This is a genomic window from Paenibacillus sp. J2TS4 (genome assembly GCF_018403245.1).
In the GTDB taxonomy this organism is placed as follows: Bacteria; Bacillota; Bacilli; order Paenibacillales; family NBRC-103111; genus Paenibacillus_L.
The window spans coordinates 1-115,343 of the sequence record NZ_BOSH01000005.1 but is presented as its reverse complement, the minus strand read 5'-3'; the positions used below and the strand labels follow the sequence as shown (position 1 = coordinate 115,343).

71 protein-coding genes and 2 pseudogenes (1 of these 73 running past the window's edge) are annotated in these 115,343 nt (G+C 48.5%); 57 read left to right on the top strand and 16 right to left on the bottom strand.

The window, feature by feature from the left end; all coding sequences use genetic code 11:
• Positions 1-547 carry the 5' portion of a hypothetical protein gene (locus KJS69_RS12830; RefSeq protein ID WP_213584173.1) on the bottom strand. It extends 1,406 nt beyond the left edge of the window, so only the first 547 of its 1,953 coding nucleotides appear in the window; it begins with the start codon at positions 545-547; the stop codon falls past the left edge of the window.
• Between the two features lie 705 nt (positions 548-1,252).
• On the opposite strand from KJS69_RS12830, the gene KJS69_RS12825 reads away from it, so the two are divergent.
• From KJS69_RS12825 to KJS69_RS12790, 8 genes are all read left to right on the top strand, one after another.
• Positions 1,253-3,403, top strand: a complete 2,151-nt coding sequence (locus KJS69_RS12825; protein WP_213584172.1) for a DUF4855 domain-containing protein — start codon at positions 1,253-1,255, stop codon at positions 3,401-3,403.
• A 604-nt stretch (positions 3,404-4,007) separates the two neighbouring features.
• Complete coding sequence (locus KJS69_RS12820; RefSeq protein WP_213584171.1) at positions 4,008-5,543, top strand: glycoside hydrolase family 3 protein; 1,536 nt, start codon at positions 4,008-4,010, stop codon at positions 5,541-5,543.
• A 101-nt stretch (positions 5,544-5,644) separates the two neighbouring features.
• Positions 5,645-6,553 carry an ABC transporter permease gene (locus tag KJS69_RS12815; RefSeq protein WP_213584170.1) on the top strand — a complete coding sequence of 303 codons (909 nt, stop codon included), beginning with the start codon at positions 5,645-5,647 and terminating at the stop codon, positions 6,551-6,553.
• The gene (locus tag KJS69_RS12810) at positions 6,553-7,425 is read left to right on the top strand and encodes a carbohydrate ABC transporter permease (protein WP_213584169.1); all 873 of its coding nucleotides are present in this window, start codon (positions 6,553-6,555) and stop codon (positions 7,423-7,425) included. Before KJS69_RS12815 ends, KJS69_RS12810 begins: the two co-directional genes overlap by 1 nt.
• Positions 7,426-7,477: 52 nt before the next feature.
• Positions 7,478-9,025, top strand: coding sequence for an extracellular solute-binding protein (locus KJS69_RS12805; RefSeq protein WP_213584168.1), 1,548 nt, complete (start codon positions 7,478-7,480; stop codon positions 9,023-9,025).
• Between the two features lie 32 nt (positions 9,026-9,057).
• Positions 9,058-10,830, top strand: a complete 1,773-nt coding sequence (locus tag KJS69_RS12800; protein ID WP_213584167.1) for a cache domain-containing sensor histidine kinase — start codon at positions 9,058-9,060, stop codon at positions 10,828-10,830.
• Positions 10,831-10,872: 42 nt separating this feature from the next.
• Positions 10,873-12,462 (top strand): response regulator transcription factor, encoded by a 1,590-nt coding sequence (locus KJS69_RS12795; RefSeq protein ID WP_213584166.1) that lies wholly within the window; start codon positions 10,873-10,875, stop codon positions 12,460-12,462.
• Between the two features lie 15 nt (positions 12,463-12,477).
• Entirely contained in the window at positions 12,478-14,034 is a 1,557-nt protein-coding gene (locus KJS69_RS12790) for an FAD-dependent oxidoreductase (RefSeq protein WP_283777459.1), read from the top strand.
• A gap of 461 nt (positions 14,035-14,495) precedes the next feature.
• On the opposite strand, the gene KJS69_RS12785 is transcribed toward KJS69_RS12790, so the two are convergent.
• Positions 14,496-16,739, bottom strand: a complete 2,244-nt coding sequence (locus KJS69_RS12785) for a helix-turn-helix domain-containing protein (RefSeq protein ID WP_213584165.1) — start codon at positions 16,737-16,739, stop codon at positions 14,496-14,498.
• 427 nt (positions 16,740-17,166) lie between these two features.
• Here KJS69_RS12785 and KJS69_RS12780 point away from each other — a divergent pair, with 427 nt between their 5' ends.
• The 6 genes from KJS69_RS12780 (at position 17,167) to KJS69_RS12755 (ending at position 25,999) form a co-directional block, all read left to right on the top strand.
• A complete protein-coding gene (locus KJS69_RS12780; RefSeq protein WP_213584164.1) occupies positions 17,167-18,039 on the top strand; it encodes an ABC transporter permease in 873 nt (290 codons plus the stop codon).
• 15 nt (positions 18,040-18,054) lie between these two features.
• Positions 18,055-18,939: a carbohydrate ABC transporter permease gene (locus tag KJS69_RS12775; protein WP_213584163.1), complete on the top strand. Its 885-nt coding sequence runs from the start codon at positions 18,055-18,057 to the stop codon at positions 18,937-18,939.
• Positions 18,940-18,981: 42 nt separating this feature from the next.
• Positions 18,982-20,634: an extracellular solute-binding protein gene (locus KJS69_RS12770; RefSeq protein WP_213584162.1), complete on the top strand. Its 1,653-nt coding sequence runs from the start codon at positions 18,982-18,984 to the stop codon at positions 20,632-20,634.
• Positions 20,635-20,752: 118 nt separating this feature from the next.
• On the top strand, positions 20,753-22,420 hold the full coding sequence (locus tag KJS69_RS12765; protein WP_213584161.1) for an extracellular solute-binding protein: 1,668 nt from the start codon (positions 20,753-20,755) through the stop codon (positions 22,418-22,420).
• Between the two features lie 330 nt (positions 22,421-22,750).
• Positions 22,751-23,623, top strand: a complete 873-nt coding sequence (locus KJS69_RS12760; protein ID WP_213584160.1) for a metallophosphoesterase family protein — start codon at positions 22,751-22,753, stop codon at positions 23,621-23,623.
• Positions 23,624-23,761: 138 nt separating this feature from the next.
• The gene (locus KJS69_RS12755) at positions 23,762-25,999 is read left to right on the top strand and encodes a right-handed parallel beta-helix repeat-containing protein (protein WP_213584159.1); all 2,238 of its coding nucleotides are present in this window, start codon (positions 23,762-23,764) and stop codon (positions 25,997-25,999) included.
• Positions 26,000-26,438: 439 nt separating this feature from the next.
• Here KJS69_RS12755 and yedF read toward each other — a convergent pair whose 3' ends face one another.
• The gene (gene yedF, locus KJS69_RS12750; protein ID WP_213584158.1) at positions 26,439-26,666 is read right to left on the bottom strand and encodes a sulfurtransferase-like selenium metabolism protein YedF; all 228 of its coding nucleotides are present in this window, start codon (positions 26,664-26,666) and stop codon (positions 26,439-26,441) included.
• A gap of 4 nt (positions 26,667-26,670) precedes the next feature.
• Entirely contained in the window at positions 26,671-27,861 is a 1,191-nt protein-coding gene (yedE, locus tag KJS69_RS12745) for a selenium metabolism membrane protein YedE/FdhT (protein ID WP_213584157.1), read from the bottom strand.
• Between the two features lie 658 nt (positions 27,862-28,519).
• On the opposite strand from yedE, the gene KJS69_RS12740 reads away from it, so the two are divergent.
• The 6 genes from KJS69_RS12740 to KJS69_RS12715 all read left to right on the top strand — a co-directional run bounded on the left by KJS69_RS12740 (position 28,520) and on the right by KJS69_RS12715 (position 39,170).
• A complete protein-coding gene (locus KJS69_RS12740; RefSeq protein WP_213584156.1) occupies positions 28,520-30,049 on the top strand; it encodes a TIGR02677 family protein in 1,530 nt (509 codons plus the stop codon).
• Between the two features lie 6 nt (positions 30,050-30,055).
• Positions 30,056-31,282, top strand: a complete 1,227-nt coding sequence (locus KJS69_RS12735) for a TIGR02678 family protein (RefSeq protein WP_213584155.1) — start codon at positions 30,056-30,058, stop codon at positions 31,280-31,282.
• Between the two features lie 32 nt (positions 31,283-31,314).
• Positions 31,315-35,442: a TIGR02680 family protein gene (locus tag KJS69_RS12730; RefSeq protein ID WP_213584154.1), complete on the top strand. Its 4,128-nt coding sequence runs from the start codon at positions 31,315-31,317 to the stop codon at positions 35,440-35,442.
• Between the two features lie 2 nt (positions 35,443-35,444).
• Positions 35,445-37,010: a TIGR02679 domain-containing protein gene (locus KJS69_RS12725; protein WP_213584153.1), complete on the top strand. Its 1,566-nt coding sequence runs from the start codon at positions 35,445-35,447 to the stop codon at positions 37,008-37,010.
• A 129-nt stretch (positions 37,011-37,139) separates the two neighbouring features.
• Positions 37,140-37,349 carry a hypothetical protein gene (locus KJS69_RS12720; protein WP_213584152.1) on the top strand — a complete coding sequence of 70 codons (210 nt, stop codon included), beginning with the start codon at positions 37,140-37,142 and terminating at the stop codon, positions 37,347-37,349.
• Between the two features lie 714 nt (positions 37,350-38,063).
• The gene (locus tag KJS69_RS12715) at positions 38,064-39,170 is read left to right on the top strand and encodes a DUF4236 domain-containing protein (RefSeq protein ID WP_213584151.1); all 1,107 of its coding nucleotides are present in this window, start codon (positions 38,064-38,066) and stop codon (positions 39,168-39,170) included.
• 101 nt (positions 39,171-39,271) lie between these two features.
• Here the strand turns inward: KJS69_RS12715 and KJS69_RS12710 are convergent, their stop codons facing one another.
• The 4 genes from KJS69_RS12710 to KJS69_RS12695 all read right to left on the bottom strand — a co-directional run bounded on the left by KJS69_RS12710 (position 39,272) and on the right by KJS69_RS12695 (position 46,600).
• Entirely contained in the window at positions 39,272-43,381 is a 4,110-nt protein-coding gene (locus KJS69_RS12710) for an FIMAH domain-containing protein (protein ID WP_213584150.1), read from the bottom strand.
• A 416-nt stretch (positions 43,382-43,797) separates the two neighbouring features.
• On the bottom strand, positions 43,798-44,112 hold the full coding sequence (locus KJS69_RS12705; RefSeq protein WP_213584149.1) for a DUF2628 domain-containing protein: 315 nt from the start codon (positions 44,110-44,112) through the stop codon (positions 43,798-43,800).
• A gap of 362 nt (positions 44,113-44,474) precedes the next feature.
• Positions 44,475-45,473 carry a phosphotransferase gene (locus KJS69_RS12700; protein ID WP_213584148.1) on the bottom strand — a complete coding sequence of 333 codons (999 nt, stop codon included), beginning with the start codon at positions 45,471-45,473 and terminating at the stop codon, positions 44,475-44,477.
• Positions 45,470-46,600: a glycosyltransferase family 4 protein gene (locus KJS69_RS12695; protein WP_213584147.1), complete on the bottom strand. Its 1,131-nt coding sequence runs from the start codon at positions 46,598-46,600 to the stop codon at positions 45,470-45,472. The genes KJS69_RS12700 and KJS69_RS12695 overlap by 4 nt, the downstream gene beginning before the upstream one ends.
• 231 nt (positions 46,601-46,831) lie before the next feature.
• On the opposite strand from KJS69_RS12695, the gene KJS69_RS12690 reads away from it, so the two are divergent.
• The 16 genes from KJS69_RS12690 to KJS69_RS12615 all read left to right on the top strand — a co-directional run bounded on the left by KJS69_RS12690 (position 46,832) and on the right by KJS69_RS12615 (position 76,072).
• Positions 46,832-48,283 (top strand): cache domain-containing protein, encoded by a 1,452-nt coding sequence (locus KJS69_RS12690; RefSeq protein WP_213584146.1) that lies wholly within the window; start codon positions 46,832-46,834, stop codon positions 48,281-48,283.
• Positions 48,232-49,122 carry a helix-turn-helix transcriptional regulator gene (locus KJS69_RS12685; protein WP_213584145.1) on the top strand — a complete coding sequence of 297 codons (891 nt, stop codon included), beginning with the start codon at positions 48,232-48,234 and terminating at the stop codon, positions 49,120-49,122. The genes KJS69_RS12690 and KJS69_RS12685 overlap by 52 nt, the downstream gene beginning before the upstream one ends.
• Before the next feature lie 356 nt (positions 49,123-49,478).
• Positions 49,479-53,843, top strand: a complete 4,365-nt coding sequence (locus KJS69_RS12680; protein WP_213584144.1) for a heparinase II/III domain-containing protein — start codon at positions 49,479-49,481, stop codon at positions 53,841-53,843.
• A gap of 6 nt (positions 53,844-53,849) precedes the next feature.
• Positions 53,850-57,170, top strand: coding sequence for a X2-like carbohydrate binding domain-containing protein (locus tag KJS69_RS12675; RefSeq protein WP_213584143.1), 3,321 nt, complete (start codon positions 53,850-53,852; stop codon positions 57,168-57,170).
• Positions 57,171-57,400: 230 nt separating this feature from the next.
• Positions 57,401-59,011 carry an extracellular solute-binding protein gene (locus KJS69_RS12670; protein ID WP_213584142.1) on the top strand — a complete coding sequence of 537 codons (1,611 nt, stop codon included), beginning with the start codon at positions 57,401-57,403 and terminating at the stop codon, positions 59,009-59,011.
• A gap of 79 nt (positions 59,012-59,090) precedes the next feature.
• The gene (locus KJS69_RS12665; protein ID WP_213584141.1) at positions 59,091-60,059 is read left to right on the top strand and encodes an ABC transporter permease; all 969 of its coding nucleotides are present in this window, start codon (positions 59,091-59,093) and stop codon (positions 60,057-60,059) included.
• A gap of 36 nt (positions 60,060-60,095) precedes the next feature.
• Positions 60,096-60,986: a carbohydrate ABC transporter permease gene (locus tag KJS69_RS12660; RefSeq protein WP_213584140.1), complete on the top strand. Its 891-nt coding sequence runs from the start codon at positions 60,096-60,098 to the stop codon at positions 60,984-60,986.
• A gap of 387 nt (positions 60,987-61,373) precedes the next feature.
• On the top strand, positions 61,374-62,012 hold the full coding sequence (locus KJS69_RS12655) for a phosphatase PAP2 family protein (RefSeq protein ID WP_213584139.1): 639 nt from the start codon (positions 61,374-61,376) through the stop codon (positions 62,010-62,012).
• Positions 62,013-62,189: 177 nt separating this feature from the next.
• Positions 62,190-63,902: a protein kinase domain-containing protein gene (locus KJS69_RS12650; protein ID WP_213584138.1), complete on the top strand. Its 1,713-nt coding sequence runs from the start codon at positions 62,190-62,192 to the stop codon at positions 63,900-63,902.
• A 218-nt stretch (positions 63,903-64,120) separates the two neighbouring features.
• The gene (locus KJS69_RS12645; RefSeq protein ID WP_213584137.1) at positions 64,121-64,486 is read left to right on the top strand and encodes a DUF3307 domain-containing protein; all 366 of its coding nucleotides are present in this window, start codon (positions 64,121-64,123) and stop codon (positions 64,484-64,486) included.
• 123 nt (positions 64,487-64,609) lie between these two features.
• Positions 64,610-65,299 carry a Crp/Fnr family transcriptional regulator gene (locus KJS69_RS12640; protein WP_213584136.1) on the top strand — a complete coding sequence of 230 codons (690 nt, stop codon included), beginning with the start codon at positions 64,610-64,612 and terminating at the stop codon, positions 65,297-65,299.
• Positions 65,300-65,416: 117 nt separating this feature from the next.
• On the top strand, positions 65,417-67,195 hold the full coding sequence (locus tag KJS69_RS12635) for a CHASE2 domain-containing protein (RefSeq protein ID WP_213584135.1): 1,779 nt from the start codon (positions 65,417-65,419) through the stop codon (positions 67,193-67,195).
• Positions 67,196-67,276: 81 nt separating this feature from the next.
• Entirely contained in the window at positions 67,277-70,966 is a 3,690-nt protein-coding gene (locus KJS69_RS12630; RefSeq protein WP_213584134.1) for an Ig-like domain-containing protein, read from the top strand.
• Positions 70,963-72,546 (top strand): stalk domain-containing protein, encoded by a 1,584-nt coding sequence (locus KJS69_RS12625; RefSeq protein WP_213584133.1) that lies wholly within the window; start codon positions 70,963-70,965, stop codon positions 72,544-72,546. The genes KJS69_RS12630 and KJS69_RS12625 overlap by 4 nt, the downstream gene beginning before the upstream one ends.
• 254 nt (positions 72,547-72,800) lie before the next feature.
• Complete coding sequence (locus tag KJS69_RS12620; protein ID WP_213584132.1) at positions 72,801-73,859, top strand: stalk domain-containing protein; 1,059 nt, start codon at positions 72,801-72,803, stop codon at positions 73,857-73,859.
• A gap of 1,424 nt (positions 73,860-75,283) precedes the next feature.
• Positions 75,284-76,072 carry an arylamine N-acetyltransferase family protein gene (locus tag KJS69_RS12615; RefSeq protein ID WP_213584397.1) on the top strand — a complete coding sequence of 263 codons (789 nt, stop codon included), beginning with the start codon at positions 75,284-75,286 and terminating at the stop codon, positions 76,070-76,072.
• 107 nt (positions 76,073-76,179) lie between these two features.
• Here KJS69_RS12615 and KJS69_RS12610 read toward each other — a convergent pair whose 3' ends face one another.
• Complete coding sequence (locus KJS69_RS12610; protein ID WP_213584131.1) at positions 76,180-77,355, bottom strand: ROK family transcriptional regulator; 1,176 nt, start codon at positions 77,353-77,355, stop codon at positions 76,180-76,182.
• Positions 77,356-77,955: 600 nt separating this feature from the next.
• Here KJS69_RS12610 and KJS69_RS12605 point away from each other — a divergent pair.
• The 4 genes from KJS69_RS12605 (at position 77,956) to KJS69_RS12590 (ending at position 82,542) form a co-directional block, all read left to right on the top strand.
• Complete coding sequence (locus KJS69_RS12605) at positions 77,956-79,419, top strand: ABC transporter substrate-binding protein (RefSeq protein ID WP_213584130.1); 1,464 nt, start codon at positions 77,956-77,958, stop codon at positions 79,417-79,419.
• A gap of 66 nt (positions 79,420-79,485) precedes the next feature.
• The gene (locus tag KJS69_RS12600) at positions 79,486-80,433 is read left to right on the top strand and encodes a carbohydrate ABC transporter permease (protein WP_213584129.1); all 948 of its coding nucleotides are present in this window, start codon (positions 79,486-79,488) and stop codon (positions 80,431-80,433) included.
• Positions 80,434-80,466: 33 nt separating this feature from the next.
• Positions 80,467-81,303 carry a carbohydrate ABC transporter permease gene (locus KJS69_RS12595; protein ID WP_213584128.1) on the top strand — a complete coding sequence of 279 codons (837 nt, stop codon included), beginning with the start codon at positions 80,467-80,469 and terminating at the stop codon, positions 81,301-81,303.
• A 105-nt stretch (positions 81,304-81,408) separates the two neighbouring features.
• Entirely contained in the window at positions 81,409-82,542 is a 1,134-nt protein-coding gene (locus KJS69_RS12590; RefSeq protein WP_249730497.1) for an SGNH/GDSL hydrolase family protein, read from the top strand.
• A gap of 675 nt (positions 82,543-83,217) precedes the next feature.
• Here the strand turns inward: KJS69_RS12590 and KJS69_RS12585 are convergent.
• Positions 83,218-84,003: an alpha/beta fold hydrolase gene (locus tag KJS69_RS12585; RefSeq protein ID WP_213584126.1), complete on the bottom strand. Its 786-nt coding sequence runs from the start codon at positions 84,001-84,003 to the stop codon at positions 83,218-83,220.
• Between the two features lie 173 nt (positions 84,004-84,176).
• Between KJS69_RS12585 and KJS69_RS29675 the strand changes: the two genes are divergently transcribed.
• The gene (locus KJS69_RS29675) at positions 84,177-84,374 is read left to right on the top strand and encodes a class I SAM-dependent methyltransferase (RefSeq protein WP_249730496.1); all 198 of its coding nucleotides are present in this window, start codon (positions 84,177-84,179) and stop codon (positions 84,372-84,374) included.
• Positions 84,375-84,770: 396 nt separating this feature from the next.
• Here the strand turns inward: KJS69_RS29675 and KJS69_RS12575 are convergent, their stop codons facing one another.
• Both KJS69_RS12575 and KJS69_RS29670 read right to left on the bottom strand, forming a co-directional pair.
• Positions 84,771-85,586, bottom strand: coding sequence for a hypothetical protein (locus KJS69_RS12575; protein ID WP_249730495.1), 816 nt, complete (start codon positions 85,584-85,586; stop codon positions 84,771-84,773).
• Between the two features lie 168 nt (positions 85,587-85,754).
• Positions 85,755-85,943: pseudogene (locus KJS69_RS29670) on the bottom strand (transposase); the annotation flags it as partial.
• Here KJS69_RS29670 and KJS69_RS12570 point away from each other — a divergent pair.
• Positions 85,935-86,129 (top strand): annotated as a pseudogene (locus KJS69_RS12570) (BlaI/MecI/CopY family transcriptional regulator); the annotation flags it as partial. The pseudogenes KJS69_RS29670 and KJS69_RS12570 overlap by 9 nt on opposite strands.
• 149 nt (positions 86,130-86,278) lie before the next feature.
• Here the strand turns inward: KJS69_RS12570 and KJS69_RS12565 are convergent.
• Entirely contained in the window at positions 86,279-87,247 is a 969-nt protein-coding gene (locus KJS69_RS12565; RefSeq protein ID WP_213584124.1) for a phosphotransferase family protein, read from the bottom strand.
• 367 nt (positions 87,248-87,614) lie between these two features.
• A complete protein-coding gene (locus KJS69_RS12560) occupies positions 87,615-88,322 on the bottom strand; it encodes an oxygen-binding di-iron domain-containing protein (protein WP_213584123.1) in 708 nt (235 codons plus the stop codon).
• A 627-nt stretch (positions 88,323-88,949) separates the two neighbouring features.
• On the opposite strand from KJS69_RS12560, the gene KJS69_RS12555 reads away from it, so the two are divergent.
• The 11 genes from KJS69_RS12555 (at position 88,950) to KJS69_RS12505 (ending at position 107,046) form a co-directional block, all read left to right on the top strand.
• On the top strand, positions 88,950-91,268 hold the full coding sequence (locus tag KJS69_RS12555; protein WP_249730494.1) for a helix-turn-helix domain-containing protein: 2,319 nt from the start codon (positions 88,950-88,952) through the stop codon (positions 91,266-91,268).
• 368 nt (positions 91,269-91,636) lie between these two features.
• Positions 91,637-92,530 carry an ABC transporter permease gene (locus KJS69_RS12550; protein ID WP_374706636.1) on the top strand — a complete coding sequence of 298 codons (894 nt, stop codon included), beginning with the start codon at positions 91,637-91,639 and terminating at the stop codon, positions 92,528-92,530.
• Positions 92,531-92,548: 18 nt separating this feature from the next.
• Complete coding sequence (locus tag KJS69_RS12545; RefSeq protein WP_213584121.1) at positions 92,549-93,409, top strand: carbohydrate ABC transporter permease; 861 nt, start codon at positions 92,549-92,551, stop codon at positions 93,407-93,409.
• Between the two features lie 341 nt (positions 93,410-93,750).
• Entirely contained in the window at positions 93,751-95,295 is a 1,545-nt protein-coding gene (locus KJS69_RS12540) for an extracellular solute-binding protein (protein WP_213584394.1), read from the top strand.
• A gap of 150 nt (positions 95,296-95,445) precedes the next feature.
• A complete protein-coding gene (locus KJS69_RS12535) occupies positions 95,446-96,501 on the top strand; it encodes an amidohydrolase family protein (protein ID WP_213584120.1) in 1,056 nt (351 codons plus the stop codon).
• A gap of 698 nt (positions 96,502-97,199) precedes the next feature.
• A complete protein-coding gene (locus KJS69_RS12530) occupies positions 97,200-97,556 on the top strand; it encodes a Rieske (2Fe-2S) protein (protein ID WP_213584119.1) in 357 nt (118 codons plus the stop codon).
• 520 nt (positions 97,557-98,076) lie between these two features.
• Positions 98,077-99,036 (top strand): ABC transporter permease, encoded by a 960-nt coding sequence (locus KJS69_RS12525; RefSeq protein ID WP_213584118.1) that lies wholly within the window; start codon positions 98,077-98,079, stop codon positions 99,034-99,036.
• A gap of 18 nt (positions 99,037-99,054) precedes the next feature.
• Positions 99,055-99,939 carry a carbohydrate ABC transporter permease gene (locus KJS69_RS12520; protein ID WP_213584117.1) on the top strand — a complete coding sequence of 295 codons (885 nt, stop codon included), beginning with the start codon at positions 99,055-99,057 and terminating at the stop codon, positions 99,937-99,939.
• A gap of 307 nt (positions 99,940-100,246) precedes the next feature.
• Positions 100,247-101,881: an extracellular solute-binding protein gene (locus tag KJS69_RS12515; RefSeq protein WP_213584116.1), complete on the top strand. Its 1,635-nt coding sequence runs from the start codon at positions 100,247-100,249 to the stop codon at positions 101,879-101,881.
• Positions 101,882-102,747: 866 nt separating this feature from the next.
• A complete protein-coding gene (hrpB, locus tag KJS69_RS12510) occupies positions 102,748-105,345 on the top strand; it encodes an ATP-dependent helicase HrpB (RefSeq protein ID WP_213584393.1) in 2,598 nt (865 codons plus the stop codon).
• Between the two features lie 705 nt (positions 105,346-106,050).
• Complete coding sequence (locus KJS69_RS12505; RefSeq protein ID WP_213584115.1) at positions 106,051-107,046, top strand: Gfo/Idh/MocA family protein; 996 nt, start codon at positions 106,051-106,053, stop codon at positions 107,044-107,046.
• 142 nt (positions 107,047-107,188) lie between these two features.
• Here KJS69_RS12505 and KJS69_RS12500 read toward each other — a convergent pair whose 3' ends face one another.
• Entirely contained in the window at positions 107,189-108,175 is a 987-nt protein-coding gene (locus tag KJS69_RS12500) for an AraC family transcriptional regulator (protein WP_213584114.1), read from the bottom strand.
• A 131-nt stretch (positions 108,176-108,306) separates the two neighbouring features.
• Here KJS69_RS12500 and KJS69_RS12495 point away from each other — a divergent pair, with 131 nt between their 5' ends.
• Positions 108,307-111,207 (top strand): family 78 glycoside hydrolase catalytic domain, encoded by a 2,901-nt coding sequence (locus KJS69_RS12495; protein WP_249730491.1) that lies wholly within the window; start codon positions 108,307-108,309, stop codon positions 111,205-111,207.
• Positions 111,208-111,508: 301 nt separating this feature from the next.
• On the opposite strand, the gene KJS69_RS12490 is transcribed toward KJS69_RS12495, so the two are convergent.
• The gene (locus KJS69_RS12490; RefSeq protein ID WP_283777460.1) at positions 111,509-111,721 is read right to left on the bottom strand and encodes an SRPBCC family protein; all 213 of its coding nucleotides are present in this window, start codon (positions 111,719-111,721) and stop codon (positions 111,509-111,511) included.
• A gap of 274 nt (positions 111,722-111,995) precedes the next feature.
• On the opposite strand from KJS69_RS12490, the gene KJS69_RS12485 reads away from it, so the two are divergent.
• The 3 genes from KJS69_RS12485 to KJS69_RS12475 all read left to right on the top strand — a co-directional run bounded on the left by KJS69_RS12485 (position 111,996) and on the right by KJS69_RS12475 (position 115,054).
• Entirely contained in the window at positions 111,996-112,592 is a 597-nt protein-coding gene (locus KJS69_RS12485; RefSeq protein ID WP_213584113.1) for an ECF transporter S component, read from the top strand.
• Positions 112,593-112,827: 235 nt separating this feature from the next.
• Positions 112,828-114,294 carry an ABC transporter ATP-binding protein gene (locus KJS69_RS12480; RefSeq protein ID WP_249730490.1) on the top strand — a complete coding sequence of 489 codons (1,467 nt, stop codon included), beginning with the start codon at positions 112,828-112,830 and terminating at the stop codon, positions 114,292-114,294.
• The gene (locus tag KJS69_RS12475; protein WP_213584111.1) at positions 114,272-115,054 is read left to right on the top strand and encodes an energy-coupling factor transporter transmembrane component T family protein; all 783 of its coding nucleotides are present in this window, start codon (positions 114,272-114,274) and stop codon (positions 115,052-115,054) included. Before KJS69_RS12480 ends, KJS69_RS12475 begins: the two co-directional genes overlap by 23 nt.
• The last annotated feature ends 289 nt before the right edge of the window (positions 115,055-115,343 follow it).

The following is a 115,343-nucleotide window of genomic DNA, read 5'->3' as shown; positions in this document are numbered from 1 at the left end:
CGCAGATGAGCAGCCGGCCCTCGTCCTCAAACCATAGCGCCCTTTCGCGTATAACTTCGGACTCCTTCATCTCTGCTGCCTCCATCTGCCCATGAGCTTGGGCGACAAAGTAAGACAGAAGTGGCCGGGTCTGCGCGCATGTAAACTCGTGCGGACGAAGACGCTCACCGAACTGATCGTCGATCAGCGCTCCTTCGGGCTCATTTTCCAGCCAGCCCGATTTCGTCACAGCCAGCCGCTCGTACCGGGTAGAAGCCGGGGGCTCGAAGTATACATCCCCGATGCTGCCGACGAACTCGGCAAAAACCCGTTTGCCAGCGCGGTATGCCCGCTCAATTAACATTCTGGCGGGAGGAGGAAGCAGCATCGGCTGGGCCGCCGCTCCTCCGAGGAGGGCGATCGAATCGACTGTCGTCCAATCGACCGCCGCAGCATCGTCCGGCTTCACGACCAGCAAATGCGAGTCCAGCCTTTTCATCAGCGACAGCAAATCACTGTCTGTATCGGTAATGACGGCTGCACGCCGTCTTGGTTTTGTCTTGTCCATGTTGGAAATACCCCCTGCACCATAGTTGTCTACTAATAACGTAGCATTCAAACGATAAGGAACCAAGGGGAATATTGTTAGAATTCCAGGATTATTGTGATCGTATTGAAATCGTACCAGAGTTAAACCTTACGAAACGTGGTTCGCTTCTGATCGAATGGGATAGCGGTCAAAAGGTGATAGGGTGCACTTCACCTGATCGAATGGGATAGCAGCCAAAAGGTAAATGGGGGTCGCTCTACCTGATCGAATGGGATAACGGTCAAAAGGTGATAGGGAGTACTCTACCTGGTCGAATGGGATAGCGGTCAAAAGGTGATAGGGAGTACTCTACCTGATCGAATGGGATAGTGGTCAAAAGGTGATAGGGAGCACTTCACCTGATCGAATGGGAATGGTTATACATGGGGTTTGAAAATGACATTAAACAACTTGTCAACGCAGATTGGCAACAATGATTTTGGCGAAAGGTCACAATGATCCGTATTTTTGCACATTCCTCCTCTATTAATAGTTCTGCATTTCTGACTAGAATAAGGGCGATAACGATCCTGCCTTTAGGGGTTAACCCCCCTTGTTTGTAACCGTTTTACCTGGCAGTTCTGAATAAGCGGCTCCGCCTGAGAAGCACGTTGTGAGCTGTCGGTGGCCGGTTTTGGCTACCAGCGGGATCGTTAATAATTACAGATTAAAGGAGAGTTGTTGATGAAGGGCAAGCTTCTTGCAAAGGGAAAGGCGATCTGTCTCATGGTCATGGCACTGCTGGTGCTGAGTACGGGAATTCCTGCGATGTCACCGAAGGCGGAGGCAGCTTATTTTCCGCCGGAAAGCCCGAACGGGGCCTATCTGAAAGATTTGGTACTTATCTACAGTGGATATTATAACCCGGCCAACTATGGAGGAGAGGACATATCCGCATGGCCCCAGGAACAGTTCAGGCCGTATACCGCTTTCGTGGACAAGCAGGGCAACCGGCAAGATACGTTCTTTCAGGAATTTCTGTTCCTGGGTTTGAACAGCCCTTACGGCCACTCCTTTCATCGGGAGACGGATGTGTCCAAGGCTGGTGTCAAGCAGGATTGGGAATGGTTCCTGGACCGGATCTTTACAAGTGAGATGCTGCAGCTGAATGCGTTGAATGAGGAGACGAAGCAGACAGCCCAAGAGCTGAACCTTCCGGATTTGAAAAGTAAAGTGGTCATCATGGTTCCGTTTGCGAACGAGATCGTCACCAACTTCGGAGATGTGGACGGAGATGGCATTAGCGAAAATTTAACGACTCTAGCCGGGAGGGACAAGGTGACCCGGTGGTACATCGATCAAGTCATACAACGGTTCAATCAGAAAAATTACTCCCATCTGGAATTAAGCGGATTTTACTGGCTTAAGGAAGATATGGATACAACCAAGGCCGATGAAGTTCAATTAGTTAAAAATACAGCCGACTATATTCATGGCAAAGGAGAGTATATTTTCTGCTGGATTCCGTGGTCTCGGGCTTATGCAGCCACCCAGTGGGCTTCCTTTAACTTTGATTTTGCCATTCTGCAACCGAACCATTTTATGAACCGGGACAATACCACCACTCCGGAAACCATTAAAAACTCTGCAAATAAGGCCAATCAGGCCAGCATGGGGGTGGAGATCGAATTTGACGGTCAAATTATGAGATCGGATAAATTCCGCGAACGGTTCTATGATTATTTAAACGGCGGAGTGGAATACGGGTACATGAATAACTCCATTCTGGCCTATTATCAGGATGCCAGAGGCCTCTACGAACTGACTCGCCACCCGGCCGTCGGTTATCCGATTTACGAGGACATCTATCGCTTTGTCAAAGGAACCTATCAGGGAGATACCCAAGTGTCCACCACCTTGAACACATTCGACAGCCGCCGGTTCGCCGGCAGTTCAAGCGCCTCGACCTCTAATGCGACGGATACGGCGATGCAGGGCAAAGCTTCCATGAAGGTAGATTTCGGTCATTATGCCAACAGCCTGGTAACCGGTTATTACGGGCAGGATTTTGCCTTGAAGGACTGGAGTCCGTTCGACTCCTTCCGTATAGACGTGTTCAACCCGGCTTCCGAGGCGGGGGCTGTCACGATCATTATCGGAGATGAGAATGGTGACCAGCATTACCGTTATGCTTCCCTGTATAAAAACTCATGGAATACGGTGCGGATTCCTATATCGGACTTAATCAATGGCACGGGCGGAGCTTCCCAGGAACCAGGAACTGTTCCGATTGATGTGAGCCGGATCGCTTATATTAAGCTGGTCCAGCGAAACAATGCCCACTATCACGCTTTGCCGAACACCTATTATTTCGACAGCATGAGGCTGGTGCAGGATGACGGTATTCGTCTCAACGATCTGGAATGGCTCACCTTCGGAGGCAACAATTCCGTAAGCTTGAGCAAAACGAAGGAGACGATGAACGAGCAAAATACGGCCATTCGAATCGATTATGGAGCCTACAACGTCTCTCAGGCCTGGATGGAGGCCCCCACGCATTATAAAATCCAGGATTGGAGCGGTCAGCAGTCGTTCAAAGTCGATATTTACAATCCGAACGGCGCCGTCATGAATTTGGGGCTGAAATTTACGGACAGCTCGAATCAAACCTACTATAAGCGGGTAGGGCTGCAGCCGGGACAATGGAATACGGTTCAAGTGCCGATTTCCGATTTGGCATCCGGGGCTAACGCTACCGCAGATGAAGGGACTTCCACAGCATTGAACGTGCAGTCGATGAAAAGGATAGACTTTTATCAACGGAACAACAGCCATTATCTGGCCATGCCTAATTACTTATATATCGACAATGTGAGGTTGGGAGTTCAGGAGTAGAATCATTATTGAATATGAGAACGGTCCTTTCGCCATGAAGGGCCGTTCTTATATTTCATCGGTAAACGCGCCTGTCCAAAGGACGCCGATAGCCATTTATCCTTGTAAGTCAACTTTCGGGACCTAAATGGATTTCATGCAGCTAGTTTGCTCCGTTTTAGGCCAAAAACGAAATCTAAGTGGAAAACCTCCATCTATTTTGTGCAAAAAGAGGGATATCCGCAAAAAACCTCCATTTTAAATGCGGTATTTCCATCTAGTCTAGTCAAACTGCCCCATTCGCTTCAATTTACCTACACAAAATCCAGTTAGACGCTGATCCCCAAGGGGGCGGACGGAATAAACTTCGAAGGCCATGCATCACTCTGGTGTTCCTTTCCGCACCGCGTGGGACTCCTGGCGCGCGGTGTTTGGCGTCGCATGACGGCGGTCAACCACATGTTTGTCCGCCTGACAGGCGACTGCATCGCCAGAGGGCAAGCTGTGCAGGCTGGCGAACATCCGGTCACAATAGTACCGGAAATCGTACGTTATTCCTCTACGTTTTTATTCAACGGCCTTTTACAATGGAGCCATTGCTGGACTAAGAAACGGAGGAAACCTAATGAGCTTGCAAAAGATGAGTCTTAGAGAGAAGGTTGCACAACTGTTCACTTTCCCTGCTTTCGCTTCTTCTCTTAATGAAGAGACGCGGAAGCTGGTCACTGAGCTGAAGGCGGGGGGCATATTCCTGGGCACTTCCGCTTTAATTAATCCCCGTCAGGTAGAGGAGCTTTGCCGCGATTTACAACGGGCCTCGCTTGAGGAAGGAAGCGGCATGCCGCTGTTCATAGCGGCCGATCTCGTGGCCGGTGCCGGCTGCAAGCTTCGGGAAGGAGCCGTCCATTTCCCGAAGAACCGCGCGATTGGAGCCGGCGGGGACGAAGCGCTTGCCTATGAATCCGGGCGGATCACGGCGGAGGAATCCTTGGCGATGGGGGTTAATTTCAACTACAGCCCGGTCGTCGATATTAACAATAATCCGCTCAACCCGGTCATCGGCACCCATTCGTTTGGAGAGGATGCGGATACGGTATCCAGATTGGGCCGAGCGGTCATTCGGGGATATCAGGAGCATGGGATGATCGCCACGGCTAAGCATTTTCCGGGACATGGCGATACCCACGTCGATTCCCACGAAGCCTTGCCCGTGCTGCCCTTCGACCGGGAGCGGCTCGAACGCTTCGAATTGGCTCCCTTCCGGGAAGCGATCCAGGGCGGGGTGGATGCCGTGATGGTCGGACATATTGCCGTTCCCGCCTGGGACGACTCTTCTCTGCCGGCCTCCCTTTCCTATACTTTGACGACCGGGCTGCTTAGAGTGAGGTTGAATTTTCAGGGATTAATCGTCACGGACGGGCTGTCCATGAGAGGAATTACGAATCAATTTACGCTGGAGGAGGCCTGTGTCCGTGCTGTTCAGGCAGGGGCGGACATATTGCTCGCAACTGTAGACCGTTATGAGCAAGCAGAATCGGTGCTGGAGGCCGTTGTTACCGCGGTGGAGCAAGGGGAAATTACAGAGGCCCGCATTGAGGAATCCGCCCAGCGAATCCTACGGATTAAACAAAAGTACCGGTTAACGGCAGAGCAGTACCGGTTCCCGGATTTATCGATGGACAAGCTGAACTCTCCGGCTTCGCAGCGGATCAGCAGGGCGCTTGCGGACCAAGCGCTGACTCCTCTTCGCGGCTTGCAGCGGGGAGTGCTGGCGGGTGAGCCGCAGGAGCAGCCCTGGATTTTGGTCCGCGACGAGCATACCACCGGGTTTGCAGAGCGGCTCTGCTCAGGCTTGCCGAACCTGCGGGAAGAATCCGTTCCGAGCTACGAAGAAACGCTCGCTCTGTTATCGGAGCTCCCTGCGGATGCCCGGGTTCTGCTGGCCGTTTCCCATAACAAGCCCATGGGAGAGGCCTTCGCGGAAGCGGTCGACCGGCTGCTGGGCAGCGTGCGGAAAGGGCTGTGGATTCACTTCGGCTCCGAATACGATGTGCGGGAACGCTCCGCGCCATGCCTGCTCGCTTATGATCGCGCCCCATCCTTGCAGGCCTCTGCCGCCGCATACCTCCTCGGAGAGGAAATGGTCACAATCGTCCCATAAATTCAACGATTTTCATCTGCCCTCGGAGGCCGATCTTATCTAAAATGATGGCAGGCAAAGGGCGCAATTTCTGCCGCACCGAACAGCAAGGGGGAGTATGAATGCAAAGAAAAGGATGGCTGCGAACCATTCGTGCGGACTGGCTGCTCTATCTGTTTCTTCTACCGGGACTGCTTTATTTTATCGTCTTCAAATATTTGCCGATGTACGGCGTCATTATAGCTTTTCAAGATTACAGCCCTTTCAAAGGAATTTCGGGAAGCAGCTTTGTCGGATTCAAGCATTTTATCCGCTTTTTTGAAGATGCGGAGTTCATCACGGTTTTTCGCAATACTCTCATCATCAGTATGTACAAGCTGTTATTCGGCTTTCCGGTTCCGATTATTTTAGCGCTTATGCTCAATGAAGTGCGCAGGACATGGTTCAAGGCGACGGCGCAGACACTGTTCTACATTCCGCATTTCTTCTCCTGGGTTATTTTCGGAGGGATTGTTATTCAGGTGCTTTCCTCGAAGGGAATGATCAACTCGCTCATCTCCTGGTTCGGAGGCGATCCGGTCCTGTTTATGACACAGAAGCAATATTTCCGGGCCATTCTGGTCATCTCCGACATCGTCAAGGAGTCGGGTTGGTCCTCCATCATCTATTTGGCGGCTATCGCCGGAGTCAACCCTTCCTTATATGAAGCAGCAAGAATGGACGGAGCCCGCAAATGGCATGAGATTTGGCATATCACCTTGCCGAGTATTCGGACGACGATTGTCATTTTGTTTATACTGCAGCTTGGGAATATTCTGGAACTGGGCGTGCAGCAAGTATTCATGCTGTACAATCCGCTCGTTTATGAAGTCGGGGACATCATCGACACCTATGTGTACCGTGTCGGATTGACGGAACAAAAATACAGCTTTGCGACAGCCGTAGGTCTCTTTCAGTCCACGGTCGGGCTTATCTTGATCTACATCGCGAACGGGCTGGCGAAGCGTTTGGGCGGAGGGGGACTGTGGTAATGAGCAAATTTAATCTTTCATCCAAACTGGGAAGCTTGCTCAACTATTTGCTGCTCGCTCTGTTCGGAGCCGTGACCCTCTTTCCCTTTTTGCATGTGCTGGCCCAGTCGCTCAGCAGTCAGACGGCGGTCGTCTCCAACCGGGTGACGATATTTCCGGTCGATTTTCAAATCGAGGCTTACAAGCTGCTGCTGCAGGACGGTGCTTTCTATAAAGCCTTTGGAATATCGATCATCCGCGTAGTGGCCGGAGTGACCATCAATATGGTCGTCACCAGCCTGATGGCTTATCCGCTGTCCCGCAAGGACTTGAAGGGCCGGAGTCTCGTCATGAATCTGGTTATCTTCACCATGCTGTTCAACGGGGGATTGATCCCGTCTTTCCTGCTGCTGAAGGAACTGCACCTGCTGGATACACTGTGGGCGCTGCTGCTGCCATCCACTGTCAGTGCCTTCAATCTGATCTTGTTGAAAAACTTCTTCCAATCCGTTCCGGTCAGCCTGGAAGAATCGGCCAAAATGGACGGGGCGGGGCATGGCACGATTTTGTGGAAAATTTATATCCCGCTGTCGCTGCCGGCGGTGGCGACCCTGACCTTGTTCTATTCGGTCATGCATTGGAACAGCTACTTTGATGCGGTCATGTATATCAGCAACGTTAACCTGAATCCGCTTCAGGTGTATTTGCGAAATATGATCGTGCTTAACGACAGTAACATCGAGATGACCAACAATACGGGATTGTTCCTGGTTTCTCCGGAGACATTGAAGGCAGCGACCATTATCGCCAGCGTCATTCCGATGATCCTGATCTATCCTTTCATTCAAAAATATTTTGCCAAAGGGGTGATGCTCGGTTCGCTTAAGGAATAACGCGCTGTCTGTCCTGATGTTCTATACTTATATTGAGGGAGGGTCTATTTTCATGAAGAAAAAAGTTATGATTCCGTTGGCTGCAGCTTTGTCCCTGTCCATGCTGGCCGCTTGCGGCTCCAACACGCCGAACAACGCCGGCCCCAGCACGGATGACAAGGGGCAGGAGGTTCAGGGAGAAAGCGGGCAGAAGCCCGATGTCATTAAAGTCTTTATGACTGGCGGAGCCAATTTCCCGGCCGGGGAGGATATTAACAACAATCCTTGGACGAAATTGATCGAGCAGGAAAATAACGTCGATTTGCAAATCGAATACGGCCCTTCGGCGGCCGACGAATTTATGAATAAGCTCACGCTGAAATTCGCTTCCAATGACATTCCCGATTTGTTCGTCATTCCGGCCAGCTATCAGAATTGGCTGATGGAAAATGCGGAAATGGGCGCTTTGATGGAATTGGACGGGAAAATGGACTCCTACGGCAACCTAATGAATGCGGTGTATCCAAGCGCATGGGAAGCAGCCAAAAATAACGATAAAATCTACGCCATTCCTGTTCTGAATGATGGTAATAAAGCGACCGACAACGTCTATATCCGCAAAGACTGGCTGGATAAGCTGGGACTGGAAGTGCCAAAAACGCTGGAGGAATTCGAGAATGTCGCGAGAGCCTTCCGTGACCAGGATCCGAACGGAACGAATAAGAACGATACGTATGGGATGATTGCTTACGAGAACATGCTCGGCTGGTCGCACCTGTTTGGCGCGTTCGGGGTTATTCCCGGGTATTGGGTGGAGAAGGACGGGAAGCTGGTCCAGGCCGATATCCAACCGGAAATGAAGGAAGCGCTGGCCTATATCCGCAAGCTGCATGAGGATAAACTGCTGGATAACGAATGGCCGATTACGAAAATTTCCGCCTACAACGAGAAGGTGGCGAACAATCAGGTCGGCTTCTATGAAGGAAGCTGGGCAGCTCCGAGAAGCGAGATTAATACGAGCAAGCAGAACGACCCGGAAGCGGAATGGATTCCCATTGCTCCTCCGATCGGGCCGAATGGCCAGCAGGGCGTAGCGGGAGGCGCCGAATATAAATCGTTTGCCGTGATCAGCAGCAAGGCCCAAAATCTGGATGCCATTCTTCGTATGCTGGATTGGATGGCAGTGCCGGAATCGATCGATAAATTCGTCTTTGGATTTGACGATCTGGGAGAAGGTTTCATGTATACTATGGAGAACGGGAAATACGCTCTGAATTTCGAGAATCATAACAAGTATGGCTATCGTCAACAGCTGATGTTCATGCAGCCCAAAGAGCTGAATGCCAAGAAGATGGAATCCCTTGGAGCCGAATTTAATTTGGTCGGCACGATCGAGCATTCCTCGAAGTATGGTATCCCGAATCAATATTTGGGTGCTCCGACCCCGACCATGGTGGAAAAGCAAAGCAGCCTGAACAAGCTGCGGGAGGAGACCTTTATTAAAATCATTGTCGGCGAGCTGCCGATTGACGCCTTCGATTCCTTCGTAGAGGAATATAAGCAGAAGGGCGGGGACGATATCGCCCGGGAAGTACAGGAATGGCACGAAAGCGCGAAATAATACGAAGACAACCTAAGGTACGGTGAGAGTGCATGAAGAAGATGGAGTATAGACGAAAGAAGCTGGGGATTAAACAAAAATTAATCTTTCTGGTTGTCGGCCATCTTCTTCTTTTTTTCGTTCTCGTGTATGCCTTGTTTTTCTGGTTTCAATCTACTCTCGAGAATAAAGTGAGCGTGCTGGCTCAACAGACGATGGAGACGCTGATGGGAAACATGGAGGTGTACATCGGCAATAATATACGGCTGTCCAATGCGATAGCCAGTGACAGCGGCTTCAACAAGCTGCTCAGGGAGAACCCGGATTTCTCCTCCTCCTCTTCCGTCTGGTCGATGATTCAGCTGCTGGATAAGCTGAAGAACTATTCGGTCTTAAATCCCTATCTCTATTCCGTCGGGATCTATAACCCGCAATCCGGGAAGGTGCTGTCGACCGCTGACGGAATTTACAATACCCCTTCCCGGGAACAGATGGGGTGGATTCAGCAAATGCTTGGACAGAACGAGCCGCTCGCGATTGGCGCCGATCTGCCCGGGGCTTTGCCATCGTACAGACAGGGAGCGCAGTCCATGATCACCGTGGTGCAGAAGCTGCCGGGCCATAATCATGAGAACCTGCTGATGATCAATTTCAACAAGCAGGTGCTGGATCTGTTTGTCGGCAAGATCGAATTATGGAAGGGGACGGCGATTGTCATTAATAGCACCGGAGGAGAGCTTTTTTACACCGCGGGTACTCCTCTCAGTGAAACGGCCAGCGCTCTGGTCGTGAAGGACTCGTTACCGCAGCCTTATGAGACAATCCAGATAGAAGGAGACTCTTATCTGGTAGTACACAAGCGATCGGAGACGACGGACTGGATCATTCACATGATTATTCCTTATGCGGAAATTATGAAGGATGTTCTTACGATGAAGCGGATAGCGGTTGCGATTCTGCTGGTCATTGCCATCTTTATGCTGCTGCTGTTCCATGTGCTTTATCTGCAAATCTTCAACCCGATCAAGCGGCTTATTAAAGGTATGCTTACTATTGAAAAAGGGCTCGCGTTCCGGCCGATAGCCATTAAGCGAATGGATGAATTGGGCTTTTTGCAGCATCGTTTTAACGACATGGTGCAGAATGAACAAAAGATGAGGAGGGAAATTCTAGAGGAGCAGCTTCATAAAAGAGAGATTGAATTGAAATTTTTGCAATCGCAAGTGAACCCTCACTTTTTGTATAACACGCTGGATTCCATCTATTGGGTGGCGGAGGAGAGCGGAGTGGACGAGATAGGCGATGTGGTGCTGGATTTGTCCAAATTCTTTCGCTTAAGTCTGTCACGCGGCAAAGATTTCATTACAGTGGAAGAAACAATAGAGCATCTGAAAGGCTATATACGTATCCAACAGTTCAGGCATACCGACAAATTTGAAGTTCATTGGGACATCGACCCCGCGGTATCGTCATTGCGGATCATGAAGCTGATGCTGCAGCCTATCGTGGAGAATTCCATCGTTCACGGGCTGGAGAAGGCGGCGGATACGTGTCGGCTGACTATTCAAATCAAGCGTGAAGAAGAGTATTTAAAATGCAGAGTGACCGATACGGGAATTGGTATAGACGAAGAGGAATTGTGGAAATTACTGAATGAAATCAAGCGGGAGCACGGTCCTTCCGATGCGACTTACGGGCTGCGAAACCTGTACCAGCGGTTGAAGATCATGTACGGAGCAGACATGGACTTTCAAATGACGAGCAAGCCGCAAGAAGGAACTGGCGTCACCATCCGCATCCGGCTGGATCGTCTAGAAGGTCGGTGAAAAGGAGAACGGAGAGCAGACTTCTAGAAGGAGCAGATGCACATGAACATGAAAGTCATCATCGTTGAGGACGAACCGCGAGTCCGCAAAGGTTTATCCGAGGCGATCGATTGGCCGCTGTTCGGCATGGAACTGGTCGGAACGGCCGCCAACGGACTGGAGGGGCTGGAGCTGTTCCGTCTTCATCAGCCCGGGCTGGTCGTAGCGGATATTCGCATGCCGGTCATGGACGGGCTGGCGATGACCGAAGCGATTCTGGAAATGCAGCCGCATACGAAGGTCATTATTATAAGCGGACATGATGAGTTCATGTATGCGCAGAAATGCATAGCGCTTGGGGTCACTAACTATTTGCTAAAGCCCATCGGTAAGAAGCGGTTTCATACCGAATTGGAAAAAGTCCAGCGAGAGCTGCAATTAGACCTTCAGCAGCAGGCCAAATCATTGGAATTTGAACAAAAGCTGAAGAGTAATCTCCCGATCTTGCGCAACGCATTTCTGGAAGAATGGTTGACGGGGGTCGCGCCTAAAGGGGAGGAAACGTTAAAGGACAGCTTTTCTTTCCTGGATATTCCCTACGAATGGGATATGGAGGCTGCCGTGGCAATATTCGAAATGGACTGGGAGGACGGGATGCCCAACGCCGATGGCAAGCTGCTAGAGTTCGCGATGAACAACATCATTGGGGAATTGATTGGAGACAGCGGAATTGCTTATCAGCGGGGGAACGGGCAGACGGTTGTCATTTATCAGTCGTTCTCCTCCGACTTGGCGGAGGATTTGTCACTGTGGGCGGAGCAGACCCGGGTCAAAATCACCTCTCTTCTGAAAATCAGTCTGACCGCTGCAGTTAGTGCGGAGGCGGTACAAGCGGCGGAGGTCCCCCGTATTTTCAAAGAAACGATTGGTCTTCTCAGGCTGAAGCTATCGCTCGGGACGGATACGATTCTGCATCAAAGTCTCGTTCATCCTGAGCAAAATCCATTCGCCCTTCTCAATCCTTCCGACGAAGTATTGTTGGTGCAGCATGTGGAAATGAACGATGAGGCAGAAATCGCGAGAATGATCGACGCCATGTTCGGGCAATGGAAGGAAAGCGGCGGCCTTGCTTATGCGGACGAATGGTCTTTTCAATTGGCCGGCGTGTTTACCGGGTTGGCCCATCGGCTGGGGAAGAGTGTCCGCTCTTTTATCCATGACGAGCAAATGGAGAAATGGAGGCATCCCGAGCAATTTCGCACCTTGGAGGAGATGAAGAACTGGTGGGGACAGCTTTATATCGAGCTAAGCAAAAGCTACGAAGGATTCCGCACGGACCGCAAGACGAAGATCATTCAGCAGGTGATGGATTATGTGGATGAACATATCTATGAAAATATTACGCGGGAGGATGCCGCCCAGCATGTCTATATCAATTCCTCTTATTTAAGCCGCATGTTCAAAAAAGTGACGGGGGAATCATTCTCCGATTTCGTCATCCGCAAAAAAATGGAGAAAGCGATTCATCTCCTCCAGGTGGAGAGAGTGATGGTCTATGAGGTCGCGGACAGGCTTGGCTACAAAGACCCAAGCTATTTTGCGCGGGTGTTCAAAAAATATACGGGCAAAAGCCCATCCGATTTTCAGGAATAGAAAGGAAGAGAAAGATTGCAGCATATCCATAGCGATATCGTTATTGTGGGCGGAAGCATGGGGGGCTGTGCCGCGGCATTGGCGGCGGCCCGGATGGGCAAGCGCGTCGTTCTGACCGAGGAGGCGGCATGGATCGGGGGCCAGTTGACTTCGCAGGCGGTGCCTCCCGATGAGCATCACTGGATTGAGCATCATGGCTGTACAAGGAGCTACCGGGCTTACCGGGAGCATGTCCGCAGCTACTACAGGCAGTACTTCCCTCTGCGGGAGAGCGAGAAGCTTAAGCCGCTGTTAAATCCCGGCAACGCGATGGTGAGCCGGATCAGCCACGAGCCAAGAGCGGCTCATGCCGTGCTGAAGGCGATGCTTGCCCCTTATGAGCACAGCGGCCGGTTAACCGTCATCACGGGAGTGGTTCCCGTCGCAGCCGAAACGGACGGCGACAACGTCCGAGCCGTCACCGTGCGCCGGATGGCGGATGGGGAGAAACTGGTGCTGACCGCTCCTTATTTTCTCGATGCGACCGATTGCGGCGATTTGCTGCCTTTAACCGGTACGGAGTATACGACCGGAGCGGAATCCGTGCAGGAGACCGGGGAGCCTCATGCCCTGCCGGGGGCGGCCGATCCGATGGATATGCAGGCCATCACGCATTGCTTCGCCGTCGATTATATCGAAGGGGAAGACCATACGATTGCCCGGCCGAAGGATTACGATTTCTGGAGGCAGTACCAGGCGGACTTCTGGCCGGAGAAGCAGCTGAGCTGGTACTCCCCCAAGCCGCGTACGCTGGAGAAGGTGGAATATGCCCTGTTTCCAAGAGATGGCTTGTTCTCCCTCTGGAACTACCGGAGAGTCATAGACAAGAATTTGTTTGAGTCGGGCACCTTCCAGAGCGATATCACGATCGTCAACTGGCCGCAAAACGACTATTGGCTCGGTCCGGTCATCGATGTGAGCCCGGAGGAAAGGCAGAAGCATCTGGAGCAGGCGAAGCAGTTAAGCCTGTCTCTACTGTACTGGATGCAGAACGAGGCGCCGCGCCCGGATGACAAGCAAGGCTATCCCGGTCTGCGGCTGAGGGCCGATATTATGGGGACCGAGGACGGCCTCGCACAGATGGCATACATCCGGGAATCGAGAAGAATCAAGGCGGAATTTACGGTCGTGGAACAGCATCTCAGTCCGGAGATTCGGGGAGATCAAGGCTCGGTGCGGTATGAGGACAGTGTAGGGATCGGATATTATCATATCGACTTGCACCCGAGCACCGGAGGCCGCAACTATATCGATGTGTCCAGCTTGCCGTTCCACATTCCATTGGGCAGCCTTCTGCCCGTCCGGATGAATAACCTGCTTCCGGCTTGCAAGAATATCGGCACGACTCATATTACGAACGGCTGCTACCGGCTTCATCCGGTGGAGTGGAACATTGGCGAAGCCTCGGGGGCTTTGGCCGCTTATTGCCTGGACAAAGGGGTTTCTCCACGCAGCGTGCGGAACGATAAGGCCGAACTGGCCAACTTCCAGAAGCTGCTGACGAAACATGGCGTGGAGCTGGCTTGGCCTTGAGCCGCCATTCATAACAGAAGAGGATTGTCTCTGAAGCGCGTGGGGGTTGACTTCCAAGCTCTCTAATCATGCAAGATGCCCATTTCCCGGTAACGGTTAATGCATTGGATCAAAGACAAGCAATAATGCATGTCTATTGGCGGAAAAACGGTAAACCCGGAGAAAGACGAGCAAAAGTGCAGGAAAATCGCCGCTAATAGCCGAAAATGACGATTATTGGCGAAATTCAACTGCACTTTCGCTTGTCTTTAGCTGATTTTAAACCATTTCTCTCCAGAAACCTGCATATATGCTGGTTCTTGTACTGATTAATCACCGATCAAACCGCTTCACCGGATAGACTCCAATGGCTGTCCCTCTTCCGCACCGCGCGAGACTCACCCTCAGTGCGCGGTGTTCGGCGTCGCATGACGGTGGTCAACCATTGTCAGGATTTCTTGACAGGGGACAGCCTTACGGATTTACCGCAAAGACTCAAGTTTGTTCTGCTTGCGGTAATCGCCCGGCGTCAGGCCGGTTATTTTTTTGAACATGCGGATAAAAGAAGTGACGTTGCGGTAGCCGATTCTTATACCTACTTCTTGTACGCTAAGGCTGGTAGATTCGAGCAATTCCTTCGCTTTGCGGATGCGGATATTGTTTAAGTGCTCGCTGAAATTAATCCCCGTTTTTTCCTTCATTAATATAGATAAATAATTGCTCGAAATATTTAAGCAGTCCGCTACGGAATCCAAAGAAATATCTTCCGCATAGCGCATCTCCAGAATGTCAGACGCGCGGTTGGCCAGATCGTTCTGCTCGTTCTTAACCGAGCGGAATAAGGAAGCAACGCGGGCAGCCTGCGGTTCGAGCAACTGCTTCAATTGTTCCATAGAGAAACACTCCTTTGTTTGTCTCCAAGCCTTCTGAAGCTCGGATAGATCTTGGTCCGAGTTAATCGAGCTAGCCAGATGGATCATTCTTTCCAGCATCGATTTGGCAAACTGCTTGATGCGGGCAGCGCTCTCTCCCTTTTGCTGCAAATAATCCAACATCCGGTTCAGGATTTCTCTGCATTCAAGATCATTTCCTTCGCGAAGGTTAAGCTCGAACTCCTTTTCTCTTTCCAGAATAAAAGGATGATGCTTGTCCAACTGACGGAGCTCAGTAATGATCTGAGTTTCCGCCAGCAGTTCAGCCTGAGCCGCCATCTCCAATACTTCGTCGTAAGCGGAGCTGAACTCCGCGGCCGAAGTGTAGATAGAGCTTATAGCCACAGAGATAAGGTAATATTCGGCATCTCCGTCCCAAACTTTTTTCAATAAGGCCAGAGTCTCCTGTAAATCTTCCCCCGGTTCATCTTCAAAAAGAATCGATAATATTTGATTGCTTTCAATCTGAAAAGTATGTGAGCCCGGAAAGCTTTCCGAAATCGTTAAATTAATGTATTCCCGAAGATAGTAGGAAACTTCATCGGGAGATCTGCTCAGTTGTTGCAAGGAAGTATGGCGATATTGCAAGTGATAAAGAACGATTCGGAATTTCCGATGAGCCCGGATGAATTCCTGCAGATCGCTCAAGTCCGATCGGATCATCTTTAGCTTATTGATATAGCCGTAATTAGTCAGCAGCGACTTTTGGTTGACCAGCTCGGCTTGAATGTCGTCCTTCTCCTTAATCAAAGAATGAATTTTGTCATGAATCAAATTGAACTCGCTAATGGTGCTGCCCAGGCTCCCCTGCTGCGAATGCTGAACAGAGGCAATGATTTGCTTGACTGGGCGATGCAGCCTGCGGCTGAAGAAATGGGAGCAGATGATCCCCACTCCGATAGACAAGCCTAGAGCAAGCAGCAAAGTGAGATTAAATTTCTCCATTTGTGAAGTAACAATGGAGGTAGGGATCATAGTGACATAAGTGAATCCGGTTTCATTTCCCTTCTGCAAAAAATAATAATGCCGTCCCCACTCGATTTCCCCTTCCTTACCTTCTACTCTGCTGAGGGCGGATTCAGGAAAATGTTCGGATGTTTGAAAGATCGTCTGCCGGTCGCTATCCATAATCATAAATTCGGCATCGGGAACGTTGTGAAATGTTTGCAGCATCCGGTCGGCATCCAGCAAAGCAATAATTTGATACTTCGGCGTTTCTTTGATGGAAATGGGCATAAGGCTTTTAGTGAACCCTGGGACGAGGGAAAACTCGCTTTTTGGAAAGGTTCGATAAGTATACCGTTCATTAAATTGCTTCTGCCAAAAGCTGAAAGGATAGCCTAAGCTATTGTAATCGCCGGCAAATGCCGCCTCTGCGTCAGACCTTCCCCCTTTATCCAGAATGAGCGACGATGTATTGAAATAGATAAGAATATTGTCTAAATTCAAGGCACTGTTAGAAACATGGTTTTCAATCTGGTTAACGATTTGCCCCTCTTTCATATAATCGATTCGATCCATTCTTTGCAAGGCCAGCTTGACATTGGCGGCCGTCACTCTAGGGTCGTAGTAGAGACTGTAAAGAATGCTTTTGATCGACTTGAATAAATCCTCATATTCCTCCACGGTGTTCTGCAGCAGCAGACGGTTGTACTTGATCATTTCCCCCTTGGTATCGTTTTTTAGTATGGTGAAAGAAATCCAATGAAGCGAGGACAGCAGGAAAATAACGGCTAGAAAGCCGACAAACATTTGGATGAATAAAGAATTTCTGGTTTTTATGCGAACGGACAATTGGACAACACCCTTAGAAGTTTTTTGTTAATACACTGTACAAGCTTGACCTTATAGACGTTCTTCCCGTGCTCGGAGAATAATCATCGCCGTATAGGGTGACGGAGCCGTTTCCTTTTGATTGTATCATGCAAAATCTTAGGCCACAGCCATCTTTTTATATAAATAGATTGCCTTTTTTCTCTATAGTTTTCACTTTTTTGACTAATTGATAATGTTGTCAACGAATGAGAAAACGGTAAATAGGCTCGAACCGTCTGCCCGATATATAATCGCCGTGAGAAACGCGAAGGGGGTGAAGACAATTAAATTATCGTTACCGGGTGTCAACATCCGAGGGGGAAAAAAGAAAGCAGCCCTCCCGCAAGGGAGAGTGCCCGTAAGCCCAAAATTGCAAAGTCCGCTCCAAAGAAGGCTGCGCCGAAATATGGATCTGTATTTGTTGATTTTTCCTGTGCTCGTTTATTTTGTCCTCTTTGAGTATTATCCGATGTATGGGGTCCAAATAGCCTTTAAGGATTTTATTGCGACTAAAGGGATTTTTGGCAGCCCATGGGTAGGCTGGAAGCACTTTGTGCGTTTTTACGAAAGCTTTTATTTCTGGAGATTGATCAAGAATACGCTCGGGATCGGTTTGTACGAGCTTGTGGTCGGTTTCCCCATTCCCATTATGTTGGCGTTAATGATTAATGAGGTTCGCTCCAGGCTGTTCAAGCGGGTAGTTCAGACCGTCACTTACGCTCCCCACTTTTTGTCCACCGTCGTCATTGTCGGTATGCTGTTCTTGTTCCTGTCTCCGCAAACCGGAGCCTTTAATCAACTGCTGCAATGGCTGGGCTTCGAGCCGGTATCTTTCATGACTTCGCCGGCTTGGTTCAAAAGTGTGTATGTCTTGTCCGGAGTATGGCAGCAAATGGGATGGAGTTCGATCATTTATTTAGCGGCGTTGTCCGGGGTGGATCCTCAGCTTCACGAAGCGGCCAAAGTGGATGGCGCCGGCCGGCTGCGGAGGGTTTGGCATATTAATCTTCCCGCTATTGCACCTACGATAGTGATTCTGCTTATTCTTAACGTCGGAAGGGTGCTCAGCGTTGGCTTCGAGAAAGTATTCCTGATGCAGAACTCACTGAATATGGATGCTTCCGATGTGATTGCGACCCACGTCTACAGAACGGGAATTATTGGGGCTCAATACAGCTACTCTGCGGCGGTAGGGTTGTTCAATGCGGTGGTCAACTTCTTGATGCTTGTGGTGGTCAATTACATCGCGCGCAAGGTTAACGATACCAGTTTGTGGTAAGGGGGCATCATGTGGATGGTATACAAGAGCCGGGGAGAACGTGTCTTTGAAGGAATCATCTATGCAGCCCTGGGATTGGTGCTGCTTATCGTTATCTACCCGTTAATCTATGTTTTAAGCGCTTCACTCAGCGAGCCGGCGGCCATTCTGCGAGGAGAGATCTGGCTGCTTCCCAAAGGCTTTACGTTCGATGCTTATCGAAAAGTATTTGAAAACCGGGACATTATGACGGGGTATCTTAATACGATTCTGTATACGGTTACGGGGACGTCTATTAATCTATTGTTTACGACCATGGCGGCCTATCCTCTTTCCCGCAGAGATTTCTACGGGCGCAACGTCATTACGGCGCTCATTGTTTTTACGATGTTTTTCAGCGGCGGGATGATCCCTCTCTATCTGTTGATCCGGGATCTGCACATGTTGAACACGATCTGGGCGCTGGTCATTCCCGGAGCGGTGTCGGTATGGAATATTATTATTATGCGGACATTCTTTCAGACCAGCATTCCATTCGAAATTCAGGAATCGGCCTTTATTGACGGCTGCTCGAATATTCAAACGCTCCTCCGTATCGTACTGCCCTTGTCCATGCCGATCATTGCGGTCATGACGCTGTTTTATGCGGTAGGGCATTGGAATGCTTTTTTTAACGCACTGATTTATTTGACCGATCGCGACAAATATCCGTTACAGTTGTTCTTGAGGGAAATTTTGATTCAAGAGCAAATGGATGAGATGGCCTCGTCTAACGATGATACTCTAATGAATTACATGCTGCAGATTGAAGCATTGAAATATGCGGTCGTGGTAGTAGCTAACCTGCCCATGCTGATGCTGTATCCCTTCTTGCAAAAATATTTTGTAAAAGGAGTTATGATCGGGGCGCTTAAAGGATGATATTCTAGACAAAAAAACAAGAAGCGGGAGGAATTCTTCTAAATGAAAAGAAATCAATGGGGTTCGCTGCTGCTTGTGGCAGTGGTAACTCTGACCCTCTTATTATCTGCCTGTGGCAAGGAAGGAAGCTCTCCAGGGACGGGGAGCCAGGGAGGAGAAGCACAAGGAGAAGCGAAAGGGGAAGGGCAAGGCGAAGCCGGCAATCTCAATCCAAGCGGATTCCCAATTGTGAAGGAACCTATTTCTCTTACTTTTTTTACCGGTAAGGATGCTACTAACAGCAGTAAATTTGAAGAAACTTTGGTCTGGAAAGAATATGCGAAAAAGACCAACATTCAGGTTAATTTTCAATTGGTCCCTTTTGAGAGCTTGACGGAAAAACGCAATTTGGCACTGGCCAGCGGGGATTACCCGGATGCGTTCTATACGGCCAGGCTCAGTGCCAACGATCTGATGAAATATGGCTCGCAGCAAGGAGTGCTTATTCCATTAAACGATCTTATTGACCAGTATGCCCCCAATTTTAAAAAGCTGCTGGATCAGTACCCGGATTTAAGAAAAGGGTTGACGATGCCAGACGGTAATATCTATTCATTCCCAACTTTTTACTCTCCCGAGTTTTTGCCTGTGTTGATCGGGACGCCGCTATGGATTAATAAGAAGTGGCTGGATCAATTGAATATGCAAGAGCCGCAAACGATCGAGGACTATTACAAATATCTGCAGGCGGTTAAGACGACCGATCTGAACGGGAATGGTCAAGCGGACGAAATTCCGTACAGTGGATCGAGTGTCAATGTAATAAAGTATCAGTTTCAGGGGGCATGGGGCCTAGGGAACCGAGGGCTCGGTCACTTGTATATCGATATGGACCCGGACAAGGATCAACTGCGCTTTTACCGTCTCGATCCGAAATATAAAGAGGTTCTGGAATTTATTCATAAGCTGTATGCCGAAGAACTGATCGATCCGGAAATCTTCACGATTAAGGACGCCGCATTCCGAGCCAAAGGAGCCGAAGGAAACATCGGTTCAGCCATTACGAACAATGCGGGTACCGCCTTTAACTTGGATCATTACGTCGGTTTAGGGGCGCTTAAAGGGCCCTATGGCGATCAATTATACTCCCATGTGGGAGTGCCTTTGGTTCAACCTGGTTCCATGGCCATAACCAATAAGAACAAATATCCGGAAGCGACGGTCAGATGGATGGATTATTTCTACGGCAACGAAGGGGCTCTGTTTTATTTCATGGGCATAGAGGGGGTCACGTATACGAAAAAGCCGGACGGATCCTTGGAGTACGTGGAGGATATTACCAATAATCCGAACGGTCTTACGATGACCCAGGCAAGAACCAAATACTTCACCTGGAACGGGGGGAGCTACCCTGCAATCGTCCAGGAGGAATACTTCCCAATGCAACCTAGTTCTATAGAAGCGGGGAAAAAGGTAGCGGAATATAAGCCTTCAGTTATATGGAATAAGTTTAACTATACGGAGGAGGAGTCCGAATTCATGATGTCGGTCGGCGCGGATATCCAAACTTTTATCCTAGAAACTGAGGCTAAATTAATTGCGGGCGATATGCCTTTTAGTGAGTGGGATAAATATGTCGATACGGTAAAGAAAATGGGGCTTGATAAATATATGGAAATTGAGCAAGCGGCCTACGAACGATATAACAACCAATAAATGGATGAGGTGGCGTTTTGTCAAAGGAGATATGATCGGGGCGCTTAAAGGATGATATTCTGATAGTATGGTTGGCGGAAGGGACAAAGAAAACAAGAAAACGGGAGGAATCCTTCTAATGAAAGTAAATAAATGGGGTTCGCTGCTGCTTGCGGCGGTGATGACTTTGACCCTCTTATTATCTGCCTGTGGTAAGGAAGGAAGCTCTTCAGGGACGGGGAGCCAGGGAGGAGAAGCACAGGGAGAAGTGAAAGGGAAAGGGGAAGGGCAAGGCGAAGCCGGCAATCTCAATCCAAGCGGATTTCCGATTGTGAATGAACCGATTTCCCTTACTTTCTTTACCGGTAAGGATGCATCCAACAGCAGTAAATTCGAAGAAACGTTCGTCTGGAAAGAATATGCGAAAATGTCCAATATCCAGGTGAATTTTCAGCTGGTGCCATTTGAAAGCCTAACAGAAAAACGCAATCTGGCGCTGGCGAGCGGAGATTACCCCGATGTGTTCTATACGGCCAGGCTGAGTGCAACGGATCTGATGAAATATGGCTCGCAGCAGGAAGTGCTGATTCCATTAAATGATCTCATTGATCAGTATGCGCCGAATTTCAAAAAGCTGCTGGATCAGTATCCGGATTTAAGAAAAGGGCTGACGATGCCGGACGGCAATATTTATTCGTTCCCAACCTTTTACTCTCCCGAGTTTCTGCCTATGTTGATCGGGACGCCGCTGTGGATCAATAAGGACTGGTTGGACCAATTGAATATGCAGGAGCCGCAAACGATTGAAGACTATTACAAATTCCTGCAAGCGGTCAAGACGACCGATCTTAACGGGAATGGCCAAGCGGACGAAATTCCATATAGCGGGTCTAATATCAATGTATTGAAGTATTCGCTTCAAGGGTCATGGGGTCTGGGTAATCGGGGGCTTGGCCATCTATTTGTCGATATGGACCCGGACCAGGATCAGCTGCGTTTTTTCCGCCTCGATCCGAAATATAAAGAGGTTCTGGAATTTATTCATAAGCTGTATGTTGAAGGATTGATCGATCCGGAAATCTTCACGATTAAGGATAGCGCATTCCGAGCCAAAGGAGCCGAAGGAAACATCGGATCGGCCATTACGACTAATCCGGTTACCGCCTTTAATTTAGACCATTACATCGGTTTAGGGGCACTGAAAGGGCCTCATGGCGATCAATTATACTCCCATGTGAAATCGTCTTTGGTTCAGCCCGGTTCTATGGCCATAACCAATAAGAACAAATATCCGGAAGCGACGGTCAGATGGATCGATTATTTCTACAGCGACGAGGGGGCCCTGTTCTATTTTATGGGAAAAGAAGGGGTCACTTATACGAAAAAGCCGGACGGATCCTTGGAATACGTAGAGGATATTACCAATAACCCGAACGGTCTTACGATGACCCAGGCAAGAACTAAATATTTCACCTGGAACGGGGGAAGCTATCCCGGCTTCGTCCAGGCGGAATACTTCCAGGGAGCTGAATCGTTGCCGAATGCTATAGAAACAGGGAAGAAGGTAGAGCCGTATGTGCCGCAGGAAATATGGAATGCGTTCAACTATACGGAGGAGGAGGCAGAATTCATGACGTCGGTCGGCTCGGATATCCATACTTTTATTCTAGAAACCGAGGCCAAGTTGATTGCCGGTGACACTCCTTTTAGCGAGTGGGATAAATATGTCGATACGGTGAAGAAGATGGGGCTTGATAAATATATGGAAATTGAGCAAGCGGCTTACGAACGATATAACAATCATTGATGGCAGGGGAGAATTCTCCCCTTCCATTGCGAACTATATACTTGGCACTAAAGAATTCAAAGCTCATGAAGTGGAGAAAGAAAGATGCTTCCAGGGCGAGTTTTGGCTTTGTATTCCTACCACCCGACGGCCCATCCAATAAATAAGGAGCTCGGTTTGGTCGGGGCCCCCGAAAAGTAGCTGGAATTGCTTCGAAGCTCATCTTCACTTTTTGGGGAAGGAGTATGATGTTTGAAGCTTCGGAGGCACTTTCCTTCGGAACGGAATGATTGCTTTCTTTAGTGCCACTTATACAGTTATGGAACTATTTTTGATAAGGATGTGGCTTCTATGACATGTTTTCTTTATTTAACAGACACTCATTTCGGCGCCAATCCGATTGGCTTTCATCAGCAGCCGGCCTATCCGGAACGGCTGGCCGATCTGATGGAAGTTCTCCGCGGAGAAGTCATTCGGCATTCCGCAGATTTCATTATTCACGGCGGCGATCTGGTTGACCGCTGCAGTGTCGAGCGGATTCGTCAGGCCTACGGCCTGCTGAAACTGCCGGTTCCCGTCTACTTATGTCTGGGGAACCACGATTTGGATCGCTCCGACGCATTGGAGTTGTGGCTGTCTCATGCGCCGGATCTGTTTATCGGCGGCTCTCCCCACTATGAGGTAGCGTGCGCAACTTGTGTAGTCCATGTTATGCCTAATCATTGGGAGAGCGGCTATGAGTATTACTGGAAGGGCGCGCAGAAGCCATGCTTCACCGAATCGCAGCTCCATCGGTTGGAACAGGCCATTGAGGCTCACCCTGGGAAGATGCATGTGCTCGTTACCCATAGCCCGGTCTTTGGCATGAGCCGGGAGCAGAGCGGACTGGACCGAGTCATCCATGATGCGCCTGAAACTTTTCGCCAATCCATCGTTAATCTGGTTCGCAAGCACCCGGGCTTGAAGCTAGTCTTATCCGGGCATAACCATCTCAATACGCTTCATTCGACCGAAGAGGCCGTCTTCGCATCGGCCAGCTCTCTGGTCGAGACTCCGTTTGAATATAAATTGGTTGAAGTCTCGGATACACAGATGAGAATGACGACCCATCGACTGGACATGTCGGCTCTGGCCGGGTTTAATCCGGACTATAACAATACTCGTTCCTATGTGCAGGGGAGGAAGCAGGATCGGGGGTTCATCGTGACATATCACTTAGGATGAGTGTTAAATCACTTGTTAAGTCCAATGTATGGCGAATCGTTCCCGTTTGGTTTACAAATACCTTTTGTTATTGCTTGTGAGCCCGGGACGATTAGCATGGTTTAATGACATCTTCATATAAGAATGGAGGAATTAACTATGAAAGAAGGACGACACGATCAGAAGCCGAAGAATGGGGAGGGCGCTTCCTCATCCGGCAGTATTAGTCGGAGACGCTTTGTTACCTCGCTCGGAGTATTGGCGGGTGCCGCTATAACCAGCCAGCTTCCGGCCGGAATACAAGCCTATGCTCAGGAAGAGAGTTTGGAGGCATTGGGAGGAGAGGGGAATAAGAAGGCTAGACCATCCGTTCATATAGACTGGTTTAATGTCAAAGATTACAATGTTCTTGGCAACGGGTCCCGAGATGACATCGCTGCTTTGGAAGCGTTAATTCAATCCACGGCCAACCGGGCAGAAGTGACCTTGTATTTTCCCGCTGGAACCTATCGGATCGGCAGTCATTTGACTTTTCCCCGAAGAGTTCACTTGCGATTCGACTACGGCGCAATGCTGGCTCCGGATGCAGGCGTGATCGTCAAGATTCAGTCTCCGGTAGAAGCCGGACTAGGTCACATTTTCGGTGGGGCGGGGAAGGTAACAGGCGATTTTTATGGACAAGGGGTATATCCGCAATGGTGGGGAGCGAAAGGAGATAAGCAAACGGACGATACAGAGGCATTCCGGAATGTTTTTCGGCTGTCAAAGGACAATCAGATTTCTGTAACCGTTTACGTTCCACGAGGGGATTATGTTTGGTCCCAGCCTGTTGTCGTTTATGGAAACACTTCGGTCATCTGTGAACAAGGAGCGGTGTTCTGGCGGAATCACGGAAATACGATGATGTACAACTATGAGTATAATGGCGAGGCCAATGCCGGCTATAGCGGCAACGGGAATATTCTGTTCGAGAATGCCCGCTTCGAATTTGTCGGGTTAAATCCGTCTGTCTTATGTTATGAGGATGGCAACGTACTCCAATTTGCCCATGCGTCAGATTGGACCTTTCGGCACTGCGAATTTTATGATGTCATTGATGCTCACGCGATTGAAATCAATTCTTCCCAGAACGTTGTCATTGATGGCTGCAAATTTTATGGTTACCGGGAATTGGCGAATGATCGCTGGTATGTGGAAGCGATCCAGATCGATCACGCCTCGACAAGCGGGATTCAGGGGGCCCTGCCGTATGATGACACGCATTGTAAAAACATTACGATCCAAAATTGTTATTTTGGCAAAGGTCATAGTTATACATTCAACAAAGGGGGGATCACTACTACAGTAGAGTTCAAGGCCTGGACAGCAGGGATCGGCGGACACACCCATAAGGAAGGAAAATGGCACCAGAACATTACGATCCGAAACAACACTTTCGAAGGAATGCGCTATTATGCGATACGCCCCTACAAGTGGCTGAACACATTGATTGCAGAGAACCGGTTCTATGAATGCGGAGGCGGTATTTATGCCGTCAGCGGGGCCAATCATGCCGTCTTCGGAGCAGCCGGACCCTTCCGGAGATTGTCGATTGTGAACAATCAGTTTATTAATGGGGCGGCGGTTTATCCCGACTTTTTTGCAGGGAATCGGCGGTTTATGATAGGCATTTTTTCGACGGATGTCGTTTCCGAGGATGTGCAGATTGCCGGAAACACCTTTAGCGTAGCTGAAGACACAGGAATCATCATAAGAAACGTCAAGCGCATATCGGTCAGTAACAATACCATCAATTATATGAAAAAGGACGCTATAGAGATTACCGGCAGCTTGAATGTGACTGTGCAAGGAAATCAAATTTTCAAGCCTTCCGAATACGGGGTGCTGCTGAAAAACTGCAATCATGGCTTGATCCTGGATAATCAGATTACCGAGGCTCAAAAGCAAAGTATTTATATAGAAAATGGGGAAAATGTTCAAATTGGCGGAAGTGTAATAACGAACGGCCTTGAAACCGGGATTGGCTGCGAAAGCTTGCAGGGGCTGATTGCCAAAGATAACCAGGTCAGTGATACACCTAAGGCACTGATGATTAACAATTGCCAGAATGTTAGAGTGATAGGAAATTATGCTGCCCGAATGTCCACGAACGTTGTGGAAATCGCTGCTACTACCGGCTTGCTCGTTTCAGGCAATTTCCTGACCGAAGGAGCCTCCGCCTACGATGCCATTGTTATTAGGGAGGGCACGAATACGGGCATTGTAAGGGACAACATCCTGTCCGGAGCTTTCCGCAGAGGGATCTGGTTTGAAGGGACGACGTCGAATATCAAATACGGATACAACGTGGGTCCGATTCAGAACGAGAGCAGTGAAGTCGAGCCCCTGCAAGATTAATGGACAAGGGGAAGTCATCCAAAGTATCCACTTAGTTGCCATTTTCGCATGAGAGAAATGATCTAACTGTATTTTATGTAGGTAAATTCAAGCGAATTTCACATTTTGACTATACTAACTGGAAAAACTGCAGTTAAAATGGAGGATTTCTGTTGATTTCGCCCATTTTGCACAAACTAGCTGTAGGTTTTCCAGTTATTTTCCATATTTTGCTTGAGAGGACTAAACTAACTGTATAAAATCCATTTAGATGCCCATGCCGCTTGCGCGGCACCATCAGACGATAGAAAATAATGAGATTTTCAAGGTAGCCATGCCACTGACGGGACGCCACTGAATGATAAAAATCATGCTAATTTTCAGAGTAGGCGGTCTTCCGCGGGAAAAGACAGAACGGCTCTTACTAAAAGTCGTAAAAAGATCCACAAGGCTAGTTAACCTAAGCTCTGATGTAAAACAGAAACTCCTGGCCGTTCTTGACCGGCTCCTGTTCGAGAGTGTAGCCGTGCTTGACGACTTCTTCCGGAACGTTGCGGAACGAAGAAGGACAGTCGGTAATGACTTGAAGGAGTTGCCCCTTCTCCAAATCCCGCAATGTCTCCAAGGTGTAGATAACGGGATACGGACAGGATTCTCCTCTAAGATCTAACGTGAAGTCTGCTGTCATGATTTTATGCTCCTTTCTTGAAGCCTGTGCCAAAGCGATAGTTTTTTTGCCAGTACATGGCGACAGCGAAGCTTATTCCCAACAAAAGCAGCGTTACGGTCAGGGCGGCATAGGGCCCCATCTCCGTTATAAGATTAATCTGCGCGCCGCTTTGGACGAGCAGGCTGTACACCCCAAGGTGATCCCAAGCGTAAGCGAGACCGGTAGCGCCTATGATATTGCCGATGAATACCGGCAGGAAGACAACTTGCCCTTCCATCAAACGGTACATCATCCCGGTTTCGCAGCCTCCCGCCATAACGATGCCCAGGCCAAACAGAATTCCTCCGACTAATGTGCTTGGAGCAGCGATTTTCGTTATCGGGTCCAGGCCATAAGCCAGAATGATTGCGAGAGTGGACACGGAGCTGACTGCCATACCGAAGGAGATGGCCTTCGCCATAGTGGCTCTTCCGCTGATCCATAGATCGCGAAACGCCGAGGTGAAGCAAATTTGCCCTCTCTCTATCAGAATTCCGAAGGCGGCTCCGAATATGGCCGCAGCACCCAGCATCGTGCGTCCGGTGAGGAAGAAGTAGAGAATAAGCCCGGCATATACCAGCATAATAAGGGAGCCGAGGTAAGGCTGAATTTTACGGGAGCTGCCGGACTGTGAGGCCATACCCCCTTTAAGCAATACGGGCTTGCCTTTCCACCAGGAGGTATTGACTAATTTGGTGCCGAGATAAGTTCCTGCCGCGGTAGCGACGATAAATATCCAGGAATGCAGGGAAAACTGCGGGACCCCGGTAAAGAAGGCAGCCAAATTACAGCCTAATGCCAGACGGGCGCCTGCGCCGGCAATGATTCCGCCAATCAAACCCTGAACTAGCCGGCGTTTCTGTCTCGGGATGCGTATTTTGAAATTGTTGCTGAGGAGAATCGTGCACAAGGCCCCGATGAACATCCCCCATACAATCCAGCCGTCCGTTCGGCTCCATGTGGTTCCGTCCATATTAATGAGCTTAAAATAAGCCCAATCGGAGATATCGATTCCGAACATCTGTAGCACATGGCCTCCTAGACGGGTGAACTCCCCGGTCACCGCCCATACCGTTCCGGTAATGCCGAAATATACCGCGCTGAGGAGCCCTGCAAGCCCCATCGTAACATAAGGGCTCCAATATTGGCCGAACCATCTTTCCATCACTTTCATCTGTCGATCCCTTCGATTCTATAAAATTCAACTCTAATGATAAAGAGTTTAAGAATACCGTTTTTTATTTTACCACATAAGAATCTTTAAGCTATAGCGTTTAAAATATTGTAAATCAAGATTCTTATTGGCATGAAAAGTTACCTTTAGTACGGGTTATACATCTTCGATATGGCTCCGTTAGAAATAATACTCCTGTATTATTGAGGCTTAGCTTCATTCGATAAGTTATTAGTGTTTGAAGACTTTCCCCGCAGGTTACGAAGCGTTTTTAAATGTAAGATTAGGATTAATATATCTTCTATAGATTTTAATAATGATATAACTTTGAATCGATTTAGCAGATATGAATCGATTTCATTCGGCTAACGAATCGTGGAGATCTTATTTCCGAGAATATGGCTATACGATTGAATGTAACGAATCTAGGTGGCGCTATTGATAAATTATAGGGGAAATTCCGCTTCTTTTCTCCAAATAGAGCCTCTGGAGTTCATTAGAAATTTCCACAGCTACATTTCGATCCAATAAGAGGTTCTGGCTTCGTTAGCCATGACATTTCTATCCATGACAGAGCTGATCAAGCATGCGGTACAACTTGTCAATTCTACCAAAAGTAATTATGCTAGGGAAAAATCTATAAGATAGGTGGACGCAGATGGAAAGTCAACGGATGACCCGATCCCTGCGGAGCGTGCCAGAGCTGAAATATGCGAACGCCGAGAATGTAGTGCGCTATCGGGCGATTATGCGGTATTTTTACCAAGAATATAAAAGGTTGAGGTATTGGCTGAAGCCGGAGGAAATTTTCGAGGCGATTACGGAATGGAGTGTAGTCCCGGAGTACACGTTGGAACAGTGTCTCGCCGATCTGTCTCAGTTGGAGGAGTGGGGGAATCTCGCTTCCCGGCATGATGGGGGACGTGCGACAACGTTGGAGGAATATTTGAAGAAGAAGATGCAATATCTTCTCAGACCGTATTCCATTGAAATCGAGCGATTGCTAGAGACGCTGGAAAAAGTGACCGGCTACGGCGGGTCATTGGAACCGACGCTGTTTGACAAAATCGCCGATAAATTGTTCGATATCCGCCATAATGTGAGTATTTACGAAGAGGATGACGCACTGGAGCTATGGAACGAGTTGTATGAGGTCTTCGTTCGTCTTCACGAGAATGCAGCCGATTATATTGCCAGTCTGCAAACGGCTAAAGCCGAGGAGATGATGGTTACTGAGTCCTTCCTTGTTTTTAAGGAAAAGCTGACGAATTATTTGCAGAATTTCGTACAGGCGCTGCAGAGAAGTGCGTATAAAATCGAGGGCAATCTAGAGCGGATTGGCGACCCTGTACGGGATTTGTTTCTGGAGAAGGTAGCTGACGGAATAACGAACAAACCCAGCCTGGAAGAATTGCCAGACAAAGAAGAAATTGTAGCGGAACTAAAGCAAGGATGGGCTAACTTGCGACGTTGGTTTCTAGGGGAAGGTTCGTCCCCGAGCGAGTTAACCTTGTTGGAGAGAGCGACCAAGGAAGCCATTGCCCGCATTGTACGGAGCGTCATTCGGATACAGGAAAGGAAGCGGTCGGGACTTAGTCGGAGGAAGGAATTGGAGCATTTGGCCCATTGGTTTGCTCAAACCGAATCGTTGGAGGAAAGTCACTGCTTGGCGGCTAGCGTGTTCGGTTTGTTCGTTACTCGCCATTTGCAAGGGGAGGACTTACGCACTTCAGACCGGGCGGATATGTCTATGTGGGAGGAGGTGCCTACGATTCGGGCATTGCGGTCGCGAAGCCGAAAGCGCGGTGAGCGACGGGAAACGGAGCCAGTCCGGGAGAACGAAGAGCGCAAGCAGCGGGAGCGGGAAGCTTATTTGCAACGGCAAGCCGAAGAATGGGAAGCCATCAGGGAAATGGTAGAGCGTGGTAGGCTACGGATTTCGGATTTGAACGTTGTTCCAAGCACTACACGGCTTCGTCTTCTTCAGTGGATCGGGCGCTGCAGCACTTCCCCGAGTCATTCGTTCGTTACTCCGGAAGGAGTCAAGGTGGCGATGACTAACGCCAAGACGGCAGAGCGGGCTGTCCTTGTTTCGGAAGACGGGGAGCTTTACTTGCCGGATTATGAACTGGTTTTTACATTCATTGGATCAGCCCTGGAAGCGGCGGCAACTCGGGAAGGAGACTAGAAACAGATGAGCGATAACAAAGGAACGGTGATTCGCCGGATCGGCCGATCGGGTCGGGGGTCGGATGCGGCACAAGTAGCAGAGCGCAAGAAAGCATGCATTCATGCTTTATTTAATCGGCCGTGGATTTTGAAGGAGGAGGACAAGGAGCTTTATTTTACCGTTAAGGATCATTATGATGAGCTGCGCAATTGGTTCATGGAACAGACAGGCTATCCCTTGATCGTCACCCGCACTCTTGCCAAGCTGGATAAAGTGCCGGTTGTCGCCTACCCATGGATGGGGTTTACGGAATTTCGCGAGCAGCGCGATTATATATTTTTTACATTTGGCTTATGGTATTTGGAAGGGAAGACGGAGTTAGATCAATTCCTGCTATCCGACATTGTGGAGGAAATCCGCGAGCATATGAACGGGCAAGGACTGGAAGCGGACTGGTCCAACTACTATCACCGGTTATCAATGGCGCGAGCCCTGAAAAAGCTGAGGTCGTTAGGGGTGCTTTTTTCTGTCGATGGGGATGAAGGGGAGTGGGCGCAGAATGAGTCGCGGAATGCTTTGTTCGAGTGCTCTCCTAATGTCAGATATATATTGCGGCGTTTTCCTCAAGATTTAACCTTTTATAACGGTATGGAGGAATTGTCGGATCCAGTCATATATGCTGACACGCCGGAAGGACAAGCGCTGCGCAGACGTCATCGTGTGTATAGAAGGTTGCTGTTGGAGCCGGCGGTTCCGGATCGACTATGGAATGAGGAGGACTTGTCCTATGTGCTTACTCAGCGACGCTCCATTATGGATCAATTGGGCAGAATGATGGGCTGGGAAGGAAGGCGATACCGCGAGGGACTGCTATTCTTTCATCCGGAGTTAACGGGTGAAGCGACTTTGTTTCCAACCCTTTCCGGGGGATCGGATCTGGCGCTGCTTGTGGCAGGGGAGTTGCGCAGACAGTTGAATCAGGAAGGTTCCGATCGGTATGTGGAGGATAACGGGTGTATTCGAGTGGAGCGGTCAGAGATGGAGACGTTGCTATTAAGATTGCAGCGTAAGCATAAGGAATACTGGAGCAAGGAATTTCGTGTAGCTTCTTCTCAGGAGCTGGCGGAGCTTTGTTTTACTCATATGGTGGAATGGAATCTCGGAGTATGGGAGGATCATTCGTACTTTCTCATTTCGCCAGTGCTGGGGCGCTGGAATGCGGAATATCTGTTTACGGGTGATTTAGATTGAATTCGGAGTATACAGGGCGAGGAGAGATAAATATGGCGGATGAAAAAAGGGCGGGGTTACCGGCTTCCGAACAGCGCTGGCGGATGAACCGTGTCGGTATATTGAATTTCTGGTATTACGATGAAGAAGAATTTGAAATGGAGGATGGACGTCTCATCTTACGGGGAGCCAACGGTTCCGGCAAATCTGTAACGATGCAAAGCTTCCTCCCTCTGGTACTGGATGGGGATAAAAGGCCTCACCGACTGGATCCGTTCGGCTCGCGCGATCGTCGAATCGAATACTATTTGTTAGGTGAAACGGACAGCGGGAAATCGGATGTTACCGGCTATCTATGGATGGAGTTTATTCATCCGGCTAAAGAAGTTTATAAAACGATAGGAATTGGGCTGCGTGCACGCCGCGGTGCGGCTCAAGTGCAATTCTGGGGGTTCGTATTGGAGGATGGTCGCCGGATTGGGCATAATTTCTGGCTGTATGATCATAATTATTCGATGGAGCACAACGTTCGCGTGCCGCTTGGCCGCCGGGAACTAGAAGAGAAAATTGGTGTGGGGGGACAGGTGGTTCATGACCAGACGTCCTACCGCGATCTAGTGAATAAGCAACTTTTCGGGTTCGCGGAAACGGATGCATATCAGGATTTACTGCAGCTCATGATTCAGTTGCGCAGTCCGAAGTTATCCAAAGACTTCAAACCGTCCGCCATTTACGATATTCTCCATCGCGCGCTCCCTCCTCTACAAGAGGACGAACTGCGGCCATTGTCGGAAGTGTTGGAAGATATGGACCAGATTTCCGACGGTTTGGACGAAGTCCGTCTGCATCGCAAGGAAATAAGCAGGCTTCAGGATATGTATGACCGCTATAACAAACAGATGATCTATGTAAAATCCATCGATTTACTGGATAAGAATGCGAAGTATGATGAGTCCCGTCATTTAACATCGGAGGCCGAGCGGGCATTGCAGGAAGCGGAAGACGAGAAGCAGCAGGCTCAGGATGAGATGAATCAGATAGAAGGCCGGCTTGTGGAACTGGCCGCCGAGATCGAAGTGTTAGAAAATCACGAGGCGATCGGCAAGCAGAGAGAGCTTGAGGCCGCAACCGACGCTCTTAGGGATGCGGAGAAGCATCTGCAGTTGACACGGGAACGAGTAGAGCAGCATCAAGCGCGAATGACAAGGCTCGAGCAAGATGTTAGCGATACGGAGCATAAATATGAGGACATGAATCGTGAGCAAAAGTCAGCGCTCGATGAGCTGGAGACCATGGCGCAGGAAGCAGAATTTGTTGAACATTCCGTATACCACAGGTTCTGGGATCGGGGCATGCCGGTAGATGACGGATGGCGGGAGCCTTGGCGTCGGGATTTGCGGGATCACCGCGAGAGCTTGGAGCAAGCGTTGGATAAAGCGCGGGAGGAACGGGAAGCCGCTGGATTGGTGCGTGAACTAGAGTTGGAGCTGGGTGAGGCTCGTAAGGAACGTGACCATGCGGAACGGGAACGGGGCGTCTGCGAAAAACAACTGGAGCAGAGCAAGGAGGAACTGCGGGAAGAAATTGTTATGTGGCGGAATGGGCTGAGCACTCTTGCCTTTGAAGATGAGCATATCCGTCTTGCGTTTGGTGCTATCAGTGAATATGGTATAGAGCACAGAGCATATGAGCCCGTTCGCGCGCCTGTACTGGAAGTGTTCAACGAACAAAGGGAACAGTTAGCGAATGAACGGTTGGGGATGATTCAGGAAAGACGGGGATTAGAGCAGGAGAAAACACGACTTGAAGATGAAAAGACCGCCTGGGAGCAAAGCCGTGAGCCGGAGCCAGGGCGCAACGAGGCCAGAGCGAAGGCGCGGCTGGAGCGGCAAGTCCGCAGCGGTGCTCCTTTGTTTGCGGTCTGCGACTTTCAATCTCATTTAGACGAAGGGGCAAAGGCGCGGCTAGAGGAGGCGTTAGAACGATCTGGATTGCTAGATGCCTGGATTTCGCCGGACGGGGAGATTGGGACCATAGCGGACGATCATGAAGAATTCTGGATTGTCCCCCAACCTCATGAAATCGGGTATACATTGGCTGACGTGCTCATTCCCTCTCCATCGGAAGAGAGTGGACTACAGGCATCCGTTATCGATACCGTGCTGCGTACCTTTCTGTGGGAGGAGAGCGGTGAAGTCACTGCCTATGATAGTGCAGGGGGAGTCCTATCTGCGAAAGGCGAATTCCGACTTGGACCGATGGTTGGGAGCAGCCGTACCAAAGAGCGGGCCGAATATATCGGCAAGGAGACCAGGAAGCGCACTCGGATGTTAGAAATCGCTCGTTTACAGCGGGAGGTCGATCAGTTGCAGGAGCAGATTGCGGCCCTCGACAAGGCCTTGGAGCTGCTGAAGGAAAGAGAGCAGCTGCTCAGACGCGAGTGTGACCTCTTTCCGGATGGAGCGCGTGTGCATCGAGAATTGCAGAACCTCCTGGAGGCGGCGTTCCGCCTCGAAGCGATCATGAAGCAGGAACAACGCATATTGGAACGCTATAAGCTTAAATCCACGGAATGGCGAGAGTTGCAAAGACAGTTGGTAGAGCTGACGGCCGCCTGGTCCCGATTAAAACGCGAGAATGATCTCCGCGAGGCTGTGGCTGTATGCAGAGAGTACGATAGTGTCATAGGCGAACTTTACTCGGCTTGGAGACGAGGGCGGGAAGCAACGGAAGCGCTCTTCCGCTTTAAGGAGGAACTTGAGTCTGTAACGATAATTTTAGAGGAGGAAGAAGAGCATCAGGAGCAATTGGAGGAACGCCGCAAGGTACTGCGCACTCAGGTAGGCACGCTGAGAAGCGTCATCGAAGAGCTTGGTCTCACGGATGTTACGGAACGCATCGAAATCATTAAAGGGGAGCAACGGAATATTACGCAGCTGCGAAAGCAGGGATATCAGAATCTGGACGATATTAAGGAAAAAACGGCGACATTAAAGGAGAGGCTGCGTAACTATAACGGGCAATTGGCAGAGCTGCAGCAGGGAATGGAACTGTCAGCCGGGCAATGGCATCGAGAAGCCGGAAGGGCTCTTGTGGCAGAATGGCGGGGAACGTATGATCCCGAGATGGACTTGCTACAAGCATTGAAGCTGGCTAAAGAGATGAAGCAGCGTTACGATTCGTTGTTTGCGAATCGGAATGTGGAGACCGTAACAAGTAATTTATTGGAACATTATAATGCTGTTCGCATCATTCTGACAGACTACGTGCTAGAAACAATAGTCGAAGAGGATACGGGACGGATCTTGATTCAATCGATGAGGGATCGCTCTCGCCCCCAACCTCCACAAGTTCTGCTGGAAGAATTGCAGCGCTCAGAAGAAGAGCAGAGCCTGCTGTTGAGTGAGAAGGATCGTGAATTGTATGAAGAAATTATTCTGAGAAGCGTAGGTAAATCGATTCGTCAGCGTATCCATCGGGCGGAGGGTTGGGTTAAACAGATGAATCGCCTAATGGAGGAAAGGAATACGTCAAGCGGTCTTCGCTTGAAGTTGGAGTGGGAACCCAAGCCTGCGAAGAACGAGCAGGAAATGGATACCGCCATGCTGGTGGAACTGTTGAAGCGGGATACACATCGGCTGCGTGAAGACGAGATTGATCTAATGATCAACCACTTTCGTTCCCAAATCAGCTTCGCCAAGCAGAATGCCCAGGAAGAACAGGAATCGCTGCGTAAGCATCTATTTGAGGTGTTGGACTACCGAAACTGGTTCCAATTCGAATTGCGCTATCGCAAAGGAGATCAAGCGGGGTATCGTCCTCTTACCGACTCGAGGTTTAACGTTCTGAGTGGAGGAGAGAAGGCGATGGCGATGTATATCCCACTATTTGCTGCTACGTGGTCCCGTTATTCAGATGCTCGTTCAGACGCCCCCAGACTTATTTCGCTGGATGAAGCATTTGCGGGTGTGGATGAGGAGAACATGCGGGATATGTTCAAGCTGCTGACGGATATGGGATTCGACTACATGATGACATCCCAGGTTCTGTGGGGTTGTTATGACACGGTGCCGAAGCTGGCGATTTACGAAATTTACCGGCCAAAGGATGTGGATTTCGTTACTTTATTCCGCTATCGATGGAATGGAAAGATCAAAGAGTACGTGCAGGATGGAGTATAAGTATGAGGCGAAATTTGCAAGCTTCCGAAAGGGCAAAGGCTTACTTTGGTCGTCCCGGGTTTAGCCGGATGCTATCTTTAATGTGGAAAAAGTACGAGTCATTGGAACGTATTGGCGGAAAAGCCGTTGTTAAATGTGCAACAGAGGAAGAGTGTGAAGCGATCAACCTGTTCTTCGGGTGGAATTACAAAGAAGGCGATACTATTCGGATTGGGCTACAACGATTCGAAGAAGAATTGTCCGACTCTCCCTTCCCGTATCGGCTGACGGAGCTGCACCAGTTGCTGGAAGCAACTCCACTTCTGACAAAGTCGGAGAAGCGAATGATGCGTCAAAGGGAATGGCAGCACTTATTCCTCCATCTTAGAAATGTGCACGGTGATGAGTTGCCTGCATACGTGGATGGTTGGTTGCGGCGGTTGGAAGGAGGAGACGGGCAAGGTTATCGGACGCTTAAAGAGGTATTCTTGGCGGATCCGATGGGAGCAGAGGCAGAATTGGGCCGCGCCGTCCGTGCTCTGATCATTCTCTTCTCGGAGAGACCCTCCCTTGCTGTCGGTCCAATAGCTCTCTCTACGATTCGCTTGCCGGTATTGGCAGCGAAGGCAAGTGGGGATTCACACGCCTTGGATTGGAAGCAGCCTGCAGGCCGGCTTTTGTTCTATGCCCTTCGCGAGCGGTTGTCAGAAGCGGAGTTGGAGGCGGGGCAGCCAGAAGGACGTGAACGTGGGAAGGGTTTCGAAGAGAATGTGTCTTCGTCCGGATCAAGCCGAATTGGGCATTCCAATATGCTCGCGGATCATGAGGAAGAGAGCAAGGCGCTGACTGAAGGGAGTGAGGTGCAAGCCGAAGATAATGAGGATATAGTCGCGGACTCTTTGGCAATTAGAGAAGTGTATCGTTCAGTTGGAATTGCCGATGATGACCTGTCCTCATTGGTATACGTCTATATCCCTCGCCTTGGCCTGTCACCGGAGCCAACAGTATGGACGTTACGCCAGGTAGAGAAGATTAAGGGCACGGACGTTCCTCAATGCAGTGCGTTGTATGTGGTAGAAAACCCGTCTATCTTCTCGACACTATTGGATATAACCGCAGAATGGATGCGATCAGCAGAAGCTGTGCGGTTAGAAGGGAATCGAACATCCATGCTCAATTCGGTGTCCAGCTTACCCGTTCCGGTCCTTATATGCACCAGCGGACCAACAAGCGCGGCGGCCTTGCGGTGGATTCAGTTATGTTTGGACCATTCCGGCAATCGATGCCCTATCTATTATTCCGGTGATTTTGATGTTAAAGGGCTGGTTATGGGAAGCTCTCTCGCTCATCGATTTCCCGAACATTATGTACCCTGGCGGTTCGATCTATCCACCTATCGCGAGATGGCAGAGGGTCATCCCGGTCCGTCTTTCGGACATACTGATCTTTCGAAGTTAGCCAAGCTCATCATTCCATGGGATGAGGAGTTACAGCTTGAAATGTCATCTTATAAAGTTAAGCTGTTCCAGGAAGCGTTTATTTCGTTGTTGGCGGAGGATTGGCTTCAAGCTGTGTCCCGTTCCCAATGACTTCCAAGTTTATCGGATTCTGTACGGAGTTTCCATAGCATCCGACTCCTCTTTTCGCTTTTCTCAACTTGGACCCGCTATGATACAATAATGAGAACTTGAGAAAAGCTTTACAGGGGGTTGATTGTAATGTCTATACCCAAAAAAATGGATCAACAAACTACAAATGAGCTGCGCTCCATTTTATCTAAAATAAATGTCACTCAGAGTAAAATTAAAATTGATTTAGATAAAGGTACCATCGAGGTAGAGGATGATTATTCCATTGACGATATACTTGAATCGGCCGGAATTTTAACACCGGATCAGAGACAAGGATTTGAACTTTGCAGAGCGTGAATACAATGTTCCGTTAATAAAAATAAAAGAAGGTTGAAAGAGCATGGCTCTTTCAACCTTCTTTTTGTGGCCCAACCTGGAAATCAGTAATTTCCAAAAAGCGGTTAAAAGCGGAGTAATAATGTGTTGGCTTCGGTTAGAAAAATCGGCTGAACAGTTTGCCCCTGAGCCAATCCGTGAGCCGGGAACAGATCGCGATCATGCTGCTTCGAGCTATGGAATTAAGACGGGGCTTACGAAACATACAACCGTTATTCGGGCAAAATGAGGCTTTTACATTTTATAACGAAACAAGGAATCGCTATATGCCAGAATAGAAGGTAATGAAGCAGCAGTTCGTCATGATAACAACTTTGAGTTTCGTTAAACTTGAAACGGCGTCGTTTTTGCAGCAATAGCGGTGTTCAGGTTCGTTAGCGACACTTGGAGGCCGGGCTAGTACGCTGAAGCCGAATCGCAGGCGCCGTTTTCTTACTCTACCTAGTCAAGCGCGTCACTTAGAAGCTTTTAATCCGTCCGCGCGGACGGATCCCTCGGGGCTCGCCCCCATAAAAAGCACGATTATCGTGGCATATGTTTTATCAGCGGCAAGTCTCGTAATGCCCCCTCTACATAGAAATAAATGGAGGATTTTATAGGTATTTGAAGAATTGAATATTAAGTCATGCGACTTCTGAACTATACGACCAAAAAAGTAAGTGGGGGGCGAAAGAAATGGGATTCGGATCTCGCAAAAGGTTTAAAATCGCACCTGGAGTCAGGCTAAATATGGGGAAAAAAAGTGTGGGAGTAAGCATTGGCGGCAAAGGGCTCAGGTATAGCATCAACTCCAGGACAGGGGCTCGGGTAACGGCACGCATTCCAGGAACCGGAAAATCGTACAGCAAAAGCATGAATCGCAACCGTGCCAACCGGAACTCCACTTATCAAAGAAACCAGGAATTAAAAAGAATGGAGAAAGAGTTGGCTAAACTGCAGGAATTGGAACGAGCCAAGCTCGAAGTAGAGTTGTTTGAAAATAAGCTGGAGATACTTAGATCAATCCATAAAGAAATCGGTGAGATCCTGGATTGGGCATCTATTAGCCGCACACCTCCTCCGTTTTCGCCTGGGCAGAAGGGACCGCGGGAAATAGCAGCAGAGAAGGCTCTGCAATCGTTCAAGCCAAATATTTTTCAGAAGTGGTTCAAGCAGGATCTAAAAATTGAGAAAACACTGAACGAAGAGTTGCTAAAAGCTCAGAAAGAAGACCAGGAAGATTATAACGAATGGGAGGATTTGATTCGGTTGGCTGCAGGGGTACTGGACGGAAATACGGATGCCTGCCTGCGGGTGATTGAGGAAATGTCGCCGTTCGATAATATAATGGATTTCGCCAGCGGATTCGAAGTGTCGATGGAAGATGCCCAGGTGGTAGAGGTGGAATTCGATGTGCGGCCAAGCGTTATCCCCACTGAAGTGAAGACCTTAACTCAGACGGGGAGACTCTCTACTAGAGCAATGTCCAAAACGCAATATTTTGAGCTTTTTCAAGATTACGTTTGTAGCTGTACTCTGCGTATCGCCAGCGACCTGTTCGCTCTTCTGCCGCTGGAAACGGTTTGTATCCATGCTTACAATGAGCAGCTTAATACGGCCACGGGGTATCAAGAGCGGGTAGTCATCCTATCCGTCAGAATAGACAAGCCCACACTGCAGCAACTGAACTTTGATCTAATAGATTGTTCCGATTCGATGATTAACTTTGATCACCGAATGAGCTTTTTGAAAACAAAGGGATTTAAACCGGTTGAAAAAATAGGTATTAGAAATCAGAAGTGAACGGTTTAGTAGTTATCGGTTACATCACAGCATGTCAAAAAGCCAGGGAAGCCTAAGGCCTCCCTGGCTCTATTTTGTGTTCGCGCCGCGCTGTTACACCATTATTGTTCCCGCCAGTGCTGCAGCAAGGCGCTGACCTGCTGCTCAAGCTGCTCCTTGGCTTCGGCCGAGATGTGGCGCTGCATAGCTTGGTTGTTCAGCTGCTTCAGGAATTTATCCAGATCCCGGGCAGCCTGCTCCAATCGGCCTTTATCATACTGATGCTGGGCCTGGCTGAGAGTATTGCTCAGTTGCTTCGCCAACGGGCCGCGCAAGTCGTCTGAGGCGATGTAGCCGTCCACTAACTGGCGAATGGCATCCAAGTCGGCCGCAGGCTCCGAAGCTGAAGTGGCTGCAATAATCGTTTCGCTCGGCGCAGATTTATATCCGTGGTCATCTGCAGCTACAACGTAGAAGCGATACTCCGTATCCGGAGCCAGTCCGGTGACCGTGTATACAGCTTCGGTGACCGCGGCATGCCGCTGACCATCTTTATAGAGCTCATATTGAATGTTCCGCCCGTTAGGATCGGCCACTGGATTCCATGTCAGGCCGATCGTGGTATCTGTCGTTCCGGTGACCCGCAGGTGGCTTGGGGCAGGAAGCTCAAGGCCGGCCCCGGTAGTAAAGCTCCAGATGTCCGACACTGTTCTGCCTCCGAAGTCGTCAGTGACCCTAGTGTACCATTGATAGGTTTGGCCGGAAGTAAGTCCATTCCATTGGGCCTCTACTGTTTGTCCGCTTGGCACTCCTTGGACGGATCCAATTTCCGTGTTCGTGTACAGGTTGACCTCGAAGTAATCGGTCGCTACCCGCTTGACTTGCGGCTCCAGGCTTAAGGATAAAGTGAACTCGTCCTTGCCTGGAAATTCTGCCGGATCGTAATAATTATACTTTTCCTTGTAAGGGGAGTACGTATTGACATAGATCGTGTCCGTTGCCGTGTCAAAGTGGAACAGTTTCATGAAGCCGTCTCCGCCTTCGCCATGGCCTTGATAATCGGTCAGGATCTGGTATACTTTGCGGTCGGCGATTCCGTCTCCGTTATCATCGATTTCGTCTGTTCTTAACGTGCTGCCGGTCCGATGGCCATTCAACACCAGCACGACGTTCTCATTCGGAACGACCACTCTATCGAACAGAATGTCGCCAATTTCCGCCCGGTTGCCGTTAGCCATCAGGTAATCGTGAAAACAGAGAATGGCTTTGCGATCCGGGTGGTCCGCCAGAACCTGATTCAACCAGGCGATTTCTTCGTCTCCGATTCCCCAGCCCATATAGACAATAATATAATCATTGCCGTGCGAGGAAATCAGATCATAGTGTCCGCGGTTATTTTTGTACGATTCCCCGTAATAAGGCCTGTCCTGAAATCGGTCTGCACCGAAATAACGGTAATAGTTCGTGTAGTCGAATTCGTTATTGCCCAGATCCTTGACATCATGGTTGCCCGCCAGTACGCCATATGGAATATCGGCTTGGTCCAGCACTCCCATGTACCGGTCTGCAAGCAGCCATTGAGCTTCGTAATCGGGCACGTTGACGATATCACCGGTATGGATCACATAATCGATCTTCATTTCCTCTGCCTGCTCCACGATCCAGTTGACCTGGGATTCGTAAATATGCGGGAAGACCTCCGTATAGAACTGAGTATCCGTCATCCATACGAACGTATAATCATACTCGTCCGGTGTCGGAATCTGATCCTGAACGATGACGTTGACCTTCTGTTCCCGCACATAATCCGGAACATCGACGATACCGGTTAGTGTAAAATCCTCCTCGGTCTTGGCCACGAACGAATCGATAGCTTTCCAGCGGTCTTCAGAATAATTCCAGGCATACATTGTCACTTTGCGGTTGGCCAGAGTGTTTCCTTTCCAGACCACCTCTACCGTATCCTGTTGAGTAATATTGCCATCTAACTCGACTTCAAAGCGCAAATAAGGAAATTGGGTTGTCGAATCCAGGGTGACATATTGCTGATCAACAGACGCCAGATTCGCCAACTCCGCTTCCGTCAAGGCTTCTTCGCCGTCCGGAGCGGCTGAGCGGGGAGGCTCCATATCGGTAGCATTTTTATAAACCTGGACCCTATCTGTTTGGCTTGCATTATATTTATAACCTCGATAGAAGGTTACGTCCAGCTCGTCCTCGGTCGGATCGGATACTTTGACGCTCAGGGTTGGATTAAGCTCTACATTCGCAGCTCCGTCTTGCGGACTGACCAGTTCAGGCGGATGCGGGTTTTCTTCCACAGTGGAGAAAAGGACGCTCTTTTCACTTTTCAAGCCTATTTTGTCCAGAGCGGATATTTGCAGAAGATGCTCTCCAGGCTCCAGGCCGGCGGAAGAGGCGGCAAAAGGAACCTCGATCGGTTGGCCGTCGAGCAGAATCTCGACGCTCCCGACTCCTGCGATCTCATCGGTTACAGTAACGTCTATCGTAAAGGGGCCTTTATACAGCTTCCCTTCCTCGACAGTGGTCTGAATGAACGGGGCGGAATTATCGACCTGGATGTGGGCGGCCGCTTCACCTTGTCCCGGAGCCAGCACCCGGATCAGATGATTTCCTTCCGCTGCCGTGGTGGTGTCCCACAGATAAGCCTTGGAGGTCAGCTTGTCCTGTGGAATGGGGAAGGTAAAATCGACCACCGGCAAATATCTTCCGTTGTCTCCCATATCCAGGATTTCTTCGGGATCGCTGTATTGAGGGTCTCTAACAACGGTTCCATCACTGAGAAGCAGGCGGACATTTCGGACATCGAAATCATCGAGATTTTCTTGCGGATTTTCTTCAATAATAGATTTGGTAGAACCAGCACGAAGGGTAACGGTGTTGTTGTTTTGATGCAGCTTGACGGGGTCTACCGGAACGATAACCGTATCAAATCCGGTAATTTTGACATCAATGAGGCGGATGACTTCGTTTCCAAGGCTGACTGAGTTTTTGTAACCTTCATCCATGCCATCTACTTCAAATGCAAAATAAGCATTTCTATCCAGAGCCCGGTAAGTTTCGTTTACTTCTGAACCGTCAACGAACAGCTGCAATTCATCCGGGGCGATTCCATCTGCGGCAGCCAGGATCGTGGAACGGCCAGTCAGAATGTCTCCGTCCTTCCAATTCAGCCTCGGACTGGGCAGATCCTGAACGATATCTATTTTGTACAGCTCGCTGACGGTCTCGTTGGTTCCGTCGAAGGCCGTAAAATAATACTCTACATACTTGCTTCCGAGAAACTCCAGAAAATCAATCGTATGGTGGAACAGGGAGTCCTCCCGGCTGATTTTTAAATTGACGCTGGTGTACTCACTCTGCTCTGCGCTCCTGTAATGCAAAGTGAAGGTGTGGACCATGACGTCATCTTGGGCATTCGCGACGATCTGAAGGTCCTGACCATCTCCGATACCCGTCTGATCGGTTAGATTTTCGATGACAGGGGGGACGGTATCGGGCTTTAATTTGACCGGTTCAGCCGGAATTTGATCGGGGCTGACGGAACCGGGGGTGGCTGGATCGGTCGCACTGCTGATTAGCCGCATAGTGGTGGAGCCGTCTTCCGGATACTTGTAGAAAATTCCTTTATCCGGCGCCGTATCCTTCACACCAACGTTGTAGCTGGCTTCGACAAGCTCATAGCCGGTGTTGGTAGCGATGATCATGGTCCGCTCGCGGCTGTTGTGCATCCCGCCGACGACTTCGGTCCTTACGATGTCTTTATTTTCAACCAGGTTGGTCCCATAATTGGCGTTAAAATCGGCCACAGTCGTCTGCTGATTGGCATTATTCGTGATCCACAGGACCAGAGTGCCTCCCGGTTCGATCATCACTTCCTCGGGGATCGTCGCCCACACCTGATCGAACTCCAGACCGTTCGGATAGCGGTACACCAGCTTATAGTCCTTGTAATTCATAGCTTTGTCTGTGTTATTGTAGATCTCCACGAATTCATAGCCGTCGGCCCCGTTGACATTCGAGGAATCGGGAACGATTTCTGTAATCAGAATGGGCGGCAGTTGATCATAGTCAACCGTTGTCTGAGCCGTCGTCGGTTGAACCGGCTGCGCAGATGCGAAGCCGGCAGGGGCAAAAGAAAACGCGAGGGAAAACACGATGCATAGAACCATTGCGGAAGACAGCCAACGTTTTAATGATGTTCTTATCATTTCCTACCTCCTGAGCATAATGGACTTTCGTTCGAAGAAAATAATCTCTTGGACTACTCATTCCTTCTCGCCACTGCTGAAGGAGAATCACCCCCTTTCATAATTGTGCAAGGAAACGCATACAAAAAAGACCTTGAGATAAAAACAAAAGAAACTAACTCTTCTTGAGAGAAAAACTAGCTTCAAAGGTTTTCTCATGGTCTCCACCTTCGATATATTCAGTTGTCGGGAATTCATTTACTAGGGCTCCATATATTGGGATCCCCTTGCATTAACTATAGTATTTAAAATAGGTCTCCGTCAACCATCCAGAGCCCAAATATATCAATTCTTAACAAAGTAACAAGGGAAGTAATGTAAAAAAAGGGTGACCCTAGGCGGAGCTGCTGTAACTCCCCTGGTCACCCATTTCTGAATTATGCCGTTCTGGCAAGGATCTGATTGTTTTCCAAAACAGATCGCGATACATCGTTAGCTGGACGATAGCCTTTTTCAATTAAACCTTTTATGTAGATTTTGTTGTAAATAAAGGAGAAAACGATACCGCTTACCCAGGCTCCGAAGCCAAGAGTGAATGCCCCAAAAGCAGCGGAAATAATGAACATAATTGCGGCCCATTTCAGATCTCCGCGGAAAAGTGCAGGGAAGAAGCCAAAGAAGAGGGTCGTCCAACTGAATCCCACTTTTACTTCCTTGGTTAAACCGCTTTCAGTACTTAGTAACACCTTCATCTGCTGACACATCCTTCAATATAGTAATGTGAAGAGGAAGAAAGCAATTCTGGCCCTGTTCATAAGACCTATTTCCTAGCTCTATCTTCCTATTCCGATAGTAATAATTTATCATAAAATTTTACAAATACAACTCTTTTTTGACATTTTATTTTCAAATTATGCCACCTTTAGTAGAAAGAATAGTTTTTTATGCCTAGTAGGCAAGGGTAAATTTCCTATTAGAATTAATACTAAGACGACCAATGTTGGGCAAGGGTTCTGAGAACTATCGTTCCTTCTCCTCGCCAGCCGCAGCTAAAGTGTAAGTCGGTTTAGCTTTGAATTACTCCTCCAAGATTGGTCGATAGTATTATTCAAATTTAGGATCCATGCTTCGCGGCATAGTTGTCGAGTTTTTGTAGGAAGGGGCCGATTTTCCTTTCGGATTCTAGCGCCCATTGCAACCAGTTTTTATTTAAAGGAAACCTGTCAAAAGGAGATAGCACCAAAAATGTCGTGAATGGAAACCGCAGCCAAACCCGAATAAGTTCATAATCAGGTTTGCGAAGTTTAGCGACTTGACGGTAACCCGTTAGTATAGCCTTAGCAATCGCGAAATTCCACTGATGATCTTTGCAGGAATTATAGATGACTCGATACAAATCGTAGGCGCGCAAATTGACCTGCAGCGTTTCGAAGTCGATAAGGTAGGTTCCATTGGCATTTAGAATAAAATTGCTGGGACCTCCATCGCCGTGGGTTAGCACTCCGGTTTGTTGCGCACGATGGCAGTAGGAGCGGTATTTGCTATTTCGCAGCATTGCTTTCGCTTCGTTCGAATAATGCAAGATTTCCGAGCCATGCTGTTGCAGTAAACGGTTAATCGCCTGACTGAATCCGTACCGTTTTGCCTGAGCAATCTTTTTTTGCAAATACCGATGCCGGTATTGGAGCGTGGAGTGCCATGTTTTGATACTGCTATAAGCAATCTTCCCCTGAAGAGCGGCACGTCCAGCCGAATGAAAACGGCCCAAAGCAACGCCACAAGCTCGCATATCACTTAACGAACGAGGAGAAGGCATTCTCCCCGAGATCCATGGCGTAAGCACGTAAGGCTCTCCTTTGGGTGATATAACGTAAAGCCTTCGACCCTCCGGCATTTGTGGATTACGCCAGGCAAGGTGCGGACCGCTATTTCTGACACGTCGCAATACTCGGTCGGTCCATCGTAAACGTGCAAGCTGCTTCGGCATTCGTTTCAAGCTGAACGCTCTCCCGCCGGGTGTTATGACCCGATAAATCCCTTTGCGGATTTTCTTTAGTCCGCTGACTTTTATCCCAAACTGTTCTGCGATCCCGACCATTGTTTGTTCACTCAATGTAAATTCTCCTTCCTGAGTTTCAGAAATAGTGATTTATAACGAGGGGCGATAGCGGGCCATCTATAGCGGGCAGCAGTCGAACGTGCGCGGATCAGCCGCTGTCTCGTCTTCTCCGGATTTGTCAACCGCTCAGCGATAGCACGGGCGATTGCAGGGCTATTAACGGATGGTATGACTTGGGCATTCCGACTGTCCACAAATTCCTTTAACCCGCCGGACAGTGTGGACACAAGCGGAACGCCGTTTGCCATCGCTTCTAGTGCGACCAGGCAGAACGATTCTTTTTTGCTCGGCACAATAACGGTGCCATAAGACGGATACATCCGCTGTACCGCATCGTTCGAGCTCTTTTTAACCCAGTGAATGCGCTCGGCAATGCCACATTTCTTAGCGAGGTCTCGTAAATACTTCTGATATTGAATTTTCCCGCTTCCGACGATGGTTAAAGTGACATTTTTGTGATGGCGGGATAACAGAGCAATGGCTTTAATTAATTGTTCAATGCCTTTCGAAGAAATGAGTCTTCCGACATAGAGCAGCTTTGCAGGAGAGCCCTTGGACTGTCTCGACATGGATTTTACGCCATGTGGGATGACGGTTATGCGATTATGGCTGCCTGGAAATAGCTGCTTGATTTCACCTGCCTGCCACCTGCTCGGAACAGTGATCCGACTCGCGGTTCGAATCAGCTTGGCCTGGTTTTTTCCTGGCGGTGATTGGATTCCTTCAGAAGCTATAGAATGACACGTATACACGATTGGGATACGGTACAAGCTTCCGGCCGCCGCTGCAACGGCAGCAAATTCTGTACTGTGAACATGAATAAGGTCTGGTTTGCCGGAGTGGTTGGCGGCTGCAGCCCTTAGAACCGGAGCCGCTTTGAACGACCGGGTGGAACGATTAAAGTAACGTAAATCTTTGGGAAGCCGAACGGTACGCAGACTGCTGCCCGAGTTCGAATACGCGAGTCGTCCGGAGTTACTGGAACATAACACGGTAACTTTCATCCCGGTTTTGCTCAACGACTTAGTCAGATGGGTGGCGACAACTCCGAGTCCACCGATAATATTCGGATGAAATTCATTGGTCATTACCCATATGTTTAGGCTCCTCCTTCGATCCATTAGAGTCCTCTCCTTAAATGATTTCAAATCCATTTTATGAAGCTGTAATAAAAAAGTACGGGATAATTGAAATCAAACGAATAAAATTGGAGTGTGTTTTTGGTTCAGGATACTATGGGTGCCTTAGTAGAAAGAGGAATAGAGTCTCAATCTTTACATCAATAGGGTTGTCCTTTCAGGGAGGCTTCTTTATTATTAATATTACTAAGCGAGCCATTGAGAGGGATAAGAATGAAAATGAAACAATGGATAAGGTTAGGCGGAAACATGCCGTTTAAGAGGAAACTATTTATCTATTCCGTTTTGTTAAGTCTTGTTCCCGTGTTTTTTATGGGAATGGTGGCTTCCTATATAACCTCCTCCAGTATTCTTGAGGAGGTAGAGCAGAATCATCAAATCATACTGAATCAGTTGGAGACCCAGGTCGACTTCTTCATGAAGGGGCTGGATAGCTCGTCCTTGCAGTTAGCGAACGACAAGTTTGTTTTGAATTCGCTGGCCACGGGTGTATCTATGGAGAATTTGCAGTCAACCTTGAACATGATGGATGTTATACATAAGTCGATTAGTAATTCGGAAGTCCATTTTGAAGTCAGCTTATACTACAATCAGTTCGATCAGTTATACTCGTCCCGCGTCGGGACGATTCGAGAGCTGGCTTACCCGTATAATGAAATTGTACAGCTGCTACAGAGCCGGTATAACGGTTCCATCGTCATTCCTCCCAATACCTATGAGAAAGTTCCTGAACTGCTCCTTGTTCGCGCCATTCCACTGAACTCTGCCAATCCGCAAGGCTATTTAATGCTGCATTTGGATATTGCGAAATTAAAGCGCTTTATCGACCAGTTGGATTTAGGAGGCGAGCGCAAAGTATTGATCATCGATGATGAACAACGCATCGTAACGAGCAAGGATTACAAAGATATTGGAACTCAGCTCACGGACACATCCGAGCTCTTTCCTTACTGGGCAGATCCGAAAAAACGCGGATTTATTATGCTGGAGGATGAAAGGTTTAATGTATCCACCTATAAGTCGGCTTTTAACAACTGGACCTATATTGCCTTGACGCCTGCGAAAGAGCTGACCTACAAGTCGGACAAAATTCGATACATTATGTGGTCCATAATGCTGAGTCTATGTCTTCTATGGTTGATGATTGCCATTATCGGCGCCCGCCGGCTCTATATTCCGATTCAGCGCCTGATAGGGAAATTTTCCCCGGAAGCTAGGGAAGACAGGGACGGACTGCAGGCTATAGATAAATTCATAAGCCGAATGCGGGAAACAAACGCAGATTTACAGTACAAAATGCGGGAACAAGAGCCCTATTTTAAGGAAAGCTTGTTGCAGCAGCTTTTGCGAGGGGAAGTTTCTAATAAAGACATTCGTCAATTCAACGAGGATTACGGTATTTTGCTGGATGGAGAGTGGTTTTGTGTATGCATCATTGATATCGACCAGTACTCTGTTTTTCAGCAAAAGTATAAAGAAAAGGATCGCGCTTTAATGATGTATGCCCTGCGCAATATGGTCGAGGAACTGAGCGAGCCTTTGCCTTCCGCTGTAACGGTTATGTCCAAGCCCGGACAGGTTGTGCTGATGATCGGGTTTACGGAAACGACAGAGTGGAAATTTCCGTTATTTCTCAAATCAGTCTTCGCATTCGGGACAATGTGAGGAAGTATTTTGGCTTCACGGTTTCCGTTGTTATTAGCAATGCCCGTCAGGAATATTCGAGTATCCAGGAGTGCTACCAAGAAGCATCGGACTTGTTGGAATATCGCTGGGTGATCGGGCCGAACCAGAACATTATGGCGGGGGATGTCGAGCCGTCCTTGAAGCAGTCCAGCCGGGAGATGGTGAAATGGAAATCGGATGTAGTGGCCAGCATCGTGCAGGGAGATTTTGACCGGGCGGGTGAACAGTTGTCGGAGATGATCGAAGCCGTTCCGCGTTCGTTGCAAAATTCGGAAACGATCCTTGGTTTATTCGCCAACCTCATTGGTGAGATCGACAGCTATTTGAATGAACTCGGTTACGAATTGAACGATATGTTCGAATATGATGTGCTGGCGTATTTATACCAACTTTCCTCCTTGGAGGAAGTGCGGCAATGGATGAGTGATTCCGTCTTCGCCAAAGTTCAGCATCATTTACTTCATCATAATCTATCGAAGCAGAAGAAAATTATCCCTCAAGTTTTGTTATACATTCAGGAGCATTACGAGACCGATCTATCTCTGCAGATGCTTGCCGACCATTTTGACGTTTCACCCAGCATGCTGAGCCGTATGTTTAAGGAGGAGACGAACGGAAACTATATGGATTACATTATTCAGTTCCGGATGGGGAAAGCGAAGGATTGGCTGATCCATACGGATCTTACGATTAAAGAAATCACGGACCGGCTTCGCTATACTTCGGTACAGAACTTCACGCGGATCTTTAAACAAACTACAGGAGTCCCGCCAGGAACCTTTCGTAAAATGCATCGCGGGGAGCTCGGGAACAACTGAAGTGATTCATTCAAGTCTCGCCTATCTTAGTAGAACCATCTCGATGTGCTCAATCCCGGGATGGTTCTTAATTGTTTATGGATTTTTGCAACAGGCTTAATAGCTGGATCGAACCTCCACTATAAATTATGCTGCTAAATTATAGGATGAGAAATAGTTCGATATATTCCGAAAAAACTCCAATTAGGCGAAATATTCATTTTTTGCATCGTTTAATCTTTACTTGAATGGTCGCCTGAAGCTGCAATGACGTAGGGCTCAAAATTAGATAAAAGCTCGGAAGGATCAAATGTGTATATAATAGATTCGCCAATATATTAAGGGCAAAACTTTTATATAAGGGAGGAAAGTGTTGAATGCTTGCATATTCGTTAGGCGTCAGGAAATTTCGCAGATTTAAGAAAAAAGTGGCTCACCTGGCACTCGTCTGTATTCTACTATTGACCGCAGTGCTGCCTGTAGTATCCAATCATGCGGAGGCGGCAGAAGCCGACGCGCAAATAAGGTATTCACAAAAATGGGCGGTTATTCCGGAGATAAGTGAGGAGGTCAGGATGGATGGAAACCTCGATGAATCGATTTGGCAAGAAGCAGCATCGTTAACGGATTTCGTCACGGCTTACCATTATTATCCGGCTCCGGAATACCAGACCTATCACGTAGCTTATGATACGGAGAACCTCTATATTGGCGGTGTTTTTTCGAACGAAGAAATTGAAGCGCTTGCATACGTTGAAGTCATAATCAGCCCGTATACATCTGGCGGCATTCATTATACGGCAAGTATTCCTGTATATCCTCCCAATCGTACGATGTTGACCGAATGGAATGATAACCGTTTAAGAGAAGAATTGTATGTCCCAAGCAAAATCGAATTGACTGATATCACGTATCGTACGTTTGATGATGCTGCAGCGGGCAAGTTTTATGTCGAGATGGCCATCCCACTGTCTTCGATTACTTCGGCTGAAATTTCTCCCGGGGATGAGTGGAGAATGAATGTAGTTCATTTATACAACATAAACACGAAGCCAATGAACTCCTGGCTTCCGATCAAAAATTCATTCTATATGGATAGGGATGGTACTGTCATTAGATATATGTCCAACCTGGTTGATCATAACCGTCTGGGGAGTGTGTTCTTTAAACAAACTCCAAGTGGAGCCCCCCGGATGCTGGACGATGGGAAATTGACTTACATTGATTTTACGACGAAACAGTTTTCCTTCCCACAGATGATTTCTCCGCAAACCGAAATCAAGCTGGAATGGAAGGAGCCTGCAGGCGACTGGGAAGTGCTGTCCGAAGTGGAGAAAACGACGGAAGGATCCTCTACTACTTTGACTTTTCATCATCGGAAGCCGTTGCAAGACGGTTTTTATCAGCTGCGTCTTTCAAGTCCTGGCAGCAATTCTGAGGAAGGCTTGTATGCGATCCTGGGGTTTGATCGGGAGGATCTGATTGAGGCTGGCATTGCGGCTTCAGGATATGTGCCGTCGCCGCCTGTAAATGTTAAGAATGTCATGCTGGAACCTGCATCTCCGCAAGTACAAGCGATTATGGAAATCATTCCGAATCAGAATGGATTCCGGTTCGTTGGGTTGCCGGAAATGCCGGAGTTGGCTCCAGATGGACTATACAAGTTGTCGGACGATGGAAAAAGTCTGATTTCACTTAAGACAGATACGGTATACCCGAATGATGAATACCCCGAAACAAAGAAAGCTACAGTCACCGGTAGAAAAGGGCAAACGATAACTTATCCTTACTACGAGGATGAGGAAGGAAAAAAATATTTTATTTCAGCTCATCTATGGCATTTACAAAAAGCACGAGCGATCACGGAGACAGAAAATATTGCCAAGTCCGATCCGTTGGGTGCAGCAAGATTGCTGTATCGGTTTGTGCAAGCATCGGAGAATTATGTGCCGACAACGGATGACCGGTGGTACAATATCCCGATGAACTATTCTTCCGGTCCGCCATTCAACTATTGGGGCGGGAAATGGGATCGATACTATCTATACGAACTCCACATTATGACCCCTCTGCTGCGTACATATGTTGAGGTGAAGAAGACCAATGCTTTGCAATTGTTGAGTGAGGAAGTAGGCGAAGACATTGACAAAATGATTAAGGAAGAAATGATAGTTCCGGCAATGGACTATATGTTAAGCTTTCCGATCCATTTGATAAACCTGGACTATACTGCCTGGATGGGGCTGACCAATGTAGCCAGAGCACTAGATGATCCGGAGTATATTCATAAGGCAGTGGAGTGGATGGATCAATTTGTTACACGTCGCTTTATGTCGGACGGGTCATGGTACGAAGTGACGACTTCTTATCACAATCTATCAACAAATACGTTAATAGACGCAGCTAATCTGTTAAAAGGTTGGACCGATCCACCGGAATATATCTCGCCCCGCACGGGAAAGCGCTTCGATAACCTGGATTTATACAAAGAATATGCCATTCTGGATAAAGCAAGAAAGATACCAAGATTGCTGGCGTATCCGAACAAACAAACGCTCCCAATACAGGATACATGGCCCTACCAAAAGGTAAGTTCTCCTCTGCCAGGCCCTTTATTATTGCCGGCGGCAGGAATTGGTCGTCTTGCGATTGGCGAGGACACTGACCAGTCTCAGCTTTATCTGCAATTTATACCGAAATATGGGGGGCACGTACATTCTGAATTGCTAAATATAAATCTATTTGCTGAAGGGCAGGAACTGCTTCCCGATCTTGGTTATACTTATTCTTTCCATCGCTACTTCACTACATCCACGATTGGACATAACACGGTCGTGGTAGATAGTAAAGATATGATCATTAACGATGTATCATTACATGGGGGCAATATTGAACAGTTTGCACAGGTCGATGATTTATTTCAAGTGGTGCGGGCGAGTCAGTCCGAAGCCTATGATGTGACGGAGGAATATAGTCGTGAACCATGGTTTATCTCATTTCCCGATGATCCGAATAAGGGATATGTACTTGATTTATTTCGTGTGAGAGGCGGAGAACGCCATGAATATACGTTGCATGGTGATGCTAACCACGACGCGTACTTTCAAACCGATCTTGCGTTAAGCGATTACGGTCCTTATTTATTGCCGCTTGGAACGAAAGTAAAAGAAGCAGAAGGCTTTTCGGACAAAGGAAGTGCGGAAGGCCATTACGAAGGATATATTTACGTAAAAGAAGTCAAAAAAGCCGAGCTGGAAGGAAAAGATCAGTATCGTTTGACACTGGAAACTTTCGATGATGACGGATTAGAGAAAGCAAAATTAAACATTACCGGCTTGTTGGAGGCAGGAAACGACGAACTGTACCTCGGCCGGTCGCCATCCATTCGTCCTGCCCGTTTATATGGCACATCAATGGATACGAATGACGAAGTGATTAAATACGATATGCCCAAAATGGTCCTTCGGCGAGAAGGAAATGATTTGACCAGTACATTTGCGACAGTGTTGGAGCCATATAGCGGAACGTCTGGTTCCCGGATAGATGCTATGGAACGGCTAAAGCCTGACCAAGCTCCGGAAGGCGCCTCAGCAGTCAAGATTTCTTATGGCGATACAACGGACATTATTCTCAGTTCCCCTCACTACAAGGAACAGCCGCTCGTCATGGACGATATCGTCATGGACGGAGAAATAGGTTTTATCCGATTAGTTAATGGGGATGTTCAAAAAATGGTGCTTATCGGCGGAACCTTGTTGAAGAAAGGAAATTACGAGGTGACGGACAAAGGAACTATAGAAGGGCGGATTACAAATGTAATGCGAACAGCCGAAGGCGATACGCACGATGCCCTTCTTACCGATAGCCATATTTCGCCTGATGTGGTGGGGCAAAATGTCATAGTTGCCCATCCCGATGGATCGACGCATGGTTACAAGATCAAGGAGATTGATACGGAATATCGCCGTTCGATGATTATCTTGGATGATATGGATCCGGGTTTCCGCATTGCAGAGGATGATGCTTCTCACATGACATCATTTCCGCTCAAAAAATGGACAGGAGAGCATCGTTTCAGAATTAGCAATATATCTTCAGATATTGGCGCTGGCAAATTACTCATTGTACCGGAAAGCACACTGATCGCTGTCGGTGAAAGCACGCCTCTATCGATCACTGTTCGACAAGGGGATGGAACCGAAGTGGATTTGGACAAGATGGAAAGCGTGACTGTAGAAAGCAGCGACTCCAGCATTGCAACGATTGAGGCAGATAGCAACGGTACATTTCAAGTCGAAGCCGCATCACCCGGAAAGGCCGTGTTTACTGTAAGCGTTAATTGGCAGGGGATGGTTATGAAAGGGACAGCAACTGTTTATGTAACTGCTGATTCTTTGCCGATCCGGACATGGACCCCCTTATTTACCGACTTAAATGATCAGGTAATTTCCGATATGGAGGGCGTATCCCATATTAGGGTGCATGTAAAAGCAGAGAATACGTCCGCCGATGAACAATCTGTCGTTTTAATTGTCGCTCTATGCGATGCCAACGAAAATGTACTGCGTATCGCCGAATCCAGTCAATTGATGCGGCCTGGTGAGATAACGAAGTTGGACACTGACTTGGATCTTACAAACAAAACAGCCGGAAGCTTTATAAAAGTTATGATTTGGGATAGCAAATCAGGAATGCGTCCTTATTCCGCTGAAGCGCGGTTCCCGAATGGAGAAGGGAGGTAATTGGCGATGGTTAGGAGATTTCGAGCAATTGTTAACTTAGCGGTTATCACATTACTGCTGAGCACATTTGTCCCCTATTACTCTGATCTTGTTCATGCCAGCGCGGAGAGCTCCGAAATTCAGCCCTATACGATCCAGTTGGAATTTAAAGATTTATCCTTGACGGAGCCAACGGATTGGTATTTGACGGGTTTAAATCCAACCGCTTATCCCAAAGTTACGCTTCGATGGAACGGGGTCGAAATGGGTCTCTCCAATCCGGCGCCAAAGCGTTCCGTAAGCTTTAAGGTAGAGAACGCCGGTCTTTATCAAGTTGATTTTACTGCGAATTTGCACCCATCTTCCGGTATCGCAGATATTTATCTGGATACAGATAAAGATGAAGATGGGGGCACGAAGTTGATTGAACGATTTAATTTTCTGCAAGTAGAAAGTGGAATCGATCTTAAAACCGAGAGAGCAATGGAATCGGTTTATTTAACCGAGGGAATGCATAAATTTACATTTGTTTCTCTCGAACATGGTCCGGGCAAAAATTCAAACTACATTTATCCGCGCTCATTTAAACTAACCCAATTAGAGAACTCACTACATCCAATTGCAGCTGAATATGACATCATTCAACCAACTGATGTGGATTTCGTTATGGATCTATATAGTGGCGCAGTTTTGATTGGGGTAAAGAACGGGCCTGATGATTTGCAAGCGGGAACGGATTATACGGTTTCCGGAAACATATTAACGATAACTCAAGCGTACTTGTCCAATTTCCCGTTGGGTGAAATTAAGCTCGACCTTATATTTGACAAGAAAAATAATGTCTCGGTTTACATTGACATCATCGATTCGACGCCGATTGTTCAGCCGGGTCCGTATCATTTTGATAAAAGATTGGCGGCTCTAAATGATGTATCGATCGTGATGGACACCTATGGGCATCATGTACAGCAAATTCGCAACGGTGAGGTTACTCTGACTCGCGATAAAGACTACGATACGAATGACACAATCGTTCTGAAAAAATCTTATTTGGCCACACTCGATGTTGGCAGTGTCGAATTAACCATAGTGTTTAGTGAGTCATTACAGTCGACAATTCGGATGGAAATAGCAGATACAAGCTCAACAATTGCACCTGAATATGTAAGAATATTTAGAAATAATTTGAATGACCGAAATATTGTCGTCACCTATTATCCTTATGATGGCATCAAGGCGGAACTTCTTGATATCTACAATGGAGATCAACCTTTATCCAAAGAAGTTGATTATATGCAGTCGGATGGTCATACTATCACGTTGCAAAAAGCATTCGTCTCCTCACTCGAACCAGGTATAACAACGTTGCATTTTGTTATGAGTGATGGAAGCGAACCTACAATGCAAATTCACATCGTAGAAGAAGAAACAGTAAGTATTGCCTCCCTATCTGCAGCGTTGCTGAATGGCACGGTTACTGTAAAGGGAATGATTGATTCAGGTGAAAATCGACAGATCACGATCGTGGTGAACGATCCGAGTGGAGATCTGGAGTACATCGGTCAAACTATCAGTAGCGAGGCCGGGGAGTTTATTTTTTCATACCTGAAAAGCAGACAGCTGCAGGGAACGTACTCTGTAAAGGTTGGCGGTGAAAGCGTAGCCAACCCGGAAGCAACAACGTTCTCCTATACATTAAACGATAATGTGGCATTGAATGACCTGAAGGTTGATGGGCAGACCATCACAGGGTTTAAGGGGGATAAGCTGGAGTATTCCGTCGTCCTTCCAAGCGGAACAACTGCTATACCGAAAGTAACGGCTACTCCTGTGGATGCCAAAGCAAGGGTGGACATTACTGATGCTGAAGCATTACCGGGTACAACTTTGATCAAGGTCACTGCGGAAGATGGGAAGAACATGTTAACATATCGTGTCCATTTTCAAGTGAAAGGCCCGAATCCATCGCCAACACCTAAACCGTCACCATCGCCAACACCAGAACCAACACCAGAACCAACACCAGAACCAACACCAGAACCAACACCAGAACCAACACCAGAACCAACACCAGAACCAACACCAGAACCAACACCATCTCCGTCATGGCCAATCTACCTAGGTTCGCTCGGGAAGGTGGACAAGGGAAACGGTGATGGAGAAGGCAAGATCCGAGAGATATCTGCCGAGGAATTGAAGAATGTCCGGAACGGGATAGTCGAGATCGATATACCGAATGATATCGAAGAGATTCTTCTGCCTGGCGCAGCGGGTGTCCTGCTGGATGGCCATCTGTTGGCTATAACGGTCGGTGACGTGAGGATCGAATTATCCAGCGAACTGTTGAGACGGGCAGCAGCGGAAGCAGATATGGACGAGCAGTCACAATTGTCGCTCCATCTCAGGCCCTTGTCAACAAGCCGTTCGGAGCGGATCATCGGCGAGGCAGCAGCCCGGGCCCATGCACAATTGAATGCCGCCAGTGGGGCATACGATATCGAATTATCGCTTATTGCGGCAGATGGCAGCCGGATTCCGGTCCAGTGGTCGGGGGATGTAGAAGAAGGTATCGATCCACAGTTCGATCCGTCCGCCCTTTCCCCCAAGATCGCATTCAAGATTCCGGCCAGTATGGATAGAGAACTGCTCGGAATATACTTTATTGATTCGAAGGGCGAACTGAATTACGTTGGCGGGAAGGTGAAAGGGAATTGGATGGAAACAGTGGCAGTCCGTCCTGGCCAATATTTGCTGTTGGAGTACAATAAATCATTTGTCGATGTCACCGAAGACTTCTGGGCGGCAAGAGTGATCAAAGCATTAGCAGCTCGTCATATCGTTGAGGGTATCAGCGATACACACTTTGCTCCCGAGAAACCTGTGACCCGAGCGGAATTCACTGCTCTGCTAGTCCGTAACTTGCGGTTGCAAGCACATGGTTCGTCGTTATTCTCCGATGTAGCTGCGGATACTTGGTACTCCAAGGTAGTTGCTGCGGCCGTGGGAGCTGGGTTAGTCAACGGGATTAGCGATGACCTCTTCGCCCCCGACGATCCGATCAGCCGGGAACAGATGGCGACTATGCTGATCCGCGCTTACGAAATCGGGGCTGGCAAGAAGGTGTCCGGAGAAGTCTCCATTAACAGCGTGAACAGAGACCTAGGAGGAAGCAGGTCCACCTTCGTTGATCAAGATGAAATTAGCGATTGGGCATTGTCGTACGTAAGGACAGCTCAACAGTTGGGGCTTCTTCAAGGGAAGGAGAATAACCGATTCGATCCGCAGACTACAACCAATCGCGCCGAAAGTGCACAAGCGATCTACAATTTGATGCAAAGCATAGAATGAGATGAAAGATTGGGGGGCAATAGCTTTTTGCCCCCCATTATACTCATGATCTTTTTTTGCGTAACTTTATCTTTGTTTGAACGGGTGTGTCCATTCGCGATGTTTCTTAACTAAAAAGCTTCAAGTGAAAAGATGATAATTGTGATTTAGCCAATGATGTAGGACCATGAAAAAGACCAAACAGCATGACTCCACAGCCAAGAGGGAAAATTTAATCTGGAGGAGACAAAATGTTGAAAGAAGTAAAAAGCGGGCTGGTCTTCCTGACATTAATATTATTGTTGGTTGCCTGTTCATCACATCAGCCATCGGAGAGCTCGCCGCAGCCAGACAATATTACTGGAACTTCTGACGAAGATGTGGGACAAACAGGTGAAGGTGCCAAGAAGGAAAAAATCAGCTTGAATTGGTTTGTAACATCGCAACCTAATACCAATTTGCCGGATGGCGACAAAGATTTTGTCAGGAAAACGATTGAAGAGAAATTTAATGTTGAAATGAAATTGGACTATATGATCCAAGGCCAAGATTTCATCAATAAGACCAATTTATTACTGGCTTCGACGCCTCCCGATATGTGGCGCGATAGTACGCCGGACGGGGGAAACCAGTATGCTCTTGACGATCTCCTTGCCGATCTGACGCCGTTTGTAACTCCGGAAACGATGCCGAATTATTTCAAATACTGGACAACTGAGAAGGAATTGCAAGCTTATCAGATTCAGAATAAATTCGTGCGCGCGCCAATTCCATTTAATCGAAATATTTATCGCGTCTACTATATTCGTGAAGACTGGTTGAAAAATCTGGGGCTCGAAGTCCCGACAACCTATGATGAATATGTCGATGTATTGCGGAAATTCCGTAATGATGATCCCAATCGCAGTGGCAGTAAAGATACGTATGGATTTACAACCGCAGGCGGCGGCTCAGGCATTGGCACAGATTGGCCGGAATACTTCCGCCACGGATTGACGTATCCGCGAAAGATCGAAAACAACCAATATGTAGATATGCTAACAGATCCCAGGATTGAGTATGTTATTGACGATATTGTCAAACTGATCGAAGAAGATTTGATTGACCCTGACTGGTTCCTTAACAAAGATCCGCAACATATAGAGAAAGCCATTCAGGGGAAAGTAGGGGTAATTCTCGGGACGAGACAAGAATTCGCCTTGGATAGCAATCCGCAAGGAATTCAAGCCCGCACCAAGCAACTGTTTCCTGATGCCAATTGGGTGCCAATGAATATCTTTCCGGATACATCGATAGCGATAAAGCCTAGTCCCGGCAGTCCGTTCCTGTTTGCGAAACAGGTTGCGGAAAAGGACCCGGAAAAAGTGAAGCGCTCCATTGAAATTCTCGATTGGCTGGCAAGTGAAGAAGGCTATCTTCTGACCCACTATGGAGTGGAGGGGCAGCATTATACAAGAAAAGGTAACACGATTAAGATAAACCTTGAAGCATTCACGAATGATGTAATTACACAGGGCGATTTTCTGAAAATATGGCAGTTCTTTACTCCATTTGATGCTTCTCAAATATTTGATTTAGAAGTGCTTGATCCAAGACAGACGGATCGAGATCGCGAAATATTAGAGTTTTTTAGTACGGTCAAGCTGGATGAGAATGAAGGCGTCTCCCTCATTGCTCCGGAAGGTTTCGATTTGGCAGCTTTCCGCAAACGTCAGTCTGAATTTCAGGTAAAAGCTGTTCTGGAAGATAAGTCGGGAAAGAACTGGCCGCAATATCGGGAAGAATTAATGACGAAGTATAATGGAAACGAATTATTCAATGCCTATATCGAAATTATGCGTAAAGCTGGAGCCATTAAGTAAGAGATCGTGCAATCAAACCCGGGTAAGGAAAGTGCGTCTCCGCTTTACCCGGGTTCCGGTTAGGATGGGGTGAAGAACCATGCACAATGCAATAAAGGGAGAAATAGAAGGCGCTGCAACCGGGAGGACATCGAAGGGAAAGCGGAATATCGTTTGGCGCGGTTTGTATCGCGGCCGCTGGTTTTATTTGATGATGTTTCCTGGTCTGTTATACTATTTTATCTTTAACTATTTGCCAATGGGAGGATTGTTGATTGCATTCCAGAAATACAACTTGCTTAAAGGGATTTGGGGAAGCCCCTGGGTCGGATTGGATAACTTTCGAGTCATTCTTCAAACTCCCGACTTTCCGATCATCCTTAAAAACACGCTGATCATAAGCGTTTATCGCGTATGCTTCGGCATGTTGACCGATATCGGTTTGGCGTTGATGCTGAACGAGATTCGCATTCAATGGTTTAAACGAACGGTGCAAACGATTACCTACGGACCTTATTTCCTCTCCTGGGTAATTGTATATGGATTGGCATTTTCCTTCCTCGCTCCGGAATCGGGGCTAATCAGCACGTGGTATCGGGAGATGGGCTGGGGTGCGCTCAATTTGTTAACGGAGAAAGAATTTTTTCGGCCGCTGCTGATCATGACGGATATATGGAAAAGTACAGGCTATGGCGCGATTATCTATTTGGCTGCGCTGGCGACAATTAATCAGGAGTTATATGAAGCCGCGGTCGTTGATGGCGCGGGGCGTTGGAGGCAATTGTGGCACATTACGCTGCCGGGGATTCGGGATGTATTCATTCTGCTGCTCATTCTGCGCATCGGACATATTCTCGACGCCGGTTTCGACCAGGTCTATATTTTCCTCAATGCTCGTGTCTATGAAACCGGAGATATTATCGATACATGGGTATTTCGTCGGGGGCTGGAAAGCCTTGACTTTAGCGTTGCTGCAGCAACGGGCCTCTTTAAATCGGTTGTGGGGCTCATTCTCGTTCTTGGCGCGAATAAATTGGCCAAAAAAATAAACGGATCAGGCATTTGGTAAAGTAGGGTGGAAAAGGGGAGGAGGGAGATCCCGGCAATGTCATTTGTATTGCAAAAAACAAAAGTGGATAAAGTTGTAGACGTATGGCTTTATGTCATCCTTGCCTTATTTTCGCTGGCGACGTTATTTCCACTTTATTATGTGTTTATTATGTCGATCACTCCATTTGAGGAGGTGCTGAGCAATGGGGGATTCGTCATCGTCCCCAGTGAGATTACATTCGCAGCATACAAGGAAATATTCTCTAGCAGACGAATACCGGATGCTTTGAGAATTACAGTTACCATTACCGTTATCGGCACTTTTTGCAATCTCCTCGTAACAACGCTGTTGGCATACCCATTGTCTAAGAAATTTCTGTATGGCCGCAATCTGATCTTGCTTGCGTTGGTCTTCACGATGCTGTTTAACGGGGGATTAATCCCGACATATCTCGTTGTACGTGGAGTTGGCCTGTACAATACGATCTGGGCGATGATTATTCCGGGCATGGTATCGACGTTTAACTTGCTCATTATGAAGACTTATTTCGAGAATTTGCCAGGTGAACTGGAAGAAGCGGCGAAGGTGGACGGTTGCGGGGATGTGGCAACGCTGTTCCGCATTATACTGCCGTTGTCGATGCCGATTATGGCCACATTAGGCTTGTTTTATGGTGTGACCCATTGGAACGAATATTTCAAAGGTATCATGTATATTACGGAAAAATCACTGGAGCCTATTCAGGTCGTTCTGCGGAATATGATCCAGACGCCGAATATTAGCCAGGAACTGATGACTACCAGCACGATGGAACTGGCACAGCTGCCGCCGGAAACCGTAAAGATGGCCACCGTCGTTGTCGCGATCTTGCCCATATTGGCCATTTATCCGTTTCTCCAGAAATATTTCATCAAAGGAATGTTGATCGGAGCGGTCAAAGGGTAAAAATTAAGGCTTTCTATAGAGAAAAAGAAATCTGCAGAAGTGGGTGCACAAGGATTTGCTTCTTATAGGGAACATGCTCATGGAGCAATTTTCAGAGTACTGCCGGACCCAGAGAGTGGCAGGGTAATTTTCGTTAACATAATATGCCTGTATTTCCTTCGCCTCAGGAAATGCAGGCTTTTGTAATTTCAATTACAAATTTACGATAATGTTTGTGCTACGATAGGGTCATAACTTATTGCTGGTACTCTGTGCGGTAGGGAAACCGTCGTGCCTTGGGATTAATTGATCCATTTCTATTTTAAAATGTAAGGAGGAAATTGCGTGTTCTTGCAAGCCAAGCAGGACTAGCGGTCCCCTGCGCCAGAGATTAAGGAGTGAAGAAAGATGAGAGCAGGACTTGCCCTTTTACTTATGATTGGCTTTATTGTTCTGGGCTTTGCCATCTCGACGGCTGCTATCGAATCGTCGGATAGAATGATAGGCGATTTCTTGCACAGCTTGCGTGCGGAGGGATTGAATTCGATGATGAGCGTCGTAGGAGGATTGGGAGCTACATCAGCCTTTGCTGTAGTTCTCGCTCTCGGAGCTGCCGTGCTTCTCTGGCTCAGGAAGGGGAAGGAGGCGCTGCTGCTGGTCGTAACTCTGATTGCAGCCTGGTTGAGCAATAGCTTATTGAAAAATTGGATAGCAAGAGAGCGCCCGGTAGATTGGGAAAGATTAGCGGAGGCGGACGGATACAGCTTTCCCAGCGGCAATGCGATGATTTCCCTGGCTTTCTATGGATTAATTGCACTGATGCTTCTAAGATCAGGTAACGGTTGGGGGCGATCGGCGGCTATTGTGGTTTACATCTTTATTTTTCTGATAGGAGTCAGTCGCATTTATCTGGGTGTCCATTATGCAAGCGATATTATTGGGGGCTTCCTGGCAGGAGGGACGCTTCTCGCACTTGCTGCTTTGGCGCTCCGTACTAAGCAGGACAGGAAAACAGACTACTATTTTAAAAATGTAATTAAGAGATGACACGAGGGCTGGAAAACTAGAGAAGAATCGGTTTGGTTTGTTAGTGTGAACGCTTTTTTGTGATGTTATAATTAGTAAGAGCTATGGATAGCGCTCCCATAGATATATAGCAAAAGACATCCTGATGCGGAGGCTGTTGATAACGAATTCCCAGTATATACAAAAGGAATCCCGACGATGAGCTTATCCAATTATCAAATCTATCAATTATTATATGAAGATCGGCAAAAGAAGATTTGCCGTGCCTATCGAATTCCGGATCATCAACCTGTCATCCTGAAAATAGGGAAGGCTGGCTATTCTACATCCGATGTGGCGAGTTACGTAGGGGAATTTGAAATTATGCGGAGCTTGCGTGCTTCAAGTATTTTTAAGCCATATGAGCTGAACCGGGAAGATTGTTGCTACTATATCGTTTTTGAGGGGGCGGAGGGAACTCCGCTGTCCACTTATATGGAAGGACGCCGAATGTCATTAAGCTCTTTTCTGCGTCTGGCGGCGCGGCTGACTGAAGGGGTTAGCCAAATACATCAGGAGCATGTGCTTCATGGCAATTTGCAGCCTGACCATATCTTCGTCGAAGAGTCGACATTGGAATTCCGGTTGTTCGACTTCAGCTGTGCGGTTCTTCTAGACGGTGAACACTCCTTCTATTCCCGTCCTTCTTGGAACTCCCTCCCCTACCTTGCCCCGGAGACGGCCGGCCGTTTGAATCGTCCACTCGATTTTCGCGCAGACCTCTATTCTTTAGGAGTTCTGTTTTATGAAATGCTTACTGGACAGCTTCCCTTTCTCGCTTCCAATCGGCTGGATTGGATTCATGCTCATCTAGCGGTCACCCCGGTTGCTCCCCATCGCTTGGTTCCAGCTTTGCCGCTTGATATTAGTGAGATGGTTATGAGGCTTCTGGCCAAGAATGCAGAAGACCGTTATGAGACGGCAAGCAAGCTCCAGGTCGATCTCGAGAAGTTCCGTGCTCGAATACAACAAGACAAGGCCATGGCATGGACCCTTGGAAGCGAGGGACATGATGCTGTCCCCCTTTCCTTCAGGAAAGCCAGAGAGTTTCTTCCCGCTGTTCCCGCCTCTAAGTTCAAGCGTAAGGAAATCATTTACGAGCCGGATTCAGAAGAGAGCCGGGATCTTGACCTGTCTGTTATTCTCCGAGCTTATGACAGTATAGCGAATATTACGAATATTCAGGAGTTGCTAAAGCAATTAATGACTCTGGTCGTCAAGCAGGCCGGGGCGCAGAAGGGCTGCCTTTTGTTAGTGGATGATGATGGCATTGGAGCTGTTGCCGAAAGGCGAGAAGAGGGGGAGGTGATCCTCCATAAGGTGCCGTTACCCATTGCCAAGTTCTGTTGGATATCTCCAGCGATAGTAGAGGAGGTGGCCAAAACCAGGGAGGCGGTTTGCCTGGGGGATGCTTCTCGGGAAGGGGACTATGTCAACGATTCGATCATTAGCGAATCAGAGGCTCGTTCCATCCTCTGCTTGCCCATAGCCCTTCAAGGGGATCACGCAGGGATTCTTTATTTATCTAATGAAGCTGTCTCGGATGTGTTTAGAAGGGAAGGGCAGCAGGTCCTTCGTGTTCTGGCTGCGCAGGTGGTCCAGATCAATCGAATTTTTCGTTCGCGTATCTCAGGCAAGCAGCCGCCTCGGGACGTCCTGGCTCACGTAGTAGACCCGCTGACTCATAGAGAAACGGAAGTGTTAAATCTTATCGCCCTCGGTCTGTCCGATAAGGAAATTGCCTTCCAATTGAGGATTTCTCCGGGAACGGTGAAATATCATGTCCGAAATATATACGGCAAGCTGGGCGTCAAACGGCGAACGATGGCTGTAGCCGTAGCCCAAAAAATGAACTTGCTTACGAGTGAATAAACATTTCAGCACCGAGAAGTATAAGTTTTTCCCAGAAAGCTTGCTCCGGAGCTAAAGAGCATTTTTACACCCTAATCTTAAAAATAGCAAAAACTGTAGAATTGAAGTGCAGATTTGCACCATAATGTGAGCGTGATTACAGAATCGACGGCTGCACCCGGTTTACAATAGGATTGCGCGGCGGACCCTAAGCAACCAACCATAAGGGAGACTCTATCGTGAACCAATTCAGTGCATTTGACCTTCTGCTGATCGCTCATTTGATCGGCGATTATTTACTGCAAACCGAATGGATGGCCAAGTATAAGGCGGAGCGCTGGGGCGCGCTTTTGACCCACAGTCTAGTGTATACGGCCGTTATTGCCTTATTTGCTTTTCTATGGATTCCAGGGGGGGTGTCCATATGGGGGATATTGCTGGTGTTTGGCTCCCACGTATTTTTGGATCGGCGCAAGCCGGTAGCCTACTGGTATGAGAAGATTATGAGGGTTACGGATGAACGCAGTAAATGGCTAATGATTATCGTTGACCAAACCTTTCATTTGATTGTATTGGCGCTCATTCTATTATTGCCCGCAGTATGACAAAAAGCAGGACTATAGTCCTCCAAATTAATGTCCCCCTTCCTTTTTACAGGTGCATTCTACCCGGGAATCCGCTATTCTATTTTTAGTGTTATAGCATTGAAAAAAGAGGCGGTTTATCGAATGAAAGAAGTCTTTGTTTTTTTACGGGATTTTCCTTTCTTTCAGGACCTGGAGGAAGAGGATCTGGAGAAAATTGCCCCTCTCTTTATTAAGAGAACCTACGATAAAGGAGTTAATGTGTTTTTGGAGGAAGGGGAGGGCGACGAGCTCTATATTATTCAGTCGGGTGTTGTCAAAATTTATAAGGTAGACGATTCCAGGGAAATCATTCTGGCAATTTTCAGAGATGGAGATTTTTTTGGAGAAATGGCCGTATTGCAAAATGAACAGACACGTTCGGCATCCGCTAAAACAATGGAAAAAACAACGGTATATGTTTTGAAGCGGCGGGATTTTGTAGCACTGATGAATAAGAGTCCGCAAATATCGATCAAAATTTTGAAAACGGCTTTGGACCGTCTGCGAAAAGCCAATGAATTCATTACGGACCTGACTATTCTGGATGCGCGTACCCGGATTGCCAGAGTGCTGCTGAGGCTAACCGAAAAGCACGGCGTTCGTCAGAAGAGCGGGATCATTATAGATCTCAAGCTCACTCATCAACAAATTGCCGATATGACGGGCACGGTTCGGGAGACGGTGACGAAAATTATGCTGGAGCTGCAGAACCAGCAAATGATTCGAGTCGACAAGAAAAAGATTTCGATCTGCGATGTGGCGAAATTGGAAAGGCTCGCGGGAGCAACCTGAGCGAAACTATATATCACATTAATAGATCCAAATGTCGATTTATAGTAGGTAGACATCTTGGCAAAGTGTGAAGCAGGGGAGAGGAACAAACGGGGAGCCGTCCCTAGGAGAGGTTGCATGAAAAAATTTCTAAGAGGCTTGATTGTTGTCGGAAATATGTTGGTCTTATTGCTCTGCCTGGTCCTGTTTTTCAGTGATTCATTGTTGAAGTTGGACCGGGCTATCTATGATTTCGATATGAAGAAATCGATGAGCCAGGCGCCACACGAGGATATTATCGTTATTGATATCGATCAGGAATCGCTAGATTTGCTAGGGACGTTCCCGTGGCCGCGGGATGTGTACATTCCGTTGTTGGAAAATATAGCGGAAGCCAAGGTAATCGCCTTCGATATTCATTTTCCTACTAAAAGCGAGGACCCCGAGATGGACGAGGCGTTTGCGGAAGCGCTGGGAAGGATGGATAACGTAATCATCCCTTCCTACGTGGAGCTGGAAACTTTTTTTGGCAAGGAAACGAAGGTGAGAAAGGGAGAGCTTCTCAAAGGGCAGGCGTTATATCAATCGATTCCCCTTATCGCTGAGGCTGCCGAGACCGGCCATATTAATGCGGCGATCGACGAAGACGGAGTGATTCGCCGAACCTGGCTCATGCTGGATAGTCCGGAGGGCCCGATTCCCTCTCTTGCTTACCGGACGGCCCAAATGTACGGGGCGGATGTTGAGCACTACCTGAATGATCATCCACAAACCGAAATGCAGATCAAATACAATGGCGTCACTAGAGATTTCATGAACATTCCTTTCTATATGGTGTTGAACGGAGAGGTTCCTCCGGAGACCTTTCAGGACCGGATTGTTCTGATCGGAATGGCGGCGGCCGGGGATGATGCGAAGCCGACCCCTGTAGAGAGTCATATGTATCTTGTGTACGCTCACGCCAATATTATTGATCAATTGCTGCACAATGAAAAAATAACGATGGCCCCAAAGCCGGTCTTATTGTCGCTCATGATTATAATGCTGCTGTTGACGATAGTGTTCACTTGGCGCACCAAACCGATCTACAGCGTTATGCTGGTGTTCCTCTTCTCGATAATATGGCTGTACGGTCAATGGCTGTCGTTCAAGGGACTGTCGCTTTATATCAGTCCGGTGTATCCGCTGACGGCTGTATATACAGCGTTTTTCCTCAACATCGCACTGAAAACTTATTCCGAAATGAAGCAAAAGCAATTTATTACAAAACAGTTTGGCCGCTACATTTCTCCCGAGTTGGTCGAACAGATGGCGGACAGCGGTGCGGAATTGCCGCTGGGGGGAGTGAGGAAGGAATTATCGATTTTATTCCTGGATATACGGGGATTCACTCCTTTGTCAGAAAAGCTGCTGCCCGAGGAAGTCGTCGATTTTCTGAACATGATGTTCGATATGATCACGAGTGAGGCGCTGCAAAATAAAGGAATGATTGATAAATTCATTGGGGATGCGGCGATGATTTTGTTTAATGCCCCTCTGGATGTTCCACATCATGAATATTACGCGGTCAAAACGGCCTGGGATATTCAACGCGGGATGGAGCAGGTTCGCCAGGAAATATGGGCGAAGCATGGTGTAGAGGTTAGCGTCGGTATTGGCATCCATACCGGGGAAGTCGTTGTGGGCAATATTGGTTCTTATCTGAAGGTGGATTATACCGCTATTGGCGACCACGTCAATACGGCGGCACGGATTGAGTCGAATACGGAAGCGAATCAGATTCTCGTATCGGAGGCGACGTATGAGCGCACGAAAGCTTATTTTGAATTTAACGACGCAGGTGAAAAAAGCTTGAAGGGAAAATCGGCCGCTATCCGCCTGTTCGAGGTAACCGATTATGTAAAATCACCGGAGTGAAGCGCAGCCTGGACAACAAACGAGATTAAAGGGAAATAGACTGCCGCAATGAAGGGATCGGGAATAAAGGATGAGAATGAAATGAAGAATGGGGGAGCAGACGATTTGAGAACGGATCAGAGGCGAAGACAAGGTGTGCTGCAATCTTGCTGGTACCGACTGATAATGTCGGCTGTAATCATAGCTTTGTTAGGCGCAGGGACAGTCATTCCTGCAGAAGCGGCATCATCACGCATGGCTAAAGTGGTGGAGGTCAAGGGAACCGTCACGGTGAAGAAAGCCGGGGGCACCAAGACCTATAAAGCTTTTAAAAATATGAGCCTTAATAAAGGCGATTGGATAGCGACGGACGATGAGTCCAGCGTTATCCTGTCGGTTGTCGATTATGACGACGAGATAACAGTCGGTGAAAATTCAGAGCTGTATCTTTCCGAGCTGCAGGATGCGCTTGACGGCAAGCAGACGGATATCAACATCTTGTCAGGCACAGTGTATGTCAAAGCCAAGTCGTTAACGAAAGATTCGGATTCCTTTACGGTTTCTACTCCTACGGCGATTATGGGAGTAAGGGGAACGCAATTTCTGGTCACTGTTGACGGCAGAAGCGGTGATTCGCGAGTCTTTGTCGCTTCGGGGAAAGTTTATGCGGAGCCGAGGAATGAAGGCGATCCGGCGGCTTTGGCTGACCGTTCCGCCTGGGTCTATCCGGCGATGCAGGGTTCGTTCTATGACCAGACTTCGGGTGTATCCGTCATCGATCCGGACAGCCTGATCTTCTCTTTGTCACCCGAAATCGTAGCAGCAATAATTAGGAATAAGGCGCAGATGGATCGCGAGCACGATCAATTTATGGATGAACAGCATGAGCGGATGCAGCAGGGGATGACGGATGGAGTTCTGGAGCGCTTGAAGCTTGATAGCGAAGCGGACTTAGAGAACTACAAGCAGAACCTTCATTCCCTTGTCAATCTTATAGCCAAGAAGGCAATGGATCTCAACATGGCAGAGGAAGCTGCTCTTCGAAGGCTGGTCGATCAGGTGAATGAGGATTTGAACAGACCGATCGACCTGAATGATCCCCATACCTTTGTATGGGATAATCGCTTGCGGCAGGAACTGGAGCAGTTGAACAAGCAAGAGGAACAAAGAAAACGTCAGCTCGAAGAAGAGGCCAAGCGACGCATGGACCAGAATCGGCAGCTCCTGGATAAGTTGGAGGAGCAGCGTGAGCGGTTGGCTAGAGAAAATGAGAGGGCCATGCAAGAGAGGCGCAAGCAATTGGAGGAAGAGTACAAAAGCCGACTGAGTGATCAGGAAAAGGTCAGATTCGAGGAGAATCAGAAGTCGAGAGACGGAAATCTCCCTCTTCCCTTCTATCCTGTGGCTCCTTCTCCAACATCCAAGCCGCCGGTGGACCCGGGAGCCATTGTTCGTATAGAAGATCTCACCAGATCGGTGAATTGGAATGAAGCCTTCACCTTACCGGCCACGGTGGATGCAGAGATGAGCAATGGCTCGACTCGGCAGGTAAGTGTGGAATGGAATCCGGCCACGGTTGATACGAGCGTAACCGGCACTTATACCTATGAAGGAACGGTTAAGGGGTACGGCTCGAAGGTTAAACTGACGCTTACCGTCACAGCTCCGTTGGATACGGCTATCCCTATTAAAGCGAATCAACCGATCGTGTTTGCGGGCGGGGTTGTACTCGATTTTGGCGCGGCATCCATCCCTCCTGGCGCCACGATTACATTACGCTCGGTTCAGCCTGTGCTTCCTTCGGGAGGAGGAATGGCAGTGGCGGGTCCGGTTATCGATTTTCAACTGAACGGGTTTACGATTACCGAGCCGGTTCTGGTTCAATTCCCATTGGATCCGAATGCGGAGGCCAGTGCTGCAGGAATCTTCTATGAGCGGAGCGAAGGAGAGTGGGAGTACATCCCGACCACCGTGCGGAATGGAACAGCTTCGGCGTGGGTAAATCACTTCTCGGTGTACGGAGCACTGACCGCTCCGCAGGTGGAGAAGGTAACGTCGATACCGGAGCCGGGATTGATAGAGCCGGGTACGGAAATTACGCTGCAGTCCAGTAAGCCGGATGCGCTTATTTATTACAAGCAAGGAGATCGATATGTACGTTACGAGAGCAACCGTAAACCGTCCATTCCGCAAGATGGCCATGCATTGGAGGCTTATGCTGCAAGCCGGAATATGCGGGATAGCGATCCGGTGCGACTAAGCTACAGCACTGCGGAGGCGAAGGTTCTGGACGACTCGCGGATTGCCGTTACGTTCCCGGATCGGGTAACGGTCGGTACAGAGCCCATCAGCGATTGGATGGGGGTGCTGCCGAGAGTGACCCAGGAGGGTGGTCAGAGCTATCTGCTGGGAGTATGGCCGACCGATTCGGCGGTTACGATGCCAAATGCCGGTGCTGCGATTGCTTCAGTGGAATCTGTGAAAAGCAATGGATTGATATTGACCTTGCAGGAAGATGCGGCTGCCTTGCCGCAGCAGTCTTATGAAGTCAGATTTTATAAACGGTTGGATAACGATCGACAGTTTACCGATTACGTGGCCAGGAGCAATCCGTTTCCATTAGGAGGACAGGATCCCGGTTCAGATCCAGGACCGGATCCCGACCCGGATCCCGATCCGGTTGGTTCGTTTGTGATCGGGGCAGAGGCTTATGAGAACAGAGCCATTCTGGAGTGGGAACGGATAGAGGCTGCGGAGAGATACAAGATTTATTTGAATGGCGTTCTGCATGATGAAAAGATTCAGGAAGATTTCGCTTTCGACACCCTATTCTACTCCTTCGATACTTTGGAATTTGGCCAGGAGTATATGGTGAAGATCGAGGCTTGGAGCCCGGAGGACCGGCTTCTTGCGGTTGGCGAAGTCGTCTTCGAAACGGAAAGCCTGGATGATCTGGCTGTCAATATAGATAACACGGCTTCGGATTCCATTACGATCAGCTGGGAGGATTATATACCGGATTACGGACAATACCGGATTTATTTGGACGATGAGGAAGTAGAAAGCCGATCGGCCGGCGAACTCCTGCAGTATACGTTCCGGGATTTGCTGCCGGCTACGGAATATAGGATTAGAGTGGAAGCGTGGATGGGAGGAAGAGATGCGCCTTCTGCTGCTGGTGAGTTGACAGTCATTACGACAGAAGAACCAGAACCGATCGATTCTATAGAGATCATGGCAGAGCCTTACGAAAATATAGTTAATCTGGGATGGGGACGTGTAGAGGGTGCGGAAAATTATATCATCTATTTGAATGACGTTCTGTACGATGAAAAGCTGCAGGAAGATTCCGACACAATCTATCACTATATTCAATCTTTGGAATTCGGCCAGGTGTATGCGGTGAGGATTGAGGCAAGGGGTCTGGATAACCGGCTTCTTGCCATGGGGGAGACTATCTTTGAAACGAGAAGCCTGGATCCTATAACCATTAACATTGAGAGTGTAACCTTCGATTCGATTATGATTAGTTGGGAAGCTTATTTCCCGGATTTTCACGGAGTATATCGGATTTATTTGAATGATGAACTAGCGTATGTATCGGCTGACGAGCAGCTCCAATACATCTTCACCGGCTTGTCGCCGGAAACCCAGTACAGAATTCGAGTTGCAGCATATGAGGGAGGAGATTTTCCATCTGCCGAGGGGGAAGAGACTATCCAAACACCACCTAATACGACAGCATGGAGAGCCCCCATTGGACACTACAAAAATAAGGAGTACTTACTATGAAGCGTTTAAGCATGGGGTTGATCGTATCGATCCTGCTAATCAGCTCTGCGAATACCGCTGCGGCAAGCTCTTCCCTCGGGGTTAAGGGAGAGACCGGACAGCTTCTCTCTCAGACTACAACGGTCACCGGCAGCGGAACTTTGGGCGGCAAGGACGGAGCGGCATCGTCCGCTTCGTTCCGGACCCCGGCCGGAATAGCCCTGCATCCGGACGGAACGGTCTGGATAGCGGACAGCAAGAGCCATCTGATCCGCCGATTATCCGGCGGCCATGTGGCTACGCAGGCCGGCTGGACGGCATGGCTGGATGAGAAGGGCTTCCCTTCCGGTACCCTGCTGGATGGCCCCCGGGGAGAGACTGTCTTCCAGTATCCGCAAGGAATGGCCATCGATAAGCAAGGCAATGTTTACGTAGCGGATACGGAGAATCATGCCATTCGTCAAATCACGGCGGCCGGCACGGTTACCGTCGCAGGAGACGGGGTGCAGGGAAAACGGGACGGCCAAGGGGAAGAAGCCCGATTTCACTCCCCGGCGGATGTCGCTGTTGCGGCCGATGGAACGTTATATGTGACAGATACATTGAATCATGCTATCCGCAAGATTTCTCCGGACGGTACGGTTACGACCTTGAATGATCTGTCCGAGCGACTGGTCGAGATCGTGCCCGGTTATGTAGAGCCGGCCGGGGATTATAAAGACGGGGAATTGAGCAGCGCCAGATTTAACGAACCATCCGGCATTGTAATGGATGAACAAGGCAATCTGTTCGTCAGCGATACCGGCAACCAGTTGATCCGTTACATCGATTTGCAGCGGGGGACGGTGTCGACAGTGGCAGGTGATGCCAGTCTCGCTTATCCGTCCCACGGTCTGTATAAAGAGGGAGATTACAATGACGGAGAGGCGGACAAAGCACGGTTTAATTTTCCAAGAGGAATCGCTCTGACCTCCGAAGGCGGACTTGTGATCGCAGACAGCTTGAATCATTCCATCCGCTACCTGCACGAAGGCCGAGTGATGACATTGGCAGGCAGCCCCGAGAAATTCGGAAACGGGGATGGAATCGAATCCGAGGCCAGGTTCCATATGCCATTAGATGTGTCTGTAGATCGGGAGGACCATGTTTGGGTAGCCGACTCCTATAACCACACCATTCGTCAAATCGAATTCTATCGCTATCCAGATACGACGACCCGTACTGGTAGCATGCAAATATTTCTAGGGCAGAAGCAGGTAGAGTTCGAACGGCCGCCGCAAAATGTCGCTGGACGGACCATGGTTCCTGTGCGGGCTTTAGGAGAAGCGCTAGGCGCCGAGGTGCTGTATACGGAAACAGACGAAGCTCGCCATGTCGCCTTGGTTAAGGACGGATTGACGCTGCAAATGACGATCGGCGAGAGTGAGTTAGCCGGCTTAAGAGATGGAACGGAAATTTTCCGGAAGTCCCTGGATGCAGCTCCGTTTCTGGAAGGAGATTATACTTTTGTCCCCCTCCGTTTCTTTTCTGAAGAAATGGGGCTCGATGTACAATGGGATTCCGAATATAATGCGGTCATTTTGCGAGAGAAGTTAAGATAAGTGTCAGTCCAATAAGCAAAGCTGTCGCCTTGTAGACTAGAACTATAACGAGAATAACGAACCATCCTTGTATGATCTGCTTGCAGACCGATCAGGATGGTTTTTTTACTTAACGGGTGATTGGGAAGAGACAGATTAGGGGTAAACATACGGGACTGCAAAAATGGACTGCAACTTTTATCCAGCAAGCAGCGTCTAATAATGAAATGGAAATGAAACCCATCACCAGATTCTAAAAAGGAGAGAAAATCTAGATGAAAAAAAGGATGTTTCTGTCCGGGCTGATAGCCGGCGCAATAGTAGCGGGAGCTACGACTGCTTTTGCTGCTGATTATATCAAGGCCGCACTATACCCAGTCCAACTGATCATCAATGGGGAAAAACAGGATCTATCCGAGGAATATGCTATTTTGAATTATGACGATGACGCTTATGTTCCCCTTCGGCTGGTTGCTGAACGGCTAGGTGCGGAGGTGGGGTATATTCATGGCTCGAGCTATGAGGACACTCAAATTACGATCGATCTTCCCCAAGGGTGGGAAGGCGAGGAGGCGGGAAATAATCCTATCCCCTCAGGACTCGTCTACCATGTTGGAATTGGAAATTACTTCAATTGGATTCGCAAGACCGAGGAGGTTACTTTAGCCCATTTCCAGGAAGCCTTTGAGCTGACAGATCTGGATGTGGAATTGATTGTGAAATATTACGAGGTCTGGGGACTTCCGCCGATTCCTCCCGAGTACCATGTATTTGATCATGCAGCTTATACTATTCCGGATTATTTGATCTCCCATGTAGGTCTGGCTGAGTTTGAAGCCTGGACCCAGACGGATGGTCGTCTTGATTTGGCAGGCTTCCAGCAATATTTCGGGCTGACCGATGAGAAAGTAAGAGAGGTTGAATATCAGACTCTCAAGGAGAGAAGCCCCTCAGCGCTAGGTCAATCCAAAGGGTTCAATGTGAAGGAGTACGGCCAATCGTCTCCGACTATCGAGAAACAGCTTCGCGAGCTGCTGGCTAATCCGCCGCAGGGGACAGAATTCGCGCAAAAATCGAGCGAACCGGAATGGCTTAATACTGTGGTAGAAAATGAGGGGGTCGTGGTTGTAGATTTTAATGAAGAAATGGTGCAGCAGCTGGGACCTCTATATATAATCGATTATCAAAAGCTCCACAATCTATTGAACGATGTTGTCTTTAGTGATTCTCGAGTGGAGAAGGTCTATTATCAAATTAATGGAAGCTATGCGGATTGGGGTTTCTGGTTTTGGTTCGGCGAGGATGGAGTGACCCGTGAGGAAGCCAATCAGTGATAAGTAATGAAATGCGCTGGAAGTAACGTAAAGAGGCTGGAAAGTCCGGAACTAGCGGAAATAGTCTAGAAATAGTCTGGCCTATTTATCCCGATTTTTGTATTATCGGGTTAAGCCCCCCCACCTCTATAGGTGGGCTCAAAATCAGGTGGAGTAGAGTCTCCATCTGATTATTCGATATTCAGCTAAGCTGAACGAGTTCACTTATATGGGAAGCCGTATGCCGCCGTCGTAAATGGACGGCGTTTTTTTTACTTTGCACGTCAGAATTTGTAAGTCTTTTAACTGCTTTTGCTGCGCCAGATCCATCGTACCGGTAGCTTTTGCGGTTTCTAGTGTATTCCCGTCTTTCTAAAATTCCTCACTTGCCAAATGGCCAAATGGCAAAAGGAATGCGAAAGTGCAGTCGAAGGGCAGCTTTTGACCTTATTTCGAGAGATCTGCTGCAAAAATGCAGTGGATTCGTATGTGGAGCCCCCAATAAGGACTGGATTGAAGAAATGGACTGTATTATTGCAGTCGATGATTAAAAAACGGCCCATTACGGTCCGAAGTAATGTATTATTGCAGTTGTTCAGCGATGCACCTACAATTATGCCGGCGATGAGTCCAGGGGGAATGATTACAAATATAAGTTTTCCAAACGTATATTTACGCAATTGGATAGGGATCGGACATGAAATGAGGGGATTTCCAAAAAAAGAATGAGGCGCTGTCAAATGGTTTTAAATAGGGGTTAGAGGTCTATTATTTTTCGCGTGGAACACCTTGTTTGTCGGGGTTTATCTTCCTTAAAATCAGCGATAAACGCCTTTGAATCGATATATAATCAAGTTTTTAGGTGTGATAATATTAGGGTGATCATTCGAGTTAAACGATTCCATAGAGTCAACCAAAGGAGGGTGGACAGGATGGAGAGATTTGCGCTATTCGGCGGATGTTCTAATCTGGCTACAAGTCGGGCAAGTTTATTCGGGGAGATTGCGAATTGACAGCGAACCTAATCATGCCGGTCGTTGCTGCTGTATTTGTCGGTGCGAAGTGGACACCCTGTAAGAATAAGGATTGCGTAAGTAATCAACCTTCTTAAATAGGTTTGAAAGAACTCTAGAAGCTCCCACTTCAAACCGTTAGAGCCGTAAAGCTAGGTTAAGTGGTGAGTAGTTCACGATTATTATTGCTCTCGGGGTATTATTGCTGCTGCCCCATAGCGCGTCCCCATCAAATGGATGAAAGCTGAAGCGGCTCTTGTACAAATGTACATTGATATTGAAGAAGAAATCGGTCTGCAGGCCGATGCACAGAGCACAATTAAAAGAATAATAAGAGCGGAAGCGCAGGCTTGTTAGAAGAAGAGGAAGTTGTTAAGATTTAAGATGGTGATGACCATGGAGCGGCGTATTCTTAATAAAGGTAAGGAGTCGATGGGATTGAATGATAGCCGAGATAATTTGAAACCGGAAGTGCAAGCCTATTTGGAGCGAATAGGCTACAGCGGTCCGTTGGATGGCAGTGCCGCAGCGCTCGCGGAATTGCAGGAATGTCATCTGCATACTGTACCTTATGAGAATCTGGATATTTTGCAAAGAATCCCGCTTTCCCTGGAAATTCCCGAGCTGATCGAGAAGATCGTCAACCGCCGGCGTGGCGGTTACTGCTTTGAGCTGAATGCCCTCTTTGGTTGGCTGCTGCGCGAGCTAGCGTATCCTGTCACCGATTTGATGTCTCGCTTCTGGCGTGATGAGCCGAACCCGCCGCCGAAGAGGCGCCATCACGTATTAAAAGTCAAAGCAGAGGATGCTTATTATCTGTGTGACGTAGGGGTAGGGGGAATCGTTCCCAGACGGCCGATTCAGATGGTGGAAGGGCTGGAGCACCCGCAAGGGGATGAATGCTACCGCCTGGAGCGGGATCCGGAATACGGCTGGATGTTATGCGAGCTTAAGCATGGCGAATGGAGCCGCCTATATTCCTTCACCGAGGAGCCGCAGCTGGCCAAAGATTTTATTATGGCTACCTATTGGTGTGAGAATGCGCCGGAATCGATATTTACCCAAAATGCCATGGTTGCTATGCGAACCCGTGAAGGACGAAATACTGTGGCTGGCAAAGAGTTCCGCTTATTCACATCCGAAGGTGTCCGCAGCTTTATCCCGGAAACGGAGGAAGAATACAAAGAGGCTTTACGAACTTATTTCAATATTATTATTTAATTTCTATAGTGGCCACATGCTTCCAGGGTGGTTTTAAGAAAAGCCTCTGAAGGCATGGCCTTACGGAGGCTTTTTCCTGTGAATGCAGCTATGGTTCAAAAGGATATCTACAAGGACAGGGTATCCAACGGGATTTCAAAAGCCCGCTTAATAACAAGGCCGGCCGCCAGCTTGGTTTCATCCGGCTTGTCCTCCAGATGCATGATCCGGACATTGTTGACAGTAACAGGCAGTTCTTTCAATACTCTTGATCTGATCTCGGGGACCATATCGGGGCTTATGGTGCACAGCACTCTGCCTGAAAGCAGTACACTATCGGGATTGATGAAGGTAATAATATTGGCAATAGCTACCGCAATCCCTTCTATAATTAGTCCATATAAGCGAATTAGCTTGGGGTCTCCGTTACGCAAACCTTCCGCGAATTCCTCTAGTGTACATTTAATGGATACGCTTAGACCGCTAATAGACGCCAAAGTAGTAAGACAGCCGTTTCTTCCACAGTGACAAGGATAGGCATCAGGCTCTGAGAATCCTTTGTAATGGCCAAATTCACCTGCAACAAAGCTCGAGCCAGGGATGAGGCGTTTCTCGGAAACGACAGCCCCGCCAGTGCCGTAATCGAATTTCAATGTAATATTGTCTTTGGAATCCTTCAGACACCCATTCATATTCTCATTGACGGATAATAAATTAACGTCATTTTCGATATAGACCGGGATGTGGTACTTATCCTCCAGCAATTGCTTAAGCGGCAATCGATGAACACCTATCCCGGGAGTGCGCAGGATGATGCCATGCTGCGAATCTACCAGACCCTGCATGCTGATGCCAATGCCTTTAATCTTGGCCAGGTCTGGAACTTGAGGAAGGAGCTCGTCAATGACTTCGTGCAGCAGACGTAGAAGAACCTCGATAGACCCATATTTATCGATGGTACGTTCAGCAGAGGCTATGCGTTCCTGACGTAAATTATAGATGCAGCCGCGGATATATTTACCAGCCAGCTCTATACCGATGGCATACAGTCTGCTGCTGTTGACATGAAGCGCGATTCTTTTTCTGCCGCTTCCGGATTCCAAAGCCATATGCTCGCCAACCGTAATGACTTTATCCTTCAATAAACGATTGACGATATTCGTTACCGTTTGTCGGCTCAATCCTGTTTTTTCAGCTAATTCCACACGCGATATCGGTCCCTCAGAGTAAATAAGATAGAGTACTTTCTGTTGATTTATTGATTTCAAAAGCATATGGCTTGTTTTTCTTTCTGAGCTGCTCATGCCGTATTTCCCCTTCCAGACTCCCCATTTATTTCAATAAATCGTTCAATGTTTAATGAATTAGCGGAAGATTCTTGCTATAGTTTAGCATTAAAGCGGGAGGAATAAAAGTTATATTAGTAAAATTGATTGACAAATGAAAAAAGAACGATATTATTATTTATGTAGGTCCCGTTATTTCAATCTGACAGCGTAAGCATATCTTAATTGGTTGAAATACTATCCATTTCTTCAGTTGAGCATGGAGTGTAAGGATAAGAAGTACTAGGTTTGCGCTTGAAGATACCGAAGGATCGAATCCGTTTAACGGCTAATTAATAAAAATATTTGATTAACTAAAGAATTAATAATCTTATGAGAGTCAGAATTATATTTTGCAGTGGCTGTTATTTCTCATAACGTTTGATCGTCGCAAAGTCTAAAATCAATGCTTTATTGTAAACGATTACAATACTCTTTTTAGGAGGTGAGAATCCGGAAGGGACATACATATAAAGATTTACAAAAAGTAAATCCCGAATTGATATTGCCGTAACAAAAGGTAAGTAAACTAGGATTAATTAATCAATTATATTTATTAAAGAAGGGGGAAGATTTAAATTGTTCAACACTACAATAAAAAGATGGATGACTACTGGAGCCGCCGCCGTTCTGTCGGTCACTATGCTTGCCGCTTGCGGGGGCAATGGGGGAAATGCAGAGCCTACTGCTTCACCTGAATCAAGCAGTCCGCCGCCGAATGCAGAAGTCGAGGTCTATGACAACGGATTACCGAAAAATGTGGAGGTTACGCTTAAAGTCGGTCAGCAAGTAGGAGGTTACGGGCGTGAAGGGTTTGATAAAATGGTGGACTCCTTCACGAAGAAATACCCGAATGTCAAGTTTGACGTTACGGCATCGTCGGATATGAAAACGATTCTCTCCACTAAAATTTCAGCAGGCAACGATAATGACATGTTCGATTTGTTCAATACCGCTCCTGCCGGCGGAGTTGTATCGCTGGCTGAAGCAGGCAAGCTGGAGCCCATGGATGATATTTGGGATTATAAGCTTCCGGATGTGCCTGATAAAACGGTGAAAGATCTGAGTATGCCTGGAATGTATGAATCCACACCGTTGATTCAAGGGAAGAGGTATGAATTCGCAGTCTACACCAGCTTCGGCGGGTTATTCTTTGATAAGAAACTGTTCGAAAAGCATGGCTGGAATCAAAATCCGAAAACATGGGAGGAGTTCAAGCAACTGTTAGCGGATATTAAGGCAGACGGTATTATTCCGATCACATTCCCAGGCATTTATCCAAGCTACCATAACTGGGCTTTCGGAACAGCCAAAAATTTTGAACTGGCCGATATTAATGGCCATGCGGAGGAATTCATCGAGAACTACAAGACTTATACGCTGCCGCAATATACCGCTCCGGAAACGGTTGAGACTTGGACTCGTATTTATGAGTTGGGTCAGCAAGGGTATTTTGCCGAAGGACTGCCGGCTTTAACTCATACCCAATCGCAAATGCAAGTGCTTCAAGGCCAGGCGGCGATGGTATCAACCGGAACCCACGTTGAGAACGAAATGAAGGAAGCGACGCCCGCGGATTTCGAATGGGGTTACATGGCCGTTCCGTTCCGAGATAGCGAAGAGCAAAAACTTTGGATTCGAAGCGGCACTACAGGCTTCAACTACATCTGGGCGGCTAAACCGGATTTGAATAAAAAGTGGGCTAAGGAATTCATCGTCTGGCAGCTTACCCTTGATAACCAGCAAGATGCCGCAGAAAATGTAGGTGCACTGCCTATGCGCAAGGATTTGATCGAGGATCCATCACGAACAGCCAAACTTATGAGTTCGACTAAAGCCGTTCTGGAGTATATTACGGAGAATGAAGCCCATACGTATAAAGCCAGCAGATCGATCAGTATCTCGAATCCGAACCTGGCGCAGGCGGAGAAGTTACTGGATGAAAATATCGTGAAATTTGCTTTGGGCTTGCAGGATCCGAGGCCCATTCTGGAAGAAGCGGAGAAATTACTGGAGAAAGCGGTGGAGGCAGAGAAAAAATAACGCTGCCATGAGCGGGGAGGAAGGCCTCTCTGCTCTCCATTTTTTATAATAGGAGTTGAACTTCTCATGTCTGAATCAACCGTGGTGAAGACACCACAGTCCTCAAGAAAAAGGGTGAGGCTGGATAGCGCGAGTACGCAAAAATATATTTTTCTGGCACTGGCCATTATTCCGCCGTTCGGGGGATATTTGCTGTTTACCTTATTCCCGAATATTTTGTCCGTTTATTATTCTATGCTGGATTGGGACGGACTCACGGATTCCAAGTTTGTCGGGCTGTCGAATTTCGTTACCGCCCTTCAGGATAAATATGTGTGGCGCGCCTTGACCCACAATCTCATTTTTATGGTGACGGTCCCCTTCTTCGTCGTTCTTATCTCTTTGCTGCTAGCTTACTTGATTACCCATAAGAGCTATCGCGAGAACGGCTTTCTGAAGGTCCTGTTTTTCTTCCCCAATGTATTGTCCACGGTCGTGGTCGCGCTCTTGTTTGCGTTCGTCTACGATGGAACCTACGGTCTGTTGAATGCGATTCTTAAACTGATCGGAATGGATATGGGCAACTATTATTGGCTTGGCAGCGAAAAAACGGCGCTTGCAGCCATTATCCCGGCATGGGTCTGGGGCGGGGTAGGCCTGTATGTCATCATCTTTGCCAATGCGATGCTCGCGATTCCGAAGTCTCTGTACGAAGCGGCGATCCTCGAAGGAGCTGGACATATGACCCGCCTGCTTCGCATCACCATTCCGCTTGTGTCTCCCATCATCCGTGTGGCTGCGCTGTTCCTGGTCGTCGGAACGATGAAGGGCTTCGAGATCATTCTGATCATGACCAATGGAGGTCCTTACGGGGCGACAGATGTCATCGGGCTCTATATGTTTAATTTGGCCTTCGGAGAAGAATACAGGAACTTCGGCTATGCATCTGCTGTAGGGATGATTCTTTTCGTCATATTAGTTACTGCCAAGCTGGTTATGGATAAATTTTTCCCGAATAGAGGGTATGAATACTAGACCCTATTCATTTGAAGGTTCGGAGGGATCATTTTGAAGGAAAAACGGACATGGATGGATGTCGTCTGGCGCATTGTGCTGTATCTATGGGCGCTGACGATTCTTTTTCCACTGGTTTGGGTTATTTACGAATCACTGAAAAGCAATCCTGAATTTTTCAAGAATATTTGGGCTTTGCCTTCAGAACTTAAGTGGAGCAACTACTTGAAAGCCTGGAATCAATACGGCTTCGGACAGTCGCTTCTGAATACACTTTATTATGTGGGCGGAAGTCTGGTGGTCAGCTTATTCTTTACGACCATCAATGCTTATGCTCTGACACGGATGGAATTTAAGGGAAGAAAACTTATATGGAGTCTGATCATGCTGTCCTTGTTTCTTCCCGGCGTCAATGCGCTCGTCCCCCAGTACGTCATTATGCGGGAGCTCGATTTGACCAATAGTTTGACCGGGTTGATCCTGTTGTCCAGCTTGGGAGAGAGCGTGTTCTACCTGATGCTGCTTGGAGGCTTCATGAGCTCTCTGCCGAAGGAACTGGAAGAGAGTGCGACGATGGACGGAGCGACGCTATTCCAGAGATTCTGGCGTGTCATCGTCCCGTTATCGACACCGGGGATTGTCACGGTAGCCGTATTTAAGTTTCTTGGATACTACAACAACTTTATGGGACCCTTTATTTACTTAAGTGATCCCAAGAAATACCCGATTGCAGTGCAGATGTATTCTGCCAACAAGCAAATGGAATATACTGCCGATTGGGTAACGCTGTTCGCCGGAGTAACGATTGCCATGGTTCCGTCCATTATTATATTCATGTTATTCCAGCGGCTTCTGATGGAAGGGGCGACGATGGGGGCCGTTAAAGGCTAGATGATCAATTTTTGAAATATAGCGATTTTTCGTCTTAGTCCTAGTTAAGGGATGGTCAGGTTCGATACCCTTGAATTTTGTCGGATTACATGGAGAGTGGTAAGATTGGCCGTAGAAAGTCAGACGCTATTTCAGCTTCTGGATACTAATCTATTAATTAAACCGCTGCAAGGAGAATGGAAATGGCATTCACCGCTTTCCGCTCCATTCAAAGTGTTAGGTTTCCCGTGGCTGGAGAAGGAAAAGGTATATCGTCGTTTGCCGCTCACGGCTGATCATACTTTACCCGAAGCTGTAGATAAGCTTGCGGATTGTACCGCAGGCGGGCAAATTCGCTTTAGGACCGATGCGCCGCGGGTGGCGATTCGGGTTAAACTGCGGGGGCCGGCATCGATGAATCATATGCCCGCCACCGGCCAGATCGGATTTGATGCTTATGTAGGGGAGCCCGGTCAGGAGCGGTACATAGGAACAAGCAGAATGAAGCCGGGAGAACGGCAGTATGAATCGATGCTGTTTGAAGGAGACAAGCCGGATCAACTGCGTACGGTGTCGATTAATTTTCCTTTGTACCAAGGTGTGACGGAAGTTCGGGTGGGTCTTCCACCGGAAGCCGTCATTGAAGCGGATGAGTTTCCCGGCTCAGGAGGTCGTCTTGTCTTCTATGGAACCTCGATCACACAAGGGGGCTGTGCAAGCCGCCCGGGTCTTGCTTATCCTCAGCAGATCGGCAGACGATTGCAGCGGGAAGTGATCAACCTCGGGTTCTCGGGCAGCGGCAAGGGGGAAGCGGAAGTGGCCAAAGTCATCCGGCTTATTCCCAATGTGGACTGCTTCATTGTCGATTATGAGGCCAACTGCACGACAGAGCTGTATGGCCGGACCTTGGAGACGTTCCTTAGTCTTTATCGGGAGAAGCAGCCGCTGGTTCCCATCTTGGTCGTGTCCAAGATTCCTTATGTGAAAGAGTTGGTGAACGGCATTGCCCGGCAAGAGAGAATTGCGCGGAAACGAATAGCGATCAATCTCGTCCGCAAGCTCAATCAAGCGGGCGATGACAGGGTATTCTTCTTCGACGGAAACCGGCTGCTTGGAGACCGTTTCGACGAATGCACGGTGGACGGGGTTCATCCCAATGATCTTGGGTTTACCAGGATAGCGGAATCTCTGATTCCGGTGCTGTCGCAAATCCTGGAGCATTGTTCGTATAACTGGATAGAAGAAAGGGAAAGAGTATAATATTTCGAATTAATGAATGAATTAATTGATCGATTAAATTGATATTTTTAGCAGATATTTTTTGGAATCTGAATAACGAATAAATGGTAACTATTAAAAGCTAAAGCGTCAAAGAACGTCTTATGTTCTTGGCGCTTTTTTGCTTGTGTTGATTCCATATACCCACATATGCCAAAACGAGATGAGGTAAACAAGAACCGGCAAAAGTGCAGGTCATTTTAGCCATTTGACCGATTTTCAACTTTAGGAAGTAAATGACTTGCAGTATCGCACGTCTTTCACCATATTTGCGGATTCTCGAAAATTGACATGTATTTCTGCATGTCTTTGCACCTTTTCGAGCGAGTGGCTCCTTCAAGACGTACTTGCCTGTACCTTCAATCCGCATGTAGTAATCTTTCATGATCTGGCTGGTATGACTGTTCGCTGAGCCATATGATTCCGCATTGATTTCGACCGGTGCGTGACCTGGGAAATCAGACAGTGCATTCAGACATCCATACGGTGTGTTTCGGGTCGAGGAACCGGACTCGCGACAAACAAATTCATTTTTCTACAAAATGTGATTTGCGGAAGATGGGATAAAAGTATGGATGAATGGAGATGGTGGTTCCAAAATATGCGGATCAGACAATCGAACGGCGGTTCGACGGTGATCAGAGTCTGACCTTCCTCTTAGGCTTCAATGAATTGTCTCAACAGCTGATTAAACCTGTCGCGTTCCTCCCAGAAAGGACCGTGACCACTGTATGCAAACGGGACAAGCTGTGAGTTTCTTATTTGTTGATTCAGTTCTTGAGCTTGCGCAAATGGAATCACTTTGTCGTGAATACCGTGAAGGATTAAAGTGGGAGCAGCTATTTTTTGCAGATCGGCAGCAAGGTTTTCATCTCTTAGCAAAATGATGATAGCCGCAGTTGACCAGCCTGCCGCTTGTAATCCCATTTGAAAAAACCAGTCCGAGAACGGCTTGGTTATATACTGAAAGAAGAAGGTATCCGTAACCCCCCGCATCATCTTGGGCCGATCGTTTAAGGCTTCGGTAAGCAGTTGATTGGCCGTTTCTTTAGTAAAGCCTCTGGGAGCTGCAGCGTCAATAAGGACAAGTTTGGATACTCCGTAACCGTTATGACGGGACATATATCTAATAGCGATTGCTCCGCCAGTAGAGTGGCCGGCGAGCGTGAAATGATTTATATGAAGTGCGTCGACGACAGCGCGAATATCATCGGCCAAACGGTCATAAGTGTAGCCGCTTATCGGTTTATCCGATTGACCGAAGCCTCGCCAGTCTATGCCTATGCAGCGGTATCCCATAGCGGGAAGAACATTGAACTGATATTCAAACAGTTTATGGCTTAATGGCCAACCATGCAAAAACACTATGGTCTTGTTTCCCCCAGGGTTAACATCTTCCACATATAACTTAACTCCCGGCTCTACGGTAACAAAGTATCCCACGCCTATTCCCCCGTTTAAAAAGTGGCATCAACCATAAGATACTCACCGAGGGGAAAAAGGTGAATGCCTATTCGTTCTTAAACCTGCATATAGAGCTTTGAGGATTTTTACGGTGTAATAAAATGAAATGACATTTCATCTAATGAAACAAATTGGTGGGAGGAGAGTTACAAATGCCAATAAACTTTCATGATGAACAAAACAGGCAGACGTATGCAGCAAGAATCGCTGATGAATCCTGGGTATCTTTAATAAGAGAGTTTGTTGAAGTATCGAATAAACGAGTTGCAGATATTGGTTGTGGAGGGGGCATTTACACAAAAGCTTTGGTTGAGAAGGGGGCGTCTCATTGGTCTGGATTTCTCGGATGAAATGTTAAAAGGGGAGGCCAATAACTGTAAGAACATTCAAAACGCCACATTTTTGAGGGGAGACGCTTACCAGACAAACCTGCCGGCAAACTTAATGTTAAGAACCGGACGCTCCATTCTTCATGAGCTGACGGATGAGGAACTTCGAGAATTGATATCATAAGAGGAAAGCTCAATAGCAATCGAGCCCCAATCATTGAGAAGGATTCATGGACGGTATGGTTCGCCATAAAAGATCGATCCCTATAGTCTATTGATAAGTTTCCAATGGTCGAAACCTGATGGTATTTCTTTCAAGAAACATAAGAATGTGAAAAAAGAGGGGCTTACCGTCTCTCCTTAAGTATTCTGTCAATACATTATTTATCTTTGTGCACTATCGATTTCTGGGCGTATTTAAGAAAGCGAAGCTAACTTACTGTGAGAGGGGACAGAGAGCGGTGGAAATCCTGCACGACTCCACAGCCATAAAGGAGTGTGAACGTCAATCGGTGCCAATCCGCTGCCCAATAGCGCATTTTCCCATGCTTCAGCGACAAACTTCCTGTCGTCCGCAGTGCCATTCAGTACGTCCGATGAACATAGTCCCAATTTTACCGTAGCTTTCATAACGTGTGTATCAGGAGCAACCGTGATCAGTTCCCGGGACTTCCATTTAACCCCTGTATAGGTCTCCATCACATATAACCAGTAATTGAATATTTTCGGACCGGATAGATAGGGAAATTCCGATTTACGAGTTACCTGCATAATGTTTTTCAAGAGGGCAATGTCAAATTGAACCGATTCCAGCAAGCCCCAAACGTCTCCCCTGGAAGAAGATTTAGCAATTCCTTGCGAGACCTTCTGCCAAATTTCCGGGTGGCGATTAGGCTGTAAAGCTACACGATACTGAAGCAAAGCCAAGCGCAATTCATCCTGGGTTCTTTCGGATACAGCAAGGGGATTAAATAACCATCGGGTACTTTCATCGAGATAAGCCTCTGTGATGGATTGCCAAAGTGTATATGAATTTCTTTGGTAATTTAACGACATTCCCAGTGTCAATACGTTAGGCATTTCAACCTCAGGGACAATTCCGAGTAGAGCATCCTCAGGCATAATCTCTCCGCCAAGGAGTCCTTCCCTATGCATCTGTATCAATAGCTTCACTTTTTCTAAAAAGGATTCGTTCGACATATTCTCCTCCATATAGGCCTGTGACTGATTCATACTATTTTACCACATATCATCCAGTAATTGGATATTTTGAGAGAACAAATTATATAGCAAATCGTGAAAAAGTTACTAATCATTTTCGGGCATGACTTAATCCAGATGCTAAAACCCCGAATTGCTCGCTCCGGTTTTTTCGGCTCGAATGGAGTCTCAGATCGAACGGTTCGGCCGTCCGGTCTGCGCACTGTATTTATCTTGTACAAGTTCGTATATGAAATGAAAGTCGAGGGCATTTTCGATTTTGCGTACCAAGTGATCTTCAGGCACAAGCTCTTCCAGTGAATGAACGGAAACCTGAAGAAACCTGATAGCGGCCTGAGTAATTGTTTTGCTCAGAACGAATGTCAACATGCCGAGGCGCAGTCTTTTCTCAAACGAATTTATGGCGGGACGATGAAGTCGATGCTTGTTCATTTTTTCGAAGAGCAATCGATAACGGAGGAGGAGATCAAAGAACTGCGTGCCATTTTGCAAGAGAAATCCGAACGGGATTCGGCCCGTGCTTGTGGTAGTCAGCTCCATAAAAATAAGTATTAGACTGTGACTTGAATAAAAAACAGCGTCAGCCACGGACTGAAAAATAAAGAAATAAAGTCCTAGACTGATGCTGTTTTATTGAACGAACATTCCCCGTTAGTGAAGTAATTTATTTTTAAATTGGCCAATCAAAATTCTATTTAATAGAGCTATAATTTGTTACCGAGCAACTCCGTTTCAATCTTTACTGTTTTCAGTAGATGGTCATGATAACGGCCCCAATTTCCCTTGCTATTTCGACGATTGTATTTGTATTTCCGTGCTAATCTTCTGACGCCGATCCATAATGCCCAGAGGTCAATTTCTGTATGGTCATCATACGAAAGTTCTATAACTTCGTTATATCCCATTGCCAAGGAACGGAAGCCCTGATTATACTGACCATCATGCAATTTGAAATGTCCTAAATCATATAGCGGACTACTTCCTTGAATCTCACCAAAGTCAATGATCCCCGTGAATGTTCCGTTGTGACAGAAAATATGGTCATCGTCGAAATCGCCGTGCACTAAACAGGATTCGTATCTTCCCATCAAAGTAGTTCCCGTGTCGAATATGCTCTTGATTTGGAGGATATCCCCCTGATAGAACCCATTCTCCGATAATAATACCAGATCTTCCTCAAGAAATTCATAGAGATAATCATGCAGTGATGGATTTTGTCCTTGCAAGGGCACCCCATATTCTTCTCTGCCTCTCTTAACAAAACCAAAACCGTCCACTCTTACTTGATTGATGACCGCTATTTGTTTTCCTGCCTGAATGAGTATGCTGTCATAAATGTCTTTTGAGCCGCAATTTATAACGTTTCTTCCAGGTATTTCACCGACAATCATGAAAGACATCCCTGAGATACGATGATGGGGATCAAAGTAAATAACCTCGGGAACAAGGGCTCCTTTTTCCCTCAGTAAAGAATGGACCTGCACTTCCACCCCAAAACTCCAGTCTTCCTCTGGGAGAATTCGGAGATAAAAGGTACTGTCTTCGAGTTGTACACGATAAACATAGGTAGAACCGCCCCTTAATTCTCTTTCTATCGTTTTCACCGTCTTATTAAGGCTTTCGTTTGCGATTTGCTCGACTAGATCAATAGGAGGCGCATCAATTTTTTTCAATAGCATGTATCCTTCCAGAATTTGGGGTTACAGCAATCATACATAAAACGTATACAAATAAGCCATAGATAGTTTGTTTATAACGAAACTTTATTCCCAAATTAGTCGTAACGGCCTTAGGAAGCAACAAGACCGGCAGCGCGAACATATAGTTATATGATGTAAATAATATAACTGCCTTCTTCGATTAATCCTTCCCTAGTTCTTGTTCAAGTATTGAAAAAATATATGAATCGTGCCATTTTCCCTTAGCACGTACATGTTCCCTTAATATCCTTTCCCTCTTCATTCCAATCTTTTTCAACTTGTAAACATATGGATACATATGTGATGGGTGTAAATCTTTGCTATTGCGTGCTAGCATACCTTACATTTCTTGAAATACTTTAATGAGTTCTTCAATAGCACTCTTGCCGTCGCCCTTGTAAGAAGAGCCATGCATAACAGCAAGTGTTTTAGGTTCTAGATCTGCTAGTTTACGCAGCATCTGCTCTGTGTGCATGGTATAGGGAATATAGTTGGAGAATGGACCTTGTGAGTTTTGTAACACTTCTTTAAACCGATCAATAAGACTAGCCTCAGTGACTGGTTCCACATCACCGTTTTGATGGAACAAGTCAGAAGTGAAGAGAATCCGATCGGTCTCTTCAAAAAGCAATCCTGCATCCCACCCATGCGGGAGATGAGGCGTGCGCAAGTAACGGAAGCTTTTCTTCCCCGTACTGAATACCTCGTTGTCCTGAAGCGAACGAATAGGTCTGATAGCGAACTCCCCGTTTACCGCCGCCCCAACAATCCCGATTACAGCCTCAGCTTGAGGTGCAATTGTGAGCCATTCATTGAGTGCGCCACACTCGTCCGACTCGAAATGACTGTAACTAATCCAGCGCAATTGTTTAACATCAATTAGGCTAGCCACTGCTTGACTGAACTGAAAAAAAAGTGATTTGGGGCCTGTATGGTACAAAAGAGGCTCCTCGTCCCGGACTAAAAATGCATTGTACTGGAATCCGGATTCCGTTGAGAAGATCGAAAGACGAAATACATCAGACTCAATTTCATCAATACGTGCCATAAGATTTCTCCTTTTTTCTTACAGATTACTTTACTGGTTTGTTACAAATCGATTATACCGAACATACATTCCGTAAACAATCACTAAATTCTCTTTTTGTAATTAAATTATCCAGCCCGTTAGAGTTCAACGAGTTGCCGAACGAAGCGCGGCTTCCTCACTGGATTTTTCCCCCTTGTACCGTTCTTCATTTATTGGAACTTTTCAAACATATTTTTTACTATATATGTGGCACTAAAGAAAGGGATCATTCCGTTCCGAAGGAAAGTGCCTCCGAAGCTTCAAACATCATACTCCTTCCCCAAAAAGTGAAGACGAGCCTCGAAGCAATTCCAGGTACTTTTCGGGGACCCCGAATCAACAGATTCCTTATTTATTGGATGGGCCTTCGGATGGTAGGAATACAAAGCCAAAACTCGCCCTAGAAGCATCTTTCTTTCTCCACTTCATGAGCTATTCCTTCATTAGTTCAATTTATATAGTTTTGATCAATCCCCAAAAAACTTCCCCCTATCTACAGGAAAAATGATTACATAGCTGAATAAACTAACATCCCCTCCATACACTTCTTGTCTGTGTGTCCGGCACATACAATAAAACAGAATGCGCGAAGAGGAGGGCTGTCTGGTGAGACGGAATACCAAGCCGGATTCGTTTAACATGGCCCTCTTCTGGCGTTTTTTTGCGAGCTATTTCATCCTTATCCTCATTCCCGCTATAGTGGCGTGCACTTTTACCTACTTCTTTATCGTTCGTCTTATCGAAGAGGATGCCGGTAAATTAAACAACGCCATTATGCGGAACTTTTCCGATCAGACCGATGCCACCTTCTCTACTTTGAAAACCAATATGATTCATATGCTTAGCTCTTCTAGTCTGATCAGCTTTCTAGCGGTGGCTGGCGATTCCGCCGATAACCAGCAGCGCAACGAGCTTGTCCATCATTTAATGGAGCAGCTAAACAAGATCGAATCAGGGGGGATCATGTACAATGCCTATTTGTACTTCGTCCACGAAGACCTCGTGATCGACTTTCAAACTCACACCAGTAAAGATTTTTACTTCCAGTATTATTATCCGATTGAGCCGGCCGGGAAGCCGCCCCTTTTTACCCACTTCTCTGATAAAAAAATGATGGTTTTCACCGAACCGCACACCATGAACCAGAAGCCTTTATTTTCAAATGAAATCCTGACTTCCTATTCACATATTTCCGCGTTAATGAGCTATCCGTTCAATAGTCACACTCCAGAGGTGTATTTAGTCGTCAACATTAATCGGGATAAATTGCGTGAGCGTATCGGCATCCAGGAAAACTGGGTGACCGGGACCGCGATTATGAATAAATCGGGTCAAGTCATCAGTCAAACCGGCGAAGCGGAGCTGGAAGCCGCCACTTGGCTGGATACCATCCAATCTAATGCGGAGGGCACTCTCGTAGTCGATGATCAAGGGCATGCGTTGTCTTTTATGAAATCGAATTTTAACGAGGACTGGTATTATGTCAGCCTCATCGACCTCCAGACCCTGCTGCAGCCGGCGCGTTGGATTCGCAAGATCAGCATCGTATTTCTCGGATTCGTTCTGGTCCTCGGCAGTCTGGTGTCTTATTACTTAAGCCGACGTCTGTATACTCCGATTTGGGAAATCAAAACCGGTCTCGAATCTCACCATAAGCCACACCCCCCCATCCATCCCAGAGGCAATGATTTCGATGTGATCAAACGATTCTCCCAGCTGCTCATTACTGAGAATAAAGAACTGTCACAAATGGTCGGCGGAATGTTCCCCATCGTCAAAGAACATTTCATTATGAAGATATTGCTCGGAGAATACCGCGATAGCCTGTCCATTGAATATTACGCCAAGGAGATCGATTTTCCTTATCAGGCGAAAGCAACCCGGACTGTCCTTTGTATCGAAATTCAATATTATTCGCGGGGGCTGGAGCAGCTCTCGGAGACGTCCAAAACGTTCCTGATGGTAGAGCTGAAGGAGAAGATCCGCAAGCGGATGCCGGTTACGGTATGGCTTTGTCAAACTAAAGCGGATCGGATAGTGTGTGTTATTCATCATGATGCGTTAATGCACTGTGGTCCCAGGGAAGCGGCGCAAATCATTCAGACCATCATCCCGCAGCCGTATTATAAAGCGACGATTGGAATCGGGAAGACGGTCCAATCCATCGAGCATTTGCATGCCTCGTATGAGTATGCCTTGGCCATGCTGCGTTATAAAGGTCTTCATTCTGAGGTGGAAATATGCAGCGAGGAGCATTCAGAGGACAATCGTCCGCCATGGGACGGCTTCTTGTCCGTTCAGGAGGTGAACCGGATTTTCAATCGTTTTAAGTCCCGCGATTACGCCCCCCTGCTTCAATCTGTATATGATCAGCTGGAGGCGGGGATTAAAAAGAACGCCACGGCGCTTCAGATTAAGGGGTTCTGCTCCGATGTGTTGAATACATGGATACGCGCTGTGGAGACGGAGCGCAATGACTTCAGCATTTCTTTTTACTCCGGGCTGTTTGACAAGCTGGATCGCTGCGTAACCTGGGAGGAAATCAGACAGTTCTTTCAGGACATCCATACCGTGTTGTTCCGGGTCGAGGAACCGGACGCCCGCCAAGGGCAGTTCGCCGAAATATTGGAGTTTATTCATACTCGTTACGGGGAAGAGCTGTCGATCGACAGGTTTGCGGAGCGGATGGGGATGTCGGTCGGCCACTTTAGCCGTACCTTCAAGGAAGAGGTGGGGGAGAAATATGTAGAATATATCGCCAAGGTCCGGTTGGCGCAGGCGAAACGGCTGTTACTCGAAACGGATTTGAAAATCGATGAGATTGCCGAACAGGTCGGGTATTGGGGACGCAATTCCTTCATTCGTATTTTCCGCAGATACGAGGGGACAACTCCGGCCAAATATCGGACGATTCACCGCAAGTGAGTACCCGTCTGGTCATTCGGATCGTCAAGGAAAAGCTAATGAAATCCGGTTTCTCCACAGAGACTTCAATTTTTCGTGAGTCTCTTTTTTTGCGCGTACAGACCTGAAAGTACGGTGTGGCTCTCGATGTAAAAAATGCGACTTCCTAAAAATATGCGCGCTTTACGCCGCAGGCAGGAGGTCCGTATAGTTAGGCCATAACAGCGCGGTTAAGGACCCGCCGGATCAGCTGAACAAACGAAATGTAAACGTTATCGTAAGGAGGTGCGGAAATTGTGGCGAACATAACAGGAGCGGGCGGAACCGCAGGCTCAGGCTCAGGGCCGCTTCCCGGGCCAAAGAGGAGCAAGCTGTCTTATCTATGGTTTATGCTGAGGAAGCATAAAGCCCTGTACTTTCTCATGCTGCCAGGCATTCTGTATTACCTTATTTTCAAGTACATTCCGATGTACGGGATCATCATCGCCTTTCAGGATTTTTCGATAGGCCGAGGCATTCTCGGCAGCAAGTTCGTCGGCTTAAAGCATTTCATCGAGTTTTTCTACTACACTCCGGACTCCTGGAAGCTCATTCGAAATACGGTCATGCTGAACATTTACGATTTGCTGTTTCATTTTCCCGCGCCGATTGTGCTGGCCCTGCTGTTCCATGAAATTAAAAATAAAGCGTTCAAGCGATTTGTGCAGAGCGTCAGCTACATGCCGCATTTTTTGTCCACCGTCGTTATTGCAGGGATCATCGTCATGTTTCTATCTCCAAGCACCGGAATTATCAACTTTATATTGGTGAAGCTGTTCGGCATCGAGCCGATTATGTTCTTAGGCTTGCCGGAATGGTTCCGGACCGTGTATATCGGATCGGAGATTTGGCAGAAGATCGGCTGGGGCACCATTCTGTACTTGGCAGCCATCGCAGGGGTCGATCCTACTCTGTATGAGGCGGCCAAAATAGATGGGGCGAATCGTTTCCAGCAGATGCGCCACGTGACCTTCGTCGGCATGATTCCGGTCATGATCATTCTGTTCGTTCTGAACCTCGGCTATTTCATGGACGTCGGGTTTCAGAAGATCCTGCTGCTTTACAATCCGCTGAACTACGAAACTTCGGACGTCATTAACACTTTTGTGTACCGGAGAGGGATTCTGGACGCCGACTTCAGCTTCGCCACGGCGGTCGGACTGTTTCAATCGGCGATCGGCTTTATTCTGGTCGTCATTGCGAACCGGCTGGCCAGAAAATACTCCGAGACCAGTCTATGGTAACGAGCGGGAGGGAACGGCATGAAAATCAGAGAGAGCTTGGCCTCCAGAATATTTGATGCGTTCAATATTTTCCTCATGATTGTTCTGGTCATCGTCATGGTCTATCCGATGATTTACGTATTCTCCGCCTCCATCAGCGAGAATGCCATGGTCGTCAGCGGACAGGTGCTGCTCTGGCCCAAATCGTTGACACTGGCTGCTTATGAGAGGGTTGTTTTTAATCCCGATGTCTGGATCAGCTATTGGAACACGATTCGTTATACCGTCGTCCATACATTCTTGACATTAGTGGCTACCGCCGCCATGGCCTATCCGTTGGCGAAGAAATGGCTGCCCGGGCGAAGAACGATTCTGCTGATGGCCGCTTTCACGCTGCTGTTCAGTGGAGGGCTGATCCCGACCTTTCTCGTCGTTCAGAAGCTGGGCCTGCTGAATACGATATGGGCCATCGTCCTTCCCTCGCTAATCAGCACCTGGCATCTGTTTATTATGCGGACGTTTTTTGAGGCGCTCCCGGAGGAACTGGAGGATGCAGCCACGATAGACGGCTGCGGGACGATTCAGGTTCTGCTGCGCATCGTCCTGCCGTTATCGACCCCGGTGCTGGCCACGATCGGCTTATATACGGCGGTTAATCAGTGGAACGCTTTCTTCGACGCCTTGATCTATCTCAATGACCGCAGCATGTATCCTTTGCAAATTATGCTTCGCAACATTCTGATCGCAGGGGCCAATGTGCAGGGAGAGGGGGATATGAGCCATATGGAGACGATGAAATATGCCATGATCATCATTGCGACATTACCGATTCTGTGCGTGTATCCGTTTATTCAGAAGTACTTTATTCAAGGGAGCATGATCGGAGGCGTGAAGGGATAGTTGTAGATTCCTACAGGATTGTCGGCATTAAAGAATAAAGTCCATGAAGTGGAGAAAGAAAGGTGTCACCAGGGCGAGTTTTGGCTTTGTATTCCAACTTCCCGAAGACCTGTCCAATGAATAGGAATGATTGGTTGGGGTCCCCGAAAAGTACTTGGAAATCACTTCGAAGCCAATCTTCACTTTTTGGGGAAGGAGTATGATGTTTGAAGCTTCGGGGGCACTTTCCTTCGGAACGGAATGGGAGCCCATTTCTTTAAAGCCGTATCTATATACAACATTCTCTATTTCATTATCCAAAATGAGGAGGGACACAGGTGAGAAAAAGAACGATCGCCGTAATGGTTATGACGGTCCTGCTCGGAGGTCTGCTGGCGGGCTGCAGCGGGGGCAAGAAGCCATCGGCTGACCCCACACCGGGCGGATCAGAAAGCCCGTCTCCGAAACCGATCACCTTCACATGGCTGGTCTATGACCGGACGGAAGGGAGGGTGCGCGACGATTGGGAGATTTTCAAGGAAATTGAGGCTAAAACCGGGGTTAAGGTCGAGTTCCAGGTAGTCAGTCAAGAAGGGCTCACCGAGAAGCGACAGATTATGATTGCGACCAATTCGGTCACCGACTTCATTCAGGTGAGCACTCAGGAAGGACGTGAGCACGGTCCGGAGAAAGTCTTTCTTAACTTGAAGGATTATCTGGATATCGCGCCTAATCTGAAAAACTTCTATGACAGCTTCCCGGAAGCGAAAGCATTGGCGACAGGTCCGGATGGAGGCATCTATACGGTGCCGATTCTGGAAGGAGACCCCGAAGGGAAGGGCTTCAACTTTGTCTGGATGGCCCGCCAGGATTTAATCGATAAATACAATTTGGAGCCGCCTACGACTTTGGATGAATTTTATCAATTTCTTAAAGTGTTAAAGGAAAAGCATCCCGATTCTTATCCGCTGACCTCGCAATCTCCGATTGGGGATGTCGGGCTGTATACCGTATTCGGCAGAGCTTTTACGGGAATTCAAGGCTTCTTCAATCTGACTCCGGGAGACAATAAATACGCGTTCGCTCCTTATCATGAGGGATACAAGGACGCACTCCTCTACATGAACAAACTATACGCCGAAAAACTGCTCGATCCCGAGTACTCCTTGTTGACCGGGCCGCAATGGGAAGAGCGGATGTTATCCGGCAAATCGTTGGTCACTTATTTCTGGAAGGCGGACATTGATCCCATGACCGAGAAAGGACGAACCGCAAGCGGAAGCCAGGAATTTGAACTGGATGCCATTCCGCAGTTTGCTGCCGATGGCATTCAAAACTATCAATATTCCCGATCCCTCGTTGGAGCGAGCGGCCGGGCGGTTTCGGCCAAGGTCAAGGATAAGGAGGCTGCGGTGAAATTCCTCGATTATTTGGTTAGCGAGGAAGGCTCCAACTATCTGTCTCTCGGCATCCTCGGCAAAACGTATACGATAGAAGACGGAAAGCCGATGTTCCTGAAGGAGTTCGGCAATAGCCCGTACGTTCCTCTACGCCGCGATTACGGGGTCTGGTATGACAACATCTCTCTCGATAACGCCAAAGCGCGGGCAGCGTGGGAGAGCGGCTTGGACGAGAAGAGCAAGGCGATTAATGCGCGATATGAGCAATATATTATTCCTGCACCCAAAGCGATCGTCAAGACCGAGGAAGAGATGGAACTGGAAAAATCGAAGCTGAGCAACCTGAACAAATATTTGGAGCAAAAAATAACGGAATTCGTCACCGGAAAAACACCGATTAACGACGACACTTATCAGCAATTCCTCGATCAGGCCAAAAAGCTGGGCGCCGACGAACTGCTCAACATGTACAACACGGCGTATGAGCGTACGTACGGCTCGAAGTAAGCCTATGCCCGTTCATGCAAGAACGCAATGTGAACCCAAGTCAATGCCGTTCATGCAGGAACGCAATGTCAACCGAAGTCAATGCCCGTTCATGCAGGAACGCAGTGTCAACCCAAGCCTATCCATTATTTAGCAAAGGAGCTTTAGCGAATGGCGGAGAATGTTAAGGTCATCGATGCCGATGTCCATAATGAACAGAACGATTCCAATCTCGTCCCTTATCTGCCCGAGCCGTGGAAGAGCAGAGTGGCCCGAAGCGGTGTTGGCTATTCGTACTCCGGTTATTATTCGCCCGTCGGTGTCATGCGGAGGGATTCGATCCCTCCGGGCGGCGGCAAGGCGGGCTCAGATCCGGAGCTCATGATTAAACAGCTGATAGAGCCTTACAATCTTGAGTATGCGATTTTGACGGGAGTGGTCTATAACATTGCGACTACGCATGATCCGGATTTTGCCGCAGCTATTTGCTCCGCCTATAACGATTTCCTCATTGCGGAATGGCTGGGCAAGCATAAAGCGTTCAAAGGCGCGATGGCCGTTTCGACCCACGATCCGCTGTTGGCTGCCCGGGAAATCGATCGGATCGGAGGGCATCCCGACATCGTGGAAGTCATTATATCCAGCGCAGCACGCTCCCCGCTCGGACAGCGTCACTACCATCCGATCTATGAGGCGGCGGAGAGAAACGGGCTGCCGGTCGCCATCCATCCGGGGGCGGAAGGAGCGGGAGGGGCTACCGCGCCGACGGCGGCCGGGTATCCGACATGGTATATCGAGTGGCATACGTGCCTTTCGCAGACCTTCATGGCGCATTTGGTCAGTATGGTGTGCGAAGGCGTGTTTGAGAAATTCCCCCGCTTGAAGGTCGTGCTGATCGAAGGGGGAATCGCCTGGCTGCCCCATCTCATGTGGAGGCTCGACAAGAACTATAAAGCGCTTCGTTCCCAGGTCCCCTGGTTAAAGAAGCTGCCCAGCGAATATATTCGCGACCACTGTTATTTATCGACGCAGCCGATCGAAGAGCCGGATAATCCGCAGCATCTGGTCGATCTGCTGAACATGGTCGATGCCGAAAATATGCTCCTCTATTCGAGTGACTACCCGCATTGGGATTTCGATCCCCCGACGGGCATCTTCCGTAAATTCAGCCCGGAAGCCAGGCGCAAGGTGCTGTACGAGAACGCCAAACAGCTTTATAAGCTATAGTTAGACTGCCGAAGACAGAATCTGGAGAAAGAGATGGAAGATGAAGATAGAGAGCGAAGACAGAATCTGGAGAAAGAGATGGAAGATGAAGATAGAGAGCGAAGACAGAATCTGGAGAAAGAAATGAAGAAGGAGATTGAAGAAACAGATTAGGATAAAGATTGCAGATAGAGGTGGAAGATGAAGGAGACTAGTTAAGATGGAGACTGAAGGAGACTAGTTAAGATGGAGACTGACTAAGAAGAGTTACTGAATCTATGATCGAAGCGTCTTCCAGGCAGGCTTATCTAACTTGTAATAAGACGAATGGAGTGCAAAAATACACCTTAAATTAACCTTTTCAGCTATTTTGACGAATGAAGTGCAAATGCGCACTTTAATCTTCCGAAAATCTATCATCTTCAAAAAAAGCTCATTATAAAGCGCACTTTTGCACTCTAATTACGAAAAAAACGAAAACAGATAAATTAAAGAGCACTTCTGCACCTTAATGACAGCGGCAGGACAACTTTATAGCGAAGGATTGTACCTTATTAAATAGGAGGGGAGAAAAGGAAATTTTCGAGGAGACCAAGTTGGCCGTGAGGGTTGCCTGCTGACCTTTGTCTACGAAGGGTAAAAGAGAACAGCGCGGCAACGTTAGCCGGGAGAGCGCGTGTACAGGAACTCGGCTAATTTCTATAAAGGCGGAGGGGAATATGGCGGTACATTATGTGTTGGAAACGGGGGACGTACCGGAAGGCGGGCATGTCATCGTTAATGTGGAAGGTCGGGATATTGGCGTGTATCATATCGACGGCGAATACTACGCTCTCTATAATTACTGCCCCCATCAGGGAGCCCCATTGTGTGCGGGGATGGTCTGCGGCACGACGATGCCTTCCGAGGTCTATGAGTATGAATTTGGCAGAGCGGGCGAAATCGTCCGTTGTCCATGGCACGGCTGGGAATTCGAAATCAAAACCGGAAAGTCTCTCATCAGTGATAAAATCCGGGCTAAGAGCTATAAAGTGGAGGTCAAAGACGGCAAAATCGGGATTGTATTGAGAGGTTAACGACGGGATATATAGCAATGACAGGATATATAACAATGGATGACCGGGCGCGACTACCGGCTTGTGCGAACTTATCACTTCCGATGCATTTTCCAAGGACCCAATCCTCCATTCATTGAAAGAGTGAAAGGAATGGGCTCAAATCGACCTTCCCATCAGGGGGAGGTCGATTTGATATCAGGAGCGGATCCTGTCCTGAAAATCCCACATCGGCCTTCCCATCAAGGGAGGCCGATTTTTATGTTAGGCCCGTTTCCGTCCTGAAAATTTACAAGAAATTCACTTGGCTCTAATTCTGTTCTAACAATAGCTCTGTAAAATAAATCATGGTTCGGCATCATTAACGTGAAAATTCAATCACCTGGGTGGAGACGATGAGAAAACCCATTGGCTGAAAGAACATTCCTGTAATCGGGTATGGCTTCTTGACATGCTTATGTTTTCTCTATCGTCTTTTTCTCATCGGCTATGGATACGGAATGATGACCGACTGCTTCACGAAGGGAGGTGAGAACCAATAATGGAATCAGCAGCTTCGACCAATCAGGCTGGGGTCATCAAGAAAAAGAGGTTACATTCTTATCTTCTGAAATCCATCCGTCAATATTGGGACCTTTATTTGCTGATCACTCCGGTCCTCTTATACTTTATTATCTTTCACTATCTGCCGATCTACGGGGTGCAGATTGCCTTCAAAGATTTTATAGGGACCAAGGGGATATGGGGAAGTCCATGGGTCGGATTTAAACATTTCGAACGTTTTTTTGACAGCTACTTCTTCTGGAGACTGATCAAAAATACGCTGGGCATCAGTTTGTACGAGCTGCTGGTAGGCTTTCCTATACCGATTCTATTGGCGCTAATGATCAATGAGGTGCGGCTTAAGTTTTATAAACGATTCGTACAAACCGTCACTTATGCTCCACACTTTCTATCGACCGTCGTCTTGGTCGGTATAGTCGTTATGTTTCTGTCTCCGCAGAACGGGATAATCAATCAGTTGATCAAGCTGTTTGGCGGGGAGCCGATTTCGTTTATGACCGACCCGGCTTGGTTCAAGACGGTCTATGTCCTATCGGGAGTATGGCAGCAGATGGGCTGGAGTTCGATCATTTACTTGTCGGCCTTGGCTGGAATCGATCCCCAGCTGCACGAGGCGGCCAGAGTGGACGGAGCCTCCAGGCTGCGCAGAATATGGCATATTAATCTTCCCGGCATTATGCCTACCATTGTCATTTTGCTCATATTAAATGTAGGCTCCATTATGGGGGTCGGCTTCGAGAAAGTGTTCTTGATGCAGAACTCGCTGAATAACGAAAGCTCGGACGTCATCTCCACTTACGTATACCGGAGCGGGATTATCGGGTCCCAGTACAGCTTCTCCGCAGCCGTCGGTTTATTCAATTCCATCGTTAATTTCATTCTGCTGGTGATGGTGAATCGTGCAGCCAAAATGATGAAGCAAACGAGCTTATGGTAGTTAGGGGGAGATTCTTGAATGGTAGCACAAAGCACGGGCGACAAGATGGTTGAGGTTATTATCAACCTATTGCTTGCCATCGTTTCCATCATCGTACTGTATCCGCTCCTATTCGTTCTGAGCGCATCGGTCAGCAATCCCGAGGATGTTCTGAATGGGGAAATCTGGTTGTTGCCCAAGTCGCTTTCTTTTACAGGCTACGAAAAAATATTTCAAAACAAAGAAATTTTAACCGGCTATGTGAACACGATTATGTACACGCTGGTCGGAACGGCGATTAATCTGGCCATGACCGTCATGGCTGCTTATCCGTTGTCTAGACCGAATTTTGCCGGAAAACATGTCATTACGGCGATCATGGTATTTACCCTGTTCTTCAGCGGCGGCTTGATTCCGACTTACTTGATTGTGAAACAGCTGGGGATGGTCAATTCATTCTGGGCGCTCGTCATTCCGAATGCCGTCTCGGTATGGAACATCATTATTATGAGAACCTTCTTCCAATCGAGCATTCCGGGGGAAATCCAGGAATCGGCGGCGATAGATGGCTGCTCCAACTTGCAAATTTTATGGAAAATCGTTCTGCCGCTTTCGATGCCCATTATCGCGGTCATGATCCTGTTTTACAGTGTCGGCCACTGGAATGCCTATTTCAATGCACTCATTTATTTAAGCGATAGAGATAAATATCCGCTTCAACTGTTCTTAAGGGAAATTCTCATTCAGGGACAAATGGAGGAAATGGTTAATGCCGGCGACGAATCTCACGCCAAAACGTTAATGGAAGCCGAGGCCATCAAATATGCCATCGTCGTCGTCGCCAATTTGCCGGTCCTGCTGCTGTATCCTTTTCTGCAGAAATATTTTGTTAAAGGCGTTATGATCGGGGCCCTTAAGGGCTGAACCATGCAAGCTTCTATATTGTCGGCAATAAGAAAGTCCATGAAGTGGAGAAAGAAAGATGTCTCCAAGGCGAGTTTTGGCTTTGTATTCCCACCATCCGGAGGCCCATCCATAAAGAAGGAATCTGTTGATTCGGGGTCCCCGAAAAGTACCTGGAATTGCTTCGAGGCTCGTCTTCACTTTTTGGGGAAGGAGTATGATGTTTGAAGCTAGGAGGCACTTTCGTTTGGAACGGAATGGAGGCTTTTCTTTATGGCCGCACCTATAGCAGCGAATAAAAACATATACGGGGATAGGAGAATGGAGAATGGATAAAAAGAAGTGGGCTGCTATTTTAATGTCGTCTGTAATGACTGCAGGTCTTTTGCAAGGCTGCGGCGGGGGAAAAGATGCATCGGGAGGCAACCCTTCGGGGGAGGAGCCTGCCGCTAATGAACAGGCTAATTTCAACCCGACCGGCATGCCGATCGTCAACGAGCCGATTGAGCTTACTTTCTTTACGGGCAAGGCGGCGACCAACACCAACAACTTTGAGGAAACTCTGGTATGGAAAGAATATGCGAAAATGTCCAATATCCAAGTCAACTTTCAACTGGTCCCCTTTGAGAGCTTGACGGAGAAACGGAATTTGGCTCTGGCCAACGGAGAATATCCGGATGGCTTCTATACGGGGCGGATGCCCGCAGCCGATTTGTTGAAATACGGGGAGCAGGGTGTCTTTCTCAAGCTGAACGATTTGATCGACCAGCACGCTCCTAATTTTAAAGCGCTGATGGAAAAGTATCCCGATCTGAGAAAAGCGCTGACGATGCCGGATGGCAATATTTATTCTTTTCCTTCCTTCTACGATCCCGAGTTCCTGCCCATGCTGATCGGCACTCCGCTCTGGGTCAAGCAGGACTGGCTGGACAAGCTGAACATGCCGGAGCCGAAAACGACGGAGGACTTATACAATTACTTAAAAGCGGTGAAGGAAACCGACCTGAACGGAAACGGACAAGCAGATGAAATTCCTTACAGCGGTACGGGCATAAACCCTCTGATCGATCAGTTAAAAGGAGCTTGGGGGGTAGGCACGAGAGGTCTTGGACATAAATTTGTCGATGTGGACCCGGAGACGAATGAGCTGCGCTTCTTCCGTCTCGATTCGAAATACAAGGAAGTTCTGGAATATGTCCATAAATTGTATGCAGAAGGGTTAATCGATAAAGAGATCTTTACGCAAAAATCCAATGAGCTCTATGCCAAGGGAGCGAAAGACATCCTTGGCGCCACTATCAATCCGAACCCGAAAACTCAATTTAACGGGGAAAACTATTTTGGCCTGGGCGCTTTGGAAGGGCCGCACGGGGACAAGCTGTACAGCCATATCAAAGTTCCGATGGTCTGGCCGGGAGCCTTTGTGATCACTGATAAAAACAAACATCCGGAAGCGACTGTGCGATGGATGGATCATTTCTACGGAGATGAGGGAGCCACTTTCTATTTTATGGGGCAAAAGGATGTCTCCTATACGGAAACACCGGACGGAAAGCTGGAATTCGTGGACGCGATCAAGAACAATCCGGACGGACTGACTCTCGATCAAGCTTTGACCAAATATGTTACCTGGATGGGCGGAAGCTACCCGGGATACGTTCAGGAAAAATATTTCAAAGGCTCGGAAACTTTGCCGGAATCGGTAGCCGTTGGGGAAAAAGCCGAGCCAGATCGGATCAAGGATCTCTGGTATAACTTCAACTTCTTGCCGGAAGAGACCGAATTTATGCAGTCGACTGGAAGCGACATCCATACCTTTATCGGAGAGATGGAAGCCAAGTTCGTCAGCGGAGACTTGCCGTTCAGCGAATGGGACAGCTATGTCGAGAAAGTGAAAAAAATGGGCGTAGACGAGTACTTGAAGGTGTATAAAGCCGCTTATGATCGTTACGAAAATAACTGATTCACCAAAAGATAGCGGGTCATAAGCAGGGGGAAATCCCAATCGGCTTATAGAAAGCTTAAGGAGGCCCTTCGAGGCCTCCTTAAGCTTTCTATATATAATGACCTAGTTGTCCTTTCCAGTCACGGCAGCCAAAGACTGCGGATAAAAAGATATGTTATTCTATATCTATATAAGTTGAACTAAAGGAAGGATAGATCGTGGAGTAGGGAAAGAAAGAGGCTTCCAAGGCGAGTTTTGGCCAAAGATAGGAGCGAACTCCTTCAGTCCTGCAAAATTATAGGAATGGCTAAAAAACTCCCTTTATAATTACGAATCGCATTGGACCGTTCGAGTAAAAGCTGCGATAATGCATCTATTATGGATCGCATTCGTTCGTTCGAAAGAAGAGCTGCGATAGTGCATTAATTTTCGTATGAAACGACCCGATCAGGCCCTAGAACGAGAAAAAGATGTATGTTTGCAGGCTTTGCTGCGGAAACGGGGGATTACGGTCTGAAAGGATGCACAATTGCAGGCTTTCTATCTAAGTTGAAGTTGAACGGTGAACTAAGGATTGAATAGCTCATGACCTCATGAAGTGGAGAAAGAAAGGTGCTCCCAAGGCATCTCAACGCTCAGTTTTCGTCTTGTTTCCTCCCATCCTAAGACCCATTCCATAAGCAAGGACCTCGGTTTGGTCCCCGAAAAGTACCCGAAAACACTTCGAAGCTCATCTTCACTTTTTGGGGAAGGAGTGTAGTTGTTTGGAAGCTTCGGAGGCACCTTCCTTCGGAACGGAATGAGAGCTATTTTTAGTTCAAGATATATAGCGATAATGGAGCGAGATCGTGGACAGCAACCACATCACGGAAAGGAAGCCGATCATGACAACAGCATTGCCTATCGAAAAAGTGATACCTGAGCTTCGGGAGGCGCTTCAGCTCCGGACAAGCGCGGTACTTCTGGCCGATCCGGGAGCTGGAAAAACGACAAGAGTTCCTCTCGCTCTGGTGGACGAGCACTGGATGGAAGGGCGCCGTATTCTGATGCTGGAGCCGCGTCGCTTGGCCGCCCGGTCTGCTGCGCGTTATATGGCTGCCCTTCTCGGGGAACGGGTAGGGGAAACGGTAGGGTATCGGGTCCGGCTAGATACCCGGATAGGCCCAAAGACAAGAATAGAAGTCATTACGGAAGGGGTGCTTACCCGTCTTCTTCAAGAGGACCCTTCTTTGGAGGACGTGGGGCTCGTTATCTTCGATGAATATCATGAACGCAGCCTCCAGGCTGATCTTGGACTGGCTCTATGTCTGCAATCTCAAGCCTGGTTTCGCGAAGATTTAAGAATATTGGTTATGTCGGCTACTTTGGAGGCCGAGCCGATAGCCCGGCTTCTGGACGGCGCGCCAGTGGTAGCCAGTGAAGGGAAAGCCTATCCTGTGGAAACCCGTTATCTGGATCAGCGGTCGGAAGGATCGATGGAGCTGTCGGTATGCCGAAGCATACTCCATGCGCTTAATAACGATGAAGGCGACATCCTTGTCTTCCTGCCGGGCACGGGCGAGATTCGGCGGGTCGAAGCGATGCTTGCTGAGCATAGAGTGGGGCAGCACGTAACCATTGCGCCGCTGCACGGAGGATTGCCGGCGGAGGCGCAAGACCACGCTGTCGCGGAGTGCCCTCCGGGGAAGCGCAAGGTGGTGCTGGCTACATCGATTGCCGAGACCAGTCTGACGGTCGCAGGAGTTCGCATCGTCATCGACAGCGGGCTTATGCGCGTTCCCCGGTTTTCGCCTCGCACCGGAATGACGAGGCTCGAGACCGTACCGGTGTCGCGGGCGTCCGCCGACCAGCGCCAGGGAAGAGCGGGCCGTCAAGGACCGGGCGTCTGTTACCGTCTGTGGACGGAACAGGACGATCGGCGGCTGGCCCCGCAGAGCCTTCCGGAGCTGCTGGAGGCGGACCTCGCCCCGCTGGCGCTCGAGCTTGCCGTGTGGGGCGTCGCCGATCCGCTGGAGCTCCGCTGGCTTGACGCCCCGCCCGCGGCCGCGCTGGCTCAGGCGCGGGAGCTGCTGGCCCAGCTCGGCGCGCTGAGCGAGAGCGGGGCCGTCACCCCGCACGGCCGGAGGATGGCCGAGCTGGGGCTCCATCCCCGGCTCGCGCACATGGTCCTCCAGGCACAAGAACTTGGCCTGGGGGACCTCGCTTGCGAGCTGGCGGCGCTCCTCAGCGAGCGCGATCCGCTGCGAGGCCAAGCCGCCGCTGCGGATGCGGACCTGCGCCTCCGCGTGGAGGCGGTGCGCGCCGCCGCCGGGACCGGGCGCTCGGGAGCCGCGGCGTCGGCACGCGGCCCCGCTGCGGCTCAGGCGCACAGCCCCGCTGCGGACCATGCGGCGTGCCGGCGAATCGCGGCGGAAGCCGAGCGCTGGAAGCGCGCGCTCGGGCTCCCCGCGCCTGGGCCGGGCCGCGGAAGCGCCGCCGCTGGCGGGCTGCCCGCTGCGGGTCCGGGTCGGGGAGGCGATATCGAGGCCAGCGGATTGCTGCTGGCCTTCGCCTATCCCGACCGCATCGCGCAGCGGAAGGCCGGCGGCCGCTTCCTGCTCGCCAGCGGCCGCGGAGCCGCCTTGGCCGGCGCGCAGCCGCTCAGCCAGGCGCCCTGGCTGGTCGCAGCCGAGCTGGACGACCAGGGGCCGGAAGGGCGCATCTACCTGGCGGCGCCGGTGGAGCTAAGCGACCTGGAGGAGCGATTCGGGGAGCGAATCGCTGCGGAGGACATCGTCGCTTGGGACTCTTCGGCGCAGGCGGTGCGGGCGAGGCGGCGTGAGCGGCTGGGCGCGCTGGTGCTCCGGGATGCGCCGCTGGCGGATCCGGATCCGGAAGCCGCCAGGCAGGCGCTGCTGCAGGGAATCGCTGCGGAAGGGCTTGCGCTTCTGCCGTGGACCAAGACGGCTCGGCGGCTTCAGCAGCGTCTGGGCTTCGTGCAGCAGCAGGAGCCCGGCTGGCCGGACGTGTCCGATGCAGCGCTTGGCGCGGAGCTCGACGCCTGGCTGGGCCCGCATCTGTACGGCTTGAAGAGCCGGGACGAAGTGCAGCGGCTCGATCTAGCGGCGATTCTCGAAGCGATGCTCTCCTGGGAGCAGCGCCGGGAATTGGACGTGCTGGCTCCGAGCCATCTGACCGTTCCCAGCGGTTCGCGGATTCCCGTCGATTACAGCGATCCCGCGACTCCGGTACTGGCCGTCCGTCTTCAGGAGCTGTTTGGGCTTACGGAGACACCGCGCATTCTAAGGGGAAGAGTTCCATTAACGTTACATCTATTGTCTCCTGCGCAGCGTCCGGTTCAAGTGACTCGCGACTTGGCGAGCTTTTGGCAGAATACCTATTTCGAGGTAAAAAAAGACCTCAAAGGACGCTATCCCAAGCATTATTGGCCCGACGACCCGCGCAGCGCCGCTCCGACTAACCGGACTCGCCCGCGCGAGTAAGGTAGAACTCCAGTTATAAATCGATTACGCAGGCAAACCGACTTAGAGCTAGCTCCAAAAGTGCCAAATGCGATGAAATAGTAGTAGATCTCAGAGCGTTGAAAAAATCGGTTTACGGATCTTGTGTATTCATTTGTATGATTATTCATACCAAAGCGGATCTTCGCGACCTATACATAGTTTGGATGTACGATATTTCGTACAAAGATGACCCTTTCACGGAACTGGCGTGCGCATTTGAACGATTATTCATACAAAAGCGAAACCTCCGCGGCATACGCATGTCCGACTGTATGATATTTCGTACAAACCGCACTTGTTCGCATCCATCTTTCGCCCATTTGTACGTCTATTTGACTATGCAAGGGGCTCGGCGGATAGGGCGCATACAAGCCACGTGGATGCTTTTTCAACATTCTGAGATCTGCACTTAATTCGCTCCAAAAGTGCCAGATGTGATGAAATAGTTGTAGATCTGCGCTCATTCGCTTTCACAAGTGCCAGGCACGATGAAATAAAAGTTAGCCATTTGCGAAATTGCGGGCAGCTTGGGGCGATCACTCTACATTAAAGGGAACGACCAACGGGTGTTGGGCTGGTAATCAAGTGCTGATATTTCAGTTGAACCTTAATGTGATTAATATCTTTACTTCGTGCTTATTCATGATTTAGTTTAGTCACGAAATCTATTAGGAGGGTTACACCATGATCCGATTTGCGGTTATTGGAACTAACTGGATTACCGACAGCTTCATCCAAGCCGCCCGCGAGACTGGGCAGGTGGAATTGACTGCTGTCTATTCGCGGACGGAAGCGAGGGCCAAAGAATTTGCAGCCAAGCACGATATTCCAAATCTATACACCGACTTAGAAAAAATGGTTGCCAGTGACGAATTCGATGCTGTCTACATCGCGAGTCCGACTTCTTTTCATGCCGAGCAGGCCATTCTTTGTATGAATCACAGAAAGCACGTCTTATGCGAAAAGCCGATAGCTTCCCACGCCAACGAAACGAAAAAAATGATAGAGACAGCCGCAAAAAATAACGTGCTCCTGATGGAGGCTCTAAAGTCCACTTTGCTGCCGAATTTTCGCGCCATCCAGGACAATCTGCATAAGATCGGGCCCATCCGGCGCTATTTTGCAAGCTACTGTCAATATTCTTCACGCTATGATGCGTTCAAACAAGGGACGGTTCTCAACGCGTTTAACCCCGTTTTTTCCAATGGCTCTTTAATGGACCTGGGAGTTTACTGCATTTACCCTATGGTCGTTCTATTCGGTATGCCTGAGCTAATCAAGGCAAACGCCATCATGCTCGATTCGGGAGTGGACGGGGAAGGAAGCCTGCTCTTGAAATATAAAGAGATGGATGCGGTCATCATGTATTCAAAAATAACGAATTCGCATCTGTCTACCGAAATTCAGGGGGAAAACGGGACGATCGTCATCGATAAAATCAATGAGCCCGGGAAGGTCGAAATTCGATACAGAGACGGATCGCTGGACGATATTACTCAAGTGCAGACGGGTAACACGATGAAATACGAGGTTCAGGAGTTTGTACGGCTATTAACAGACGTCAAGCTTGAGTCTGCAGTCAATTCCCATGCTCATTCTTTATCCGTCATGAAGATTACGGACGAGGCCAGGAGGCAGATTGGCCTGGTGTTTCCGGCTGATTCGCTCCTTTCATTATAAGTAAAAATCTCAAGGGACTTCTAGAATGACATTAGAATTGACTTCTAGTACAACAGAAGTTGGCGGAGTATTCGAAGAAGATTTTAGAAGATATCTATGGTGAGGGTATGACTATTTCTTTCATCTGAAAAAGGGAGCCTCTTCACCTCTGCTTCAGCAAGCGGTATTGGCGAGGCGTGACTCCGGTTTGCTTTTTAAACAGCCGGGTAAAATGCTTTAAATCCTCATAGCCGCAATGATGCGCCGCTTCCAGAACCGTAGTTTTGGGGCGGCTTAACAGCTCGCAAGCACGATGAATGCGCTGTTCTTGTACATAGCTCAAGATGGTCTTCCCCACTATATGTTTGAATAAGCGTTGTCCTTGCCGGGGGCCGGTGTTGGCTGCGGCCGCTACATCTTCAATGGTAACGGGCTGCTGAAAATGAAGGTGGATGTATTGTTTCATAGCTGCCACTTTGTCGGCCGCATCGGGAGAAGGCTTTGCTTCGCCGGTCGGTTGTTGCAGACGCTGCAGAAGGACCACAAGCTCGAGGAGGAAAGCGAGCAATTGAGCACGGTACCCGTGCTGCTTGGTTTCATATTCCGTGAGCAGACGATGCATCACGTATTTGAATTCCCCGTGCTGTTCACGAACATGCAGCCAGCGGTTTTCTCCTGGAAGCTTTCCGCTTAACGCAGAGGTGATTTCTTGTTCCAAAGGATAGCCGGTTAATTCCTGAAGCTGCTCGGTTTGAAAAATACAATTGTAGACTACAAGGGAACGGTCCTGCCGCAAGCTGGAGGGCCGAAATACATGGGCGGTGCCGATAGGGATGAAGAACAAGTCGCCGGCCGTGACAGCTAACGTTTCATTGTCGATATAATGAAAGCCCCGCCCTTCCGCGACGTAGCAAATTTCCGCGAAATCGTGAAAGTGCTCAGCTAATTGAAAGGATTCGCTTACCCGATTGACATAAATGGGCAGAGATTCCCGAAAAAACAACTCCCCGCTGGTCCGCTCCACCGTTCGTTTGACTGCCATCTCATGGGTTTGCTTATTACCTCGTTGGATGGCCATCTCATTGGCTCCCTCATCCCTAGATTTGACCGTCATTTCTTCGATTCTTTTATTTCTTTGTTTGCTAGTCATTTCGTGTTCTCCCCTTTTCCAAGTTGGATTAGATGACATTTTACCCCTCAAGAATGTCGTGATCAACCCCTTTCTTCTATGCCGTTCTCGCTACAATGAAGAAAATACGGTGAAACGAGGAGGGAAGAATTGTGCAAATTATATGGTCTGAGCAGGCGAAATGGATATGGGGAGGTGACGAAAGCAGTTCCCGTAATCAATGGCGCTTGTTCCGCACAACGTTCCAGATCCAAGAGGGCGGATGCGCGCAAGCCTGGCTTGATATTACGGCCGATTCCCGGTATGTTTTGTTCGTCAATGGACAGGAGGCGGGGCGAGGGCCGGTAAGATCGTGGCCGACAGAACAGTCCTATGATACGTATGACGTATCCGCCTATATCCGGCCGGGTGAAGATAATACCGTTGCCGTAATGGTGATGCACTTCGGTTTGTCTACCTTTTATTACTTGAAGGGAAGGGGAGGATTGTTGGCGCAGCTTCGTATGGCCGACGAAACGGGAACAAGCTTGGGCTGTCTGGTTACAGATGGAAGCTGGCGAACGCTGCGTCATCCCGGCCAAGACGGCAGGGCCCCTCGAATGTCCTGCCAGCAAGCCTTCGCCGAGCGAATAGATGCCAGACTATTCGATTCCGCATGGAAGGATCGGTCCTATTCCGATGAAGCCTGGCTACCAGCCGAAGAATTGGGGGCGCCGGGGATGGAGCCATGGACCTCTCTAGTGCCCAGGGATATTCCTCCTCTGACGGAGGAAACGATCTATCCGATCCGGGTAGAAGTGTTGAAGAAGGTGCAGCCGATCTCCTGGAATGCTTACATTGATGTTCGCGGCCATATGGTGCCCGACAGCCGGGAGCATGCGAATCCGGTCGGTTTTGTCGGCTATTTGGCGACCGTTGTCCGAGTCTCCGCCGGTGGGAAAGTCACGTTAGGCTTTCCCGCGGCATTTGTGAATGTGGGTACGGTAACCCTGGACGGCAAGGAGATGGCCGCCGAGCCGTTCTACGGAGAAGCCCCGGAGAGATATGTGGATATTGAGCTTCAGGCGGGCGATCATTTATTAATGGTCGATGTGAGTGGAATCGATCACGGGCATGGATTCCGCATCGGTATCGATGGGGAAGCTCCGATCGAGCTAATCTCTCCGTTGTCCGGAATAGATGGGACGAAGTATTCTCCGTTCGTTGGAATTGGACCCTTCGATACGATAGAGGTGATAGATCACCAGCCTGGCAGGCGGTTAAATATGGAACATGAGGATTATTTGACGGTTCGCACGGTTTCGCAGGCGGAGGAATTAACGCCGTATGCCGATCGTTTGCGCCCCGTGCCTCTCGGCTTGTATCGCGATGATGATGTGTTTAGCCATCATGTGTGGAAGAAGGCAAGCGAATCACAACCGGTTCCGCATGCGCTTCAGCACCTGGTGACAGCCGACGGACTTCCTGCCCGAGTGCCCTTATACGAAGGGGCCGATACGGAGATGATCATAGACTTCGGCAAGGAAACGGTCGGATATATTGAGTTTGAGTTGGATTGCGCGGAAGGAACAGTAATTGATTTTTATGGGTATGAATATATGCGAGACGAGTATATTCAACATACGTACGGACTGGATAACACCTTAAGATACGTGGCAAAAAAAGGCAGGCAGACGTATAAATCGCCGGTCAGACGGGGGTTCCGCTACCTTATGGTGACCGTCAGGAATGCTCGGAATCCTGTTCACATTTACAGCGTCCGTCTTGTTCAGAACATCTATCCGGTAGCAGAAATCGGCCGTTTCCACTGTTCGGATGCGCTGTTGAACGATATTTGGCAAATTAGCCGGGACACGACTAAACTGTGCATGGAGGATACTTTTGTCGATTGTCCCGCGTATGAGCAAGCGTTTTGGGTAGGGGACAGCCGCAATGAGGCATTAATTGGGAATTATTTATTTTCCGCTCCGGAGCTGACGGAAAGATGCTTGCGTCTTGTGCCTGGATCGAAGGCCCAGACACCCTTGTATGCCGATCAAGTGCCAAGCGGCTGGAGCAGTGTCATTCCGAACTGGACGTTTTTCTGGGTCATGGCCTCTAAGGAGCATTACGAGCAGACCGGGCAAACGGAATTTGCAAGGGAAATGTGGCCTTCTATCCGCTATACGCTTAATCACTATGTGCAGCATATCGACGATAACGGGCTTTTTAATATCAAGGCGTGGAATTTGCTCGATTGGGCGCCGATCGATCAGCCGAATGACGGTGTGGTCACCCACCAGAATGCTTTTCTGGTTAAAGCGCTGAACAGCGGGGCGGAATTGGCCCTGATCGCCGGGGATGCGGAAGAAGCCGACTCGTTTAAACAATGGGCTAACCTTCTGAAAGCGGCGATGAACAAGCATTTGTGGTCAGAAGAGAAAAGGGCCTATCTGGATTGCATTCATGCAGACGGGCGCCGTTCCGGAATTTTCAGCATGCAGACGCAAGTGGCCGCCTTTCTGTGCGATATCGCAGATGGGCCGAGAAAGGAAGCGCTGAAAGGATATTTGCTTGATCCGCCGGCTTCTTTTGTACAAATCGGCAGTCCGTTCATGTCGTTCTTCTATTACGAGGCTTTGGCGCGGACCGGGAAGCTGTCACACATGCTCGACGATATTCGCCGCAATTACGGACAAATGATCGAGTATGAAGCGACCGCCTGCTGGGAGATGTATCCGAGCTTTAAGGAGAATCGGACGAATCCGAACTTCTTGACCCGCAGCCACTGCCACGCTTGGTCCGCTGCGCCGGGTTATTTCCTGGGAGCGTATATTCTGGGGGTGAGGCCGCAGGCCCCCGGTTGGGAGAAGGTGCTGGTGGAGCCGAATCCGTGCGGATTATTCTGGGCCCGGGGAAGTGTGCCGCTTCCCGAAGCGGGCCGGATCGATGTCTTCTGGCGGGCGGACGAAGAACGCAGGCAGATGGAGATCGAGGTTCGCGCGCCGCGAGGACAGCAGATTGAAGTCCGGCTTCCCGCAGGCTATACGGGAATTGCGAGGATAATAAACTAACGTATCGACCTGTAGAAGGGCCGGCTCAGGTGTTTTCAGGATCATTTGAGCCCGGTCCTTTTTCGTGTTTATTGTCCGGTTGCTGTCCTCTTTCTGCAGGCACGATCAAGCAGGAATGAACCTCTGGAAGGAAGGGGCCAACTGATATTATCTAATCATTCAGGGTTAGTTTGCGATTATTTCCCGGGAAAAGTCGACACCAAATTACGATCGTTCAATAAAAATCATCGATTCTAAATGTAGATTTAGAGGGGAATCGCGCCGGGGAGTTTCCCCAGCGTTCTAACAAAACTGGGCCGCCTTATTTGGGCAGAAACAGGCGCAGCGGGATTGTAACGAATCCAGGTAACACTATGAGCGGAAAAAACGATAGAATGATGCAAAAAAAGTAATATAGCGATACATTTCTCGTGACTTTATTCGTCGATTCTCTCGTAAAAAACCATTTTCTCATCATTTCCGGGTTCAGCCACGCGTCAAAGACTCTTTCGGCCGACGCCTCGAAATAACGTATAATGGTAAGCGTCGTGGTGGATTCATTGGTTAAGTATTTAATTGACTATTGCCAGAATATCGGGAATGTTGTATGATATGGGCGATTACAACCGAATAGATCCGGGGGCTTGAGGAGTCAGGCTGAGATTGTAGCCGTTATACCGCTACTGACCGTTAATCTGAACTGGATAATGCCAGCGTAGAGAAAATATTTTGAAAAAGGGACCCTTTCTCCGTCTGTGCATTCCAGGCGGTTTTTTTATTCCAAAAAATGGGAAAAGGAGAAGGGGATAATGCAGAAACATGAAGCCGGTAATAAAAAATTGAAGTTTTCCGATATATTGATTACAGTTATGATCGCTTTAGTATTCGGTATCATTTTTAAATTATGGGATAGCGTGTATGGGCTGGTTAAGCCGCTTTTTCTGCAAGCAGGTCAATTGACTTATGGCATGTGGTTTATGGCCGGACCTTTTGCCTATCTGCTCGTTCGCAAGCCGGGAGTTGCTTTGCTCGCAAGTCTTGCTGCCGCCAATGTCTCGTCACTGTTAGGCTCCGCATGGGGCTTGGAAACGATCCTTTATGGCTTTGTCCAAGGTTTAGGGGCGGAATTGGTTTTCGCTGCGTTGCGTTACCGCAAAGCGGGGGTTGTTGCGGCCGGAGTCGCAGGCGTTATGGCAGGTTTGGGCTCTTTTGTCGTGGACCTCTACCACGGCTATGCCAATTATGAAGCCTGGATGCTCGTGCTCAAGTACGGTTTGCGCACCATTAGCGCGTTTGTGTTTTCCGGGGTATTCGCTTATTTCCTGGTCCGGGCGCTGGAAAGAACCGGGGTGACCAACTTAATCCGGCCGGTCTCCAAGGAAGATTACACTTCTTTAGACCGGTGAAAATGGATATTCCCGTTCACTTATAAATACTTGGAAACTTAAACCATGAGGAAACCCCAGGCAAATATGCTGCAGGACTTCGATGGCCTACCTGCGATGATTCAGGTCAAGGCAAGGGGAATTCAAATCGGGAGCTCCTGCAAGCCCTCTTTTCGAGGTGGTAGTTTTGCTAGATCAAGCGGCATCATTCATCTATGTCTCTAACTTAAGATTAAAGTTTCCGGGAGAGTCGTCCTTGATTTTCAAGGACCTCTCCTTCGCCGTTCCTCAGGGGCAAAAGGTATTGCTTCTGGGGCCGAGCGGCTGTGGTAAATCTACGCTCTTGCAGGTGCTCAGCGGAATTATTCCGGATTCCATAGAAGTGCCGCTTAAATATGACTCTATTCAGCGACCGCCTCATTGGGGCTTTGTGTTCCAAGATCCGGACACGCAATTTTGCATGCCTTATGTAGATGAAGAATTGGCCTTCGTACTGGAAAATCTATCGGTTCCGCGAGATCAGATGGAGCGGCATATGGAGCAGATTCTTGCCACAGTGGGGCTGTCTTTTGATAACCTTCATACGCCGATTCAGACGCTCTCGCAAGGAATGAAGCAGCGGCTGGCGCTGGCCTCCGTTATGCTTTTGCAGCCGGATGTTCTCTTTCTCGACGAGCCCTCGGCGCTGCTTGATCCGGAAGGGACGGAGCAGATTTGGGCGGCGGTGAAGGAGGTTTCTGCCGATACAACGCTATTCATCGTGGAGCACAAAATAGAGCATGTCATCGATTGGGTGGATCGGGTGGTGCTGTTTGACGGGAATGGGGCTATTCTTGCCGATGGCGAACCGGATGAAATCTTTCGAAGCCATAAGGAAGAGCTTGTCCAATACGGAATCTGGTACCCGGACGTATGGAAGGATTATATCAGGACGGAAGCTTATCAGGCGCTGCAAGAGGTGAGACAGAAGGAACGCCAAGCCGCTTCGGGGACTGCGGCGCCTGTCCTGGTTCTGCGGGATTTTGCCGGTTTCCGCGGAGAAGAAGCGAAAATTGAGGTGCCCCAGGCAGAGGTGCTTCCCGGAGAATGGATTTCCGTCGTGGGCGCCAACGGGGCAGGCAAAAGCACTTTATTGCAATCGATCATGCAGTTGCTTCCTACATCAGGCACGTATTGGCTGTGCGGGAAGCCGGTTCGGCAGACGGTTAAAGGCCGCGGGAAAAAAAGCGTCAAGTCTCCGCCGCCTCCGGAGCTGGCTTTTGTCTTTCAAAATCCGGAGATGCAATTTATTACGAACTCGCTATATGACGAATTGGCTTATTCGCTCCGGCCGGAGAAGCTTCCGGAGGAGGAAGCGGGTAAAAAGGTTCGGCAGACATTGGAAGCATTCGGCCTATACATGAGTGAGAGACGACATCCGTACCAGTTATCAATCGGTCAGAAAAGACGGCTCAGCGTTGCTTCCGCCGTCATCGGGGAGAAGCCCGTGCTGCTGCTGGATGAACCGACCTTCGGTCAGGATGCGCGAAATACGTTCGCCATTCTGGAGAAGCTCGAAGAACTGCGCGTGAAGGGAACGGCCATTATTATGGTTACGCATGACCCGAATATTGCCGGTTATTTCTCCGATCAAATATGGCGAATTGAGCAGGGCCGGCTGGCGGTCGTGGAATCGCCGGAGCCATGGAGGTGTGATAAGCATGAATTTGTTTACGCCCCTTAAAGAAACGTGGCTTTACCGGGTTAATCCGGCATTGAAATTCGTCGTGTTTTTTGTGCTGTTAGTTATTGCTTTAATCAATCGGAGCTTCGACTTTGCCCTTCATCAAATGATCGTATACCTGCTGCTGCTTCTGTTGTTCAGCGGGCATTCATGGAGGAAGACGCTTCTGTTCACTGCTCCTTTCCTGGTTATTTTCGTTTCTTCCTCATCCACGATGATCTTATTCGGTAAAGGAGAACAGATTTGGTGGCAGTGGGGATTGATCCGCATTTCCGAGGAAAGCTTCTATCATGGCTTGTTGATCGGTTTCAAAACGATCAGCTTTGGCGCGCTGGGAATGATTTTCGCCTTGACATCGAAGCCGATCCTGTTCTTCTACGCGCTAATGCAGCAGTTTCGGCTGCCGTCCAAGTATGCCTACAGCTTCATCGCTTCCATCCGGATGCTGCCTGCTGTCTGGGATGATTATCAGACCCGTACGGACGCCTTGAAGGTACGCGGGACACGGTTTGCCCGGGGATTTCGCGGGATGTATGAGCGCTTGAGCGCTTATGCGGTGCCTCTGCTTGCCCAGAGCATCCGCAGGGCACAGAGAATCGCTGTGGCCATGGAGGCCAAGCGGTTTCAGATGGGGGCGACGCGAACCTATTATTATACCACCCGATATTCCCGCACCGACTTATGGTTCGTGGGGATGATGGCAGGGCTGCTGATAACGGCCTACTATACGGCGGTCTATCTTCCGTTGGCAGGCCGGTGAGAGACACGTGCAATAAATCGGATTAGATTTTCGAACGATGGGGCTGTCCAGAAAGCCAGTGAAAACTGACTGCTGACGCCCCGTTTTTGTTGAATGTTAAAAAATGTACACAAAAAAACCGTCTTTTCCTGTAAAATGAAAGTTACCACACAAACATTTCACGAAGGGACGGTTTTTATGCGTAATCTGACGACTACTAATGATCATTATACCATGCAACTGACACTTCCTCTAGAAGAAATGGAAGAAAAGGTGGTTTCCAAACGAAATCTTGCGCCTACCTTCAAAG

Coding starts and splice junctions, on each gene's coding strand:
- KJS69_RS12825 (WP_213584172.1), top strand. CDS start 1,253: ATGAAGGGCAAGCTTCTTGCAAAGGGAAAGGCGATCTGTCTCATGGTC.
- KJS69_RS12820 (WP_213584171.1), top strand. CDS start 4,008: ATGAGCTTGCAAAAGATGAGTCTTAGAGAGAAGGTTGCACAACTGTTC.
- KJS69_RS12815 (WP_213584170.1), top strand. CDS start 5,645: ATGCAAAGAAAAGGATGGCTGCGAACCATTCGTGCGGACTGGCTGCTC.
- KJS69_RS12810 (WP_213584169.1), top strand. CDS start 6,553: ATGAGCAAATTTAATCTTTCATCCAAACTGGGAAGCTTGCTCAACTAT.
- KJS69_RS12805 (WP_213584168.1), top strand. CDS start 7,478: ATGAAGAAAAAAGTTATGATTCCGTTGGCTGCAGCTTTGTCCCTGTCC.
- KJS69_RS12800 (WP_213584167.1), top strand. CDS start 9,058: ATGAAGAAGATGGAGTATAGACGAAAGAAGCTGGGGATTAAACAAAAA.
- KJS69_RS12795 (WP_213584166.1), top strand. CDS start 10,873: ATGAACATGAAAGTCATCATCGTTGAGGACGAACCGCGAGTCCGCAAA.
- KJS69_RS12780 (WP_213584164.1), top strand. CDS start 17,167: ATGGATCTGTATTTGTTGATTTTTCCTGTGCTCGTTTATTTTGTCCTC.
- KJS69_RS12775 (WP_213584163.1), top strand. CDS start 18,055: ATGGTATACAAGAGCCGGGGAGAACGTGTCTTTGAAGGAATCATCTAT.
- KJS69_RS12770 (WP_213584162.1), top strand. CDS start 18,982: ATGAAAAGAAATCAATGGGGTTCGCTGCTGCTTGTGGCAGTGGTAACT.
- KJS69_RS12765 (WP_213584161.1), top strand. CDS start 20,753: ATGAAAGTAAATAAATGGGGTTCGCTGCTGCTTGCGGCGGTGATGACT.
- KJS69_RS12760 (WP_213584160.1), top strand. CDS start 22,751: ATGACATGTTTTCTTTATTTAACAGACACTCATTTCGGCGCCAATCCG.
- KJS69_RS12755 (WP_213584159.1), top strand. CDS start 23,762: ATGAAAGAAGGACGACACGATCAGAAGCCGAAGAATGGGGAGGGCGCT.
- yedF (WP_213584158.1), bottom strand. CDS start 26,666: ATGACAGCAGACTTCACGTTAGATCTTAGAGGAGAATCCTGTCCGTAT.
- yedE (WP_213584157.1), bottom strand. CDS start 27,861: ATGAAAGTGATGGAAAGATGGTTCGGCCAATATTGGAGCCCTTATGTT.
- KJS69_RS12740 (WP_213584156.1), top strand. CDS start 28,520: ATGGAAAGTCAACGGATGACCCGATCCCTGCGGAGCGTGCCAGAGCTG.
- KJS69_RS12735 (WP_213584155.1), top strand. CDS start 30,056: ATGAGCGATAACAAAGGAACGGTGATTCGCCGGATCGGCCGATCGGGT.
- KJS69_RS12730 (WP_213584154.1), top strand. CDS start 31,315: ATGGCGGATGAAAAAAGGGCGGGGTTACCGGCTTCCGAACAGCGCTGG.
- KJS69_RS12725 (WP_213584153.1), top strand. CDS start 35,445: ATGAGGCGAAATTTGCAAGCTTCCGAAAGGGCAAAGGCTTACTTTGGT.
- KJS69_RS12720 (WP_213584152.1), top strand. CDS start 37,140: ATGTCTATACCCAAAAAAATGGATCAACAAACTACAAATGAGCTGCGC.
- KJS69_RS12715 (WP_213584151.1), top strand. CDS start 38,064: ATGGGATTCGGATCTCGCAAAAGGTTTAAAATCGCACCTGGAGTCAGG.
- KJS69_RS12710 (WP_213584150.1), bottom strand. CDS start 43,381: ATGATAAGAACATCATTAAAACGTTGGCTGTCTTCCGCAATGGTTCTA.
- KJS69_RS12705 (WP_213584149.1), bottom strand. CDS start 44,112: ATGAAGGTGTTACTAAGTACTGAAAGCGGTTTAACCAAGGAAGTAAAA.
- KJS69_RS12695 (WP_213584147.1), bottom strand. CDS start 46,600: ATGGATCGAAGGAGGAGCCTAAACATATGGGTAATGACCAATGAATTT.
- KJS69_RS12690 (WP_213584146.1), top strand. CDS start 46,832: ATGAAAATGAAACAATGGATAAGGTTAGGCGGAAACATGCCGTTTAAG.
- KJS69_RS12680 (WP_213584144.1), top strand. CDS start 49,479: ATGCTTGCATATTCGTTAGGCGTCAGGAAATTTCGCAGATTTAAGAAA.
- KJS69_RS12675 (WP_213584143.1), top strand. CDS start 53,850: ATGGTTAGGAGATTTCGAGCAATTGTTAACTTAGCGGTTATCACATTA.
- KJS69_RS12670 (WP_213584142.1), top strand. CDS start 57,401: ATGTTGAAAGAAGTAAAAAGCGGGCTGGTCTTCCTGACATTAATATTA.
- KJS69_RS12665 (WP_213584141.1), top strand. CDS start 59,091: ATGCACAATGCAATAAAGGGAGAAATAGAAGGCGCTGCAACCGGGAGG.
- KJS69_RS12660 (WP_213584140.1), top strand. CDS start 60,096: ATGTCATTTGTATTGCAAAAAACAAAAGTGGATAAAGTTGTAGACGTA.
- KJS69_RS12655 (WP_213584139.1), top strand. CDS start 61,374: ATGAGAGCAGGACTTGCCCTTTTACTTATGATTGGCTTTATTGTTCTG.
- KJS69_RS12650 (WP_213584138.1), top strand. CDS start 62,190: ATGAGCTTATCCAATTATCAAATCTATCAATTATTATATGAAGATCGG.
- KJS69_RS12640 (WP_213584136.1), top strand. CDS start 64,610: ATGAAAGAAGTCTTTGTTTTTTTACGGGATTTTCCTTTCTTTCAGGAC.
- KJS69_RS12635 (WP_213584135.1), top strand. CDS start 65,417: ATGAAAAAATTTCTAAGAGGCTTGATTGTTGTCGGAAATATGTTGGTC.
- KJS69_RS12630 (WP_213584134.1), top strand. CDS start 67,277: ATGAAGAATGGGGGAGCAGACGATTTGAGAACGGATCAGAGGCGAAGA.
- KJS69_RS12625 (WP_213584133.1), top strand. CDS start 70,963: ATGAAGCGTTTAAGCATGGGGTTGATCGTATCGATCCTGCTAATCAGC.
- KJS69_RS12620 (WP_213584132.1), top strand. CDS start 72,801: ATGAAAAAAAGGATGTTTCTGTCCGGGCTGATAGCCGGCGCAATAGTA.
- KJS69_RS12615 (WP_213584397.1), top strand. CDS start 75,284: ATGGGATTGAATGATAGCCGAGATAATTTGAAACCGGAAGTGCAAGCC.
- KJS69_RS12610 (WP_213584131.1), bottom strand. CDS start 77,355: ATGAGCAGCTCAGAAAGAAAAACAAGCCATATGCTTTTGAAATCAATA.
- KJS69_RS12600 (WP_213584129.1), top strand. CDS start 79,486: ATGTCTGAATCAACCGTGGTGAAGACACCACAGTCCTCAAGAAAAAGG.
- KJS69_RS29675 (WP_249730496.1), top strand. CDS start 84,177: ATGCCAATAAACTTTCATGATGAACAAAACAGGCAGACGTATGCAGCA.
- KJS69_RS12575 (WP_249730495.1), bottom strand. CDS start 85,586: ATGAATCAGTCACAGGCCTATATGGAGGAGAATATGTCGAACGAATCC.
- KJS69_RS12560 (WP_213584123.1), bottom strand. CDS start 88,322: ATGGCACGTATTGATGAAATTGAGTCTGATGTATTTCGTCTTTCGATC.
- KJS69_RS12550 (WP_374706636.1), top strand. CDS start 91,637: ATGCTGAGGAAGCATAAAGCCCTGTACTTTCTCATGCTGCCAGGCATT.
- KJS69_RS12545 (WP_213584121.1), top strand. CDS start 92,549: ATGAAAATCAGAGAGAGCTTGGCCTCCAGAATATTTGATGCGTTCAAT.
- KJS69_RS12540 (WP_213584394.1), top strand. CDS start 93,751: ATGGTTATGACGGTCCTGCTCGGAGGTCTGCTGGCGGGCTGCAGCGGG.
- KJS69_RS12535 (WP_213584120.1), top strand. CDS start 95,446: ATGGCGGAGAATGTTAAGGTCATCGATGCCGATGTCCATAATGAACAG.
- KJS69_RS12530 (WP_213584119.1), top strand. CDS start 97,200: ATGGCGGTACATTATGTGTTGGAAACGGGGGACGTACCGGAAGGCGGG.
- KJS69_RS12525 (WP_213584118.1), top strand. CDS start 98,077: ATGGAATCAGCAGCTTCGACCAATCAGGCTGGGGTCATCAAGAAAAAG.
- KJS69_RS12520 (WP_213584117.1), top strand. CDS start 99,055: ATGGTAGCACAAAGCACGGGCGACAAGATGGTTGAGGTTATTATCAAC.
- KJS69_RS12515 (WP_213584116.1), top strand. CDS start 100,247: ATGGATAAAAAGAAGTGGGCTGCTATTTTAATGTCGTCTGTAATGACT.
- hrpB (WP_213584393.1), top strand. CDS start 102,748: ATGACAACAGCATTGCCTATCGAAAAAGTGATACCTGAGCTTCGGGAG.
- KJS69_RS12505 (WP_213584115.1), top strand. CDS start 106,051: ATGATCCGATTTGCGGTTATTGGAACTAACTGGATTACCGACAGCTTC.
- KJS69_RS12500 (WP_213584114.1), bottom strand. CDS start 108,175: ATGACTAGCAAACAAAGAAATAAAAGAATCGAAGAAATGACGGTCAAA.
- KJS69_RS12485 (WP_213584113.1), top strand. CDS start 111,996: ATGCAGAAACATGAAGCCGGTAATAAAAAATTGAAGTTTTCCGATATA.
- KJS69_RS12475 (WP_213584111.1), top strand. CDS start 114,272: ATGAATTTGTTTACGCCCCTTAAAGAAACGTGGCTTTACCGGGTTAAT.